The sequence below is a fragment of the Picosynechococcus sp. NKBG042902 genome, from assembly GCF_963864045.1.
GTDB lineage: Bacteria > Cyanobacteriota > Cyanobacteriia > Cyanobacteriales > MRBY01 > MRBY01.
Genome location: NZ_CAWLTV010000064.1, coordinates 1 through 98,345, shown reverse-complemented (window position 1 = coordinate 98,345; position 98,345 = coordinate 1). Strand labels below are relative to the sequence as shown.

General features: G+C 50.2%; 93 protein-coding genes, 1 tRNA gene, 1 other RNA gene and 4 pseudogenes. 55 read left to right on the top strand and 44 right to left on the bottom strand.

The features are described from left to right. The 4 genes and pseudogenes from AACR41_RS05970 to AACR41_RS05955 all read right to left on the bottom strand — a co-directional run. Positions 1–389, bottom strand: a pseudogene (locus AACR41_RS05970) (RNA-guided endonuclease TnpB family protein); the annotation flags it as partial. Between the two features lie 125 nt (positions 390–514). Further along, entirely contained in the window at positions 515–925 is a 411-nt protein-coding gene (locus AACR41_RS05965) for a serine hydrolase domain-containing protein (RefSeq protein WP_223209937.1), read from the bottom strand. Between the two features lie 136 nt (positions 926–1,061). Beyond that, the gene (locus tag AACR41_RS05960) at positions 1,062–3,374 is read right to left on the bottom strand and encodes a heavy metal translocating P-type ATPase (protein WP_030007444.1); all 2,313 of its coding nucleotides are present in this window, start codon (positions 3,372–3,374) and stop codon (positions 1,062–1,064) included. A gap of 69 nt (positions 3,375–3,443) precedes the next feature. Further along, positions 3,444–4,196 carry a serine/threonine protein kinase gene (locus tag AACR41_RS05955; protein ID WP_152551007.1) on the bottom strand — a complete coding sequence of 251 codons (753 nt, stop codon included), beginning with the start codon at positions 4,194–4,196 and terminating at the stop codon, positions 3,444–3,446. Between the two features lie 84 nt (positions 4,197–4,280). On the opposite strand from AACR41_RS05955, the gene AACR41_RS05950 reads away from it, so the two are divergent. The 5 genes from AACR41_RS05950 (at position 4,281) to AACR41_RS05930 (ending at position 9,306) form a co-directional block, all read left to right on the top strand. After that, positions 4,281–4,589 carry a carbon dioxide-concentrating mechanism protein CcmK gene (locus AACR41_RS05950; protein WP_012308207.1) on the top strand — a complete coding sequence of 103 codons (309 nt, stop codon included), beginning with the start codon at positions 4,281–4,283 and terminating at the stop codon, positions 4,587–4,589. Between the two features lie 108 nt (positions 4,590–4,697). Continuing rightward, positions 4,698–5,033, top strand: coding sequence for a carbon dioxide-concentrating mechanism protein CcmK (locus AACR41_RS05945; RefSeq protein ID WP_012308208.1), 336 nt, complete (start codon positions 4,698–4,700; stop codon positions 5,031–5,033). A gap of 126 nt (positions 5,034–5,159) precedes the next feature. After that, the gene (gene proA, locus AACR41_RS05940; protein WP_030007442.1) at positions 5,160–6,446 is read left to right on the top strand and encodes a glutamate-5-semialdehyde dehydrogenase; all 1,287 of its coding nucleotides are present in this window, start codon (positions 5,160–5,162) and stop codon (positions 6,444–6,446) included. 680 nt (positions 6,447–7,126) lie between these two features. Continuing rightward, positions 7,127–8,143 carry a hypothetical protein gene (locus tag AACR41_RS05935; protein WP_030007440.1) on the top strand — a complete coding sequence of 339 codons (1,017 nt, stop codon included), beginning with the start codon at positions 7,127–7,129 and terminating at the stop codon, positions 8,141–8,143. Positions 8,144–8,184: 41 nt separating this feature from the next. Beyond that, the gene (locus tag AACR41_RS05930) at positions 8,185–9,306 is read left to right on the top strand and encodes a CARDB domain-containing protein (RefSeq protein ID WP_052349684.1); all 1,122 of its coding nucleotides are present in this window, start codon (positions 8,185–8,187) and stop codon (positions 9,304–9,306) included. A gap of 7 nt (positions 9,307–9,313) precedes the next feature. Here the strand turns inward: AACR41_RS05930 and AACR41_RS05925 are convergent, their stop codons facing one another. Continuing rightward, the gene (locus AACR41_RS05925; RefSeq protein ID WP_030007438.1) at positions 9,314–10,636 is read right to left on the bottom strand and encodes a hypothetical protein; all 1,323 of its coding nucleotides are present in this window, start codon (positions 10,634–10,636) and stop codon (positions 9,314–9,316) included. Positions 10,637–10,717: 81 nt separating this feature from the next. Between AACR41_RS05925 and AACR41_RS05920 the strand changes: the two genes are divergently transcribed. Beyond that, positions 10,718–11,191, top strand: coding sequence for a TspO/MBR family protein (locus AACR41_RS05920; RefSeq protein ID WP_030007437.1), 474 nt, complete (start codon positions 10,718–10,720; stop codon positions 11,189–11,191). Between the two features lie 3 nt (positions 11,192–11,194). Here AACR41_RS05920 and psb32 read toward each other — a convergent pair whose 3' ends face one another. Both psb32 and AACR41_RS05910 read right to left on the bottom strand, forming a co-directional pair. Further along, positions 11,195–11,893 carry a photosystem II repair protein Psb32 gene (psb32, locus tag AACR41_RS05915; protein ID WP_030007436.1) on the bottom strand — a complete coding sequence of 233 codons (699 nt, stop codon included), beginning with the start codon at positions 11,891–11,893 and terminating at the stop codon, positions 11,195–11,197. 327 nt (positions 11,894–12,220) lie between these two features. After that, entirely contained in the window at positions 12,221–12,679 is a 459-nt protein-coding gene (locus tag AACR41_RS05910; protein ID WP_030007435.1) for a photosystem I reaction center subunit XI, read from the bottom strand. Positions 12,680–12,926: 247 nt separating this feature from the next. Between AACR41_RS05910 and AACR41_RS05905 the strand changes: the two genes are divergently transcribed. The 5 genes from AACR41_RS05905 to AACR41_RS05885 all read left to right on the top strand — a co-directional run bounded on the left by AACR41_RS05905 (position 12,927) and on the right by AACR41_RS05885 (position 16,526). Continuing rightward, positions 12,927–13,043 (top strand): photosystem I reaction center subunit VIII, encoded by a 117-nt coding sequence (locus tag AACR41_RS05905; protein ID WP_012308216.1) that lies wholly within the window; start codon positions 12,927–12,929, stop codon positions 13,041–13,043. Positions 13,044–13,259: 216 nt separating this feature from the next. Then, positions 13,260–13,757, top strand: coding sequence for a phosphohistidine phosphatase SixA (gene sixA, locus AACR41_RS05900; RefSeq protein WP_030007434.1), 498 nt, complete (start codon positions 13,260–13,262; stop codon positions 13,755–13,757). 82 nt (positions 13,758–13,839) lie between these two features. Continuing rightward, complete coding sequence (locus AACR41_RS05895; protein ID WP_030007433.1) at positions 13,840–14,982, top strand: citrate synthase; 1,143 nt, start codon at positions 13,840–13,842, stop codon at positions 14,980–14,982. Between the two features lie 16 nt (positions 14,983–14,998). After that, on the top strand, positions 14,999–15,598 hold the full coding sequence (locus AACR41_RS05890) for a hypothetical protein (protein WP_030007432.1): 600 nt from the start codon (positions 14,999–15,001) through the stop codon (positions 15,596–15,598). Between the two features lie 7 nt (positions 15,599–15,605). Continuing rightward, positions 15,606–16,526, top strand: coding sequence for an NAD(+) kinase (locus tag AACR41_RS05885; RefSeq protein WP_012308220.1), 921 nt, complete (start codon positions 15,606–15,608; stop codon positions 16,524–16,526). A gap of 180 nt (positions 16,527–16,706) precedes the next feature. Here AACR41_RS05885 and AACR41_RS05880 read toward each other — a convergent pair whose 3' ends face one another. Continuing rightward, positions 16,707–17,468: a pentapeptide repeat-containing protein gene (locus AACR41_RS05880; RefSeq protein WP_030007431.1), complete on the bottom strand. Its 762-nt coding sequence runs from the start codon at positions 17,466–17,468 to the stop codon at positions 16,707–16,709. A gap of 195 nt (positions 17,469–17,663) precedes the next feature. Between AACR41_RS05880 and sbcC the strand changes: the two genes are divergently transcribed. The 5 genes from sbcC (at position 17,664) to ssrS (ending at position 27,204) form a co-directional block, all read left to right on the top strand. Continuing rightward, positions 17,664–20,687, top strand: a complete 3,024-nt coding sequence (sbcC, locus tag AACR41_RS05875) for an exonuclease subunit SbcC (RefSeq protein ID WP_030007430.1) — start codon at positions 17,664–17,666, stop codon at positions 20,685–20,687. 66 nt (positions 20,688–20,753) lie between these two features. Next, positions 20,754–23,792 (top strand): efflux RND transporter permease subunit, encoded by a 3,039-nt coding sequence (locus tag AACR41_RS05870; RefSeq protein WP_030007429.1) that lies wholly within the window; start codon positions 20,754–20,756, stop codon positions 23,790–23,792. Between the two features lie 159 nt (positions 23,793–23,951). Beyond that, positions 23,952–26,279, top strand: a complete 2,328-nt coding sequence (locus AACR41_RS05865) for a nitrite/sulfite reductase (RefSeq protein ID WP_030007428.1) — start codon at positions 23,952–23,954, stop codon at positions 26,277–26,279. 139 nt (positions 26,280–26,418) lie between these two features. Continuing rightward, positions 26,419–26,985 carry a hypothetical protein gene (locus AACR41_RS05860; protein ID WP_030007427.1) on the top strand — a complete coding sequence of 189 codons (567 nt, stop codon included), beginning with the start codon at positions 26,419–26,421 and terminating at the stop codon, positions 26,983–26,985. Between the two features lie 36 nt (positions 26,986–27,021). Then, a non-coding RNA gene (ssrS, locus tag AACR41_RS05855) (6S RNA) lies at positions 27,022–27,204 on the top strand. A 38-nt stretch (positions 27,205–27,242) separates the two neighbouring features. Here ssrS and AACR41_RS05850 read toward each other — a convergent pair. Continuing rightward, complete coding sequence (locus tag AACR41_RS05850) at positions 27,243–27,824, bottom strand: CPBP family intramembrane glutamic endopeptidase (protein ID WP_030007426.1); 582 nt, start codon at positions 27,822–27,824, stop codon at positions 27,243–27,245. A gap of 13 nt (positions 27,825–27,837) precedes the next feature. Continuing rightward, entirely contained in the window at positions 27,838–28,911 is a 1,074-nt protein-coding gene (locus tag AACR41_RS05845; protein WP_045442120.1) for a DUF3326 domain-containing protein, read from the bottom strand. 175 nt (positions 28,912–29,086) lie between these two features. Between AACR41_RS05845 and glmU the strand changes: the two genes are divergently transcribed. After that, positions 29,087–30,436, top strand: a complete 1,350-nt coding sequence (gene glmU / locus AACR41_RS05840) for a bifunctional UDP-N-acetylglucosamine diphosphorylase/glucosamine-1-phosphate N-acetyltransferase GlmU (protein WP_030007424.1) — start codon at positions 29,087–29,089, stop codon at positions 30,434–30,436. Between the two features lie 35 nt (positions 30,437–30,471). Here the strand turns inward: glmU and AACR41_RS05835 are convergent, their stop codons facing one another. Next, positions 30,472–31,272, bottom strand: coding sequence for an ABC transporter permease (locus tag AACR41_RS05835; protein WP_030007423.1), 801 nt, complete (start codon positions 31,270–31,272; stop codon positions 30,472–30,474). A gap of 186 nt (positions 31,273–31,458) precedes the next feature. Here AACR41_RS05835 and AACR41_RS05830 point away from each other — a divergent pair, with 186 nt between their 5' ends. The 3 genes from AACR41_RS05830 to AACR41_RS05820 are packed head-to-tail and all read left to right on the top strand — an operon-like array spanning position 31,459 to position 32,847. Further along, positions 31,459–32,334 carry a hypothetical protein gene (locus tag AACR41_RS05830; protein WP_339367627.1) on the top strand — a complete coding sequence of 292 codons (876 nt, stop codon included), beginning with the start codon at positions 31,459–31,461 and terminating at the stop codon, positions 32,332–32,334. A gap of 52 nt (positions 32,335–32,386) precedes the next feature. Next, positions 32,387–32,542, top strand: coding sequence for a hypothetical protein (locus tag AACR41_RS05825; protein WP_161768743.1), 156 nt, complete (start codon positions 32,387–32,389; stop codon positions 32,540–32,542). 11 nt (positions 32,543–32,553) lie between these two features. Beyond that, a complete protein-coding gene (locus tag AACR41_RS05820; RefSeq protein WP_152551006.1) occupies positions 32,554–32,847 on the top strand; it encodes a hypothetical protein in 294 nt (97 codons plus the stop codon). A gap of 36 nt (positions 32,848–32,883) precedes the next feature. On the opposite strand, the gene AACR41_RS05815 is transcribed toward AACR41_RS05820, so the two are convergent. Continuing rightward, on the bottom strand, positions 32,884–33,342 hold the full coding sequence (locus AACR41_RS05815; protein WP_012308232.1) for an SRPBCC family protein: 459 nt from the start codon (positions 33,340–33,342) through the stop codon (positions 32,884–32,886). Between the two features lie 84 nt (positions 33,343–33,426). Beyond that, positions 33,427–34,626, bottom strand: a complete 1,200-nt coding sequence (locus AACR41_RS05810) for a Coenzyme F420 hydrogenase/dehydrogenase, beta subunit C-terminal domain (protein WP_030007421.1) — start codon at positions 34,624–34,626, stop codon at positions 33,427–33,429. A 105-nt stretch (positions 34,627–34,731) separates the two neighbouring features. Here AACR41_RS05810 and AACR41_RS05805 point away from each other — a divergent pair, with 105 nt between their 5' ends. After that, entirely contained in the window at positions 34,732–34,872 is a 141-nt protein-coding gene (locus AACR41_RS05805; RefSeq protein ID WP_161768742.1) for a hypothetical protein, read from the top strand. A gap of 28 nt (positions 34,873–34,900) precedes the next feature. Here the strand turns inward: AACR41_RS05805 and AACR41_RS05800 are convergent, their stop codons facing one another. The 4 genes from AACR41_RS05800 to AACR41_RS05785 are packed head-to-tail and all read right to left on the bottom strand — an operon-like array spanning position 34,901 to position 37,082. Further along, positions 34,901–35,161 carry a type II toxin-antitoxin system RelE family toxin gene (locus AACR41_RS05800; RefSeq protein WP_030007420.1) on the bottom strand — a complete coding sequence of 87 codons (261 nt, stop codon included), beginning with the start codon at positions 35,159–35,161 and terminating at the stop codon, positions 34,901–34,903. Beyond that, positions 35,142–35,345, bottom strand: coding sequence for a hypothetical protein (locus AACR41_RS05795; RefSeq protein WP_223209935.1), 204 nt, complete (start codon positions 35,343–35,345; stop codon positions 35,142–35,144). Before AACR41_RS05795 ends, AACR41_RS05800 begins: the two co-directional genes overlap by 20 nt. A 42-nt stretch (positions 35,346–35,387) precedes the next feature. Continuing rightward, on the bottom strand, positions 35,388–36,299 hold the full coding sequence (locus AACR41_RS05790) for an o-succinylbenzoate synthase (protein WP_030007418.1): 912 nt from the start codon (positions 36,297–36,299) through the stop codon (positions 35,388–35,390). After that, on the bottom strand, positions 36,300–37,082 hold the full coding sequence (locus tag AACR41_RS05785; RefSeq protein ID WP_030007417.1) for a peroxiredoxin-like family protein: 783 nt from the start codon (positions 37,080–37,082) through the stop codon (positions 36,300–36,302). Between the two features lie 111 nt (positions 37,083–37,193). Here AACR41_RS05785 and AACR41_RS05780 point away from each other — a divergent pair, with 111 nt between their 5' ends. Beyond that, the gene (locus AACR41_RS05780; protein ID WP_052349683.1) at positions 37,194–41,867 is read left to right on the top strand and encodes a PAS domain-containing protein; all 4,674 of its coding nucleotides are present in this window, start codon (positions 37,194–37,196) and stop codon (positions 41,865–41,867) included. An 18-nt stretch (positions 41,868–41,885) separates the two neighbouring features. On the opposite strand, the gene AACR41_RS05775 is transcribed toward AACR41_RS05780, so the two are convergent. Beyond that, the gene (locus tag AACR41_RS05775) at positions 41,886–42,686 is read right to left on the bottom strand and encodes a hypothetical protein (protein ID WP_223209934.1); all 801 of its coding nucleotides are present in this window, start codon (positions 42,684–42,686) and stop codon (positions 41,886–41,888) included. A 298-nt stretch (positions 42,687–42,984) separates the two neighbouring features. On the opposite strand from AACR41_RS05775, the gene AACR41_RS05770 reads away from it, so the two are divergent. From AACR41_RS05770 to AACR41_RS05760, 4 genes and pseudogenes are all read left to right on the top strand, one after another. Next, positions 42,985–43,881 (top strand): tetratricopeptide repeat protein, encoded by an 897-nt coding sequence (locus AACR41_RS05770; protein ID WP_071925390.1) that lies wholly within the window; start codon positions 42,985–42,987, stop codon positions 43,879–43,881. A gap of 54 nt (positions 43,882–43,935) precedes the next feature. Then, a pseudogene (locus AACR41_RS16530) lies at positions 43,936–44,040 on the top strand (hypothetical protein); the annotation flags it as partial. Beyond that, positions 44,026–45,968: pseudogene (ligA, locus tag AACR41_RS05765) on the top strand (NAD-dependent DNA ligase LigA). The pseudogenes AACR41_RS16530 and ligA, both read left to right, overlap by 15 nt. Positions 45,969–45,993: 25 nt before the next feature. Next, positions 45,994–46,257, top strand: a complete 264-nt coding sequence (locus tag AACR41_RS05760) for a DUF4926 domain-containing protein (RefSeq protein ID WP_045442114.1) — start codon at positions 45,994–45,996, stop codon at positions 46,255–46,257. 191 nt (positions 46,258–46,448) lie between these two features. On the opposite strand, the gene AACR41_RS05755 is transcribed toward AACR41_RS05760, so the two are convergent. After that, positions 46,449–46,871, bottom strand: coding sequence for a hypothetical protein (locus AACR41_RS05755; RefSeq protein ID WP_030007412.1), 423 nt, complete (start codon positions 46,869–46,871; stop codon positions 46,449–46,451). Between the two features lie 296 nt (positions 46,872–47,167). Here AACR41_RS05755 and AACR41_RS05750 point away from each other — a divergent pair, with 296 nt between their 5' ends. The 3 genes from AACR41_RS05750 to AACR41_RS05740 all read left to right on the top strand — a co-directional run bounded on the left by AACR41_RS05750 (position 47,168) and on the right by AACR41_RS05740 (position 48,454). Continuing rightward, complete coding sequence (locus tag AACR41_RS05750) at positions 47,168–47,353, top strand: PCP reductase family protein (protein WP_012308243.1); 186 nt, start codon at positions 47,168–47,170, stop codon at positions 47,351–47,353. A 101-nt stretch (positions 47,354–47,454) separates the two neighbouring features. Then, the gene (locus AACR41_RS05745; protein WP_030007411.1) at positions 47,455–48,171 is read left to right on the top strand and encodes an OB-fold-containig protein; all 717 of its coding nucleotides are present in this window, start codon (positions 47,455–47,457) and stop codon (positions 48,169–48,171) included. A gap of 64 nt (positions 48,172–48,235) precedes the next feature. After that, entirely contained in the window at positions 48,236–48,454 is a 219-nt protein-coding gene (locus AACR41_RS05740) for a hypothetical protein (protein ID WP_030007410.1), read from the top strand. A 24-nt stretch (positions 48,455–48,478) separates the two neighbouring features. Here the strand turns inward: AACR41_RS05740 and AACR41_RS05735 are convergent, their stop codons facing one another. Continuing rightward, on the bottom strand, positions 48,479–48,823 hold the full coding sequence (locus tag AACR41_RS05735; RefSeq protein WP_030007409.1) for a hypothetical protein: 345 nt from the start codon (positions 48,821–48,823) through the stop codon (positions 48,479–48,481). Between the two features lie 266 nt (positions 48,824–49,089). On the opposite strand from AACR41_RS05735, the gene purB reads away from it, so the two are divergent. The 4 genes and pseudogenes from purB to AACR41_RS05715 all read left to right on the top strand — a co-directional run bounded on the left by purB (position 49,090) and on the right by AACR41_RS05715 (position 53,329). Then, positions 49,090–50,385 carry an adenylosuccinate lyase gene (purB, locus tag AACR41_RS05730; RefSeq protein ID WP_030007408.1) on the top strand — a complete coding sequence of 432 codons (1,296 nt, stop codon included), beginning with the start codon at positions 49,090–49,092 and terminating at the stop codon, positions 50,383–50,385. A gap of 231 nt (positions 50,386–50,616) precedes the next feature. After that, positions 50,617–51,315, top strand: a complete 699-nt coding sequence (locus tag AACR41_RS05725) for an EAL domain-containing protein (protein WP_229364887.1) — start codon at positions 50,617–50,619, stop codon at positions 51,313–51,315. Positions 51,316–51,494: 179 nt separating this feature from the next. Beyond that, positions 51,495–52,639 (top strand): annotated as a pseudogene (locus tag AACR41_RS05720) (CobW family GTP-binding protein). Between the two features lie 174 nt (positions 52,640–52,813). Next, positions 52,814–53,329 carry a tetratricopeptide repeat protein gene (locus AACR41_RS05715; RefSeq protein ID WP_030007406.1) on the top strand — a complete coding sequence of 172 codons (516 nt, stop codon included), beginning with the start codon at positions 52,814–52,816 and terminating at the stop codon, positions 53,327–53,329. Between the two features lie 203 nt (positions 53,330–53,532). Here AACR41_RS05715 and AACR41_RS05710 read toward each other — a convergent pair whose 3' ends face one another. The 5 genes from AACR41_RS05710 to AACR41_RS05690 all read right to left on the bottom strand — a co-directional run bounded on the left by AACR41_RS05710 (position 53,533) and on the right by AACR41_RS05690 (position 56,835). Next, a complete protein-coding gene (locus AACR41_RS05710; RefSeq protein WP_157096872.1) occupies positions 53,533–53,697 on the bottom strand; it encodes a hypothetical protein in 165 nt (54 codons plus the stop codon). Positions 53,698–53,810: 113 nt separating this feature from the next. Then, a complete protein-coding gene (locus tag AACR41_RS05705) occupies positions 53,811–54,470 on the bottom strand; it encodes a Fe2+-dependent dioxygenase (protein WP_030007405.1) in 660 nt (219 codons plus the stop codon). 74 nt (positions 54,471–54,544) lie between these two features. Then, a complete protein-coding gene (locus tag AACR41_RS05700; RefSeq protein WP_030007404.1) occupies positions 54,545–55,369 on the bottom strand; it encodes a hypothetical protein in 825 nt (274 codons plus the stop codon). A 72-nt stretch (positions 55,370–55,441) separates the two neighbouring features. After that, positions 55,442–56,455, bottom strand: coding sequence for a multicopper oxidase domain-containing protein (locus tag AACR41_RS05695; RefSeq protein WP_030007403.1), 1,014 nt, complete (start codon positions 56,453–56,455; stop codon positions 55,442–55,444). Between the two features lie 176 nt (positions 56,456–56,631). Beyond that, positions 56,632–56,835, bottom strand: a complete 204-nt coding sequence (locus tag AACR41_RS05690) for a (2Fe-2S)-binding protein (RefSeq protein ID WP_012308257.1) — start codon at positions 56,833–56,835, stop codon at positions 56,632–56,634. A 225-nt stretch (positions 56,836–57,060) separates the two neighbouring features. Here AACR41_RS05690 and bfr (AACR41_RS05685) point away from each other — a divergent pair, with 225 nt between their 5' ends. Further along, a complete protein-coding gene (gene bfr / locus AACR41_RS05685) occupies positions 57,061–57,525 on the top strand; it encodes a bacterioferritin (RefSeq protein WP_030007402.1) in 465 nt (154 codons plus the stop codon). 67 nt (positions 57,526–57,592) lie between these two features. Beyond that, a complete protein-coding gene (bfr, locus tag AACR41_RS05680; RefSeq protein WP_012308259.1) occupies positions 57,593–58,060 on the top strand; it encodes a bacterioferritin in 468 nt (155 codons plus the stop codon). Positions 58,061–58,145: 85 nt separating this feature from the next. On the opposite strand, the gene AACR41_RS05675 is transcribed toward bfr (AACR41_RS05680), so the two are convergent. The 3 genes from AACR41_RS05675 to AACR41_RS05665 all read right to left on the bottom strand — a co-directional run bounded on the left by AACR41_RS05675 (position 58,146) and on the right by AACR41_RS05665 (position 61,230). Beyond that, entirely contained in the window at positions 58,146–59,147 is a 1,002-nt protein-coding gene (locus tag AACR41_RS05675; RefSeq protein ID WP_012308260.1) for a phosphoribulokinase, read from the bottom strand. A 380-nt stretch (positions 59,148–59,527) separates the two neighbouring features. After that, positions 59,528–59,599 (bottom strand) — tRNA-Val (locus tag AACR41_RS05670). Between the two features lie 86 nt (positions 59,600–59,685). Then, a complete protein-coding gene (locus tag AACR41_RS05665; protein WP_052349682.1) occupies positions 59,686–61,230 on the bottom strand; it encodes a DASH family cryptochrome in 1,545 nt (514 codons plus the stop codon). 496 nt (positions 61,231–61,726) lie between these two features. Here AACR41_RS05665 and AACR41_RS05660 point away from each other — a divergent pair, with 496 nt between their 5' ends. After that, complete coding sequence (locus tag AACR41_RS05660; protein ID WP_052349681.1) at positions 61,727–62,305, top strand: GAF domain-containing protein; 579 nt, start codon at positions 61,727–61,729, stop codon at positions 62,303–62,305. A 48-nt stretch (positions 62,306–62,353) separates the two neighbouring features. On the opposite strand, the gene AACR41_RS05655 is transcribed toward AACR41_RS05660, so the two are convergent. From AACR41_RS05655 to AACR41_RS05620, 8 genes are all read right to left on the bottom strand, one after another. Continuing rightward, complete coding sequence (locus tag AACR41_RS05655) at positions 62,354–63,157, bottom strand: alpha/beta fold hydrolase (RefSeq protein WP_030007399.1); 804 nt, start codon at positions 63,155–63,157, stop codon at positions 62,354–62,356. 98 nt (positions 63,158–63,255) lie between these two features. Next, positions 63,256–63,933 (bottom strand): hypothetical protein, encoded by a 678-nt coding sequence (locus tag AACR41_RS05650; RefSeq protein ID WP_012308265.1) that lies wholly within the window; start codon positions 63,931–63,933, stop codon positions 63,256–63,258. Positions 63,934–63,935: 2 nt separating this feature from the next. Continuing rightward, complete coding sequence (locus AACR41_RS05645) at positions 63,936–64,406, bottom strand: phycocyanin (RefSeq protein WP_030007398.1); 471 nt, start codon at positions 64,404–64,406, stop codon at positions 63,936–63,938. Positions 64,407–64,540: 134 nt separating this feature from the next. Next, positions 64,541–65,023, bottom strand: coding sequence for a hypothetical protein (locus AACR41_RS05640; protein ID WP_030007397.1), 483 nt, complete (start codon positions 65,021–65,023; stop codon positions 64,541–64,543). Between the two features lie 29 nt (positions 65,024–65,052). Continuing rightward, the gene (locus AACR41_RS05635; RefSeq protein WP_030007396.1) at positions 65,053–65,760 is read right to left on the bottom strand and encodes a V4R domain-containing protein; all 708 of its coding nucleotides are present in this window, start codon (positions 65,758–65,760) and stop codon (positions 65,053–65,055) included. Between the two features lie 65 nt (positions 65,761–65,825). Continuing rightward, complete coding sequence (locus AACR41_RS05630; RefSeq protein WP_030007395.1) at positions 65,826–66,338, bottom strand: 2Fe-2S iron-sulfur cluster-binding protein; 513 nt, start codon at positions 66,336–66,338, stop codon at positions 65,826–65,828. Positions 66,339–66,362: 24 nt separating this feature from the next. Beyond that, a complete protein-coding gene (locus AACR41_RS05625) occupies positions 66,363–67,130 on the bottom strand; it encodes a hypothetical protein (RefSeq protein WP_152551004.1) in 768 nt (255 codons plus the stop codon). A 440-nt stretch (positions 67,131–67,570) separates the two neighbouring features. Continuing rightward, entirely contained in the window at positions 67,571–68,080 is a 510-nt protein-coding gene (locus AACR41_RS05620; RefSeq protein WP_012308271.1) for a 2Fe-2S iron-sulfur cluster-binding protein, read from the bottom strand. Positions 68,081–68,160: 80 nt separating this feature from the next. On the opposite strand from AACR41_RS05620, the gene AACR41_RS05615 reads away from it, so the two are divergent. The 10 genes from AACR41_RS05615 (at position 68,161) to AACR41_RS05570 (ending at position 80,515) form a co-directional block, all read left to right on the top strand. Then, complete coding sequence (locus tag AACR41_RS05615) at positions 68,161–69,798, top strand: hypothetical protein (protein WP_052349680.1); 1,638 nt, start codon at positions 68,161–68,163, stop codon at positions 69,796–69,798. A gap of 98 nt (positions 69,799–69,896) precedes the next feature. Next, positions 69,897–70,376: a hypothetical protein gene (locus tag AACR41_RS05610; RefSeq protein WP_062436133.1), complete on the top strand. Its 480-nt coding sequence runs from the start codon at positions 69,897–69,899 to the stop codon at positions 70,374–70,376. Positions 70,377–70,461: 85 nt separating this feature from the next. Further along, positions 70,462–70,890 (top strand): hypothetical protein, encoded by a 429-nt coding sequence (locus AACR41_RS05605; RefSeq protein ID WP_030007391.1) that lies wholly within the window; start codon positions 70,462–70,464, stop codon positions 70,888–70,890. Positions 70,891–70,931: 41 nt separating this feature from the next. Next, the gene (locus AACR41_RS05600; RefSeq protein ID WP_012308275.1) at positions 70,932–71,345 is read left to right on the top strand and encodes a hypothetical protein; all 414 of its coding nucleotides are present in this window, start codon (positions 70,932–70,934) and stop codon (positions 71,343–71,345) included. Between the two features lie 107 nt (positions 71,346–71,452). Beyond that, positions 71,453–72,871, top strand: a complete 1,419-nt coding sequence (locus tag AACR41_RS05595; RefSeq protein ID WP_030007390.1) for a hypothetical protein — start codon at positions 71,453–71,455, stop codon at positions 72,869–72,871. 34 nt (positions 72,872–72,905) lie between these two features. Continuing rightward, entirely contained in the window at positions 72,906–73,910 is a 1,005-nt protein-coding gene (locus tag AACR41_RS05590; protein WP_030007389.1) for a DUF1822 family protein, read from the top strand. Continuing rightward, on the top strand, positions 73,876–77,199 hold the full coding sequence (locus AACR41_RS05585) for an nSTAND1 domain-containing NTPase (RefSeq protein ID WP_084150017.1): 3,324 nt from the start codon (positions 73,876–73,878) through the stop codon (positions 77,197–77,199). The genes AACR41_RS05590 and AACR41_RS05585 overlap by 35 nt, the downstream gene beginning before the upstream one ends. 40 nt (positions 77,200–77,239) lie before the next feature. Beyond that, on the top strand, positions 77,240–78,439 hold the full coding sequence (locus AACR41_RS05580) for a hypothetical protein (RefSeq protein ID WP_161768740.1): 1,200 nt from the start codon (positions 77,240–77,242) through the stop codon (positions 78,437–78,439). Then, positions 78,415–79,575 (top strand): TonB family protein, encoded by a 1,161-nt coding sequence (locus tag AACR41_RS05575; RefSeq protein ID WP_030007386.1) that lies wholly within the window; start codon positions 78,415–78,417, stop codon positions 79,573–79,575. The genes AACR41_RS05580 and AACR41_RS05575 overlap by 25 nt, the downstream gene beginning before the upstream one ends. A 121-nt stretch (positions 79,576–79,696) precedes the next feature. Next, on the top strand, positions 79,697–80,515 hold the full coding sequence (locus AACR41_RS05570; protein ID WP_052349678.1) for a hypothetical protein: 819 nt from the start codon (positions 79,697–79,699) through the stop codon (positions 80,513–80,515). 100 nt (positions 80,516–80,615) lie between these two features. Here AACR41_RS05570 and AACR41_RS05565 read toward each other — a convergent pair whose 3' ends face one another. Further along, the gene (locus tag AACR41_RS05565; RefSeq protein ID WP_030007384.1) at positions 80,616–81,068 is read right to left on the bottom strand and encodes an EVE domain-containing protein; all 453 of its coding nucleotides are present in this window, start codon (positions 81,066–81,068) and stop codon (positions 80,616–80,618) included. A 182-nt stretch (positions 81,069–81,250) separates the two neighbouring features. On the opposite strand from AACR41_RS05565, the gene AACR41_RS05560 reads away from it, so the two are divergent. Next, positions 81,251–82,969: an ABC-ATPase domain-containing protein gene (locus AACR41_RS05560; RefSeq protein ID WP_030007383.1), complete on the top strand. Its 1,719-nt coding sequence runs from the start codon at positions 81,251–81,253 to the stop codon at positions 82,967–82,969. Positions 82,970–83,063: 94 nt separating this feature from the next. Next, complete coding sequence (locus tag AACR41_RS05555; protein WP_030007382.1) at positions 83,064–83,621, top strand: universal stress protein; 558 nt, start codon at positions 83,064–83,066, stop codon at positions 83,619–83,621. A gap of 12 nt (positions 83,622–83,633) precedes the next feature. Here AACR41_RS05555 and AACR41_RS05550 read toward each other — a convergent pair whose 3' ends face one another. Beyond that, positions 83,634–84,935 (bottom strand): hypothetical protein, encoded by a 1,302-nt coding sequence (locus AACR41_RS05550; RefSeq protein WP_030007381.1) that lies wholly within the window; start codon positions 84,933–84,935, stop codon positions 83,634–83,636. Between the two features lie 374 nt (positions 84,936–85,309). Here AACR41_RS05550 and AACR41_RS05545 point away from each other — a divergent pair, with 374 nt between their 5' ends. Continuing rightward, entirely contained in the window at positions 85,310–86,662 is a 1,353-nt protein-coding gene (locus tag AACR41_RS05545; RefSeq protein WP_030007380.1) for a UDP-N-acetylmuramoyl-tripeptide--D-alanyl-D-alanine ligase, read from the top strand. A 68-nt stretch (positions 86,663–86,730) separates the two neighbouring features. Here AACR41_RS05545 and AACR41_RS05540 read toward each other — a convergent pair whose 3' ends face one another. Continuing rightward, complete coding sequence (locus AACR41_RS05540) at positions 86,731–87,657, bottom strand: type II secretion system F family protein (RefSeq protein ID WP_030007379.1); 927 nt, start codon at positions 87,655–87,657, stop codon at positions 86,731–86,733. Between the two features lie 171 nt (positions 87,658–87,828). Here AACR41_RS05540 and AACR41_RS05535 point away from each other — a divergent pair, with 171 nt between their 5' ends. Continuing rightward, a complete protein-coding gene (locus AACR41_RS05535) occupies positions 87,829–88,395 on the top strand; it encodes a thylakoid membrane photosystem I accumulation factor (RefSeq protein ID WP_030007378.1) in 567 nt (188 codons plus the stop codon). A gap of 191 nt (positions 88,396–88,586) precedes the next feature. Then, positions 88,587–89,585, top strand: a complete 999-nt coding sequence (locus tag AACR41_RS05530) for an SPFH domain-containing protein (RefSeq protein ID WP_012308290.1) — start codon at positions 88,587–88,589, stop codon at positions 89,583–89,585. Between the two features lie 107 nt (positions 89,586–89,692). Here AACR41_RS05530 and gap read toward each other — a convergent pair whose 3' ends face one another. Together gap and AACR41_RS05520 are read right to left on the bottom strand one after the other, a co-directional pair. Next, a complete protein-coding gene (gene gap / locus AACR41_RS05525; protein WP_012308291.1) occupies positions 89,693–90,736 on the bottom strand; it encodes a type I glyceraldehyde-3-phosphate dehydrogenase in 1,044 nt (347 codons plus the stop codon). A gap of 104 nt (positions 90,737–90,840) precedes the next feature. After that, a complete protein-coding gene (locus tag AACR41_RS05520; RefSeq protein WP_161768739.1) occupies positions 90,841–90,996 on the bottom strand; it encodes a hypothetical protein in 156 nt (51 codons plus the stop codon). Between the two features lie 254 nt (positions 90,997–91,250). On the opposite strand from AACR41_RS05520, the gene AACR41_RS05515 reads away from it, so the two are divergent. After that, positions 91,251–92,435 (top strand): hypothetical protein, encoded by a 1,185-nt coding sequence (locus AACR41_RS05515; protein ID WP_030007377.1) that lies wholly within the window; start codon positions 91,251–91,253, stop codon positions 92,433–92,435. Between the two features lie 10 nt (positions 92,436–92,445). Here AACR41_RS05515 and AACR41_RS05510 read toward each other — a convergent pair whose 3' ends face one another. The 3 genes from AACR41_RS05510 to infC form a co-directional block, all read right to left on the bottom strand. After that, on the bottom strand, positions 92,446–93,132 hold the full coding sequence (locus AACR41_RS05510; RefSeq protein ID WP_030007376.1) for a TIGR04283 family arsenosugar biosynthesis glycosyltransferase: 687 nt from the start codon (positions 93,130–93,132) through the stop codon (positions 92,446–92,448). 5 nt (positions 93,133–93,137) lie between these two features. After that, positions 93,138–95,126: a serine/threonine phosphatase gene (locus AACR41_RS05505; RefSeq protein ID WP_030007375.1), complete on the bottom strand. Its 1,989-nt coding sequence runs from the start codon at positions 95,124–95,126 to the stop codon at positions 93,138–93,140. Between the two features lie 232 nt (positions 95,127–95,358). Continuing rightward, positions 95,359–95,895 carry a translation initiation factor IF-3 gene (gene infC, locus AACR41_RS05500; RefSeq protein WP_012308296.1) on the bottom strand — a complete coding sequence of 179 codons (537 nt, stop codon included), beginning with the start codon at positions 95,893–95,895 and terminating at the stop codon, positions 95,359–95,361. Between the two features lie 208 nt (positions 95,896–96,103). Between infC and AACR41_RS05495 the strand changes: the two genes are divergently transcribed. The 3 genes from AACR41_RS05495 (at position 96,104) to AACR41_RS05485 (ending at position 98,202) form a co-directional block, all read left to right on the top strand. After that, positions 96,104–97,012 (top strand): alpha/beta fold hydrolase, encoded by a 909-nt coding sequence (locus AACR41_RS05495; protein WP_030007374.1) that lies wholly within the window; start codon positions 96,104–96,106, stop codon positions 97,010–97,012. Between the two features lie 53 nt (positions 97,013–97,065). Then, positions 97,066–97,584, top strand: coding sequence for an acetolactate synthase small subunit (gene ilvN, locus AACR41_RS05490; RefSeq protein ID WP_030007373.1), 519 nt, complete (start codon positions 97,066–97,068; stop codon positions 97,582–97,584). Positions 97,585–97,770: 186 nt separating this feature from the next. Continuing rightward, positions 97,771–98,202 (top strand): YggT family protein, encoded by a 432-nt coding sequence (locus tag AACR41_RS05485; RefSeq protein ID WP_012308299.1) that lies wholly within the window; start codon positions 97,771–97,773, stop codon positions 98,200–98,202. The last annotated feature ends 143 nt before the right edge of the window (positions 98,203–98,345 follow it).

Sequence of the window (98,345 nt, the reverse complement as noted above, 5' to 3'; positions counted from 1 at the left end):
TTACGATTGTCCTCTAACTTCCAGCCTGAGGTTTTATATTCCACAGAGCGACAGTTCTTTTGGAATTGGGGATAACCCTTTTTGCCTAAAACTTTCTTCTTGCAGGCTTCGACGTGAGCGCTCAGCCGAACGGCTTCGTAGAAACGACTAATGGCTGACCAAGCCCGTTCAGCGGCAGATTGTCTAGCCTGAGAGTTTAAGTCATTGGCAAAAGGAAACTCCTTAGCCAATACTGCGCATTGTTTATTGAGGTCGTACTTCGTGACATTGGGGTTATCCATCCAATAGCGGATAGACTTATTCCGGATGAACTGAGTTGTCCGAATAGCCTCGTCAATGGCGCTGTATTGAGCAGGTTTACCCTTAACTTTAAACTCAAGAATCAGCATTAGTTCGATCATTCCAATGTTTATGCTGGATATTTTAAAATAAAATAAAAGGTGTAGCTTGCTTCTTTCCTTTGGTCAGACTTCGGCGAGCTCAGTCGAGTCGTCACTCGGCTTATATCCCCGCTCTAAAAGAGGCAGGGTTTTACGCCGACTTTCCGATAATTTGGCAAGCCAGATGTCATATTCAAAAGCTGCATGGTTGTAATACCAGACCAGTGGGAATATTCAGGTAAATATTGGGTAAAGTCAGCATTTAGATCAAGGGCTTGGTTACGGTCGTTTTGAAGTAGTAAAGCCGCCGTAAAAGATTTCGTGATGCTGCCGATGTGAAAGAGACTCTCGGCTGTAATGGGCGCACTGTTGGGGTCATGACTTTCCCGACCGATAACGTAGGTTTGGGTTGGGGCTTCGTTAACTTTAACGGATAATTGAATTCCAGAGAAATTTTCTCGTGTTTGGTATTGGGTGTAGTGTTCTGCTAAATATTGATTGATTTTTTGATCGGGTAGCGCTTTAGCAATGGTTGGGAAAGTCATGGAAGTGGTAATTCCAAAGAAGGCTAAAGCCAGCATTTTAAGCATGATAAATATTTAATTCTATTTGATACCGCATTCATTATGGAATGAATATTCAGAGGCGAGTCCAGTGGTTTAAAAATATTGATGTGAAACTTTATTGGGGATTTTGATTTGTTTTTTGGAACGATTTTTTCAAGGTGAGGGAATTCGTCACAACTAATACAGAACTCATGGCCATTAAGCCTGCGGCCACAGCGGGACTGAGGGTGAAGTTAAATTGCGGCAAGAGAATCCCTGCGGCGAGGGGAATTGCGATGAGGTTATAGCCAAAGGCCCAGATTAAATTTTGGCGGATCACTTTGACGGTCGCTTGGCTCAGATGGAGGGTTTGGGCAAAATCCATCAGGCGATCGCCCATGAGGATAATGTCGGCGGTGGCGAGGGCAACGTCAGTACTCCCCTGGAGAGAAATGCCAATATCGGCGGTGGCGAGGGCTGGCGCGTCGTTAATGCCATCACCGATCATCGCGACTACTTTTTGTTGAGCCTGGAGGGTGCGGAGTGCGGCGGCTTTTTCGATGGGGGAAAGGGCACCTTGATAATGATCAAGCTGGAGAGTTTGAGCAAGATTTTTGACGGCGGGTGCTTGATCGCCACTGAGGAGGATTACCTCTAAATTTCTGGCGCGTAGATTTTCGATTAGAGCGGCGGCATCGGGACGAATTGGATCGGCGATCGCCACTAAACCAGCTACCTGGTGATCGATGGCAATAAAAATGGTGGTTTTGCCCGCGGCTGACCAGGTTTCGAGATGGTGATGGCAGGCTTCCGGGATTATAATTTGGGCGGTCTCAAGCCAGGTTTGGTTGCCAATATGTACCGACTGGCCCTTCACTTGACCGACAATGCCTTTACCCAAAGCGGTTTCAACCTGATCGGGGGCAAAGAGTTCTCGGTTTTGCTGTTGGGCGATCGCTACAAAGGCTTGGCCATAGGGATGGGTGCTGCGCTGTTCCAGGCTCGCGGCCCATTGCAGCAGGGAATCTTGCGACCAAGGGGCAAAGCTAACCCACTCGACAATCTGCGGTTTGCCCTGGGTGAGGGTGCCTGTTTTATCGAAAACAACGGTGGTCAGTTGATTGAGGCGTTCGAGGATATCTCCCCCTTTGATCAAAATGCCCTGCTCAGCCCCAAGACTTGTCCCCACTAGGAGAGCTGTGGGCGTCGCTAACCCCAAGGCACAGGGACAGGCCACCACCAAAACGGCGATCGCCAATTTCAGGCTTAAGATTTCTGGGTTCGTCGCCCCTGGGTCTAACCAGAGTTGGCTGCCGATCAGCTCCCAAAATAAAAAGACTAACACTGCCAAAGCCATCACCCCATAGGCAAAATATCCCGCAATGGTATCCGCCATTTTTTGCACGGGTGCTTTGCGGGTCTGGGCCGCTTCTACGGTGCGGATAATCTGGGCAAGCATCGTATTTTGGGCCGTTTGGGTGGCTTGCACAATGATCACCCCCAGTTGATTGAGGGTGCCTGCCTTCACCGATGCGCCGACCGTTTTTTCCTGGGGCAGCGCTTCCCCCGTCAACATCGATTCATCCACAGTGGTTTCACCACGAATAATCGCTCCATCCACGGGAATTTTTTCGCCGGGTAAAATGCGCACCCATTCGCCAATCTGTACCTGGGCCACGGGAATTGTAATTTCTTCGGTTTCGCCCTTTTGTTCTCGACCCATCAGGCGCGCCCCCTGGGGTTGCAGAGCGAGGAGGGATTCGAGGGCGGCGATCGCCTTGAGTCTGGCATTACCTTCGAGGGTGCGGCCAAGGAAGATAAAACCCAGTAACATCACGGGTTCATCAAAGAAACATTCCCAACCCAACTGGGGCATCAGCCAAGCCACACAGCTTGTCAGGTAGGCGCTCAATGTTCCGAGACCCACCAGAGTATTCATATTGGCATGGCCTTTAATCAGCCCCGTCCAACCGTCCCGCAAAATCGGTAACCCCGGAATAAATAAGGCCAAGGTGGCGATCGCCCAATGGACACCCATCAAATGAAGCAGGGGAATTTTCAGGCCCGTCAGGTGATGCAAATGGCCTAAGCTCGACGCGAGGAGCAAGACAATCGCCGCCCCCAAACGCCAATATTGTTCCCGCTGGGATTGGGCGCGTTTTTCTTGGTATTGGTTAAAGGTTTCGACTTCTGTGGTTCGGGGTTCGCTAGGAAAGCCTGCTTGGGATAAACGGTTGGCGATCGCCTCTGGTTGAATTTTTTCTGGCTCATAGGTAACCACCGCCACCTCCGTAATCAAATTTACCACCGCCGAGAGCACCCCAGACTGCTGCGTTAACTGGCGTTCTACGGCCTTGACACAACCCGCACAACGCATCCCCCGGACATCAAAAGTCGTCGTGGTTTGTGGCGCAAGGCGCGATTCGGGAGAAAGAGAACGGGAAGTCATACCAAAGGCCCCAACTGCAACAGGCTGTCCCCTGAGTATGCCAAAAATTTTTCGTCCCAGGGCTGATTATTACCGTTGTTTGCAGCCTAGGGCCGCCATAATCGCTTGAAACTGTTCAAAATGGGGTTTTTGTTTGTAAAGTCTCAGGTGCGGCATTAATCTTTGTCGCTGATTCGCCGGAAAATCCGGGGCAAAATACTCCGCCAACGCACTCCCCCACAGCAGTCCCTGGAGCGCACTGGTTAGGTTTTGGGGGCGGCGGTTCAGGCTAGCACCACTAAAATCCAAGAGCACGGGCTGGCATTGAGCATTAACAATCACATCCTGGGTCAAACGCCCCATGTCCCCGCGATCTAACCCCACCTGATCGAGGGCAAAGGCTTGGGAGAGGATATTTTCCATCACCGTCCGCCTCAAGGTTTGATGTACTTGACCTTGGTGGGCCTGCAACCAAGCCAGGAGCGATCGCCCTGCCACAAATTCCATTAAGAGAAAATCCGCTGATCCTTTGAGCAAACGGGGGCCAATGCCGATCTGATTGGCCTTTGCTAAACAATCAATTTCCGATAATAAGCTGTCGTGGTTACTATCCAAACGGCGAATTTTCAGCGCACGGGGCTGCCCCCGCCAAAGCACCATGACCACAACCCCCACGTAACCCAACCCCAGAATCGGTAAAGTACCGAGGTTTTTTGGCCCCACTGCAACCATCGTCTCAATGCCCCACTGTTTCAAATGCGATCGCCGCCGCTCGATCTCCGGTGTTGTCGCCTGGGGATAACCCAAAATCTCCGGGGGCAGTGGCAGTAAAGAACCAGTCAAGACCATTCCAAAAAATTTCCTATAGCAGAAGGGAACCAATGTGGGAGAATATAGCCCTATCCCTTGCCCCCAGGAGTCGAGATTATGCAAGAAGCCGTGGGAGTCATCGAAACCCTAGGTTTTCCCGCCGTCCTTGCCGCCGCTGATGCCATGGTCAAAGCGGGCCGTGTCACCATTGTGTTTTTTGACAAAGCCGAAAGAGGTAATTTTATCGTTGTCATTCGGGGTCGTACCTCAGAAGTGCGCCCTGCCATGGAAGCCGGTCTACGGGCCGCCGAGGAAACTGTCGGTGGTCAAGTGATGAGCCATTACACCGTGCCCAATCCCCCCGATAATGTTGTCGGGATTTTACCCCTGGAATATACCCAGGCCTCCCTCAAATTTCGCTCCTAGTGCAGCGAAGATCTTGGTGTTTTGCCCAGTTTAGAGAATAATATGTGCTTGGGTGAAGAACCAAATATGAATAAGTTTTACTAATCACAAAGATAAAGGAGACCCCCTATGCCCGCTCAAGCTGCGGTTGGATCACTTGAAACAAAAGGCTTTCCCGGAGTACTTGCCGCTGCCGATGCGATGGTTAAAGCCGGTCGTGTAACCCTGGTGGGTTACATTCGGGTTGGTAGTGCACGCTTCAATATCAACATTCGTGGCGACGTTTCGGAAGTCAAAACGGCAATGGCGGCGGGTATTGAAGCCGTTGAGAAAGCCCATGGTGGCGTTTTAGAATCCTGGGTGATTATTCCCCGTCCCCATCCCAACGTCTGTGCGGTACTGCCCATCGACTACAGCGAAGATGTAGAACCCTACCGGGCCGCCGTAGAAGGAACCCGCGTTTAAATTAACCTTCTCAAAACCGCAGATTCATCACAGAAAAGCCTATTTTGATGGGCTTTTTTCGTTGTTGGGTCGGGCTACGGGTGATGTTAAATAGAACCATAGGACTGGATAAATTTGGAGGGAATCATGGCAACTCAGCTAATTGATTTGGCGCAACAAACGCGGGCGGCGGCTCAAAAACTAGGCACCTTAAGCCTGGCCCAGCGCAATGATGCTTTGGCAAAAGTGGCCCAGGCCCTCGCTGCTAATCAGGCGAAGATCGTCGCGGCAAACCAGGCAGATTGTGAAGCGGCCCAGCGAAAGGGGATTGCGCCAGCCCTCTATGCCCGTCTGAAGTTGGGAGAGAGCAAATTACAAGGGGCGATCGCCGGTATCCATGACGTGATTAATCTCCCCGATCCCGTCGGCCATCTCCAGCTACACCGAGAATTAGATCAAGATTTAGTGCTGAAGCGGGTCACTTGTCCCCTGGGGGTTTTAGGGATTATTTTTGAAGCCCGCCCGGAAGCCCTAATTCAGATCACCAGCCTCGCAATTAAATCGGGTAATGGTGTGATTCTCAAAGGGGGCAAAGAAGCGATCCAATCCTGCACTGTGTTGACAGAAATCATCCAAACCGCCCTCCAGGACACGGCTGTTTCCCCCCAGGCTGTCACCCTCCTGACCACCCGCGAAGAAATTAAAACCCTCCTGTCCCTCGATCAATATGTGGATTTGATCATCCCGCGCGGTTCCAATGCCTTTGTGCAATATGTGCAGCAAAATACGAATATCCCCGTGCTGGGCCATGCCGACGGCATTTGTCACCTATATGTTGATGTGGCGGCAGATTTAAGCAAAACTATTCCGATTGTCGTCGATGCGAAAACCCAGTATCCGGCGGCTTGTAATGCGGTGGAAACACTGTTAATTCACGAAAAAATTGCCCCGGAATTTTTACCCCAGATCGCCGCAGCTTTAACGGCGAAACAGGTCACTTTGCGCGGCGATGCGGCAACCCAAAAAATTATTCCTGTCCAACCTGCGACGGCAGAAGATTGGCGCACAGAATACAGTGATTTAGTGCTAGCAATTAAAATTGTGCCCGATGTCGAAGCGGCGATCGCCCACATCAATACCTATGGCTCCAAGCATACCGACGGGATTATCACAGAAGATGCGGCCACGGCCCAGATTTTCCTCAATGAAGTGAAAGCAGCGGGCGTTTACCATAATTGCTCGACCCGGTTTGCCGATGGTTTCCGTTACGGCTTCGGTGCAGAAGTAGGCATCAGTACCCAAACCCTGCCGCCCCGTGGCCCCGTGGGTTTAGAAGGACTTGTGACCTACAAATATCATCTCGTCGGCAATGGTCAAATCGCCGCGACTTATAGTGGCCCCGATGCCAAGTCTTTTACCCACCGAGATCTCTAGCGATTATGGCGATTATGGCGATCGCCGGATAGATGAAATTCCAATTTGCCCCTAGCTTTGGGGCATTTTTTTGTGATCAGTGGGATTAATTGACTTTATAAGCAACTTCTTGATTTTTTGTGAAGCATCAGTGGTCATTGTCAATTTAATAGTGATTTAAGAATATAAAATATTTCTTTAGATATAGATCATAGATCGTTTTGTAAAAACAACTTCATCAAAACTGATTGCAATTATTTTTACTCTAAATTTATTTGAATTTGTTTTGTTTTTTGTTGCGGCACTGATCGTATCTTTGAATCCTTTAAATTCATGCTTTAAAATCCATATTAAATATGTAAAATACTTTCGTCGAAAATAAAGAATCGTTTGCTTAAAGCTTTTATAAAGGATTTTTGTCGAGAATTCCAAGTAAATTCTAAAGACGAAATTCGTTGTTGGGATTTGTCAAAGTTGAAGCAGATAAACACAATTCTTTTATTGCTTAATTTTCAAAAAAAAACGAATTGCAAAAGAAAATTTTAATGTATTAAATCCAAGTAAGCAATGACTTTTTAATTGATTTCAAAATCTGATTCTACGCTATTAAATTTATTGGAGGTCTGTTTAAATACATGAAAAATTATTTAAGGCTGACTTTTCTCAAACTAATAACCTTAGGATTGTGCTGTATTTCTCCTATGCAGTCTAGTCTTGCCCACAGTCCGACTAATTTGCAAAATGACCCGGCCTCTACCAAAACATCTGGGCTTGAATTTCTCGTCGGCGAGTCAGATCTAATCATTTTCGGCGAAGTTATTGACATTCAATATCGCAACTCTCAACCCACACGGGAACAACCCCAAGGATTACCCCATACTTTTGTAACTTACAAAATTCGTGAAACCTTACGGGGCAGAACGCCAGGGGAAACGATTACCTTGCGAGTGCCCGGTGGCGCCGATGGCAGTGGTGGCATCTACATGGAGACTACTGCACCGATATTTGCTCGCAACCAGGCAGATATTTTATTTCTAACCGGAGACGCCGTAACGGAATGTCCCTTGGTAAATTGTGTTGACGGTCGCTTTAGGGTTGTAGACAATCGTGTGTTTAATGGTTGGGGAATTCCCGTGGTTGAAGCGACAGAAAGACTAAGGATTGGGGGGAAACCCCGCTTTGATCTCAATGTGATCGAATTACCAAGGCCTTCTTTTGAGCTGTTATTAAAACAACCAGAAACCCAAAGAATTATTCAGCAAGAAAGCCAGAGAACGGGTCAAAGCATTGCCGAGCTACAACGACGCTACGAAACAGAAGCACCTGCGGCTTATCGGGTGGGTTATGGTTTTCAGGCGGCAGTGGCAGCTGGTGATAATTTCGATTCTCCTGAAGCAGCTCCCATAGAAACCTTTGGGCCGCCCCTCAGTTTGTCTGCTTTTTTTGAAGCTGTGCGCCAGTGGAACAACCGGGTACAACCGCCTCAGTCTTCAATCCCATCGGCGGATCCGAACAAACCATTCAATGTGGCGGATCCAAGGTTAGAAGAAGTCAGAGCTGTCACAGTTCCGGATCAGATTACCGAAGAAGAAAAAAATGATGTGCAGGCTCGGGAAGGAGAAGGACAAATTCGTGATCTTTCGCCTAATTTGAGAGACCTTTCACCGCAACCCATTTCACCTGAGCTAAGACCCGACTTAAGACGGATAAACCCCTAATTCAGCCAGAATCACAACCAATTATTACAGGGACTTTTGCTATGAAGTTCAACTTGTTTAATCCCTATTTACTTGCGGCCTCAGTCATTATCTCTGCTTGTTTTATCCTGCCAAAACCCGCCCAGGCAGCTTCTTGGCTGGAGTGTAATGGTGATAGCGGTAAGAAATTACGGTGGAGTGGCAATTCGACAACAGCCCGTATCAATACCATTAGTTTTCCGCCCGGTAGTTTACTGCAATCGGTGGAGCGGGGCATTAATGCGACAAATACCAATCCATCTCCCTTTGTGATCAACACAACAACGGAAACAGGAGGAGTTGGCAGTGGCAATGGCCAAAATGAGATTTACGCGAGTAGTATTTCTCCGCCTGGGGTCGCCCAGATGCGGTACCACTGCTACTGGTTATTTGGTTGGCACTATGGTTTAGATGAAGTGGATATTGTCCTTGATTCATCGGGCCGCTCTTGGACGACTTCCCAGAATAAGAGCTCTAATACGGTCTACACAGGGTCTCGTTTGCCGATTGATGCAGTAATTAACCATGAAGCGGGGCATTACCTCGGCTTGATGCATGTCAACTGGGAATATAACGTGATGGGAGACTCTTGGCGGCATCACCATACCAATGGTGCCACGGCACGTACTTATTTTGGGGAAGATGCTTCCCATGGTTCCCGTGTTCTTTACGGCAGTCAAAATTCTACGTTTAATGATGTTTCTGCATCCCACTGGCGCAGAACGGGTGCAAGTGGTGAGTATTCAAGTCATGGGCGGGTAAGGATTCGTAATGCGGCGAATACAGCTACCTTAAGTGGGATTACGATTGCGGGGGAGCCGGGCTATCGCGTCAATCGTGGCAGTACAGTTCGTCCTGAATTTACGATTGAGAATAATGGTAAGCAGACCCATAATAATGTTTCCTATGGGATCTACATTTCAACCAATGACTATATTAGTTATGGTGATACCCGCATTGGCGGTGGGTCGTTTGGGTCGATCCATCCGGCGGACGTTTATACGACGACAATTCCAGTCACGATTCCGAGTAATCTGAATCCTGGTCAAAATTACTGGCTTGGGATCATCGTGGATGAGAATAACACCATCTCTGAGGTCAGTGGTTCTAATAATCGGGCTTACATTCCAATTCGCGTAGACTAAACAAGCTTTATTGACCTTCTTCTAGGCGTCGTTCCCAATCTTTGGCGAGGTCATCACGCCCTTGCAGTTGTTGATCGAGAAGATCTTGATCAGTGCCATAGGTGATGGTTTCGCCGGTGAGAATTTTCTGGGTTGCAAATCGCTGGGCATAGGCTAGTTTTTGTTGCAGTTCAGGTTCGCCAGTGTTGAGTAGGGCCGCCCGTTCTTGCCGCTGGGCGTTGCGATTTTCGATGGTTTGGTTGCGGCGCTGGAGCCAAAAGTAGCGACCGAGGGGAACCGCCAAAAAGGCGATCGCATAGGCGAACAAGAGGGGATAAAGGGCCTGGGCAAGACCCACCAAGCCGCCAAGTTCGGCCACCAGGGCTGAATCTTGCAATAAAACCCCTAGCATCAGGGCCAAGACTAAATTGACGCCCCCAAGGGCGATCGCCAAAAATTTCTGACCTGTAGGGGCAAGGGTAAATGTCCAGCGCTGTTCTTCTAAATAGTTGGGGACAGATTTCTGACGGCGTTCCTGGGCTTTGACCTGGAGTTCTGGGAAATAATAAACTAAGTCTCCCGTGGGGGACACTTCCGGGTAGCCATTGAACCGGGCCAAGACCGGTAACATATAACTTTCTTCCGTCTGTTCCGTGGATGATAGCTTATCGAAATAGGGGGAAAGTTGTTCGGCGATCACGGCTCCATCGTTGTTTTGGATGACTTGACCGATGGTTTGCCAGCGACGTTCCTCCAGGTTTGGATTGGGATCACCATCGCCGAATAGAAACGAAAAAACGGCTTCGAGGAAATTCATTCCCCCCTTCTCGATGTTGCTCGTCGTGTTTTTTAAAGATGTTGCAGAACCATAGCGTCGGGGGCCGTAGTAGTTGGGGCTAAAGACACGAAACGGATTAGGCCCCCACCAAACGAGCCAGGGTAGATTAAAAGAAGAACTACGACGGCGGGAGGAATTGTTATTGTCCTGACTACTAGCGGCTGTCACTAGAGCCAGAATGGCGATCGTCATCAAAAGAATCGAAAGAATCAAGGCGATACCGAAGGAGATCCGAATCAGGAAAAAGACAACTCGCCAGGTTTTATCGAGCCATTCCTGGAGCCGAATTTTAAAATACTTATTGCGGAGGATTGTCCGAAAGTTTTTGGGAAACTCAAAGACAACATCCCCCGTTTCTGCCACCTGGAGGTGCCCACCGGCATCGGCTGCGAGATTATAAAGACCGTTTTGGGCCACATTGAGTTCTAGGCCAGCCTGGGTCGCCACTTCCCCGACAGTCGCTCGATATTGGAGGGTTTCGACGGCGCGCATTAGTTGGGGCGAGAAGGTCATGGCTCTTTGGATCGTTAGAAATAATCTGGGGGGCTTCTGTTACCAGTATAGAATTGGGTTGAAATTCTGGGGGACAGAGAAATGCTGGGAACGGGATTATTGATCACCTTGGTGGCGATCGCCCTTGGGGTGTTGCTCAACCGAGCGATTCGCGCCGATCAACGCTGGTTTTTCCAATTGCGCCGCCCGGCCTGGCTCACCTTTGAAGGCATTATCCCGGTGGTGTGGACGAGTATTTTTATCTGTGGGATTATTTCCGCTAACTATGTTTGGCATGCAGATCCCCAGGGGTTTCGCACTTGGCTGTTGATGGCGGGCTATGGTCTGTTGGAGTTGGTGATCTTGGCCTATACCCCTGTGATGTGCAAAACCCGCAGCCTAACGGTGGGAACCATCATTGGAGCTGCGGGCTTCGTAGTGGGTTTATTGTTGGCGATCGCCGTTTTTCCCGTCTCAAAAATCAGTTTTTGGCTTCTGTTGCCTTTTTTGCTGTGGAGTCCAGTCGGCACCTACATCACCTGGGAAATGATTTGGCTTAATCCTGGCAAAAGTTAATCCCTAGCGCACGTACCACCAGTAAGTAGCCATGGGAATGATTGTCGCTAAGAGAAGCAACACCACAACCCAAATGGTTGAACTGGTTGTTTTTGTGTCTTCAGCCTTGGTGAAAGTGCTTTCGATGTTAATTTCGGCAATGTCTGGGGGGCCAGGATCTGCTTCCCCATTCAAAATGGTGCCAATGCGGGCCTCAGCATCCAGGAAGGCTTGGTTATAGGAACTGCTGCGCAGAGGGTAACCGATCGTTTCTCCGGTAATACTGTCGGCTGTCTCCGGTGGAATCAACTCCTGGATATTATTTCCCAGGGCGATCGCCACATTATTCGTCAGCACATCCATCGCCACCACGATTTCATCGGCCCCCGCTTCCGGTGTCGGAAACCACTTGGCAAAGACCTTGTCGGTAAATTCTTCCATGGTCTGACCATAATCAAGGCGACGAATCGCGACAAAATGCAGACCCTTGCCCGTTGTTTCCGCTAACTCGCTGAGCTCTCGATTTAAACGCCCTTCGTTGGCACGACTAATTGCTTCTGCTTGATCCACAATCCAGATCGGTTGATCCCCCGTGGCGTAGGGCACATCATAAACACCAGTGGCCTGGGCTGCCGAAACAAAACTCCCAAAGGTAAACAATACCGTTGCGAGCCACACCCCCAGTTTTTGCCACCATTGCAAGCTTTTGGGTTGAGATATCATTTTAAAAATTATTCCAAAAATTGTGCGTATCTTTTAGGCTCTAGGATAAACCAAGGGCGATCGCCACCGAAACTAACTGGCCTTTGAGCCGCGTCAATGCACCCAGCCGTGTTTTTCCTTAAGCCCCTTAAATTTTAAGCATTGAATTCTGTCAGACACAAAAAAACCCAGTGAATTTTCACCGGGCTTTACAAACAACAAACTCAATTGACCAGATCTACTAATTTGTAATTTTTAAAGTCATATATTGTGGCGGCCGTCGAATAACCAAATAGAACATTAGATTATCCTACAGAACACCTTGTATAAAAACTTATCAACCAATCCCTAGATGGTGTACATCATCGGTAAGGCAATACAGAGACCATAGGCAACCAGGGCACCACCACAGCCGCCAATCAAGAAGCCAGCCGCAAACTCGCTCCAGCCTTCTTTGGTTCCTAGATTTTCAGGAGGATTGGGCGTGGTTAGGGTTGCGGTGGGTGTGCTGACGCCGACACTTCCGTAGAGGGAAAGGGCAAGGGTCAACAGGGAAATCAAGCCAACGGTTCCTAATAGGCCAGCAACTCCAGCAAAGTCTGCATTCCGCAGCGGGCCGAGGAGAGCAAAGGGGCCATAGAGGAAATAACCATGGGCCATGCCAATTTCTAGACCACGGCGCTGTGCCGAAAGTCCTTGACGATAACCCGGTAGATTATTAATGAAAGCTTTACTAAATGCAGAAGCATTAATCGGAGTCGCGAGGTTTCCTACTTGAGGATCTCCACCATGTTGAATAATGTCCATTTAATGTTTAAGCTCCTCTCAAAACAAACTTACAATTTAAGTTCAGATAAACACTTGTTACGGATTATAAGAGATATTGCTAGATTTACTGGCTTTCTTAGTATTTGGCAACATTTAGGGCAAGTCCTGGGAATTTCGGCCATTTATGTTAAGAATCGTAATGTCTGTTCCCTCCCAAGACCTCTGGCAGTAATATCCAAGGTATTGTGAAAACCAGTTTGTTAATAGCATTTAGGAAAGATTTAATATGAACGGCGCCTACGCAGCTTCTTTTCTGCCTGTAATCCTTGTCCCCTTGGCGGGTGTTGTTTTCCCGGCTTTGGCGATGGGACTTCTGTTTAACTACATCGAATCTGACGCTTAAGTAAAAAATTCTGGGCGATCGCCTCAGGAATTTACCTCACATCTAAGATTGTTCTCATTTCCCCATGCACCGTAACCAGAGGTTGTGTGGGGAATTGTTTTTGGGGTGTGGCACCCTGGGATCAGGGCAAGCTTGGCCCATTGCTGGCCATTGTCGTTAAGAATAGAAAATGGCTGCTGCGTGTTCCAGCACCATCATCTCCCAGGAGGAAAAGTAATGGAATTATATTTTTTTCGCCATGGCATCGCCGCTGACCGGGCTGATTATGCAGAGGATGGCGATCGCCCTTTGACGACCAAAGGCGAAACCCGAACAAAACTTGTGGCCCAACGATTACAGGAGCTTGGTCTCCACTTTGAGGGGATTTTAACCAGTCCTTTGTTACGGGCCAGACAAACCGCAGAAATTTTGGCCGCCGCAGAACTAGGCCCCCACCCCCAAGTTTTTCAAGGCCTAGCACCACGGGGTTCCCTGGGAGCGTTTTTAGCCTGGCTAGAACGTTGGGAAGCGGCTCCGGATGCAAAATTAGTACTTGTGGGCCATCAACCAGACTTGGGCGAATGGGCTGAGGCGATCGCCTTTGGTCAGACAGGCCACCACCTCAACCTCAAAAAAGCAGGCATCATTGGCCTTCGTTCCGGTGCCGCCCGGATCCAAGCCCACACCGATAATGAGCTATTTTTGTTGACCTCGCCAAAATGGCTACTGCCATAATCCCCGTGATAGGCTAGGTTAGCCACGGGCATCAAGAAATTAGCCTCAATATTATTTTTAGGATCTAATCAAGGTACACAGTATGACGACTGGTTGCGAATTTAAACCCGGCTTAGAAGGAATTCCTGCAGCCCAATCCAGCATTAGCTTCGTCGATGGAAAAAATGGCATCCTCGAATACCGGGGGATCCCGATTCAAGAATTGGCCGAAAAAAGTTCTTTCCTCGAAGTTGCCTACCTCCTGATCTGGGGTGAACTGCCGACCTACCAGGAACTTGAAGATTTTAAAAACGATATTCTCTATCATCGTCGGATTAAATACCGCATCCGGGACATGATGAAATGTTTTCCGGAAACCGGTCACCCGATGGATTCTCTGCAAACGTCGGCAGCGGCCCTGGGGCTATTTTATTCCCGGCGTGCCTTGGATGATCCAGAGTACATTCGCCACGCCGTTGTCCGATTACTAGCTAAAATTCCCACCATGGTTGCGGCGGCCAATTCGATGCGCAAGGGAAATGATCCGGTTCAGCCCAACGATAGCCTTGACTATGCGGCGAATTTTCTCTACATGATGACCGAGCGTCGCCCCTACGATCTCCAGGCGAAGATTTTTGATATTTGCTTGATGCTCCACGCCGAACACACGATCAATGCTTCCACTTTTTCGGCGATGGTGACGGCTTCTACCTTGACGGATCCCTACGCGGTGATTGCGTCTGCCGTTGGCACCTTGGCCGGGCCGTTGCATGGAGGGGCGAACGAAGAAGTGCTTTTGATGCTCGAAGAAATTGGCTCCGTCGAAAATGTTCGTGGGTATGTCGAGACCTGTGTCGCGAATAAACAAAAGATCATGGGCTTCGGCCACCGGGTTTATAAGGTTAAAGATCCCCGGGCGGTGATCCTCCAGAGGTTAGCGGAGGAACTGTTTGAACTCGAAGGGGAAGACCCGTACTACAAGATTGCCCTGGAATTAGAAAAAATCGTTGAGGAAAAATACGGCCACAAGGGAATTTTCGCCAACGTTGATTTCTATTCGGGCTTGGTTTACCGCAAGTTAGGGATTCCGAGCGATCTATTTACGCCCCTGTTTGCGATCGCCAGGGTTGCGGGTTGGCTCGCCCACTGGAAAGAACAACTGGGTGTCAACCGGATTTTTCGACCGACCCAGGTCTACACCGGTGTGCATAATCAAATCTATATTCCAGTAGAAAAACGCAGCTAAAGGGACAGTGTTCACGATGAAATTATGCCGATGGCGCAGCTTAGGACTGGGGGTATTGCTGCTCTTTCTGTGGGGCTGCGGGGCAAATCCCCCTGGCCTAGAAACCGAAATCCTGACCCCCAGCAATCAATGGCAAACCCTCACTACGGAACAGGTGCAATTGGACGTTCCACCGGGCTATGTGGGCGGCAATCCAGGTTTAGATCTTCCCGCTCTGGCAGCCACCTTAGAAGCCTGGAACAAAGGCGATCGCCTTGAGTGGCTTAATCAAAATGCTGAAACCCTAGAATTGCTCGCTTTTCAAGCAGAGGGCGATCGCCTGAACAGCATCACCATCGTCCAAGAAGAACGCCCGGAAGCCCTGACCTTAGAGGATTATCTCCAACAACAGGTGGCGACACTCCAGGCCGCTGGCATTACGGTGAGCCTTACCCAAACGGCGGATCAAGGGCGCTTAGAATTGAACCGAGGCGACCTCACCCAAGTGAGTTATGTCTATCCAGAAACGACCACCTTTTGGGTAATTACCTATAGTAGTGATAGACCCACCGCTGCCTTTACGGCTGGGGTCGAGCAAAGCCAACCAAGTTTTCAGGTGCGCCCCGAGTCATCTTAGAAATGCCGTGAACCTTGATCAAGTAATCATTGCCTATAAAGCGGGTGACCCCTTTGCTAAAAAATGGGCCGAACGCTGTGCCCACGAATTAGAAGCCCAGGGGAGTCGGATTTTGCTCGGCCCCAGCGGCTTTAAGGATAATCCTTACCCTGTGTTTTTGGCCTCGGTCAGTGAACCGATTGATCTCGCCATTGTCTTGGGGGGAGATGGCACCGTTTTAGCAGCAGCCCGTCACCTCTCTAAGGAAAATATTCCGATTTTGGCGGTGAATGTCGGCGGCCACCTGGGCTTTTTGACCGAACCTTTTGAGCAACTTGAAAATAGTCAGGCCCTGTGGGAGCGACTCCGCAACGACACCTACGCGGTGGAAACCCGGATGATGTTAGAGGCCAAAATCTGTGAAGGCGATCGCCAAGATCCAGAAATTGTCAGCGAAACCTTCTATGCCCTCAATGAAATGTGTGTCAAACCCGCTGCCGTTGACCGGATGCCCACAGCCGTCTTTGAAATGGAAGTCGATTGCACCATTGTGGATCAGTACCACGGGGACGGGTTGTTGGTGGCAACTTCCACTGGGTCAACCTGTTACACTGCTTCTGCGAATGGGCCGATTATGCACCCTGGCCTAGAGGCGATCGTGGTAACGCCCATCTGTCCTTTGAGTCTGTCGAGTCGCCCGATTGTCTTGCCCGCCCGTTCCAATGTCGATATCTGGCCCCTCGGAGACTACGACCTGAACAACAAGCTCTGGATGGATGGGGCCTTGGCGACTTCAGTTTGGCCGGGCCAGTGGGTCAATGTCCAAAAAGCCCATTGCTACTGCAAATTCATTATCCTGCGGGAAACCTATTCGTTTTACCAAACCATTCGCGATAAGCTCCAGTGGGCCGGATCGCGGATCCGCTACCAGAATAATCACCGCAATTGAGCTTAGAGTCCATTTATGAAGCCCCCCAGCCCCGAATTTGGGGAGATTTAGGCTTCGGCGTGAGACTTCGGCGTGAGCTCAGTCGAACGGGACAAATTAAGAAATTCATTTACTTTATAAATAACCTCTTAGGCCGAGGCAAAAGAGATGGCGAAAAAGTTTGGGAACAGCCTAGAAGTTTTAAAAGAAGAAACGCAACAGCACGGAGCTAATGGCACTGAGGATATTACCAGCAGTATTTCCAGAATCTTGTTTCGGGTTGAGGGCGAGGTCAATTTCATCGAGTAATCTCTGGCTGGCATCTACACCCACGGTCGATCCTTGGCTGGTAAACAGGGTTTGGGCAAAGGTGGCATCCTGTTGGGCCTGGGCAAAATCGCGCAGTTGGTAGCGGGCGATCGCCCGGGATAGATAAATGGCCCCATTGTCGGGTTCTTGGTTGGCGGCGGCATCATAGTAGGCGATCGCCATGCGGTAATTTTTATTTTCCCCTTCCACAAAGCCCCATTGATAAAGTTGCTCCGCCGAAACAGGAGCATCCAACAAACCCACCGCTCGCGCAATGTAGAACGTCCGCAGGGAAGTATTGGTAAAATTCGCCCCGGCTAAATAGGCTTCCCGGAGATCCGCGCCGTCTAAATTGGCCCCTTCCAGGTCAGCTCCGGCTAAATTGGCCCCCACCAGGGAAGCTCCCGTCAAATTGGCCCCCCGCAGATCCGCAAGGCTCAGATCTGCCCGACTCAGGTTCGCTTGACGCAAGTCCGCCCCCCGCAGGTCAGCCCCATCTAAACGAGCATTGGCAAGGCCGCTCCGGGTCAGTTGACAATTCTGACATTGACGACTTGATAGCAGTTGGCTGACGTGGGTCAGGTTTTCGGCCCGTACCTGGGGGGCGATCGCCAAAGGCAAAACACAACAGGCGGTAAAGAGTAGCTTTTTCATCGGGAATTGGGGAGGGAGGACTGGAACTGTAGACCATCAATCAGGGCAAAACGTTTCCGGCTACCACCGATTTTTCTGCGTCCATGGTAGCAGTCAGGTTCTCGCGAGATGACAGATCCATAAAATTCTTTGGGGTTGGGGGACGAAACAACGGGGATATGATGGGGATTAGTGTTTGTCGTCTACAGTCTGCCCATGACGCCCCTAAAACTTACCCTGAAAAATTTCCTCAGTTACCGTGATGCTGTTCTAGATTTCACGGGCTTTCACACGGCCTGTATTTGTGGGCCAAATGGAGCCGGGAAATCATCCCTGTTAGAAGCGGTGACTTGGGTGATCTGGGGTAAAAGTCGCACCAGCAGTGCCGATGACGTGATCCACATGGGCGAAATGGATGTGCGGGTTGATTTTGAGCTACTTTGTCACCAACAGGTTTATCGAATCATTCGGATGCGATCGCGGGGGCGAGGGGCGACTTTACAATTCCAAGTGCGATCGCCAACGGGGGACTTTACCACCATCACGGGTAAGGGGATTCGGGAAACCCAAGAGCTCATCGACCAAGAGATCAAACTAGACTACGACACGTTTATCAATTCCGCCTATTTACGTCAGGGCCACGCCGATGAATTTATGGTGGCCAAGCCCGCAGACCGCAAAAAGATTTTGAGTGATCTCCTCAAGCTTGACCGTTACGAAAGCCTCGCCCAACTCGCTAAGGACAAAGCGAGATCTTTTAAACTCAAGGCCGATCTTCTCGAAGAAAGCCTCGCGCCTCAAACTGAACAACTCCGGGCAAAACCGCAGCTAGAAGCAGAACTTGCCGCCATCGAACAGACCATTAGCGAAGGCAAGCAACGGGAAAACCAACTCCAGGATCAGCTCCAAAAAATTCAGGCGATCGCCCAACAACGGCAATTCCTGAAAAACCAAGTCGATACGTCCCAGCAACAGTACCAGCGCCGCCACCAAGACCTGACGCGCCTCAGCACCCAGGCTCAACAGATTCAGCAGGATTTAGCGCAAAATACAGCGATTCTGCACCAGACCGACACCATCGAAGCCGAATACCAACGTTGGCAAACCCTCCAGCAGCAGGAAGAACAGCTCAACCAAATATCCCAGCAATACCAAGACCTCCAGCAGGAACAACAAACCATTCAGCAAACGATCCAGGCCGAAGAAAACGAGGGACAACGGCAGATTCAGCAACTAGAAGTACAAATCCAGACCCTCACCCAACAGCAAGCCGCAGTCCAAGAAACCTTGGCGATCGCCCCCGACTTGACCACTGCCCTAGACCAACTAAAGCGCACCCGCAACCAGATCAATCGCCTCGAAGCTGCTCACCACCAAGCCCAACCCCTCCTCCAGCAACGGCAGCAGCTAGAAAACCAAATTAGTCAGGCCGCCGAAAAACTGAAGTTACAATTGGCCGCATCCCGACAGCAACAGCAAAACCTCGCGGAAAAAATTGCCCAAATTCCCCAACAGCGGGCGGAATTGCAACGCCTCGATCAAACCATGGCCGATCTAGACCGCCAGAAAAAACATCTAGATCAGATTCAGCAACAACACCTTGATGTTTCAACCCAACAAGTCCGTTTCCAGGACGCTAAACGCAACTGTCAAACGCAACTCCAGGAGCTCCAACAAAAACTTGCCCTGCTGCAACAACCGGGGGCGACTTGTCCCCTCTGCGAACAAAACCTCGACCATGACCACCACCAAAATGTGATGGCCAAAACCCAGGCCCAGTACAGTGCCACTGAAGCAGAAATTCTCACCTTCCAAAATGAGCTTAAACGTTGCGATCAACTGCTGCGCGACTACAACCAAGAACTGACGGCCCTCGACCAAGTCCGGAGTAGCTATGAAAGCTATGACCAACAGATGATCCGTCTGGAGCAGGCCATTGAAACCAACCAAGCCCTCGAAAAGGAATTGAAACAGGTAGAACAGGAATTACTCAACCTAGAACGTGCCCTCCGCCTGGAGGCCTACGCCGAGGATCTGCGGGCAGAATTGGCAGAAGTGCAGCACCAATTAGAGACCCTGGAATACGATGAATCCCAATTGGCGATCGCCAGGGAAACTGAAAAAGAATACCGTTGGGCAGAACTCAAAGAGGTGGAATTAAACCAAGCGCGCCAACGCCTGGACACCCTCCAACGGGAAATCCCCCAACAAGAAGCAGAACTTGAAACCCAGCGCCATCAACTCGACAAAAATAGACAAACATCTCCCTGGCAAGTCCGCCTCACGCAGCTCCAGGAACAGTTAAACGGCCTCAACTACGACCGCAACGCCCACCAACAACTCCGCCAAGCACTCCAGCAGGGGCAAATTTGGCAACAGCGTTACCTCGAACTGGGCCAAGCCCAACGGCAACAAACCAGCCTCGAAGCGCAACTACAGGATTTAAACCAACGTCAAACGGTTGCCCAAACGGAGCTGGCGCAACTCGAACAACAAATTATGCAATTGCAGGAAAATTTAGACAATCTTCACGCTGATCAAGGGGAGATTAACCACCTAGAGAATCAATTGCAAACCTGTCGCCAAGCCCTAGAAACAGCAATTACCCAACGCGGCCAACGGCAACAATCCTTAGAAAATCTCCAGGCGATCGCCACCGCCCAGAAAAACAGCAAAACAGAACTCAAGGAACTGCGACGTCAATATCGTATTCACCACGAACTCGGTCAAGCCTTCGGAAAAAACGGGATTCAGGCCTTGATGATCGAAAATGCCCTACCCCAACTAGAGGCCGAAACCAACCAAATCCTCGGTCGCCTCACAGAGCACCAATTCCATGTGCAGTTCCTCACCCAAAAAGCTAAGAAAGGCAGCAAAAAAACTGCCGCCCAGATGATCGACACCCTCGATATTGTCATTGCCGACGCCCGGGGCACCCGCGCCTACGAAACCTATTCCGGGGGGGAAGCATTCCGGATCAACTTTTCAATCCGCCTCGCCCTTGCAAAACTCTTAGCCTACCGTTCGGGCACCACCTTGCAAATGCTGGTCATCGATGAAGGCTTTGGCACCCAGGACACCGAAGGCTGTAACCGCTTAATCGGGGCAATCAATGCGATCGCCGCTGACTTTGCTTGTATCCTCGCTGTGACCCACATTCCCCAGTTCAAGGAAGCCTTTCAAAGCCGCATCGAAGTCTACAAAGATCAGCAGGGCTCCCAACTCCAGGTCAACAACTAACCCCCATATTGCCAACAACTGTGCCTAGAATAGAAGCTGTAACAAATCGCAACAGTTGCCCCTGGTATGTCCTTTCACCTCTCTGCCTGGTCCATCAAAAATCCAGTGCCGACCCTCGTGGCCTTCATGATTATGACCATCGTGGGGATCTATTCGTTTTTGAATCTTGGCATTGATAATACGCCAAACATCGATATTTCTGCCGTGACCGTGAGCGTTAGCCAGCCAGGGGCCGCCCCAGAAGAGATTGAAACGGAAATCACCAAGAAAATCGAAGATTCCGTCGCGAGCCTCGCCAATATTGATCAAATCACCTCCACCGTGACCGATGGCAATTCCCAGACGGTCGTGAATTTCGAGTTGGGCACCGACACTGACCAGGCGACCAATGATGTGCGCAATGCGATCGCCCAAATTCGCTCATCTCTACCCCAGGACATCACTGATCCCATTGTCCAAAAACTTGATTTCGCTGGGGGTGCCGTGATGACCTATGCCCTCTCCTCTGGGGAGCGTACCGTCGAAGAACTCAGTGATCTCATTGATCGTCGCATTGGTCGAGAACTCACCAATGTAGAAGGGGTGGCCGAAATTCAACGGCTGGGCGGTGTTGACCGGGAGATTCGTGTCGATCTCGATCCTGATTTGTTACAGAGCTTGGGGATCACTGCAACCCAAGTTAATGACCAGATTGCTCAGTTTAATCTCAACCGTCCAGGAGGCCGCCTCGAACTAGGGGGCAATGAGCAAAATGTCCGGACTCTTGGTAGTGCAGAGAGCATTCAAGAATTGCAGCAATACCCGATCACGTTACCTAACGGAGATCTGGTGTCTTTAGAAAACCTGGGCCGCGTGGAAGATAGCTTCCGGGAACCCAGGGTGGCAGCGACCCTCAACAATGAACCAGTGGTGGCATTCTCCGTACTCCGGAGTCCTGGGAGTACCGTTGTCGGCGTTGATCAAGGGATCCGAAAGGCGATCGCCGAGTTGCAAACCACCCTCCCAGAGGATCTCCGTTTCGATTTGATTTTTACCCGCGCCACAGAAATTCAAGCCTCCTACGACGGCACCATTATGGCCCTGTGGGCGGGCTGCATTTTAACGGTGATCACCGTGGGCTTTTTCCTCAAGGACTGGCGGGCCACTTTAATTACCGCTGCCGCCTTGCCCCTCTCCATTGTGCCGACGTTCTTTGTGATGCAGGCCCTCGACTATACCCTGAACGGGATGACCCTCCTCGCCTTGGCCCTGGCGATCGGTAACTTAGTCGATGATGCGATCTGCATGATTGAAAATATCGACCAACACCTGCAAATGGGCAAAAGACCTTTCCAGGCTGCCATCGATGGCGCCAGGGAAATTGGCCTCGCCGTAGTGGCAACCACCGCAACCATTGTGGCTGTATTTCTGCCCGTGGCCTTTATGGGGGGCGTGCCAGGGCAATTCTTCCAACCCTTTGGGGTCACCGTCGCCGTCTCAACGATGTTCTCGACCCTGGTGGCCACCACCATGACGCCGATGCTGAGTGCCTACCTATTAAAATCAAAACTGGGGGCTTTTAATGGCCAGAAACAACCGGGTTTTTACCGGAATCTGCTTGGCTGGGCACTGCACCATCGTCTCACAACCCTCCTCATTGCCCTAGCCTTTTTTATCGGTAGCCTCCAGCTGATCCCCTTTATTCCTACAGGACTTTTTAGCAGTAGCGACACGGGCATTAGTACGATCGCCTTTGATCTGCCCCCCGGTGCCACCCTGGCTGATAGCGAGCAAGTGATGACGGAAGTGAGCGATCGCCTCCAGGCCAATCCCGCCGTGAGTAGTGTTTTGGCAACGGCGACCAACGTCAACAGCGGCACCATTTACGTTAACCTTGTACCCCAAGCGGAACGGGTTTCCCAGGCAGAATTTGAACAAACCCTACGGCGTGATTTCCAAACGATTCCGGGGGCCAGGGTCTCCTTCCAAAGTACGGGCGGGACAGGCAATTCTAAGGATCTCTCCATTGTGCTCAAAAGTGAAAATGCCCCGCTTCTACTAGAAACAGCGACGACCCTAGAGCAACAGATGGGCAGCGTGTCGGGGTTAGTGGACATTTCGTCGAGCGCGAGCTTGGTTAAACCCGAACTGATCATTCAGCCTGATCCCCAACGGGCTGCCGATCTTGGTGTTTCTGTGGCGGCCATTTCCCGCACCGCTTCCCTGGCGTTAATTGGCGACAATGACTTTAATTTGCCTAAGTTCAATTTAAGCGATCGCCAAATCCCGATCCGCGTTCAACTCGATCCCGCCCAACGCAGTAACATTGAAACCCTGAAAAATCTCCAGGTACCGAGTAACACCGGTGAATTAGTCCCCCTAGCTGCTGTGGCTGAATTAAAGCTCGGTAGTGGTTCGGCCCAGATTGACCGCTTTAATCGCTTCCGTCAAGTGGAAGTGGGGGCCAACCTGGAGGGAACATCCCTAGGGGATGCCTTTGCTGCCGTGAATGCCTTGCCGGTGATGAGCCCCCTACCTTCTGGCGTGACCATTGAACCCGCGGGCGACGCAGAAATTATGCGCGATATTTTTAGCCGTTTCCTCACGGCGTTGGGGGCGGCTGTCCTGTGCATCTATGCAATTCTGGTGCTGCTTTACAACAACTTCCTCTATCCCTTTGGGATTCTAACCGCTTTGCCTCTCTCCATTGGCGGGGCTTTGTTGGGGCTGATGATTACCCAAAAGGAACTGGGTTTATTTGCCCTGATTGGCATTGTGTTGTTGATGGGTCTGGTGACAAAAAACGCAATCTTACTGGTGGACTTTACCCTCTCTGGCCTACGGGAAGGTAAAACCCTGAAAAAATCCCTCGTCGAAGCTGGGGTTTCCCGGTTACGGCCCATCTGTATGACATCCCTCTCGACCATTGCCGGGATGTTGCCCATTGCCCTGGAGTTGGGAGCCGACGGTGCGACCCGGAGTCCGATGGCGATCGCCGTGATTGGGGGCTTTAGTACCTCCACCGTTTTGACCCTGATCGTCGTGCCTGTGATCTTTACCTACATTTATCGCTTTGTCCGCTGGCTCGTTAAACCCTTCCAAAATGCCCAATCTGCGCCCCTATGATTTCCTGCCACAAAATTACAGATTTTATCGGACTTGCTCGGATCACCGAAATTTTGTGTCACCATAGTACATCCGAGTAATTTTTATCGATATTGCGGGCCTGACCCTTAAACCATTCCAGGCCAATCCGAATTAGCTCCTACAGAAGAAGAACACCCTATGACCACGACGACAACTCCCAAAACTTGGAAAGAGGTCCTTGGCGATCGCATTCCGCCCCAGATGGCCGAAGAAATTGACACCTTTGAAAACCAAATGGCCCTCCGCTGCCAGGACAAACTCGACGAAAAAGTGTTTGCCGAACTGCGTCTTCGTCGGGGCGCCTACGGTCAGCGTTACGATAACGGCTTCCGGAATGATGGGGTCAAAGCCAAAGCAATTCCTTTTCCCAAAACAGAACTCACCAAAGGCCCCGATACCAAATGGCAGGCCCCAGGCATGCAACGGATCAAAATTCCCTATGGGGGGATGACCGCCGAACAAATGGATGTTCTCGCTGACATTTGCGAAGAATATTCCGACAACATTCTCCACATCACTACCCGCCAGGACATCCAACTTCACTTCATTTCCCTCGATAATGTCCCGGATATGCACCGTCGCTTAGCGGCAGTGGGCATTACGGTACGGGAAGCCTGTGGTAACTCCGTGCGCAACGTTACCGCTTGTCCCCTCGCTGGTGTTTGCCACGACGAAGTCTTTGATGTCACAGGCCATGCCCAGGAACTAACGGACTTTTTCCTCGGTCACCGGGATATCCAGGATTTTGGCCGCAAACTAAAGATCGCCTTCTCTGGTTGTGAAGATCACCCCTGCGGTCTGACTTCCATGCATGACCTTGGGTTTATCGCCAAAACCAAAGAAATTGATGGTGAAATCGTTAAAGGATTCAAGGTTTATGTCGGGGGCGGCTTAGGTTCTGTACCCTTCCTCGCCAAGCTCTTTGAAGATTTTGTGCCCCTTGAGGAAATTTTTCCCCTCTCCCAGGCCATCTTCCGCGTTTTTGCCCGCCTTGGGGAAAAGAAAAACCGCAACAAAGCCCGGATCAAGTTCCTCGTGCAGAAACTGGGCCTAGAAGAATTTAAACGTCTGGTTACCGAAGAACGGGCGACTCTCGAAGCTGATCCCGGTTGGACAGCCTGGGTGGATCGCCTGACAACCTACGCAGAAAAAGGTAAACTCGCTCCTGTCGCTGCGGATCAAACCTTCGACCATGGGGAAGAATTCACCAAGTGGAAAACCACAAACCTCTATCCCCAACGGCAAGCAGGCTTCTATACGGTTGCGGTTTCTTTGCCCCTAGGGGATGCTACTTCGCCCCAATTCCGGGGTCTGGCTGATATCGTCCGCAAATATACCAATGACACGGTACGGACAACCGTTGAGCAGAATATCTTGATCCGTTGGGTACATGAAGCAGATCTTCCCGCCCTCTATGCAGATCTCAAGGCGATTAACCTCCATAGTGGTGGTGCCCATTCGATTATTGACATTACCGCTTGCCCGGGTACAGATACCTGCAAATTGGGGATCGGTAGTTCTCGCGGTTTAGCTGGGGAATTACGGCGTCGCATGGCCCTCAAGGGGTGGCAGTATGACCAGGCGGTCAAGGATATCCGCGTCAAGATTAGTGGCTGTTTCAACTCCTGCTCCCAGCACATGGTGGCAGAAATTGGTTTCTATGGCTCTAGTCGTCAGGTACAACGGCGACGGGTGCCCCACTTTAACCTGGTACTCGGTGGAGAATGGGCGAATAATGCCTCTACCTACGGCAAATCCATGGGGGTTTTGCCCTCGAAGCGGATTCCCGATGTGGTGGAATTTCTCATTGATACGTTCATGCAGGAACGCCTGGAGAATGAGAAATTTACGGAATTTTTCAACCGCATTGGCCGTAAGGAAATGAAGGAGCGACTCCAGCCCTTCACGGAAGTGCCTAGCTACGAAGAAGATCCTTCGTTCTATTCTGACTGGGCGGACACGCGTGAATTTACCCTTGGGGATATTGGTGTCGGTGAATGTGCTGGGGAAGTGGTCACCCTCACGGACTTTAGTATGGCTGACGCAGAAAGCCTCCACTTTGATGCAACGGTGCTGCTTGACAATCCGCAAAATGGGGATGTTCAACTGGCGGCGGATAAGGCGATCGCCGCCATGGTTAGTGCGGCCCAGGCCCTGTTGAAATTCCAGAACATCGATATCAGCGATAATCCGGAAGTGGTGAGTGCTGAGTTCCGCAAGTATTTCTACGATACGGAACTGTTCTTTGATCCCTTTGCGAAGGGGAAATTTGCCCAGTTCTTCTTCTCCGCCCTGAAGCATAAAGACAAAGCCGCCAGCCTTGAACAGTCCCAGCGCTTGGTGGAAGAATCCCGTCTCTTTATTGAAGCAGCCCACGCTTGCAACGGTCGGATGATCGAGGCAGGGATTACCAGCCCAGTGAGCTTTAAGCAATGGCTCCTGAAGCAAGGATTTGGTATCAACTAAACGGCACAATGCTGCGTTAGGTTCCTCAGAAAAAATCGGGTGGGCAAAGTTGCTCACCCCATTTATGTCCGCCTTGATCTGCTTTAATGTTGCTCGAAGCAATTATTGTCTAAGTCGTCACTGAAAAGTAAAAAAGCTTGTGTATATTGAACGTTTTTGTGTAAAATTCCCGGCCCAAATGCCCGCTGGTTTTGATGAGGCATCGTTAATTGGCGTTTTTCAAGGATGGATCCGGGATGAAAAAATTGGGGGCACCTTAATTGATGTGGTGGACTACCGCCATGTGCCCGATGGCCCAGGGATTATGCTCGTCACCTACGAAATCAACTACATGATGGAGCACCAAGGGGGCTATGGCCTTTATGCCCAGCGGCGCTGGAGTAGCGTGGAAAATCAACCCCATACCGAGGCGATCGCCGATTTAGTCCAGTCGGCGGCTAAATTTGGGAGCTTGCTTGAACAGGAAACAGAGATTACCCTCAAGGGCAATGAATTTCTCTACATCAGCAATGACCGCCTGAACGGGCCAAATACCGATGAAGGGTTTGCGGCGGTGAAAGCAGATCTCAGTGCTGCCTTAACTCAAATCTATGGTGGGAAAGCCTTCACCATTGAGCGGGTACAAAACAATCCCAAAGAGCGTCTGACCCTTTCTGTCAAGGTGGATAGTCCGGTGGCGATCGCCGAACTTTGTACGGTTGCATAAGGATAAAAAAATCCTTTAAGATGACTTCTAACAGGATCAAGCCTACCGCGTTGGTGACTACCAATATTGTTTGTTGATCTATGCTTGAGCTAATTGGGAAGCCGATTAAGTTCTCGCGGCAGTAAACCGAGCTTGTACTCGGAAACGAAAGCTGAGAGCTGTTCTTCCCCCCTGGATTTTCCAGGTCAGAAGCTGAGGTAAGACGGCGTGGCGGGTGCAAGTCCTGTATTTTTTTGCTCAATTTTTGCCGCCCAAGGCTAGGGTGCTTCGTGGCGGAGCTTCCAAATCAGGCTTGAGGTGAAGTTTGTCACGATGTGGGCAATCACGGGCACGAGTAAATTTCCGGTGGCGATCGCACTGTAACCGAGAATAAACCCAATTACCGTCGCCCAAACGGCATAGGACCATTGCTGGGCGCCGCTGATGTGGAGTACCCCAAAAATCAAGCTCGATAAACAGAGGGCGCCCCATCCCAAGCCCAAGCCCGGTAGCATAATCCCCCGAAACAGAAATTCTTCACTCAGCCCCGGCAACAGTCCCAACCAAATGGCATCGGGCACGGCCAGGGGTTTGAGGACAAATTCAAGGTAAGTATCGACACTGCGACGGTATTCCGCCCAGACAGCGTAGAGGAGACTGCTGGCGACAATGATCCCCAAGGCGATCGCCACCCCCTGGATGAGAGCCAGTCCCGAAAATTCCCAGGCCAAAAGTTCTACATTGCCGATTAACCGCCAGAGATTTCCCACAATAAACAGCAACAGCGCTGTGATCCCCATAAGAAGGAGCACCTGTTGGCGGGATAACGGTTCTAAGGGCGGTTGGTTGGATTGATTCACAATAAATATCGATCTAGATTGCATTGAGGGGGGGCACAGTGGGTCGCAGACTCGAAAAATCTAATCCGGCACGGTGGGCGACCATGATCCCAATTGCCTCCAAGTATGAGTCTACCCGACGGGCTTTAATCCCAACGGATTCTGGAAAAATGCTTAATGCAGTGTCATTTTCGTTTACAGCAATGATCAATGTTTGGGTCTGGGCGAGGCTCAAAACGGCACTACCGCCACAGGCACTGGCGGGGATCACTAGGCTATCGACCTGATCCGCCCAGATCTCTCCGGCTTGGCGATCGCCTTTTGTCACAAATTGGGGCGCGTAGCTCAACCCGGCCAGGATACAGGGCAAAAAAGTATAGCCTAATTCTTCGGCAGCGGCTTTTGGGGAAAGTTCCGGTTCAATGGGTAAAGGCGATAAAGCTGGGGCATGGGCGCAGGGAATCTGAAATTTTTTCACGAGCAGGTGGGAAATCACTGCTTCAGCACCCGCGAGGGCATCGACCCCAGATCCCTGGCGATACTGGGCGAGTAACTCACTATCTTCGTCGTCAGGAAAGCGAGCCACAACGGCGATCGCCTCCACCTTGGCCTGGGTAATTAGTTTTTCCGCCGCCCGCAACAAACTGCCCACATTTTCAATCGTCCCCCAACTGACCCCCGTTTCCGAAACTTTGAGGGTGACATTCAAGGGCGCATCCGTCACAACATAATCTGTGATCAGCAAACCTAAGGTCGCGCGGCAAGCTTCGGCCCCCTGGATATGGCGGGTTTTTAATTCTGCTTCAATGCCTTGATCGAGGAGTAATCCCACTTTATTTTGTCGCACGGGTCGTAACCCCCAGTTCCCCGCAGCGAATTGATCGAGGCCATAGCCTTCTACATAGAACGTATTCGCCATGGGCCAAAACAGTTGCGCCCCGTTTAAAACGTTGGGGTGAGTAATCAGGCGATCGCACACCTGGGCCATCAGCCGTGCAATGGGAATCCCGTCCCCCGCATAGCCACCAATTTTCGCGCCGATCCCCGTGGGGATAATCAGCATTGAGGTGTAGGGAGCAGTGCGGCTTGGGGTCGGTGCGAGGAACATAAAAATTCACTGGAAAAGAACGTTTGAGAAATTTAGCACTAATCCGGTAACTGCTTCAGCCCCCAGGTTTTTGGGTGTAAACAAGAATCTTCTCCGGCACTGATGCCGGAAGTCCCAAACAATACGATATACTCCACACTGAAACGATGTCAGTCAATCGAACACAGCAAAGGCAATGGTAGCGGTAGCAATTTTGGCAGCAGGCAAAGGTACACGGATGAAGTCGGATCTCCCGAAAGTCCTTCATCCCCTCGGCGGGCGATCGCTCGTGGAACGGGTGATTGAAAGTTGTGCCCTCATTAAACCAGAACGAATTTGTACCATTGTTGGTTACCGCGCGGCTGAGGTAAAAACGGCCCTGGCCCATTTGCCCCACCTAGAATTTGTTGAACAAACAGAACAACTCGGCACCGGTCACGCTGTCCAACAGCTCCTCGAACCTCTCAAGGATTTTGCGGGCGATGTCGTGATTCTCAACGGCGATGTACCGCTACTCCGCCCCGAAACCATTGCAGATCTCGTGAGCACCCACCAGAAAAATAATAATGACGCAACCCTGTTAACAGCCCAACTGCCGAATCCCATGGGTTATGGTCGTGTGTTTTGCGATGGTGACAACCTAGTCACCCAAATCGTCGAACATCGCGACTGCAACGATGCCCAGCGCAAGAATAATCGGATCAATGCGGGTGTCTACTGTTTCAAGTGGGAGGTGTTGGCCGAGGCGCTACCCAAATTAACCACCAACAACGATCAGCAGGAATATTACCTCACGGACGTTATTCTCCATTGCGATAAAGTGATGGCGATGGATGTGGCGGATTTCCAGGAAATTAGCGGTATTAATGACCGTTTTCAACTTTCGGCGGCCTACGAAATTTTGCAAGACCGCATCAAGGAAAAATGGATGAAGGCCGGGGTCATGATCCACCAGCCCGATACAGTCACCATTGACGACACCGTGCAGCTTGAACCAGATGTGATGATCGAACCCCAAACCCATCTGCGGGGCAATAGTTTGATCAAGACTGGTTGCCGCCTAGGGCCGGGCAGCTTGATTGAAAATAGCGTCATTGAAGCTAATACAACAATTCTCTACAGCGTGGTGAGTGATAGCCAGGTGGGGGAGAATACCCAAATTGGCCCCTATACGCACATTCGCGGCCAGGCTAAGGTTGGGGAGCAATGCCGGATCGGGAATTTCGTGGAGGTCAAAAAATCGACCATCGGCAACAATACCAACATGGCCCACCTCTCCTATATCGGCGATGCCACCCTAGGAGCAAAGGTCAATATCGGCGCTGGGACGATCACAGCGAACTATGACGGTGTGAATAAACATCAAACAGTGATTGGCGATCGCAGTAAAACCGGAGCCAATAGCGTCCTGGTTGCGCCCATCACCATCGGCGAAGATGTGACCATTGCGGCAGGCTCAACAATCACCAAGGATGTGGACAATGATTGCCTCGTTGTCGCCCGGGCTCGCCAGAAGGAAATTAAAGGGTGGCGCTTACAGTCTTGAACGGAGAAGCAGGCGTAATGGGGAATCAAACCTGATTAAAATTGCCGCCGACTGAAAATAAAGATGGCGATCGCCTGGAGCAAAATCACGTAGACAAGGCCATAAATCGCACTGAGTAGTAGAGTTTGGCCATCGGGAACCACCCCATAAACCACCTCATTACGGAAATTGAGACGCGATAAATCCGGCAAAACTTTATAGAGATTTTCGGTGATCCACTGAACTCCGGCATTTTGGCTCAATTCCCCTAATTTCACTAAATCGGTGCTGAAGTGGCCCATCAGGTAAATCCCAAAGGAGAACAAGGTCGCCAACAGAGAACTGGTGAATACCCCAAAGGCGATCGCCACGGCAATGATCAGCATTAGCTCAATAAATAAATAACCGAGGGAAAGGGAGATTGGCCCCAGCGGCACCGTTGACCCTTGCCACAGCAGCGGCATCATACTTTGTGACCAGGCCAAAAGCGCGAAATAAATAATTCCCATGGCAATTAACATCACCGCCACCACCGCCGACAGCCCCAGATGCTTCCCGACGATCAGTTCGGCGCGGCTAATCGGTTTGGGGATCAGCACCAGGATTGTGCGTTTTTCAATTTCTTTGTTGACCAAGCCTGTGCCGACAAAAACAGCCACCAGCACACTCAAGATACCGATCATCCCCAGGCCAAAATCTACGACGATCTTCGCCCCTGCCGTCGCCGACACATCGGGTAAGATTCGTACCGCCAGGGCAAACACCAGACCATAAAACCCCAAAAAATACAAAATGCGATCGCGAATCACTTCTCGAAAACAATTACTGGCGATCGCCCAAATGCGCTTAAGATTCATCGCTTTTCTCAACAGGACAAGCATCAAGGAAACAGCATATCAAGATTTTCTCGTCCCGCAGTGAAAATGCCCCGACAAACACCCCAAAATCGTGATTTTTTAACGATTTAATAAAAAAGGCTGCATCCCTTCTCAGCCATGGGTGAGAATGCCAGAGTATCCCTACAGACGAAACTGTCCCTCCCCATGAGCCATCCCCACGCTGCCCAACTTCAAACCCTCATGGCCCAAGCCAATGTGAGCGATGTCATTCAACTGGCGGCCTATTCGCGGGTCGCAGCGCGGCAAATTTACCGACTACAAGCTGGGCTCATTCATAGCATCCCCGTCGAAGCCGTGGTGAAATTGGCTCAATATTTCGATCAATCGGTGGATGAGTTTCTGGCTCTGTTTCTGCCCACAGGCATTCAGCCGTTAGAATTTACCCCCAAAACGACCCAAGCAACTGGGATTGACCCCGCCGAACTCGAAGCACTTCAAGCAGAAGGCGATCGCCTCCGCGCCCAACTAGAAACCCAGGCCATTAACCACGCCGAGGAAATCGAGCAGCTCCAACACCATCTCCAAGCCCAGCAGCAGGAATATACCGATAAAATCGATCACTTCCAACAACAATTAACCGACCAAGCCGAAGCCCAGGCCCAGCAGGAAGAAACCCTCAAGGCCGAATATGCCCGCCTAGAAACCCAACTCGACAGCCAACAAGCACAAAATGAGCAACGCTGGCAACAGGAAGCCCTGGATATTCTCGAAGCCTGGCTATTGCAATGGTCTGCCGCAGCGAAGGCCGCCCAAGACAATGCCCAGTTCCCCGCTAGAACCCTGGTGGCCCTCACACAACCCTTTGAGCAACTCCTGGCGAGCTGGGACGTGACTCCCATCGGCACCGTCGGCGAAATTGTGGACTATGACCCCCAAGAGCATCAATTGGTGAAAAATCACGGTGATGTCGGCCCAGGGGATGCGGTGGTGATTCAAAATGCGGGCTACCGCCAAGGCGATCGCCTTTTGCATCGGGCGAAAGTGATCCATCAGGAAGAACCCAAAGGGACAGAAAACTAAGGTTTGTCATTGAATCCTAATCTCCAAGCCCTAGTGAGATGACAAATCCACCATGCGCATCCTAAAAAGCACTCCCCGCCAACTACATATCGAATTTCCAGAAGAATGTACGGCCCAAGCAACCTTAGGAATCGTATTTGTCATTACGGCGTTACTTTCCCTAGGATTAGTACTGATGGCAGGAGGGGGCGAAAGTCTTTTTTTCTAGTACTATCAATAGTGGTCGCAGTTTATTGCTTTTTAGAAAAAATTCCCTACGCCTGCTTAATAGACCGCACCGCAGCACAGCTAAGCATTCTTCGTCGCAATAGTTTAGGTCAGCAGCAGTCCCTCATCTACTCCATCAATGACATCGACACTGTAACCGTAATCCGAAATGTGCGCCGAGGGCGGCCTTGCAGCACCAATGTTTGCTTGAAGTCAGGTGGGCGATCGCGGCTAATGTCCTACCAATCCTGTGCTGCTCAGCACCAAGTTGCAGATCGAATCACAACTTTCTTGCAAAACCCATAGCTACATCTGGCTGAATTGATGACACACTCCAGGGATCTAGACAGAGGTAGGCGATTGTTCCTGAAGATTTTTGACATAGTCCCGAAAACGGTGGAGATCGGCTTGGATGGTTGATTCCACGACCCGGCCTAAAAAGAGATTGTCCATGACCTGTCCCAAAATACCAGGGATATCATAGGCAATGCTGAGGCGAACAATCGTTTTGCCATGGCGGTCATAGAAACGGATCGCCCCCCGATTCGGCAGGCCATCAACGGATTCCCACTGAATAATTTGGTGCTTAACAACCTTTGTGATCCGAGAGAGCCAGGTAAATTCAAAGGAGCCACTGGCCAATTTCCAGCGGGACAGATCTGGGTCGTCCTTGAGGATGGCGACAGAATCAATCCATTTCATCCACTGGGGCATTTGTTCGAGATCTGACCAGAGTTCCCAAACGAGATCGATGGGGGCGTCAACTTCTACCTGTACGCTGTGCTCTAGCCAACCTGACATAAAACTTTATAAAACCAAACATCCCCCTCACTGTAACAGAATTCCCGAATGAATTGGTACCGCTTCTGGAGGGGGAAATAGCCCCTAGTCTTTAGGCAGTTCGTACTGGGCGACGATTTTTTTCGCAAACTCTGGCACATGGGCTTCCAGCTTGCCTGGGTAATTGCGGCGGGTATAGAGATAGTTCCGCGTAAAGTGAGAATCAATGGAAAATTTTGCGTACTCTAAACCCTTCGGGCCAATCTTTTCGATCACGACTCCCATCAGCTTGGCGGCCCACATTGGTAGAGTAACGCCCTTATCGTAGGCAGGAATACTATTTTGCACAGCGGCGCGGCGATCGCCTTTAGAACTAACCGGCTGCATTTCAATTTGATCGGCGACGAGATCAAACATTTCCTGGCCTGTTTCGTTGCGCACCACCATCCACTGCCAACCGAAGGGAGCGCCCATATAACCCACCACGAGATCCGCTAAACCGTTGGTATAGTCAAAGCAACTCATGCAAGACGGTGCAAACACATCCTTCAGTTGATTGGTTTTTAAGCCAAAGAAGGGGACTGTTTCCGTCGAACCATCCTCATGCTTAAAATGCACCTTAAAATCCTGCATGAACTCGTAGTAAACCACCGTTTCCGGGGAGCGACTGGTGGTATCGAGGAATTTCTGTAAACCCGCGCGAGTGACATTATCCACACAGGGCAAACCCAAAACGTAGAGCTTTTCGAGGCCCAATTTATCCTGCACTGACCGTAGGGCTTGGATCTGGCAACCCACACCGATCACCAATAATTTCTTAAATTCCCCCTGTTCAATCTGCTCTAGGATCGTCAAATTGGGCGAGAGGGTTGGCTTATTGACACGGGCAGCGAGGATTTCCTCTGGGGTAGTGGCGATGATCGGCATCGGCTGAAAGCGATCATCAGGGGAACTCTGCACACAGACCACGCCTTCTACCAGTTTTTCTTCGAGCATTTTGCAGGCGAGGGAACTGACAATCCCCGTCCATTGCGCCCCTTCGATTGGTTCCGTTTTCCGGGCAGCCACCATTTTTTGATGCACGCCAAAATACATTTCCTGCTCTTGGTCTAGATCCCGCTTGCGGCCATGGACTTTGGTTTCGAGCTTGTCAAACTGCTGGTTTAGAAAAGCACAGGCTTCTTTGACATAGTGGATAAAATGGGTGTCACAGAGGCCACAGTCACTACACAGGGCCTTGGCCGGACGGACACTTCCCCGGGGTAAACCTTTCGCTTTCTTGTGGGCAGGAATTTGGGCAGTCATGGGCAGCAGAGTCGATCAAAGAACAGTATTTGTCAGCGTAATGGAAAGGATTACCGGAAAGGGAGCTTTTGTGACGAACTGTAACGCGATCGCCGTCAGGATGAATTGAAGACAAAAAATCAAGCAGATATCAATCGGCGGTTCAAATACCGTTTGCAAATTGCACGGGCGAAGCGGGCCAGGCAGAAATCTTATCAGTTTTGCCAAGCCCACCAGATTGAACTCGAACTAGAGGCGATCGCCTAAGTTTTTATCAACAAAGAGTCGTTTCTACTTATTCATAAACATTTTGGCGATGACCAACACGAATAATTTCAATGATTAATGCATTTTTTAAGACAGAATAAATAATGCGGTAATTGCCTTTGCGAATACGATAAGTTGAAGACATCCCAGCCATTTTTTTACAACCATTAGGATAGGGATCAGCCGCTAAAGATTCAACAGCTTTAATAATTTCTGGAATAATCTGAGGTTGAATTTTTCGAAGTTCTTTTTTTGCTGAAGCTTTCCAGCTAATTTGGTAGGAGTCCATCAGCTTTTAATTCTTCGATAAATACTTGATGTTCTGTTGTTTCTTCTTGTTGCCGCTGAATGACGATGGCAAGGTCTTCAAGCTCTTCAAGTAGCGCTTCAAATTCTCGGATGGGTAAAATGACTTCTGTTTGTTTCCCGCTTGAATCTGTGACATATTTCGGATGCAAATCTGCAATATTCATAATCATTACAGGTGTTGGAAACGGATATTCAGCATCGTAACATCAAATCCACTGGGTGCCGCCCATACCCAAAGCTCGTCGGGACTGGACAAAATCCTGAGAAAAATTTAAAAGTGCCCGTTGGCCGACTGCCGTTTCAAAAACAGTAGAGAGTACAAAATCCAGCTTTTTAGTTTGACAGACATCTTGAAGACGGGACGGAAAGCCGGCGATCGCCAATTTGATCACAAAGACACCGCGCCACCCTTGGCCATAACAATGTTTTAAAGAAGCGATCTGGGAAACGGACTCATCCAGGGCGATTTGGGTCTGAAATGCTGCGTTTAGCTGCAATAAATCTGAAAAATGCCCAGGAGCTAAAGGTTGCTCGATAAAGTCTAGTTTTACTTGAGATTCCCCCCAATCTAACCATTGTTTCGCTTGTTCTAAGGTTAAACCACCATTGGCATCAAGGCGCAACCGACCATCGGCGGGCAAGGTTTCCAGGATCTGCTGGCAGAGGGCGATTTCTGTTGCGGGTGTATCCAGGGCAATTTTCAGTTTAAAGGTGCGAAATCCTTTTTGTAGTAAAGTTTGTAGGTCTTGGAACAGGGTGGGCGATCGCCGGATTAACTGACAGAATTTTATAGGGTGTAGAGGGGCTAAATTTTCGGTACTGGCAAGATTAAGTTGGGCCGTCTCAAAACCGAATTGACAGGCTGGCAGGGCATCGGGAATCGCCGCAATTTGCCCATCAGTAATGTTTTCCCCAAAGGCAGCACAAAAGGCGATCGCCTGCTCAAGGGTTTCTGTCCCAAACCACGGCAAAGGTGCAATTTCCCCCTGGGTAATCCGTCCCATTTCATCCCGGAGCGACAGAATAACTCCCTCCCGCACCGTCCACAAACCATGGTGAGTTTGCAGAGGCGTTTTAAAGGGACGGCGGTAGGGGGCAAAGCGAAATTGATAATTCACCTACGTGACCCGCTGCACATCAGGAAGATTTTCCAGGAAGGTCAAAGGCCGGCTCATATTTGCCGCAAACCCTAAAATGTTTTGGTCGCAGTGCTGATATTGCAACGTGCCATCGGCATCAAATAAAAATGTCGCTCCTCTTTGGGTCATATACTGGGCATCGGGCACGTAGGTAGACCAATTCCCCAGGACTTCGGCCATATTCCGCAGGCGGAGGGTCGCCAATTCTAAGGGCCGCTGAAAACCCTTCCCCCCAGCCGCCGCAAAAAATTCTCCTTTTAGGGCTGGTAAAGGAGCCGCTTTAACGACTTCATCATCGGCAAACAGTTGGGGTGCTTTTTTATCCCCTGTATAACCCCGCAAAACTTCCTTGAGGGTGCCTGGGCTACCAATGCCAGCACACATCAACATCAGATTTACCCAGGCATTTTGGCCCGCGTTGAGTCCGGGAATTTTCCAGGTTAAACCGCGATATAGGCTCAGTTCTTGATGAATCGTTGCCTTAGGATCGATGAATAATTTCTCGGCCGGGAAACCCGTATAGTCACAAAATTTTTGACCAGAACGGCGATCGCCAATGCCCACCGCGACATAATCTACCCGGCGACAGAGATCAGCATCTTTTTGGAGCCACCAAGCATACTCAAGACTGTCAAAATCGCCGAGTTGGGATAGGATCAGCACCATAAGGGGTCGAGTCAAACCAGACGGTACCAACGGTGTCAGTTGACCATCGCTCACCCGCTGCCGTTCTGTGTGTTGAAAAAACTGAAGATAATCCACGGTTATTGGGAAACATTTAGGATAGAGAACAAGGGTTGCTATGGAGCCATAGCCTCGCCTTCGTCAGGATAAACAGATTTCTTTTAAAAATGCTACAGTGCCTGTCGCCCTATGGTTGCTACTCATTATAGTGTTGCGGTTTTATCAACGGATATCAGCGTTTACCAACGGCTGCAAACGCTTTTGGTAGGGGAACAGGCTGAAGATTTACAACTGGTTTGGCTTGATTTGACGACGGAGTCTACCCTGCAAAGTTTGGGCCGCCATGATCTTTATCTCAGCGATGCACCACTACCTTATTTGATTGACCATGCTGAAGTGCTGCAACGGTGGCCTTGGATTGGGTTGGCGGATGAGGTAGCGCTACAGGATGAAATGTTGCGCCTTGGGGTTTTGGATTGTTTTTTGTGGTCTGAACTGACGGGGCCGCTGCTGGTCCATACGCTGCGGGTTGCCCTACGGACGATGTTGGGCCATGGCCAGGGGACACTTTCGCCTGCACCTTTAGGTGATTTCCAAGGCGATCGCCTCCAAACGTTGATTCAAAATATTCCGGGCACCGTGTACCGCTGTTTAAACACGGCAGAATGGCACGGGATTTATTTCAGCGAAACCATTGAACAATTGGTGGGTTATCCTGCTGCGGACTTTCTCCCAGGGGGCGATCGCCATTATGCGAGCCTAATCCACCCCAATGACCAGGCCTTTGTGCGCCAGATTATTGAGCGAAAAGTGCAGGAGAAAAAACCCTTCGCCCTTGAATATCGCCTTAAACATCGTGATGGTACAGTGCGATGGGTCGATGAACGGGGGCAAGGAGTCTTTGATGACCAGGGAAATTTGCTGTGGCTCGATGGGGTGATCATTGATATCTCCGAGAAAAAGGCGATCGCCCTCGAATTAAACCAACAGGCCATCCACTACTACGAAAAAACACCAGCAATGTTGCATTCGATGGATGCAACGGGGCAAATCCTTGCGGTTAGTGATCGCTGGTTGCAGGTGCTGGGTTATGAACGGCGGCAAGTCATTGGCTGCAATGTAACTGATTTTTTGACACCAGTTTCCCGCCAGAAAGCCCAACAAATCCTCCTGCCCACCTTAACGACCCAAGGCTCCGTAGAAGATGATGCCTATCAGTTCATCAAGAAAAATGGCGACATTCTAGAAGTGGAGTTGGCGGCTGTCTGCGAACAAACAAACCATCACTCTCGGCTATTAGTTGTCTTGACGGATGTGACCGCCCGTAATCACCTAGCCCAACAGGTCAACCGTTATCAAACCCACCTCGAAGACCTCATCGAGCAACGCACCCAAGCCCTCGCCGCGAGTCAAGCCCGCCTTGCCCAAGCCCAGGCGATCGCCCAGATTGGCGTTTGGGAATGGGATGTCCAGGCAGATCAAACCTACTGGTCTCCAGAAACATTTCAAATCTTTGGCTTTGCCCCCGGTGAAATTCAACCCAATGCGGAAACCTTTTTTGAGCGGGTGCATCCCGACGACCGCGATCGTATTCGCACCAATATTGAAAATATCTTTACCGGTCAATCTCTCCCAAGTTCTGAATATCGCATTATTACGCCCGACGGCGAAGTGCGTTACCTCAAGGATTACCACGAGCTGACCCGGAACGAACAGGGACAACCCATTTTCCTGGGGGGGGCAGTGCAAGACATTACGGCCATGCAGCAGACCCTCAATGCCCTGGCCGCCAGTGAAGCCCATTTAGAGAAGGCCCAGACGATCGCCCACATTGGGAGCTGGGAGCAACACCTGACAAGCGATGACCTCATTTGGTCTGACGAAGTGTATCGCATCTTTGACCTAGAACCCCAGGCGATCGCCCCAACTTTTGACCAATTCATGGCGATGGTACACCCTGATGATCATCCCCATATTAAAAACAACATCAAAAAATTAGAAGCAAGACAAAGCATCAAGGGCTTTGAATACCGAATCATCACTGCCCAGGGTCGTGAAAAAATTGTGATGGAATATGCAAATTCCCTCCAAGATGCCCAGGGTAATGTCTATGGCTTTGCTGGCACTATTCAAGACATTACGACGATCAAACAGACCCTCAATGCCCTGCAAAAAAGTGAAACGCGCTTCCGTGAACTGGTTGAGCATATCGACGAAGCGTTCTGGATCAATTCCCCTGACCCCACCGAAGTGATTTATGTCAGTCCGAATTACGAAAAAATTTGGGGCCTTAGCTGTCAAAGTCTCCTTGATGACGGCACATCTTGGCTAGCAGCAGTACACCCAGACCACGAAGGGCAAATCCAACGGGCGATCGCCCAGATGCAGCAGGGCCAAAACTTCGATGAAGAATACCGGATTATCCGCCCCGATGGGGTTGTGCGTTGGATCTATGCCCGCTCTTTCAAAATCTACGACCCAAGCACTCAGCAACTGTTGCGCCATGTGGGGGTCATGACCGATGTTACCGAACGCAAAGAAGCAGAACTCAAACTACAGTCCCAGGAAGCACGCCTACGGACAATCTTCGACCAGGCCGCCCTGGGGATTGTGCAAATTGACCGCACCAATCATTTCTCTTTGGTCAATCAAGCCTTCTGTGAGATCTGTGGCTACAGTGAAGCAGAATTACAGCAGTTTACCTGGCAAGAACTTACCCATCCTGAAGATATTTGTATCTGTCATGAGGCACGGGCAAAGCTCGACCGCCGCCAAGCTGCCAGTGCTGTTTTAGAAAAGCGTTACCGTCACCGCCTGGGACATTTCATTTGGGTTAAGGTGATTTGCTCTTATATTTACGATGACCAAGGCCAACCAGAATATCTTTTGACCATTATCGAAGACATTAGTGAATACAAACAGGCGGCGATCGCCCTCGCCGAGAGCCAGGATCGCTATCAAAAAATGGTTGATGGCATTCCCGCGATCATCTACCAATATTCACCCCAACGCGGTGGTTTATTTTATTCCTCCCAGGTGCAACAGATCCTTGGTTATGAAGAGCAACATTTACTAGACCACCCAGAACTGTGGCACCAATCGATCCACCCAGAAGATCTCGTCGATGTCGATCAAGTCCTCCAAACCTTACAAGCCGGCAAAAACTTTGAGCTGGAGTATCAGATCCGGGATGCTGCCGGAAATTGGCGCTGGTTCTATGACTGCTCCTTTAATATCCATGCGGTCGATGGTGGTGACCTGGTTATTGATGGTTTTGCCCTAGATATTACGGAGCGAAAAAACTTTGATGAGGTGCTCCGCCATCGTCTAAAGCTCGAAACCGTGCTAGCTGATATTTCCCACCTGATGGTCGTTGAAGCAGATCTTGATTTAGAGGCGTTACTGGCCCGCTTGGGTCAAACTTTCCAAGCAGATCGAATGTCGATTATGCTCGGTCAATCCGATCACACCACCGTCGAACGCCTCGTTGCTTGGAGTGCAGCAGCACATCTCTGGTTGGAAGATCTACAACAAATTGATCTAAGTCCCTATCCGTGGTGGTTAGAACATTGGCAGGAACAAAAAATGATCTTGCTCAATCGAAAGATTCCCCTACCTCCAACGGCGATTGCTGAACAGACATTTCTAGATCACTTAGGAGTTAAAGCGGTGTTGTGGATTCCGATCCAGGATGCAGAGGGTCAACCCTGGGGCTATATTGAGTGTTCTTCGACAGCGGCAGATCATCTGCTGTGGTCAAAGGAAGATGCGGATATTTTGGCGATCGCCGGGAACTTAATCTACAACTATTACCAGCGGCAGCAGGCCAATAAACAACTCGAACTGGCGAAGGAATTAGCGGAGGCTGCGAACCATGCCAAAAATCAGTTCCTCACAAGCATGAGCCACGAACTGAGAACGCCCCTGAATGCGGTCTTAGGCTTTACTCAAATTATGGAGCGATCGCCAGACCTCTCGACGGATCACCAGGAATACCTCAGCATCATTCATCGGTCGGGGAAGCACCTCCTTGCGTTGCTCAACGATATTCTCAACTTGGCGAAATTTGAAAAGGGCACCCTACAACTAAACCCCAACCTGTTTAATCTCCATGATCTCCTGGATGATCTCGCCCAAATGTATGCCCTTGAAATCCAGCACAAAAATATCCAGCTTGATATCCATTGGGACGAACAGGTGCCCCGCTATATCAACGCCGACCAAGCAAAACTCCACTCCGTGCTGCTCCATCTTTTGAATAACGCCCTCAAATTTACCGACAGTGGCTGCGTTCAACTGACGGTCAAAACCCTAGCGCAAAATCCCCTCCGTCTCCGGTTTAGCGTCACGGATACAGGGATTGGCATTGCCGAAACAGATTTCACCAGACTCTTTGATAATTTTGTGAAATTAGAAGCGGGCGATCGCATGGGCCAAGGCAGTGGTTTGGGCTTGGCTCTCAGTCAAAAATTTGTCAACCTCATGGGCGGTGAAATCGTTGTCAGTAGCCAGCCGGGAGTCGGTTCTTGTTTTTCCTTTGAATTAACCAGTGCGACCCCAGCCAACCTGATGCATCTGACCCTTTATCCTCCCCAAGTACGGGACGAAAAGCTGCCCACTTTAACACCAGAAATGCTCCGAAACTTTTCAACGGAATGGTTAACGGCCTTTCACCAAGCGGCGATCGCGGCTAGGGCCCAGCACCTCAAAGCCCTCATTGACCAACTGCCGCCCCAGGCAACGGCGATCGCCCGGGCCCTAGAAATCTTGGTACAAAAATTCGCCTTTGATACCCTAGCCAAACTCAGCCAACAAAGAACCCCCAATGACTTTTCTTCATCAAAGGGGGAAACTGGAAGTTAGCCTAAAAACGACCGTGATTTAGCCCTCACTATCCTTTGGTTTGGGTCGAGGCACCGGTCTCGCTCTGGCAGTTGCTCCATGGCTGTCACTGGCGTGATGATCGGCGACGGGTCTGGGCTTGCTCTTGTCGCGGTTAAAGGGTTTTCCGCCTGGTTTGGGGCCTTTGCGACGACTGCTGATATAGCCAATATCTTCGCAGGTTTGAATCATCAGCATATTATCGAGGAGCTTCGCCTGGAGATCGTAGAAATGGTTAACGGGGCGATCCGGCAAGGCACCGATCAATTGAATCTTGAAAAACTTGGGCTTGTCCCCTTGCTTCTTCGGGGATTGGCGAATTTTAACGATGACTTTTTTGGATTCGGCATCATAGAAAACCACCTGGCCGCGAATGGAAAAATAGCCGTCTTCGACTTGGTCACTGGTGGGAATAGACTCCGTGAGGGCCTCTGGATCATCAAGGTTTTCGGGCTCCCAAATGCCGAGAATCTGGAGGTGGAGATGGTTATCATCCTGGCGGGTGCGGGGATACACAACCCAAACGTGCTCTTGGTTGAGGTCAATGTGATTTTTGATCAGGCTAATCACACGACCCAATAAAACGGCTTCGATGGTGCCATCTGCTGTGGCGATCGCCCCCTTACTAATTTGCTCTGGATCTTCGGGGGTATATTTGCCACGCACAATGCCAATGGCCCGATATTGACGGGGATGGCTCGCGGGGGGAATGGGATGTTGCCGTAGTTTTTGGGAGGTCGTCTGGTCCTCATGGGGATTCGGCGCTGGTGGAGACGATAGATGATGGTTAGATTCAGACACGGGCTTATCCAATGCTTTCTAGGTGGGCTAACAAAAAATACAGATCGTTTTCGATACCAGATAGTCAACTATCAGACATCAACATCATCGGTAGGCGATCGCCATCACGATAAAAATTAGCATTCTGCCTTCGATCATATAGGACGGACGAAGACGTTTAGCGCCTGCCTATTGTACTCAATGGGGTGTCAGAGGTGATAAATCAGTAAAATTTAGATAAAATTTTGCCAACCTTCTGACTTTTTCGGTCTTTTGGGTCTGGTTTTTATCCCTCTAGTTTTCCCCACTATCTATAGCCATGGCGAGTCACATCATCGAAAAATACTATCGTCCCCGTCCCTGGGTCTATGGTCTTTCTGGGCTTCTGTTTCTGTTGGCTGGGGGACTTTTGGTGATGCCCCGCTTCGACCAGTGGATGTTGGCCCGGCAGACGGCAGCGGCGGCAAAGGTGCAACCCGAAACAACTCCTGATCCGGCGATCGCCCTCCTCGAAAAAGACCAACAAAGTTATGAAATCTGGTTAGAAAAAGAACCCAATAACGAAAAAGCGCTGCGGGGTCTCTTGGATACCAGCCTCAAGCTTAATGATTTAGAAAAAACGGCCACTGCCCTCGATGGTCTGGCGCAAATCCACAGTGATAATCCCGATTACCTCGTCCTGCTGGGCCAGGTGGAACAGGAGGCCAAGGATTACGAAGGAGCGGCGGCCACTTACAAAAAAGTGCTGTTGACAGATCCGACCCACATCAACGCTCTCCAGGGCATGGTGGATCTGCTCCTGGTGCAAAATCGGCCAGAGGGGGCAATCGAACTGCTCCAAACCACCCTCAAGGACATGGGGCAATTAACAGAAGACGAAACCATTGAAATTGATCCAGAAAAGGTGACGTCTATTCAACTGATGTTGGGGCAAATTTACGTCGCCCAAAAACGCTTCGGGGAGGCGATCGCCATCTATGACCAAGCCGCCACGGTGAATAAAACAGACTTTCGGCCAGTCCTCGCCAAGGCCATGGTCTTAAAAAATCAAGGGAATGAAGCCGCCGCCAAACCCTTTTTCATGACCGCGATCAACCTTGCCCCCGCCACCTACAAAGACCAAATTAAGGAAATGGCCGTGCTCAGTGCCGCAGATCTCAAGGCCCTCGAAGCCGTCCCCACTGAAACCGATCCAGAAGCAGAGGCAACGGAATAATTTCCCTGGGGCGATCGCCTATAATGGCGGCTTGAAAATCTTTCCCCCAAACCCATGTCCGACGCCCCCCAAACCCGCCTGGCCCAACTGCGATCGCAACTGCAAAAAGCGTCCTATGCTTACTATGTCCTCGATGCGCCGTTCATGGAGGATGCTGTCTATGATCAGCTCTATCGGGAACTGGTGGCCCTGGAAACAGAATATCCCGAACTCATTACCCCCGACAGTCCTAGCCAACGGATCGGCGACCAGCCCGCCACCCAATTCACCAGCGTCAAGCACAATATTCCCCTCTACAGTCTGGAAAATGCCTTTGACTTTGGGGAACTCACCCGGTGGGAACAACGGTGGCAGCGGGCGTTGGCCGGAGAAATCCCCAGCCACTCCGGTTATGTGTGCGAACTCAAAATCGATGGCTCGGCGATCGCCTTAACCTACGAAAACGGGATTTTAGTGCGCGGAGCCACCAGGGGCGACGGTGTGACAGGCGAAGAAATCACCCAAAATCTGCGTACCATTCGCACCATTCCCTTGCGTTTAAACCTCGATAATCCGCCCTCTTTAGTGGAGGTGCGGGGGGAAGCCTTTTTACCCCTAGAGACCTTTGAAAAGATTAACCAAGAGCGGGAAAAAGCGGGCGAAAATCTATTTGCTAATCCGCGAAATGCCGCCGCTGGCACCCTACGACAACTTGATTCCCGGATTGTTGCGGCCCGGAAGTTAGACTTTTTTGCCTACACCCTCCACCTCCCAGAATCGCATAATTCCCCTCAGTTAAATAGCCAATGGGAGGCCCTCGAATTTTTAAAAAAATGGGGTTTCGGGTCAATCCAAACCGTGAGCTTTGCCCTAATTTAACTGCCGTAAAAAATTATTTTGAAAAATGGGATGAAGGCCGCAAAAAACTCCCTTACCTGACCGATGGAGTTGTCGTTAAACTCAATGACTTTTCCCTCCAGGCTGAGTTGGGCTTCACCCAAAAATTTCCCCGCTGGGCGATCGCCTTGAAATATGCCGCCGAGGAAGCCCCCACCACCGTCAAAGACATCATCGTCAACGTGGGCAGAACGGGCGCTGTCACTCCCATGGCCGTCATGGAACCGGTGCAACTGGCAGGAACAACGGTACAACGGGCCACCCTCCACAACGAAGACCGCATTAAAGAATTAGATCTTAGAATCGGTGATACGGTCGTCATTCGCAAAGCAGGGGAAATTATTCCGGAAGTTTTGCGAGTTTTAGTTGATTTACGCCCAGAAGCAACTATTCCTTACGAATTTCCAAGCCATTGTCCTGAATGCAACTCAGCCTTAGTACGTCCCCCTGGGGAAGCCGTCGCCCGTTGTGTGAATAGTTCTTGTCCGGCGATTTTGCGGGGTTCCCTCGTCCATTGGGCTGGCCGCGACGCCCTCGATATCCAGGGTTTAGGCGAAAAAAATGTGATTCTTTTGATTGAGCATGGTCTGGTGCAATCCATCGCCGACATTTATGACCTAACCAGCGAACAGTTGCAGTCTCTCCCCCGTATGGGGCAAAAGTCAGCGGCAAATTTGATCCAGGCGATCGCCCACTCAAAAGCTCAAGACTATGCCCGTGTTTTGTATGGTCTGGGGATTCGTTTTGTGGGGAAAGTCAATGCAGAAATTTTGGCGCAAAACTTCCCAACTTTAGACCAACTCCAAAAAGCCAGCTTCGCCCAATTACAGGGGGTTTATGGCATTGGCGAAGAAATTGCCCAATCCGTCGTCGATTGGTTCCGGGTGGATGCGAATCAACAGTTGATCGAAAAGCTACAACAAGCGGGCTTGACCTTTGCCCAAACCCAGACGGCCCAAACCCAAGCCAATCATCAGATTTCCGGTAAAACCTTTGTGATCACAGGGACATTACCGACCCTCAAACGCACTGAAGCTGCCGAAAAAATCAAAGCAGCCGGCGGCAAAGTCACGAGTTCTGTCAGCAAAAATACTGACTATCTTGTGGCAGGCGAAAATGCCGGATCTAAACTAGACAAAGCCCGACAATTGGGGATTCAAGAACTGAATGAAAACCAGCTTTTAGATCTATTGGCATCAGAAAATTTTTAATTCTAAACAAAGGAGAATAATAATTATGCACAAACATTATCCCCTTTTTAGTCAAGTTGTCCTATCCCAAGACTTCCCTGAATACAACCTACGTCGGGGCGACACTGCAACGGTGGTTGAATATTATCAAATGACAGATCAAGAAGACGGCTATAGCTTAGAAGGATTTAACATTTCAGAAATTACGTTAGAAGTGGCATATTCACAAATCATATCAATTAGTCAACGGCAAAAAAACAAGGAATCTACACACCATACACACCATTATCAACAAGACGATAAGCAATAAAGAGGAGGTTTAGTGAGTTTTATTGGTATTGCCATCTGAGTTGAGATCATGAATATAGTACGAAGAGTACACAAAGTTATCTTAAATGTGATTGTCATACCTCTTATATTCTCAGACATCTTTTTACTTCGCTTGTTTAGCTCCATTCTTGTTTGCTCCAGAAACAAAATCAGCTTGTTGAAGTACTTTTTCTATAAAATTAGAAGCAACTGATAATTTTTTCTTCTTGAAAACTTGTACAGATATAATGTTATTACTACTATAAAAACTAAATACTTATTTTTAATAAAAAAGTACAGACCCAAAAGGACAATACTTATAAGTAACAAAAGTATTCCTACAGCGTTACTTTCTGAGAAAGCCAAAAGAGAAAACCAGCAAGTAAACAATGCCAATATAGGAAACCAAACTATCCCTTGTTCTATGATTTCGGCTGACTCTATACGGGTTAGACGTATTTCACAGTATCGTGTTGTGATCAGTCTTTTTGTAATTTCAACTAATCTATCCTCTGATAGAATAAGCTTTGTTCTTTTTCCAAAACCTACTGGAGTTAATATCCCATAGTTATTTCTAACTGCACCTCCAATAAATTCATCAAATACTTTTGACATTTTTATTTCCTCCTGACGACAAAATCAAAATCTGGAAAAGATTACAAAGAGAGTCTAGTAGAAGTAACTATACATTTACCAAACCCTTCCATACAAGATTAATCTCATTCGTTGTTAATTGTGAAAATACTTTCCTCAGCCCTACGGTAGAAAATTAATGGTGGGTGAATTGAGATTCACTTTGAGTATAAAAACATTTGCACTAAAAAAATATCAAGAAATTTAACGAAACCGCGCTTTTAACCCCCGGAAATCCTTGCTATGATTCAGAAAACTCCCCCTAAGGTACTGAAACGATGACTTATCCTAATTTTCCTGACGAAATCCCCTGGACGGAAGAAGCGAAAACCAAATACAAAAATATTCCTTTCTATGCCCGTTCCCAGGCGCGACAAACCATCGAGGAACTTGCCCGTGAAGAAGAAGTCGAAGAAATTACGGCGGAACTGGTGATGCGCGCGCAACAAAAATTTGGGAAATAAGTCTAGAGCTAGATTATGGTGGTGGCGATCGCCAAAAAAATTCCTAGATTTGGGGGGCGACCCGTGCGAATTTTTTACTCTGTCCCGGATACGGTGCGTCCATGATTTTTGATGCGTCAAACTTAGGCTACTGGGTGCTCCTGGGGAGTGGCATCCTGTTGTATTTGTTTGTCATTTTCTCTGGGGGTGGGGACGATGACCTCGATATGGAAGCCGATTTTGATGCGGACATCGACGCCGATATGGACTTAGAGGCCGACGTTGATGGTGATCTCGATGGAGATACCGAGGTTGAGGGCGAAGGGTTTGGTCTTTGGTCCGTGTTGTCTTGGTTTGGCTTTGGGCAAGCGCCATTGATGTTGCTTTTGGCCACAGATCTCAGTCTGTGGGGTCTGTTGGGATGGATGTTCAACGTGGGCCTAAGGACACCGACGGGATTTTTGGGGATTGCGGTCTTTTTTGGTAGTGGGGCGATCGCCTTTTGGATCGGGAAACTGTTGGCTTACCCGCTGGGGAAAGTGTTTGCCGCCTTTGGGGAAGATGTCAGCAGCGATCGCTTGATTGGGTGCCTGGGGATTGTGTCTTCTAAAACTCTCCCCCACTATGTCGCTGGCAAAATTGGCCAAGCGGATGTGTACGATTCGGCTCGGAACCTGATGACTGTCCCAGTAAGTTTACCCCACTGGGCCGAAGTGATTCCCCGACGGGGCGACAAAATTTTGATCGTTGATCGCACCGAACATAGTTATCTGGCGATCGCCAAAGATAGTTCCGACGAAGACCGCTGGCTTGCTGAGGTGAAACAGCTTCCCCAATAATCTTTTCCCCTTTTGCCCTAGGATAAGGCCAGGCCAAATCGCACCTTGTGGAGAGTGAGCACCGATGCCGATCGAAATTATTGTGATCGTCGCCGCTTTAATTATTTCTTGGTTAGTTTTTACCGCGTTTATCAAAATCGTGAAAACCAGCGTGCAAACCGCTGTGACCATTGCGGCCATTGTGCTGGTGTTGCAACTGGTCTTCGGGATTCAGTCGGGGCAGGTGATTACACAGATTATTGAACTCCCCCGCATCATCTGGGACTTTTTCAATAACCGCTAAGGCATAAACATTAAAGACCTTTGGCTAACGGTACTGTTCAATTAAATCCGCCAGACGGTCGAGTACCTGCTTAATTTGCGCATCGGTTTTATGCTCTAGGCCCATGGCCACCATCAATAGGCCCATTTCCACCGCATCATTGAGGCTCAGGGCTAGATCAACGGCTTCGGTAGCTTCGAGGACATCATGGAATTTTTCTGGGTGATCAACGCTTAGGTCAATGTAGATAGCAGCAGGGTTTTTGCGGGGATCGTCTCGTTTTTCTTCCACGCGAGAGATGCGATTGGCCCGTGCCGTCACACTGGTCACATTACTGGTGAGGGTGATGTCGCCCGTGGTGATTTCTGTGGTGAATAGTTTGTTTGTCATGGTACAAACCCCTCGGCGATCGCCAACGATAATTTAGAACAACATCGGCTATTTTTAGCTTAACTCCCTCCTTTGGGGGCAGGCCGGAAACTGTACATATCTTGAGCTTGATGGCGCTTTATGGTCTGAACCGAACTTTAGGGCAATGCCGACGAGAGACTTCTGTCCCAAAGGCGATCGCTTCCCCCGTAAACCCCCGTAAAAACATTGCCAAAATTTGAACAACCCCTTGTAAAATAGCTAGGTTGTATTCTGCGGCACATCTCGTGATTGAACGTTATACCCTCCCCGAAATGGGGAATCTCTGGACAAATGAAGCAAAACTCAAGGCCTGGCTGAAAGTCGAAGTTGCCGTCTGTGAAGCGCAAGCAGAGTTAGGGTATATCCCCACAGAAGCCGTAGAAGAAATCAAAGCCAAAGCCCAGTTCGACGAAGCGCGGGTTTTAGAAATTGAGAAAGAAGTGCGCCATGATGTGATTGCCTTTCTCACCAACGTCAATGAATATGTCGGCGATGCGGGGCGTTATATTCACCTCGGCATGACCAGTTCCGATGTTCTGGATACGGCCCTTGCTCTGCAGATGGTGGATAGCCTCGATCTGATCCTGGCCTGTGTCGAAGAACTGATTCAAGCGATTCGCTACCAAGCCCAACAACACCGCTACACCGTCATGGTGGGTCGTTCCCACGGCATCCACGCCGAACCGATGACCTTTGGGTTTAAGCTGGCGGGTTGGCTGGCGGAAATGCTCCGGAACCGCGATCGCCTAGTCGCTGTGCGCAAAGAAATTGCCGTGGGACAAATCTCTGGCGCTGTGGGAACCTATGCGAACATTGAACCCCGCGTTGAAGCTTTAGCTTGTCAAAAACTCGGCCTGGATCCCGATACTGCTTCGACCCAGGTGATTTCCCGCGATCGCCACGCTAACTACATGAACCAACTGGCCGTGTTAGCCGCCAGCATCGAACGCTTTGCCGTAGAAATTCGCAACCTCCAACGCACCGATGTATTAGAAGTCGAAGAATATTTCTCCAAGGGTCAAAAAGGCTCTTCGGCAATGCCCCACAAACGCAACCCAATCCGTTCTGAACGCTTAACCGGGATGGCACGCTTGGTGCGGGGGAATGCGATGGCCGCCCTCGAAAACGTTGCCCTCTGGCATGAGCGGGACATTTCCCACAGTTCCGTCGAGCGGGTCGCCGTGCCCGATAGCTGCATCCTCGTGCATTTTATGCTGCGGGAAACCATTAGCCTCGTGAAGAATCTTTTGGTGTACCCAGAGAACATGAAACGTAACATGAACGTCTATGGCGGCGTGATTTTCAGTCAGCGGGTACTGCTGGCCCTCGTCGAGAAAGGCTTGACCCGTGAGGATGCCTACCGCCTTGTGCAAGGTTGCGCCCACACCGCCTGGAACACTGAAGGCGGGAACTTCCGCGCCAACGTCGAGCAAGATGCGGAAATCACCCAACACCTCTCTGGTGAGGAGATTGCAGCCTGCTTTGACCCACAATTCCAACTGCGTCACCTCGATCAGGTCTACCAACGCCTCGGTATCTAAACCTTTCGTTTAACCGACGTCAATTTGGCGATCGCCTTTTTTGAACTAAGATCCAAGAGAGGCGATTTTTTATGGATAAATATTGATCTTCATGGAAACAAACCCTAACCGCTGAATATGTTGATGTTCAATATTGATCATCGCCAAGATAGTTAAGAGACCCTACAAATTAGGTGCACCATGGAATGTAGAGAATGCACGAATCGAAATAAACTCGATTTCGAATTCACAATGGCCTTTCAACCCATTGTCAACCTAGAAACCCAAACAATTTTTGCCCATGAAGCCCTGGTGCGGGGTTTAAATAATGAGTCAGCCCAAGCAATTTTTCAACACATTAACGACAGCAACCGCTACTTATTTGACCAGTCCTGTCGCACCACAGCGATTCGCCTTGCCGCAGAACTGCATATTCCCTGTTTTTTGAGTATTAATTTCTTACCCAATGCCGTTTATGAACCAGAACGCTGCATTCGCACAACCCTAGAAGCGGCGGAAACCTATGGATTTCCCATTGAGCAAATTATTTTTGAGATTACCGAAAGTGAACAAATCACAGATTTAGTCCACCTCCGAAAAATCGTTGAATATTATCGGGCTCGTGGTTTTAAAACAGCCATTGATGATTTTGGGGCAGGCTATGCTGGGTTGAATCTTCTATCAGAAATTCAGACTGATTTGATCAAACTCGACATGGCCTTAATTCGCGGCATTGACCAAGATAAAGTGCGGCAAGCGATCGTCAAAGGTGTACTACAAGTTGCCGGGGAACTCTCAAGTCTGGTTATTGCCGAAGGCATTGAAACCCAAGCAGAATTAACCACCCTCCAAGGGCTGGGTATTAACCTTTTCCAAGGCTTTTATTTTGCTAAACCCACATTTCAATCCCTGGCCCAAATTCCGTCAGATAGGTTTGCCAATGTCGCTTAATTTTGGCGATCGCCATGGTCAATATCGCCCTTCTCCTCTGACGCATTTTTTCCAAGTTGACCGTGGCTTTCACATCTGCGCATTCCTAACTTTTCCCGAAGCATCGCCCCGACTCTAGACGCCAAAAATACTGTGTAAGATAAGAAGAAGTTGTTTTCTAATTGAAAGTGAAAAATATTATGCCCACAGTCAGTAGCCAAGCTCCAGGTGCCGATACCTTAGATGCCAGTAAAAGTGGCCTTCCCGTAACGATTATCACCGGATTTCTCGGCAGCGGCAAAACGACACTACTAAACCACATCCTCAGCAACCAAGAGGGACTTAAAACTGCTGTCCTTGTAAACGAATTTGGGGAAATCGGCATTGATAATGAGCTAATTGTCACCACCGAAGACAACATGGTAGAACTCAGCAATGGCTGTGTCTGCTGCACCATCAATGAAGATCTGGTGAATGCGGTGCATAAAATCCTTGATCGGGGTGACAAAATTGATTATCTCGTCGTTGAAACAACGGGGCTGGCAGATCCATTACCTGTGGCCTTGACCTTCCTGGGGACAGAGTTACGAGACCTAACCCGCCTAGATTCCATTGTGACCATGGTGGATTGTGCCAACTTTAGCTTGGATTTGTTTAATAGTGAAGCGGCCTACAGCCAAATCGCCTACGGTGACATCATCGTGTTGAATAAAACGGATTTGGTTGAGGAGTCAGACGTTGACGCCCTAGAAGTCAGAATTCGCGACATTAAAGAAGGGGCTAGACTCCTGCGCACCCAAAAGTCTGAAGTGCCATTGCCGTTGCTACTCAGTGTGGGCCTGTTTGAGTCGGATAAGTATTTTGATGCGGCAGATACCCATGTACATCACCACCACAGCCACGATCACCACGACCACGACCATGGGCATAACCATGACCACCACGATCATGACCATGTTTGCACCCCAGAGTGCGACCATGACCACGACCACGAACACCATCATCACCACTCAAACCATTTAGAAAACGATGGATTTACGTCAATTTCTTTCCAAAGTGACAAACCTTTTGCAATTCGCAAGTTTCAATATTTCCTAGATAATCAGTTACCCGTGAATGTGTTCCGGGCGAAGGGAATTCTGTGGTTTGATGAAAGCCCGCTGCGCCATGTGTTTCACCTGAGTGGAAAGCGGTTTACGATCGATGATTCGGAATGGAAACCTGGGGAAACGAAAAAAATCAGTTGGTGCTGATCGGGCAAGATTTAGATGAGGCAACGTTGCGACAACAGATAGAAAACTGTTTCTGCATGCCCTCCAAAAATCGTGGTCAGGGTTTTTCGTAATATCATTTCATTTTCCAACGGCATTAACCGCTGAACGGCCAATCTACACAACGCCTGGGGTAAGGAAAGTCAATTTCTTTACCTCTTTTTCATCTCGGCAAGATGATCGAGATTTACCGCTAAGATGGAAGGACTTTGGTTTTTTAGCGCGCTGTTTTTTGGGTTTAATTTTTTATGCGATCGCCCGCTCCTTCCCGGACTGTAACCTTCCCCTTTTGGCTGACTCTCTGCTTACTCTTAAGTTTAGGTACCGTAGGGGTTTTAGGGACAGTACCAGCCTTTGGTCAGGGGCGCAAACAAAACGCCGAACAAAAATTACTCCAGCGTAAAGATGCGGATCGTCATTTTGAACTTGCTCGCCAGGCCCACAGCGAAGGCAACCTAGAAACAGCACTGCTTCACTGGCACCGGGCCGAGGCGATTTATCGACAGTTTCGCACTTGGGATCAGCTGAATTTAACCCTCACAGCCTTAGCTGATACCTATTTGACTCAAGATAATCTCCAGGCAGCAGAAACCGTCCTGCGTCAACAACTCCATCTGGCCCGCGATCGCCAGGATGTACAGACCCAAGTTACGGTGCTCAATCAACTCGGCCATCTCCTTGAAAGCCAGGCCCAACCCCAGGTTGCGGCGGCTATTTTTGCCGATGCCCAGGCGATCGCCCACACCACTCCCAGTCTGAGATAAACTGCACCCTACCCCTAAACAAGGGTGATCAAGTGAGAGTAAGTCGTTATTTTTATGGAGTCTAGTTAGCAAGAATGCTAGCGGGGTGATTCCGCATCAACTGGCGAAAAACCGAGGCAAGCCGCAAACATAAAATAAAAGAAATCAATCATTTTTTTATACCGAGAAAATAAAGTGGTTTTAACGAAATATCTGGTCTAACCTCAGGACTCCGCTAAAGCATGGTCTAAACTGAGGGTCGCTAAATAATATTGGGCAAGATCAGGAGCCGTGTGGGGCTGTCTACCTTGGGCTTGCTCTGGGGCTTGGCTATCTTGGCGGAGCTGCTGGGTAATATCGGTCGTACCGCAGGAGTGGACAATTTTCATGGGATATTTTAATGAAAATAATTCTTATTTAGACTAGATAAAGTGTATCGATACTTGGACAGCTCGTCAATAGTGTTGATACTTATTTTCAATAAAATCTTGGATGAGTTTGTTTACTCACTCCAGAGCCGCAGGAGATTCGCCACGCTTTTCGAGAGGAGATCAAATTCTGTGGTTTTACCACTTTGGGCAAAGAGGCTACGGCGACTGACATCGAGATCAAATACAATTTCCCGCTTTTGGGCATCGCGAATCCAACTTTGTACCCAACCCACCGCCACCAAGCGCGTTCCTTTTGTCACTACATTCACCCGATGTAACGAGGTAGAAGGATAGGCGATCGCCGTTCCAGCAGGCAGTTTATAGCTTTGTTCAGAATCTGCCCCTTCGATGACTAGCTCTCCCCCTTCATAGTCACTAGGTTCATTGAGAAACAGGGTAAATGAAACGTCTGAGCGCATCCCATTCATCAGGGCATTGTCGGTGTGGCGACCATAGGCCATGCCGGGGCTGTAACGGCTAAATAGCAGGGTGTGGACAGTTTTGGGACGGATCGCCGTTTGAAACAGGGCATTGTTCTGGAGGGCTTGGCGCACTTGCTCTTCTAGAGCTTGGGCCGTGGGGGTTGCCTTGGTCAATTGTTGATTTTCTTTGACCAGTTTGGCATACCAACCTGCCGTAAGTTTGCCATCGACAAATTCGGCTTCGGTCAAGGTTGTGGTTATTTTTTCGAGGGCCTCTGTTGTCAACACCTGGGGAATTTTAAAGAACATTTGTCTTACCAAAAAATCTAAAAAACCCCAGTTTTACCGGGGTCACTGTCAATGATATTCACAGAAGCTGGGGATTAGCTGTTGCTGGCGGCTTCAATCTCAACAATACGACTCAATACTTCCTGGGGCGTTTTCACGGGGGTTTGGGGTGGTTCCACCGTGGGCCAAGCGGTTTTAAGATCGGCTAAAGCCGTGGCGATCGCCTCTCTAGTCTCCGGGCTGAGTTGATCCGCAACTTGTTCATAAAGCATCTCGCTATGGAAAACGAAACCACGGGAATCTTGGTATTCCACCGCTTCGACGATCTGATTATTGGCGATCGCCGCCGCATATTCTTCCCCAGCCACCTGGAGGAGATTATTCATGACCCCAAGGACAAATTCAGGGGACTGCAATTCTGCTTCGCCCAAAGCCGCAAGGGCTGTATCAATGGCCTCAATGGAAGCGTCGAGTTGGGTTTGTAATTCGGGAGATTCCGGTGCTGTCTTAATCAAATCATGGGCACTGTTGAGGACATCTTTAAAATCGGCTACGCCGCGATCGCCTAACTGACCCTCAATGGCACCATACAATTCTTCCACAGGGTGGCCAATATGCGGTTCTGCCTGTTCATATTCCTCCGCCGCAATCAGTTCCTCTGCCACCATCAAATGACCCAACATTAACGAGAGGGTCGTGGCATAGTCTTCATCGGGATTGCCGGAGCTGGCACCTTCGCCCCCTTCACCACCCTCTCCGCCTTCGCCGCCATGGTCAGCACTATTCTGTTCTACGGCTTCCGTCGTGGCAGCATTTTCTCCTCCCTCCCCACCGTTGCCTGGGACAGAAGTACCGCAAGCCCCAAGGCTAACGGCTAAACCCAGGGTTAGGAACAATTCAACGGGCTTTATGGATTTCATACTAATTAAGAATAATTTTCAAGCTAATGTTGCCATACGCTAAAGGTTTTACTAATCTTTGTCAATAGAGATTTAGGCTCCGGCTGGGAGCACTTCAAAAAAGCCCATGCAACCATGTTCAGCGATGTAATCTTGGTGGGGATGGAACATATATTTACCAGGAAAAGGATAGGCAAACTCTAGGATGTGGCGTTCGGCGGTGCCCATGGTGACCACATCGCTTGCTTCGTGGGGCGTCATGGCCATGCCAGTGCGATAAAGCTGAAAAAAGTTGGCGTGGATATGAAAGGTAATCGCCGGATCAAATTCGATCATATTTAAGACATAAAGTCGTACCAGTTGATTTTGCACGATGGGGATAGGGCGATCGCGGAACACGTTGGGAATACCGTTAAAAGCATACAATTCGTTTTTTTCATCATCATTAATGTCGTAGCCCCCTAGCACCAACACCATTTCGTCAGCGGGTGGTCTTGGTTCGGGGGGATCAATAATAAAAAGTCCAAATAAGCCTTTACCGATGTGGCGCGTCACCGGGGCAATGTGGCAATGGTACAGGTGGACCCCATAGGGCGTTGCGTCAAATTCATAGATAGTGGTTTGACCATGGCGCACTGGTTTGACCCCATCCATCGTGTCGGGGTGAGTCCCGTGAAAGTGGAGGGTGTGCGAGTGTCCATCGGCATTATGAAAAATAATTCGGACGCGATCGCCTGCCGTTGCCCGCAGGGTTGGCCCCGGCACCCGTTGATTAATATTCCAACTCACATATTCAAGGGCGGCATTGAGGTAAATAGTGCTGCTGTTGGCTTCTAGGTGAAATTCTCGCACCCGTTGCCCCTTTTCTTCGCTCACTTCCCCATAGTCAAAATCCCGCAAAATTTGCATCGAGTCAAAGCCATTGCGGGTAATGCTGTCTTGGTCGAAAGTCACCGGAGGAATTTTGACTTCAGCTTGGGCAAGAGAGTTTTTTTTACGCCAGGCATAGGTGGCGATCGCCCCTGTTCCCAAACCGACTAATCCTGTCTGTAAAATTCGCCGCCGACTCCAGCGAGAGAAAACCCCACCACGCCTTAAATTATCCATAAACTAATTTCTACTACCCAATTCGTCGCCCGTTATCAGTGGTTGACCACTCTCACTTGAAACGCCATTGATCCTGAACTGGGTTTTTTAATAATCCAATACCTTAATAAATCCAAAATCTTCTCTAAAACAAAAGGATCTAAACAGAAAGACTTGTAAATAAAATTTTGTCTATCTTAGGCAATGCTCGAAGTACAGGGTTGCTTCACACAGCCTTGCTCATGGTGATCCTGCAATAGCTGGGCGGCATATTCTAGGCAAGTGCCACAATCCATTCCGACGCCCATCACACTCGAAAGCTCTTTCATAGAGCAGCTTTGCTGTTCCGCAGCTTGGCGGATTTGCTTTTCGGTAATGCCACGGCAAAGGCAAACGTACATGGTGACCTCAAGGGGAAAATGCTTGATTTAACTGTCATCCCCTACTATGCCCTATTCTGAAAATTATTGCAATAGATTCTCATTCTTTCTCCTAAAGTTGATCAGAAAATAAAATTTTGTGAGTAAAGCCCCCCAATGTCGGGAACTGCCCTAAGCTAGACATACCGAAGTATTTATGACACCTTTTAGATTAAAGGTGGCCGATTTGGAGTGAAATAAGGCGAAATGCAAGGAAAATCCGGCATTAACACCCAGCTTAATGCAGTCTTAAAGTCCCAGTTGACTGCAATTAACCAGTTCTTTCTCCACGCGAGAATGGCCAAGAATTGGGGCTTGGGGACATTGAATGATCAAGAATATAAGTACTCCATCAAGGCCATGAAGCAGGCCGATAGTCTTATTGAACGGATCTTGTTTTTAGAGGCCTTGCCCAACCTCCAGAGCCTTGGCAAATTGATGATTGGTGAAGATGTGCCAGAAATGTTGGCCAATGAGCTAGCGACCGCCACAACGATCCGCAATGAGTTACTAGCGGCGATTCAATTGTGTGAGACAGAACAAGATTATGTCAGTCGTGATCTTTTGGGCGAAATTCTTGAAGAAACCGAAGAACAGATCGACTGGTTCGAGTCCCAGCAGTGGCTGATCGAAAATTCTGGTTTAGAAAACTATTTACAGTCGATGATGTAGATAGGGCAAGGGTATGGGCCACGCTATGGCCATGTTTTTATTCACTTAGAGTATTGAGATAATTCCGATGAAAGGTAATCAAAACGTTTTAGAACAACTCCACAAGCTGCTGCGCAATGAGCTAGCAGCCCGGGATCAGTATTTTACCCATTCCCGGATGTACCTAGACTGGGGCCTGACGAAGCTCTATGAACGCATTAACCACGAGATGCAGGATGAGACGGGCCATGCATCTCGATTGATTGAGCGGATTTTGTTCCTCGAAAGCACTCCTGATCTGTCTCAACAGGATGGGTTGAACATTGGTAAGACTGTGCCTGAGATGCTCCAAAACGACCTCGATTATGAGTACAAAGTCATTGGAGATCTTAAGGGGGCGATCGCCATTTGTGAGACAGAACAAGATTACCAAACCCGCGATATCCTCCGGCAAATGCTGGCCGACACCGAGGAAGACCATGCCCACTGGTTAGAGCAACAGTTGGGACTGATCGAGAAAATTGGCCTGCAAAATTATCTGCAATCCCAGATGTAAAGCGCCATATATCGTCATTGCCATAAAAAAATGTAGGGGCTTGCCATGGCAGGCCCCTACAACTACTTATTGGTGTTGATTTTTCTTATACGCTTGCGGCGATCGCCCCTTTCCCAGTGGTGAGATATTCATAGGTTTGGCGCATCTTGAGGCCAACGAGCACTTGGAACAGACCTGTACCGTTATCGGAACCGGGGTAGTCCTTGTGCTTCAGAAGCAGCTCAGTCATTTCACCGTAATACTTGGTGCCGGTCTTGCTGAGGTGGCTTTCGATGTAAATCATTTCTTCGAGATTATCGAATTTCCCGTCTACTTCCAGGACAGAAACCTCATTGCCGAAGTAGTTATCGGGGCCATAGTACATCTTGATGCCGGGATAGTTACAGGTGAGCTTCCGGCCACAGGGACGCCAGTTAATCGTAGAGCCTTCATCAAAGAGATAGGCCGGTTCGAAGCCAGCAACTCCTTCTTTCTGAACGAGGCGCACCCGGAGATATTTCCCTTCTTTGTCATCCACAAGTTCAGTGGGAAGCACCTGGATCACCACATCGGCGAATTCCCGTTGGGGTTCGATATAGGCGCTGAAATCCGGTTTCCGGGCATTAATTGAAGCGAGAACATCCTCGTAGGTGTGGCCCCGTTCCGCCATGTCCCGTTGAATCTTCCACTGGATTTTGACTTCATCGCTGATGTCGAGGTATACGCCGAAATCGACTAGTTCCCGCACCCGGGCATCGTAGAGGGGATGTAGCCCTTCGATCACAACAACTTTGTTGGGTTCAATGCGTTCGGGCGGGTCAATTTCCCCGGTTTCGTGGTTGTAGATGGGCTTATCAATGGCCTTTCCGTTCTTTAGATCACGGATTTGCTCTGCCATGAGATCAAAGTTGTTGGCCTTGGGATTGAGGGCAGTTACCCCAGCTTCTTTGCGGCCTTTGCGGTCAAGGCTATGGTAGTCATCAAGGCAGATTACCGTCATGAACTCTTCGCCGAACAGATCGGTAAGCCGGCGTAAAAAGGTAGATTTTCCGCAGCCGGAGTCCCCGGCAACACCAATAATAACTACACGGTCTGTCTGACTGGTCATAAATTTCCTCTGGATCTGCAAATTTTATGTTTTAAACTCATCCGTTATCTATGGCGGGAACTCGTGACGAATCGGTTTATTCGCGAGGCTCAGGCGTGTAAATAACCTTAGCTTTGCCACACTGTCACCCCGAAGGCGATCGCCCAGATAAACTCGGTACGAAAATAATTGCTTTTATTAATTTCGCCGCTTATTATACAACGGCACTAACATTTAACCATGGTGCTCCCCCAGAAGCGAACAAATATGGAGTTTGTTTGCCGTTCGTGGGGAAACACAAATTTTCTTAAATCCCTGTTAAGGCCCCGTTTGCGCCTAATGGGTCACGGAAAAATAAAAAGCCACCCCAGAAGGTGACCTTGGCATATTCTTCTTAAGGATGGGCGTTACTGGATTTGAACCAGTGGCATCCTGCTTGTAAGGCAGGCGCTCTACCGCTGAGCTAAACGCCCTTAAGCCTTAACAAATATAACAGGGGATTTTTTAAAACGCAAGGGGAGAGGCAAAAGTTTTTTTGAACGGCCCCGTTTTAGGTTGACTAACGCCGCCAACGGGCTTTGGGAGTATCTTGATTGCATTTGAAATTTTTACGGGGCTTTCGGGATTGGGACTTAGGGGCCAGACCCAGGGCTTTTTGGTAAATGCGTTCGTTTTCTTGGACAGAGGTTTGTAGATCAACCATCGGTTTCGGGTAGGTTTCCCCCAAAATAATTTGGCGATCGCCTAACGCTTGCACAGGTAAACGCCAGGGTTGATGGATCTGTTCACCGGGGAGGGCCGCCAACTCCGGAAGCCAGTGGCGCACATAGTCCCCCTGGGGATCGTAATCCTTGGCCTGTTTGGGAATGTTGAAATAGCGAAAACCCCGCGCATCATTCCCCACGCCAGCGGTGTAGTTCCAATTGCCCCAGTTGCTGCACACGTCGTAGTCAATGAGTTGCGACTCAAACCAAGCGGCGCCCCAGCGCCAGTCAATCCCCAGATTTTTCGTCAGAAAGCTACCAACATTTTGCCGGCCCCGGTTGGACATAAAGCCCGTGTGCAGGAGTTCGCGCATATTAGCATCGACGAAGGGAATCCCCGTTTGGCCCGTCCGCCACAGTTCAAAGGCTTCGTGGTCTTGTTTCCAAGGAATTTTTACCCCCTGTAAACCTTCGGGTTGGAAAATTTGGTTGCCATGTTTGGCACAGATCCAGCGGAAATAATCCCGCCAGAGCAGCTCAAAAATCAGCCAGTAGGTGGAATTGTTGGCGATCCGTTTTTGTTCGTATTCGGCGACTTGGGCGGCAATGTAGCGGGCCGAGAGGCAGCCCAGGGCGAGCCAGGGTGAAAATTTTGAGGAGTAATCGGCTCCTAACAAACCATTGCGGGTTTCTTTGTAAACCTTGAGGCGATCGCCTGCCCAAAAATAAGCCTGGAGTCGTTGCAAACCTGCCGTTTCACCGCCTTTAAACGGGAGCACACCACGGGGATCAATGGTTGGTTCCGGCAAACCCAAATCCTGGAGACTGGGAATCTCGCCTGGAGCAAGGGTTTCGGGGAGGGGGGGCAATTGGGTTGGTGTGGGTACTGGGGAGGCGATCGCCGCATACTTTTCCACATCCTTACGAAATTGCGTAAAAACCTCCGGCACTTCATTAATCCCAAAAGGCAAATCCCCTGGATCGTGGAGGGTCGTTCCCCAAAACGTTTTGATTATGATTCCCTGTTGCTTTAGGGCTTGGCGGAGTTTTCGTTCAACGCGGGTTTCCTCTGCCGTTACCTCCCTGTGCCAATAAACAGCGTCAATCTGCCATTGCTGACATAAATCAGGGATTAACTTTTCCGGAATATCCTGGCGCACAATCAAATCACTGCCCTTGGCGCGGAGATTTTGCCGGAGATCCTGGATGGCTTCCCGGAGAAACTGACCCCGAAAGGCACCTGTTTTTGGAAAATCTAGCCCAATTGAACCAAACTCCCGGGGGTCAAAACAGTAGAAAGGAAAAATCTGGGCCTGTTGTGCTAGGGCTTCCTGGAGTGGCTGGTGGTCATGGAGCCGGAGATCACGGCGATACCACAGGAGAATATTGACAGAAGACATTGTGATCTAGCGAACGATAAAGTAGAGGCTCATAAGGTAACGTTAATTGCCATGGAGATTCAATTGATTCGGGGACGCATGATTTTTATGAGTTTTAAAAATTGTCCTCTCAACTCAAAATAAAACTGTCATAGTTTTTGCTGAAAATCACTTGAAATATCCCAAAACTAAATCGACAAGAGACAATTCAAATGCTAGTCCCCAAGGTGATTTTTCGGCATTTTGGCGTATCTTATTAATCGTCACAAAATTCTTCCAAGCTAGTCTACCAAGAGATTTTGGGCGATTCATGCCTTTTTTAGAAGTTAAGATTAAACACAAAAAACTGTCAGAAATATGTATGACTTGTACTATTTATTGCTAAGATTTAATTTGAGTAGCTGATGTCATTCTTTTGCTCATCATTATTGGGGTAAACACTCCGATGAAGTTAATTTTTGGTTAAGCCACACCACAATATACCCCCATCATTTTTTAATGATTGTCCGTGGATTCTATGATTGCTCCTCCAATCCTGACTAACGAAGAACATCGTCTTGCGGCACTACACCGTACCTATCTACTGGATACCCCCCAGGAAGCAGCCTTTGATCTCATCACGCGGTTGGTGGCGCGGCTCTGCGGCACAAAAATTGCGGCAATCTCTCTGGTGGATCGCGATCGCCAGTGGTTTAAGTCACGCTATGGCTTCACCCTCGAAGAAACCTCCAGGGTTATTTCTTTTTGTGCCCACGCGATCGAGGATACTGAGCTTTTTGAAATTCCTGACGCCAGCCTGGATAAGCGTTTTTGGGACAACCCCCTCGTGGTTCAAGCGCCCAAGATTCGTTTCTATGTGGGTGTTCCTCTGTATACAGCCGATGGTTATTGTTTGGGTACTCTCTGTGCGATCGATGATCGCCCCCAAACTCTTTCTGACAGACAGCGCCACCATTTACTGGGCTTGGCAAAACAAGTGGAACGACATATCCATTGGCGCACCGCGTTTTTGGCCCAGTATCCTGACTCCCAAACATTGGTCTCTCCGAAGGAAGCAGCTCATCAAGGCCCCTACTGTAGTCTTTCTGTTGTTTAACGTTGTGGCAAATTTTTCATGGGATGGCGATCGCCTTTTGCTGTGAGTTTAATGGAGAAAATCTTTGAGGGCAGCGATCACCGCCTGGGGATTACTCAATTGGGGAAAATGCCCCTTGGCATCAATCCAGTGGAGTTGACTCCCGCGAATGGCTTGGTGGAGATATTCGCTCACAGCTTTAGCCACAAAAGGATCATTCTCGGCTTGCAAAATTAACGTTGGGAGCTTCAGTTGGCTCACCTCGCGACGATAATCAGATTTGAGGATCAGCGAAAAGGTCAAAAAAGCATAATCAGGCCGTAGACGGAGGAGGGTTTTTGAAAATTCCGCCGAGAGTAATGGTTGCTTCGGGGTGTTCATGATCGATGGCGCATATTTACGTACCCATTGGAAATAGTTCTGGGACATTTCCGCCAAGATTTCATCGGCTGTGGCCTGATCAAAACTCCCCACATAATCTTGGTCATGGATATACCGGGGTGAGGCACTGATGAACACTAAACGGGTAATGAGATTGGGGTGCTTGAGAGCCACCAGGGTGGCGGTCATACTACTGACTGAATGGGCAACTAGTTGCACTTCCTCTAGGTCGAGGGCCTCACAAATGTCGAGGATATCCTGGGCGTAACTTTCGAGGCGTGTGTGATGTAATGTTTCGTTTTCGTCTGCCTGCGATCGCCCACAACCCGGCAAATCAAAAAGCACCAAACGGTAGTCCGCCGCAAAGGCCGGGGCCACTAAACGCCAACTGGTTTGATCACTGCCAAAGCCATGGGCAAAGAGGAGTACTTTATCTGAACTGGCATTGCCGAGGATTTGAACATTATGTTTGGTCAGAACATCAGTTGTCATATCGATTATGTAAGCAAAACACTTGTTGAACTTGCTTCCATCATGCCAAGAAACGCTTTAGGCCGCAGCGCCCAGGGTTTAGCAAAACCGACGTCAATTTAGGCATCGGTCACTGCAAATTTTTCGATAATCTCGGCGCTAGAAAGACCTTGTTTGACCCACATTTCCGTCTGTTCAATTTTTGGCCCTAAGCCCACCAAGAAGTTGGCAAATTGTGGCGGATTCGCCATTAACGTTGCCGCATCCTTTGGTAAATCCACTGCACAGGCCCGAATGCCTTTCCCAGCCCAACGGGAAAACCAAGCTGCAATGAAACCCGCTTCCAAATGATAGGACGGTGTTTGTTCTGGTTTCAGGCCAATTTCCGTACCCAACTGCATCATCGAGGCCTCTACCTGTACCTTGATTAGGCCCAAATCACGGTGGGTAAAATCTAAATTTAAATGCCCAAAACCGTGGGTTTCCCAAATTTGCCGCATCATCACCAAAAATTCTAGGGCATTCATCTGGGGGATCGTGCGTTGGTAGTATGCTTCAATTTCTGTTTTCAAGCGGTCGTAAAAGGCTCCCCCCCACCAAAAACCAAAGGTATAGAGGGCGAAAGGGGTTGCTTCACCTGTTTCTTCCCGTAGGGCTTTATGGATGCTCCGGAGCAACACTTCTGGGACGGCCAAAAGGCGATTTCCGTGGCGTGTTTTTAAAAGGCCCGTTTCCGGTTGGCATTGGATATAGGTGCGGGGGGTAAAGTAATTCCCAGGGACAGGGGACAAAGTCATGGTTATTCGCTCAGGTATTGGTGGGTGACTTGGAGATAGGGCAGCATCAGTTGGGCGTATGGGGCGGGGAGTTCTTCTTGGATGACCTCTTGGATAATGCGGTAAACTTCGTTGTTGTATTTTTGATTTTTCAAGGCCCGCATAATATTTTGCATCCAGTACAGGAAGCGATCTTTGAGGAGTTCTTCGTCCTGGAGGAGCATCGCTGTGGCGCAGTTGCGGAGGACTGAGATGAGGTCACCTTTGCATTTTTTGAGAACCGTCTCCGGGGCCGAGCGCAATAGCACTTCGTTTTCGGTTTGGAAGCGCCGGAGGGTCTCATCGACGATTTTTTCTTCTTTCTCTTGGATCAATTGATAGGTGATCCGGCGATCGCCCCAGGATTGGAGAGTCTGATCGACTTGATCAAGATCTTGAGGTTCGATATAAGCCCCGTCGGAACGTTCAAGGAGGGTTTCTAAGAGGGTGATCATAAAAATTTATCCTGATGAAAAAAGTAGGCAAAATTTACGCTGGAAAAATTCTAGGTTTTTCTCGAAAAGGGACGGTAAATTGTTTTATTTTTTAATAATTCCATTTTTGCAAGGAGTTTTAGCCACCTAACGCCCTAAATATCGGCGACATCTAACAAATCGTCGAGTAGGTCGTAGTCATCGGGGTCAACTTCTCGGAGAGTTTGACCTTGCTCTTCCCAGGTGAGGAGGGCGACAAGGTCTAAATTTTTGAGGCCATCGACGGTTTCGATATTCTGTAGGCCCCGAATGAAAAAGTCGGTATCAGATTCCTCGGTTTCAACAACGGGCGATCGCCTTGGCGAAGTTCCTTGGAGGGTGGCAGCATATTGATCCAATTCGGAAGGCGGCGCACTCCACTGTAGGGCTAACAGCAGATCATCCCGGGAGAGAAAAGCTGCTTCCTCAAACCCCTTGAGAAAAAAAGGGCCATCCGGTCGAGGCGATCGCCGGACGAGGGTCGAGGCAGGGGTTGCCCCACGGGTAGGGACAGGAGCTGCCGTAGGAGGCTTGAGTTTTTCAAAAAGTCCCACAAAAGTCGGAAACCAGCGCCGGAGTAGAGAATCATCTTGTGCCATGTGATTTGTCCTCGAAGTGTGCCTTTGCTTTATTCGCGCCCAACCGCATCAAGTGCCGCTTCCGTTTTGAGCGCCTGGAAGCGAGCTTCAATATCCGCTGCCGTTGCCCCAGATGTCAGCCAAAATTCCGCCGCCTTCACCCGTTTTTCCGAACCGATTAGGAACCGGCAAAAATCATTCCCCATGGAATAACATTGAATTTCGGTGCTACTCAAGGCCCGGTCAAAAAAGCTCGAAAAGAACCCCGCAAATAGCCCCGCATAGAGGAAACACACGGGCTTACCGACATCACCGAGGGTTTTTGCCACCGCCGAGTCAAATAGATCAATAAATAAAAAGCCTTCTTTAATCGAAGACAAATCTACCTGCCATTTCCCCCACCCCTGGGCCGTCAGGGGCCACCACCAGGTTTCGAGGGCAAACCGGAGCGCCGCATCTTTAAAATACAAGCCGAACTCATCCTGGAACCATACCTTAAATTGGGCCGCATCTTCGACGCCCCACTCCTGGCCGATCAGGTACATTAACCAACCGGAAGCTTCACCGACTTCATGCTCAAGGCCCTTTTGTAACCCAATAATGAAATCTTCCGTGGTAAGGAGATTCCGTTGACCATGGCGATCGCTTACGGTGCCTTGGGTGGGATCAAACTGAAAGAAGGTATGACGACTGTAGTGGCAGGCTTTTTGCCAGGAACGGTGGTATGGGAGAGTTTGGGAACGGGCAGAAGAAACCATAGGATCAATAAATCGCAATCACAACAGTTAGAAAGACAAGCTTAAAAAAGCGAGAAAAGCCAAAACTAATCAAAGTAGTTGGCAATATTTGACACAGAAGAGGGTTGGAACACATCCAAAAGATTGGTTTCTAAAGCCGCATCAATATTGGCCATTTTTTCGAGGGCCGAGCGCAGGATTAACTTGTTTTCTTCGACGAGAATTTCTCCGGTCAAAGGGTGAATAATATTTTGATTAGCGCGGGTACCAACAAGGGATTTGAGCTCGCCCATGGAACCGATATACATCCCCCTGGGCACTTCGATAACGGCCCCATCACCACAGATCTTCGTTTGACAGGCAAGTCGAGAATTGGCTTGGGCGGTGGCAATAAAACTGAGGGTCAGTCGTTCTTGGTCATTCATCGGGCTGAGGGCTTCTCCCCCAGATTTGACGTAAATATGACAAGTGGCACAGCGCCCTTGGGCACCACAGGCCTGCATGACACTCATGTCTTCCCGGAGCAGCACATCAAGCAAGGTCTCTTGGCCCTGGACGGGAACGGTTTTATCGAGGGGTTGGATTGAGATTTTATTCACGGGGGATTGGGGGGGGTAAAAAATTTAAAGGAGAAAGCGACAATCAGCTTCGCTGAGGGCATATTGGCGGAGCAATTGGGCAAAGTCTACAACAATGCGTTCGCACTCTTGGGTAAAGGTCGCTACCCATACTTTGAGGCTCTGTAGTTCGGCCTGACTGAGGTGCGGTTCGGGAGAGGCGATCGCCCCTTGCTCTGGATCAAAACTGCCCCAGTGATCCACCACCCAACAGTCCAAAAGGGGATGTTCTGACTGGAGCGTTTGCTGGGCTTTTCGCCAATAATTACCGATGGCAAGGTTCCCAAAATACTTTTGACTAAATTCACTAATTTGATTCAAAGCAATAATGGCCCTGGCCCTGGAAATATCCGTACCCTTAGCTGGATTTGTGACCACCGGGATTGGGGTGGGCGGCATGGTGCGCTTGGCCGTGGCGGCAACGGGCTCTAACAGAGGAAACAAAATATCTTGGACCGTAGCTTGTAACTGAGCGAGATGTTGCACATAGCTGCTGAGTACCGCTCGCACCCCCTGTTTCAGCGCCCAATCTCGAAAGTAATCATTGACTAGGGGTTGGTGGGCGAGGAGTACCACGGGTAAATCTTGCCAAAAATCTCGACATTGCCGAAATAAATCGAGACTGTTGGTATGGGGGAGCGTGCCCAGTAACAGTAACTGGGGATGACGACGGTCGCATTCTTTGAGTAAAGCCTGCCTCGTCTCAGAGACGCAAACAACGGCTCCAGCGCGGGTGAGCTGCGTGGCAATGGGCTTATACACGCGCTCATTCATTTCCGCGATGAGAATGATCTGGTTGTGCAAAGTAGATGTACCAACCATAGGCGGTAGCTTGGAACAAGCAAACGACGATACAAAACTCAACAAATTGTCATTGGCGACAACATTGTCGATGTCTAAATCTAATTTTTTAGGGGGGCACCACTGGAACCAAGCAATTCAAACGTCCAAGTCCGCAATTTGTTTGGTTAGCATGGCTAAAAATCGAGTTAACTCATTACACATTCTCAAAGGGGACTAGAACCCTTTGAAAGTCCTGGATTTTGGACGATATCTAAGAAACCCCTTAAAAAACGAGAGTTATAAGACTAGGACTTTGTTATGGAAACCAAACATAGCATGGAAATCTCAGACCCCCGGCGGAACCCACAATCAATCAACAAAACTTAATTGTCTCTTAATGAAAATTTATATTTTTTTTCTAGAAAGGGACTTCAGGCACTTAACAGGCGTTCGAGAATATCCTGAGTCACAATGCCCCCCTGCTTAACAAGCAGTTCTCCGGTGCGGGGGTGGCGGATATCTTTCGGGGCATAGCGATTTTTCAGACGATCGAGAATTTGTTGTAACTTTGTGAGGGTGCGGGATGGTAGGTCACAAACAACGGTTTCTCCGTCACGCACATAGGCCTGGCAACTGAGGCGATAGGTGTCGCTAGATTTTTTCAGATTGTTGAGGATGGTTTGTTCTTGGGCCGTCACCGGGCTGAGTTGGGTCGCACCACTAACAACATGAACGACACAGGTACCGCAATAGCCTTTGCCGCCGCAGATGGCATCGAGGTGAACTTTGGCCCGCAGGAGCGCCTTGAGGAGAGTTTCAGTTTCGAGGGTTTGGAGTTGGATCGCCAGGGGGTCGATGCGGATTTGCGCCATGGTTAAATTCGGCTCAGAATTGGGATTAGGTAAGGGAACAAACAAGAAATCTTTATCAAAATAAGTCACAAGCTTTCCCCTGGCAAACTTTCTCAGGTGAAAACGGCAGGGAAATTTATTTCAATAGTTTTACGGAGTCAGTAAAGGTGATGCGACAAAGTTTATGGGCTAGACAAAATGGGTTGGGGCGATCGCCTTGGGTTTGGGTTGGGTTAATTTGCCTCGGTGCTTGTAATGGGCAGTCTATTAGTTTGGAGGAACAGCCAGGGGACGTAACAGTGCCATCTACCCCGGCCAATTGTCCCAGCACCGATGGAGCGGCCCAACGATTAACGATTCAAGCGGATCTGTCGGTGGCGGATCAGTTCGATTTTACGGCGTGGGACATTCAAGCTGATTCAGATACTGTGACGGTGCAAACTCGGCATCATCAATTGGTTTTTTGTCGGGAAACCCAGAGTTGGGCGATTCTGCTGCCAACCACGGACAACACCTCTAATGCCGTTCAGGATCAGGAGTTGCTTTTAGCGGGGGAAGATCCCGCTTTTCAAAGGATCGAACTGGCAGGCGAAACTTATCAATATCGTGTCCTCTTGCGCCCAAATCCTTTTCTAGATTTTGAGAATCCCCCCGAAAAGGCAATTTTTGAACTGATTCCCCCAGGGGAAACCGAGGCGATCGCCTTAGATCTTTATACCCTCGAACAGTTGCGGGCCAGTGGCATTGGTGCGGATCTAGGCATTCCCACGGTGACAGCGGCCATTCCTGTCGAAGACACGTTATTTTTTGCGGTTTCCTCAGAGCAAGGGGAAGGCTTTAGCGGTTTGAGTAGCCTGATTCGTTATGAACCAAGCACCGGCAGCCTCGAATTACAGCAGCCGGACGAACTGATCGCCACCCAAATTACTGACCTCCAGGCCACAACCAACGACGATCAAACAACTCTTTGGTTGGGGACAAAATATGCCGCCGAAGGTTCAAGCCTCATTCCCGCACGGGGCTTGGTGGCCTATGAATTTAATCAAGATTGGCGTGATGGCAAAATCTCGTTTCACACGATTCACAACAGTCCCTTGATCGGGGCGATTCCCACCCAACTCCACGCTGAGGGCGATGTGCTCTGGGTGGCGACGGGGAATGGGATTTGTAACATTCAGTGGCGCAATATTGACCAGTGGGACGCGTGGAATTGTTGGCGCTTTGCCCTAGAAGCCCAGGTGCCAGAGTCAGGCTTACCTATTTATCGCAGTCTGTTGGCAGAAACTCCCAGCACCACCCTAACCGCAGCCACCGCCGAGGTGCTCTGGTGGGCGAGTACCGTCCCCTTTGGCATTGCCCATGAACAGCCGAAGAAGGGACGCTTTGAAGTTGCTTATCCTACGGGTTTTCGGGTGACGGTACCAGAAGGGGCTTTTCAGTGGGACAGTGAACCAGACACAACCGATTTACTCCCCTGGGAAGACCGCCTCTATTGGCCCGGCGAAGAATGGCATTGGGCAGGCGATCGCTTTGGGCGGAGTTTTGATGAAGTGATGGGGCAACAGGTGGGCCTGGGGCCAGTGGGGATTAGTGAACAGGGCTATAACCCCGAAGGAATCCAAGATCTCAATGCCCTGCGGGGAGACTTAACACTTTTTGCGCTCGATCTAGACAGTACCACCGTGGATTATTTTTCGGGTTGGGTGGACGATGCTCTCCTAGAACCCGCCTTTACCCTTATTCCTTCCGAGAAAAAGCCAATCACAACGGAATCCCCCCTCAAGGCGATCGCCACTGAACTTTTCTAGATAATTTTCTGGGGCGAAAGACAAAAAACTGCATAAGCAAAATTTCTGGTCACTATCACCTGGCAACACACAACAATCAATCAACAGGTAACTGACCCATGACTACTTTCACTTTCTCTCGTCCCCAATCCCTCAAACTGGCTACCGCTGGTGCTTTCCTCGCTCTCGGTGTTCTGAGTATCGCTCAACCTGCCAAAGCCGATAATGTTTCTAGCAGCACAATGATCTCTAATCAAACTAGTGCCGCCGTCGGTGTGGGGAACTCCACTTCCAATACCATGGGCCAATCAAATTTCCAAAATCAAAGCGGCTTCTTTAGTGGTGGTAACAACGGCGCCCAGTCTACAATTGTCGGTTCCCAAACTGCCGTGGCTGATGGCTTTTTCAACAATGTCAACAACAACCTCGGTCAATCCAGTACTCAACAACAATCCGGTATCCTTGGGTTCGGCAATAATGCCAGCGTTGCCCAGGTGGGTGCCAGCCAAACAGGCGCGGGGATTGGTTTCGGCAACAGCGTCAACAACAGCAGCTTCCAGAACAGCTTCCAAAACCAAAGCTCTATCTTTTCTTTCTAAAACCAACACCAGGGCAGTGGTTTAACCCAACTCTCTGTTCACAACTGCCCTGTTTTTCCCCTGTTCCCTTCACCGAGGCAAATCAATGAAAATTCTCTTTGCTGGTTCCCCCTTCTGGATTATCTTTACCCCTTCCTTGCTTGTACCCGTAACTTCTATCGGGATGCCCGCCCAGGCCGCCTGTGTGATGACCGATGTGTCCCTCCAAGTGGCAATCCACGGTTCTCCAACTCCCGCTAACCAAAGTAACCAAGTCTTTATGGGCACAGGCAACCAACCCTGCTGGGGCAATACCACGACCAACACGAGCAGCCAGCTTTATGTCGGCTCTGGTAACGCCACCCAACAACGCACCAGTAGTCACTTTGTTGATGGCAATGGCGCGAGTCCCCTGGCTCCCTACGGCATCCAAAGTCCAACCATTGGCACCCAAATTAGTGTTCCCATTGATATCTATAGTCCCGCCCATGATCCAAATTTCATGGAGTCCCTGGGATTACCCCTTAGCCCTTAAATCGACTACCTACTTTTTACTCGCCCCCGGAGAAACCAACCATGTTTAACACAACTCACAAGCTCGCTGTTTTTGGTTTAACAATGTTACTGCCCCTTAGTTTTGTCCCTGGGGCGATCGCCGACGACTATCAACCCTGGCTAAGCGTAGAAGAGGCCAAAGAATTCTGTAATACCCAGGAAATGGAAGATATGACCCAGGTGAACAGTTTCCATAACGAGGCCACAGTGACCGATAGCACCAGCACCCCGGACAGTACCACGACCCAGCATATCGATGCCCAAAATACCGGTTGGGGCATGCAAACCATCGGTTCCATGAGTGCCAAGGATTGCTCTGCCGTTATCCAAGCAGAAGCCCACCGTTATGCCACCTACCAACAGCTAGAAAACGTGCGCTATGTGAATGACTCCAATTTGCGCCAAGGTCTTTTGGGGAATATGTTGGCTTGGTAACCGGTTATTCAGAAAAAGCTCAATTAAGATGTATAGCGACAGGATAATGATACTTACAAAAACACCGCTATGCATTTTTGCTTGAATGGGGAACCCAAGGGGAGATCATGAGTTATCCGAAGCAGTACTGGCATCTATACCGCATCAGTCTCCAGCATCGCCAAGGATACCACTGGGCTCCGCTCCCGACCGCCCAAACTTGGTTAGAGACCACAACTTTTTCGGCTAATACTTTACCAGAGCAGCTCCTCCAGGTCTTTCAAGGCAACCAAGGGGAATCATATTATCAGGCATTAGCAGGGCTATGTTTACGGTGTTACGTTTCCCAACCGATTCTCCAAAGTTGCCAACGCCTCGCGAGTTTATTTAGTGCCCAACAGAATTTTTCTTACCAAGACCTTTTGCCTCTGGTGCTCCACGACGACGGCCAGAGGTTAATTTTGATTGATGAGGCCACGGACAGCAATCAAGTCCAACTCAACGAAGCGGCCCAACTTAGCCCCTGTCAGTTTCAGATTTTTGCGGTGGAAATTCTTCGCTCCTATAGGGCTCAACGGGAAAATAAACTCAGTTTGAAAAATTGGGCTTTTTTGAAAACGAAACAACATCCAGAGATTCGGGCTTTTTTAGCGGAATTCGGGTTTCAGCACCTCACGGATTGGGCCTTGTTAAACCGCGCCCGCAAAAGTCAGTTTGAGCAGTTAGCGCCTGCGGATCAATGTTTACTGAAGGCTTTCCATGGGGTGTATCGTCGCGATCGCCGCCAACAGACGAAACAACGTACCAAGTGCCAAACGCCAACGGAAGCGCAACTTTTGGAAATGGATGCCTACTGCGTTGACCAGGGTTATCCGAGCCGCGCCCCGAAGTTACTCTTGGGGGATTTGCATCGTCTCGCGGAACAGTTGCGGCAATATGACATTTGGCGATCGCGGGAAAGTTTAGAAACCTACGACACCGACAGTGGTGACTATGCCCCCAGGCGGGATCTCCCCCACGAAAGCCTCGATGAAGGGAACCTCGAACAACGGGAGCTGATCCAATTTTTGCATAACCAATTGGCGATCGCCTTTGACGAGAGCCTCCGGGAAAACCTCAAACAAAAACAACAAAAACTCGCCAAGAGCAAACGCTACAAACCTTTTGCTGATCATTATTTGCAAGGTCTTTCTCTCTATTACATCGAGGCCCAATCCCTCGCCGAAATTGCCCCCCAACTGGGCATGAGTAGCTGGGATCAAGCCCGCCGCATCCTCAACCCTGGTGATCTACTGAATCAAGTGCGCCGCCAAACCACGGAAAAATTGCTCGCTAAACTCCTTGATCTCGCCCGCCAAAAGGGACTCACTGGCCCGGAACCCGACCCAAACTACCTAAGTTCCCTTTGCCAGCAACTAGAACAATTTGTAGACCAAGAACTGTTTACGGAGGCCGCCGCCGAAATCCGCAGTGGCAAGAACCGTCGCTTCGACAGTGCCTACGCCCAAAAACTAAAGCATTACTTAACGAATGCCACCCCGAACTAACCCCTAATCTTGCTTGACGCCGAGGAGCCCCAAAATGTTCACCCAATCTGAATTCCGCCTACTCATCCCCGAAGAAATTACCCTCAGCGAGCTTGACTATGCCCTTGTCCAAACCTGGCCTGCTGGAAATTTGCCAGAAGCTGACCAGTGGCAAGCCTATCTAAACGGGCTGGGGTTAGTGGCCTTTGAAAATTGGCTTGGCGATCGCCTCCCAGAAAAACGTCGCCAACGGGATCTGACCCATCTGCCCCAGGTGGCCTATGTGACTGTAGGGGGTTTTAACGTTTGTCTTTTAGCCCAGAGCGATTACCTCGACGAACAGGTACTCTGGCCCCAGGAATACATTGAACAACCGGAACTCGCCGCCCATTTCTACGGCATTGTCGAAGTAGATGAAGAAGCAGAAACCGTCATTTTACGAGGAATTAGTCGGGGCGATCGCCTCCAAACTGCCCCCAAACGGGATGGCCATTATTGCCTCAGCCTCGATCACTTTGATGCCGAACTGAATCATTTCCTCGCCGACTGCCGTTACCTTTCCCCCGCCGCCATTCCCCTCCCCGTGAATGCCCTGGCAGAACTCAGAACCCAGGTGACAGAAACGATCACTAAACTCGGCAACTGGTTTGATAACGTCCTTGATCAAGGTTGGCAAGCCCTCGATCAGCTGATGCTGCCCGAAGCCCAGCTCGCCTTTGCCACCCGTAACCTCAGCGAAGATATCCAAGCTGGTAAACTCCTCGATCTTGGTTTGAGCCTGGGCAATGAACAGGTGGTTCTCCTCGTCACCCTCGCCCCCACCGACGAAGACGATAAAGTTCGCATCCAGGCACGACTCCTCCCCTTTGAGGCAGAGTATCTCCCAGCGGATTTAAGTATTTCCCTCAAGTCCAAGTCCGGCAAAGTGCTGCAAACGATCACCAGTCGGCAACAGGACAGCTACATTCAACTCAAACCCTTCAAGGGTGTTCCCGGTAAAGTATTTCAAGTGGAGGTAAGCGGCGATGGTTGCACCGTCAACGAAACCTTTGAAATTTAATTGGCTCAGTGATGCTAGCGTGACCATTTCCCTGGCCTTTGGTCGGGGGAGCCTCACCGAAGGGTTTCCGACAATCACAGCCCAGATTTGGGAGATGGATGTCCCTTTACCTCAGCAATTTGTTGGGCAACTGCCCGCTTTCCCAGACCTGCTCAATAGTCTGCAGCAGTGGCAAACGGTTTATCTCGCCCTCGCCCAGCGGCTGCAATTAGGACGACAGCGACAGGCCGAGGGAATGCGCAGTTTTGACGAAGAAGACGATGATTTTGAGATCGAAGAAGACGCCGTTACCCATGTATCCCAGGTCAGCTTTGAGGACTTGTCCCAGCGGCTCCAACGGCAACTGAATGAATGGCTCCTCAGCCCCGGATTTACGCCCATTGTCCAGGCATTGCGATCGCATCTTTCCCCAGAGATGCCCCTGCGGTTAATTTTGCAGACGGATGACCCACACCTGCACCATTTACCCTGGCAGGGTTGGCAATTTTTGGTGGATTATCCCCTGGCGGAAGTGGCCCTCAGTCAGCCCCAGTTCTACCGTTTAAAAGAAATTACCCCCCAGAAAAAACGGCAACAGGTACGCATTTTGGCGATCCTCGGTAGTAGCCAGGGCATCGATCTGACGGCGGAACAACAACAACTCTCTGAAATTCCTGATGCGGAAGTGCAATTTTTAACGCAACCCACCCGCCAGGAATTTGATGCGGCCCTCTGGGATGACCAGGGTTGGGATATTTTATTTTTCGCGGGCCACAGCCAGACAGAGCAGCAAACGGGCCGCCTTTATCTCCACGATGGGCCAGAACACCGCAGCTTAACCCTGGAGCATTTACAGGAAGGCCTGCGCACGGCCCTGGAACGGGGGTTGCAGTTGGCGATTTTCAATTCCTGTGATGGCTTGGGTTTGGCGAATAGTTTAGGTAATCTCCAGATTCCCGTGACCATTGTGATGCGCGAACCGGTGCCGAATCGAGTCGCCCAGGACTTTTTTCAGCGTTTTCTCGAAGGTTATGCGATCGCCCAATTACCGCTTTATCAAGCAGTGAAACAGGCTCGTCGCCAACTACAAGGCCTAGAAAATGATTATCCTGGGGCGGCTTGGCTACCAATCATTTGCCAAAATAGCGCTTTATTGCCCCCCACTTGGTTGCAACTCGGTGGTTTGCCCCCCTGTCCCTATCGCGGTTTAAATACCTTCCAGGAACAGGATGCGGCGGTTTATTTCGGGCGGGAAAGTTTGCGAGAAAAGTTGGTAGAACGGCTCCAAAGCCAACCGCTGTTACCGTTGGTGGGGGCATCCGGTAGTGGGAAATCGTCCCTGGTGTTTGCGGGGATTGTGCCCCAGTTGCGACAGGATGCTAGGTACAACTGGGCGATCCAAGTGATGCGTCCCGAAAATGATCCCGTAGCAAGGTTGGCCCATGCCGTGGCGATGTGGCAGCCCGATATTTCAGAAACAAAATTGCTGCAATCCTTCCGAGAGGATACTCAAAGTTTAGGGACAGCGTTAGGACAAATTCAGCAAACCCAACCAAGGCAAACCCGCCGACTGCTGATCATTGATCAATTCGAGGAACTTTTTACCCTTAATCACCCAGAGGCACAGCGGCAATTTTTAGATCTGTTAGTGGCCGCCATCCAAGAAGCGTCCCAGTTTGTGGTACTGCTTACTCTGCGGGCTGATTGTGTCGGGCCAGTGCTAGAACATCCCGGCCTGGGGAAACTCTGGCAACGCCATGAACCAGAATTTCTGCTACCCCTTTCCCGTGCAGATCTCCAGGCGGCGATCGCCCAACCCGCAGCCCTGATGGGAGTAAGGTTTGAGCCGGGTTTAGTGGAAAAAATAATCACAGAAGTACAAGACCAGGTAGGGAATTTACCCCTCCTCGAATTTGCCCTGACCCAACTGTGGCCCCACCAAGAGACAGGTTGGCTCACCCATACCGCCTACGAAAATCTGGGGGGAATTACCGCCGCGCTCCGGGACTATGCCGAACAGGTTTATGGAAACCTCTCCGCTGACCAGCGGCCCCAGGTGCAAGCCCTCTTTTTGCAACTGATCCAAGTGCGGGAAGGGGCGGAGGCTACCCGACGGATTCTGCCGCAAACAGAAGTTAAAGCCTGGCCTCTCGCGTTGCAATTAGCTTCAGAACGGCTGTTGACGACGAACCGCGACCCGATCGGCAATACTGAAACTGTCGAAATTGTCCATGAAGCGTTAATTCGTCACTGGCAACGTCTCCAGGGTTGGATTGCCGACAATGCTGATTTCCTACGGTGGCAAACCCGTTTAAATAACGCCATTGAGCAATGGGAAAGCCACAACAACAGCGACGGTTATCTGTTGCGACAAGCGCCCTTGGTGGAGGCAGAGTTTTGGCTGGATAAAAGTCCCGATCGCCTCAGTGATGCCCAACGGTTTTTTATCAACTTGGGTCTGGATTTGCGTACCCAAGAGGAAACGGCGATCGCCCTACGGCAACAACGGGAACTCGACCAGGAACGGAAAATTCGGCGCGGTGCCCAAAAACTGGCGGTGCTTTCCTCTGTGGCTTTGGTATTGCTAGGTTTAGCAGGGGGCTGGACTTGGTGGGAACGCCAGCGATCGCTCAAAATTATCGAGACGGTTTCGATTAATAGCTCGGCCACAACTCCGACCCTCCTCCGGGATTTACCCCGGTTTCTGACCATTGCCCAACGGCGGCAACAAACAGGGGACTTTGATTTGGCGATCGCCTATTACCAGAAAATTTTGCAGGAAATCACCAAACTCCAGGCGCGACCTGATTTAGCGGCGGCCCAGCAGCAGGAATTACAAAGCCTTGCCAGCCAAACAGAGCAACAATTAGTTGCGCTGATCCAACAGCAAAAATTGCCCACCCTCGAAACCGCCCTCGCCCAGGGAGAATTTGGCAGCCTCAAGCCCGAAACTAACCTTTTAGATTATGAAGATCAATATACCCCTGGGGCATTACGGGAAACTTATGGCCTCCTTTTACGTCCCCAGGGAACAAACGCTGACCTCAACCAGGACGGGGAAATCAATAACCCGACGGAAGCCCAGCAACTCCCCTGTCAGCTTCTCCAAGACCTTGAAGCCCTCTGGCGTGACCACACCGATCAACAATGTGGTTTCTACGGCGATCGCTCCTTTTATGCCGCCCCGACCTGTGCGCCCCTCCAGGGCAGAACATTGACAGAAACGATTTTTGTGGGGGATTACGAGGCGATCGCCACGCAACTGAAAGCTTGCCAAGTGGCCCCAGAATCCGCTGATCCCTATGAATAATTTGACGCATTATTTAGCCAAACCATTGAGGAAAAATACCGTGAAGCCCCCAAAAATTGCCCTCCTGAGTAGCCTTTGTTGCCTCGGTTTTACGTCCTTGGCCGTGGCGACCTTGCCCCAAGCCAGCCAAATTGTTTCCGTGCGGGGAAATTACCTCATGATCCAACGGGGGAATCAACGGCCCAGCTTTGCCCGGATCGGCGATCGCCTCGAAAATCGTAGTCAAACTCTCCTTGTCCCCGGCAATAACTACTCCCTGGCGCGGTTGTCCTTTGTGGGGGGCGGCCAAAATTATGCTGGTTTAGCGGTGCAAGCCGGCCCCGATCTCCAGCAAACCCACTACCAATTTCCCTGTGTCGTCAGTCGGGGTAAAGTCACCCTCAGTTGGCGTCAGGGCAATAATCGCGGTTGTGAAGAAGGGATTTATCTCAGCCCCAACCGCAGCAATAAAAAAGGCTTGAAACAAACAGAAAAAGAAAAGGCGACGACAAAGGTTATCGAGGGGATCGTCATCCAGCCCAAGGACAACAATGAAGTGATCCTCCAGGCCCGCACCCTAGGCGATCGCCAGATTGTTGATGCCTTAGTTGGCGAAATCACCCTCACTTCGGCGGCTCACCCCAGGGGGTTTACGCTCCAGCCCGGCCAACGCTACAGCCTCGATGGGACGAACCCTAACGCCAGCCCCCAGGTGGAACCAATTAATGCGACGGCCATTCTCAATTCCCCCGAATTGCAAGAATTTCTCGCCCCCAGTAGTTGGCTTCCCCAAGAAGAAACCCTGGCCAATGCTCCGACTACCCCCGACTCCGGCTGGCCGATCCGTCCCCCCGTCCAGCAACCGCCGACCGGAAATACCGCTGGGTCAAATAATGGCGGTTTCTGCGAAAACTACTTCACCGCTCTCCAAAGTTTTCTCCAGGAAGCCCAAACAATCGCGCCGGGGGCCTGGGACTTTACCAACAACCCCTATGCCTTTTTGGCGCAACCGGAGGCCAGTTGGCTAAACGATGTCAATGCTCCTGAGGGGCCACAACTGACGCGACTCCAGCAACGGGCCGAGGACTTTATCCGTGAGTTTGAGCGGTGTCAGTTTGCCTTACCGGATTTACCGACTGATCCCGAACCTGAAAACAATCCCAACGATCTCCCCCCGAAAATCCAAATTCATCCCCGGAAATTTATCCCGATAGTCCTTCGTTCTACTAAAAAACCATGTTTAAGCCCATTACGTTATTGAATGTTGCGCTTCTGGGGCTTCTGGGTTTTACCCCCCTCCTCCAGGCCAGCACCCCCAATGCCAGTCAAATTGCTTCTCTCCAGGGCGATCGCCTCTTACTCCAAAATGGCAACCAACGCCCCAACCCAGCCCGGGTGGGTAATCGTCTGACCAACCAAAGTCAAGCCTTAATCGTCCCCGGCAATAACCGTTCCCTAGCGCGCCTTGCGTTCGTGGGCGGTGGCCAAAGTTACGATGGCCTCCTGTTACAAGCGGGGCCAGACCAACAACAAACGGAGTACCGCTTTCCCTGTGTCATTGTCGGCGGCAAAGTGACCCTCAGTTGGCGTCAGGGGAACAATCGCGGCTGTAAATATGGTGTCCATCTCAGTCCAGGACGGAGTTCAGCGGCCCCTAAACAACAACAGAAACCCAGTGCTGCCAGCAAACAACTATCCGAGGATTCTTCGGAGAGCAAGGAAGCCTCCCTCACCATTCAACCCCTGGGAACTGACCCAATTTTGCTCAGGGCTGTTGTTGACGATAATCTCCAGGCCATTGAAACGCTCCAAGGGGAAATTTTGATTATTTCGGCCCAATATCCAGAGGGTTTGCGGCTCCGTAGTGGTGAGCGTTATTTCAATTTGGGTGACGGTCAAGATCAAGTGGAGCCTTTTAACCCCACCGAGGCGATCGCCAATTCCCCAGACTTACAGGAATTTTTAAACCCTGAGATTTGGCGCGAGTCCCAGTTACCGGCTCCCGTTTCCCAGGACATCGATAATCACCTGATCGCGTTTCGGGATCTCAATCAAAATACGGCCGCCACCGATACCCCGGACATGACCGACCTGAGTTTAGCCTGTCAAGCTGAGGTGGATTTTTATCTAGCCAACCTCAAAGCCACCATGGGCAATACCTGGCGGCCCCCCTATCCGCCGTCCCCAGGGGTCTGGCGCACCGAAGTTAACTATCTCCTCACGAAAGATGGTCGCGTCCAAAATCTCCAGGTGGCCCAGTCCAGCGGCGCCAACATTATTGATCAGGCGGCCCTAAGCCATGTGCGTACCCTCGAACAGCGATTCGAGCCGTTCCCTAGTTGCTATCCCTATGAAGCTTTGCCCGTCGATAACAACTTCACCGTCCGTTATCAATAGAGGCATTGATCCTAAAAAACTGCATCAGTTCCCCAAGCCAGTAACTACTACCCAGCATCGAGCCAAGGTGATGATTCTCCCGCACCCCTCGAAGCCGCTATTTTTACTGGAAGAACCTGCCATGTTGTTTCAATCCTCTCTCTACCAACGCCTCCTCAAGTCTGCAACGATTCCTTTTCTGTCTCTTTTGGTGATGGGTACCCCGGCCCCCGCCTTTGCCAACCCCCAAGGGGCGATCGCCGAGCCTTCCCTTGAAGTCCAATTGCAACAACTCAAAGCCCGCCTTGCTGGTCTCGAAGCCCGCACTGGCAGCACCGATACCACTACCCAAACCGTTGCCGCAGCACCGATCAACTCTTCCCCGAATCATCAGTCTCCTACGCCGACGACCCTTGCAACGCCTTCCGTCACCCCCGCTGCCCCCACTTCCCTGATGGCAAAACTCAGCCCCGCCAGTGCCATTTTGGTGAACTTTCCCAGTGCTGTCGTTGTCGATGTCGGCCAAAAAGATGACTATCCTTTGACCCTGCCGTTATTTCAAGACCTCCGGAGTGCATCGGGAGAACTGCTTGCCCCAGCAAATACCCCCATTACCCTACGGGTTAAACCCCATAAAGATGGCGCAATCCTCGTTGCTGATTCGATTATCGTCAATGGCCAAGTGGTGAATATTCAAGCCCAAAGTAGTACGATGATTCCTGGCCGCACCGTCACCCAGCGCACCGCCCAAGAAATGGCCAAGCAAAACAGTGCCGTTTGGGGAAATCTCACCACCTCTTTGGCTGGGGCTGCTGGCACAAGTATTGGTACCCAACAACAGTTTGGCTTCCTCGGCGCGGCGGTAGGGATTCTCTCCGGCATGGGTTCCCCTGATGACCTCCGGATCGTCGAAATTCCGGCTGGCTCTGTCCACCTCCTGCAAGTCCAAGCCCAGAATTAACTCTGGTATCACTTCCAGCAAGACAAAATTTAAAGCTTTAATGGGTAAAGGGTTTGGGAATCACCTTTTACCTTTTTCTATGGTCACAAACAAGCTTTAGCTAAGACACCATCGCCAGGAGTCGTTCAGCAACGGTTTCAGGAACGGGCATCACAGAAAGACGATTACCCCGCCGCACCACGGCAAATTCTTCGGGGGTAAAGCTGGTCTTGAGTTGATCCAGGGTGATGATCTCGGCAAAGGTTTCTTGGTAGCCCACTTCGACGGTGTACCAGCGGGGTTTTTCTGGGGTCGCCTTGGGGTCAAAATATTTACTTTCCGGGTTAAATTGGCTCGGATCAACCAGATTCGCTTGGGTGACGCTAGCAAGGCCGATGATACCGGGGGGTTTGGTGTTGGAGTGGTAAAAAAAGAGGCGATCGCCTTTTTCCATTTGCTGTAAAAAATTCCGGGCTTGATAGTTCCGCACCCCATCCCAGAGTTCTGTCCCATCGGCAGCCAAATCCGCCAAACTATATTCACTGGGTTCTGATTTGATCAACCAATAGCGCATGGATGCAGTGATGACACGAAAAAAACAATGGCAAATATCACATTCACTGTAGCGTGTTTTGGTCAGGCAGAAGGACAATTTCTAGAAGGAAAATTTGGGTTGCATCGGCCCTAAAGTGTAATCTGGAGAGCACGTCATCCGTTTCTCAGCCACTTGATTTTAGTGCGTTTGCCAGTTGATCTATGAAAAGCCAAGCCGATCTTTCCGCGCTTCTGTTTGCACTCGATAGCCGGGGATATAAGGCCTACAAGCAGATAAAAGGGGAGTACAGTTTCCCAGACTTCACACTGATCATTGATTACGTCCAAGGAGATCCCTTTGCCGCTCCGACCCAGTGCAGTGTGATTGTCCCCCAGGCGATCGCCCAGTTTCCCCCAGCCCTCTACAACAGCCTCAGTCGCGAAATTGCCCTACGGGATTACCTCACCAGGCAGTTTTATCAAGTGGCCAAAGACTTTAGTGGCTTTCGGGGGACAGGTAAAAGCGGCTTGATCCAAGGAGTAGAACCCGCCCAGGAAATATTAGAACGCACCGCTGTATTTATTGATGACCAAGACTTGGAAGTGCGCTTTTGGGTGGGCTTACCCGCTAAGGGACGGTCGATTTTAGGTCGCCAAGCGGAGGAAATGCTGTGCTACGACCTACCCCAGATTGTGCAAAAGTCCTTACTTTTCCAGAATCTCAACGCCGCGGCCCTAAAAACCCACGTCGAAACCAGCGAAGATGCCGACTGGATCCGCAGTGAACTGGCGAAACGGGGTCTTGTTGCCTTCATTGCCAATGGGGCGATTTTACCCAGACAGAGCGGTGTCGATGCCCATCCTTTAACAGAAAATGTAATTCCCTTCCAGAGTCCCCCAGAACTGACAGTAAGCTTTGACTGCCCAAACCATGGCCCAATCACAGGGATGGGGATCAAACAGGGGATTACCCTGATCGTTGGGGGCGGCTACCATGGCAAATCAACCCTGCTCAAAGGAATTGAATTGGGGGTGTATAACCATCTGCCGGGGGACGGGCGGGAATGGGTGATCACCGATGCTAACGCCGTCAAAATTCGGGCCGAGGACGGACGCAGCATCGCCAGTGTTGATATTTCGCCGTTTATTAACCAGTTGCCCCAGGGCCAATCGACCCAGACTTTTTCGAGCAATAATGCCAGCGGCAGCACCTCCCAGGCCACCAACATCATCGAAGCATTAGAAGTGGGAGCAACGGCTTTACTACTAGATGAGGACACATCCGCCACGAACTTCATGATCCGCGATCGCCGCATGCAACAGCTCATCCACAAGGACAAAGAACCGATTACCCCCTTTGTGGATAAGGTGCGCCAGCTCTACCAAGATCATGGGGTTTCAACAATTCTCGTGATGGGGGGCAGTGGCGATTATTTTGATGTGGCCGATACGGTGATCGCCATGGATAATTTTCAACCCCAGGATGTCACCGCCACCGCTAAACACATTGCCGCCAACCACAAAACCGAAAGACGCCTAGAAGGAGGTACACAATTTGGCACCATTACCCCCCGTGTTCCTGCTGCCGAGAGCATTGATGCCAGTCGGGGAAAACGGGCCGTCACCATTAAAGTGCGCGATACCAGTCGCCTTGGGTTTGGTACCGAAGATATTGACCTCAGCGCTGTGGAACAGTTGGTTGAAACGACCCAACTGCGGGCGATCGCCCTTGGTATTCTCTACGGTCGTGATCGGTATGGCCAAGATAATCTCACCCTTACAGAAATGTTGAACCGGGTTTTAGGCGACATCGAAGCAGAAGGACTTGATATTCTCAGTGAATATCCCCAGGCTGATTTGAGCTATTTCCGCAAATTTGAACTGGTGGCGGCCCTCAACCGTCTGCGATCGTTAGCCATTGTCCCCCCGGTGACAACATAAATTTTTCTCTCAAAGCCCTGGGATTTCCCCGATGGAATGACACACTGGAAGTAGAAAGGCACTGCTCTTGTTGTCACTGTCGGAGGACGCTGCTATGTTACCGACCCCATCTGCCCAAACCACTACCCCTGGGCCACAGACGACGGCGATTCAAAAAATTCTCGTGGCCCTCGACTATCGCACCGAAGATCCCAGTATCTTTGCCCAGGCCCTCAATTTCGCCGAAAAATTCCAAGCGGCCCTCACTATTTTTCACTGCGTCCAGCCCCAACCCGTGGCGATGCCCGAAATCGGCTCCCTCGCGGCCTACGGAGGGATGATCGATTCAACGGCGATCGCCCTCCAAGAAGAACAATTCCAGCAGCACCTCACCAATGTCGATCATTGGCTCCAAAGCCTCGCTCACCAAGCCCGCACCCAAGGCATTGCAACCACCATCCACCAACAAATTGGTGATCCCAGCGAAACCATTTGTGCGATCGCCAAAGACCAACAAGCCGACCTAATTATCCTCGGACGCCGGGGTTTAACGGGCCTAGGGGAAGTCTTTTTAGGGAGTGTCAGCAGCTACGTACTCCACCATGCACCCTGTTCCGTTCTGGTCGTCCAACATCCCCAAACTCCGGAAAAATCCCCTAAACACCGCAAGTAATCGTAAATCCCTTTACATAATTTGCTTGAGAAACGACACATCCGCATCACCAAAATGCACACTGAGGGCAATGTGGAGGTTTTCTAAGGATTTGATCAGCCAAGGTACCCCCTCTTGGGATTGGGATTCGTAGTGGCTGAAGAGAATTGAAAAGCGCCTTTCGAGGTGGGGTTTCGCCTTACCGCACATCAAGACCAACTTCAGGAGCAATGCCACCGTCACCGTCGGGCCAAGGTTCGTGATCATATCTACAAAAACGTAATGCTCTGGCCGCTGGGGACTTTCCACAATGAGGTAATTGAGCAGTTGACTGGCCGTGCGCATCATCAACAACTCATTGGGTTTTTGGTGATCGTAGTTCGGCAACATGGTTTGCAGCTTTTGGTAGAGCCTCTGGTTAAACTGCAACTTGCCATACTTTTGATCGACGCTAGAAATTAAGTAGCTAAATAGCTCATGCTTAAAGTCTTCGTAGGAGAGAATTTCCGTCGTCCGGCGTAAAAAATATTGGGATAAGTCCCGGTAGCTGTGGCCCCGCTCCGGTTTCCCCACGAAATATTTCAGGGCAGTTCCCAACTCTCGCTCCGTGAGTAAAGTGGGATTTTGCACCCCCTGGAGCATTTGTTTAGCATCTTGAATCGAATGCTTACGGCGAGCCAGTTGAGCCAAACGCACCTGATACATGACATATTTGGAAAGGTCTAACTCAAAGGCCCGTTGAATTCTCGCTTGCACCTGACGGACGGTCTGCTGGTGTTCAAAGCTGCTATCTTCACTGAGCAGGCAGTGTTCATACAGATAGGGATAGCGTTGAATTAATTGGCCTACCGAAACGCTTTGGTCATTCCAGGTAAATTTCTTTTTACTGTCGTCGTCTTCTACCACCCGCGCCAAACGTTGCAGGGTGAGATATTGTTCGGAGGTACTAAAGTCCGCCACTAATTGGCGATGTAATTTCGTCAGGCGGGGCGTCGAAAGGCTCGGCGGCGGGATAGAGTCAAACAGTTCAACCAACCGAGGGATCGATTTTTGGAGCTGGGGGTGGATTTGCCAGCGGTTGATAATGATGTGGCAGCAGCGGTTCAGAATGAATTTAAAATCTTCTTCGACACCAGGGGTTTTGAGGATAGTGATCAGGGCCTGGTGTAGTTCGGGGGTCGGCGCTTGACGTCCTTCAAGGAGAAATTGCTTGAATTCTTGGAGCAGCTCATCGGGGGTGTGGCTCTGGACGGCGTGCATCAAATAGTCATATAGCTCTTGTTCGGCGGAATTGGTTTGCCGGAGATAAGAGGCGATGGGAGTTACTTTCGTCACGCTAATCGAGGAACTGGGTAAGGGATAGGCTGATTACAAGGCGAGGGACGACAGAGGAGAGCTATTAGATTTAGGGGAGACTGATTTTTTTCTATCTTAAGTGGCAACTAAGGGGAAGAGGCGCGGCTTTTTGTGTTTTCTTGGTAAAGATCAAGGCTACGGTTGTAAAAACGGGTCTTGGGAGGGTTGAGCTTTGCTGTGGCTATTTTCTCTGATTTTACTAGGCTTCTGGGGTTTGGTTGCTAATTTTGTCACAGGGCATCTCTTTATAATGTAGGCGATCGCCGCCGCCACGATGGTGATAAATATCACGAAGGGCTACCCAAAATCCCGTAAGATTGCCTAGGAAAGTTTCTTGTGGGGTTACTCAAGTCATGGGGATTGTGTTGATGTTGTCTCAGTTGACAGCAATCTTAGGGGAAAATTTACGGCGATCGCCCCAGCAGATTCCCCCTGAACCCGCCACTGGCGTTTCGACGGACACTAGAGACTTACAACCGGGCAATGTGTTTGTGGCCCTCGTGGGCGAAAAATTTGATGGCCATGATTATGTTGACCAAGCACGCCAGGCCGGGGCGATCGCCCTCATTACCAGTCGGCCCCTAGAGACAGATTTACCCCAGTGGATCGTCAATGATACCCTCCGGGCCTACCAAGATTTAGGTGCTTGGTGGCGACAACAGGTAAATATTCCGGTGATTGGGATTACGGGTTCCGTCGGGAAAACCAGCACAAAGGAACTGATTGCGGGGATTTTGGGCACCCAGGGCAAAGTTCTCAAAACCGAGGCCAATTTTAATAATGAAATCGGCGTCCCCAAGACCTTGTTAAACCTGACCCCAGACCATGATTTTGCTGTGATTGAAATGGCGATGCGGGGGCCAGGGGAAATTGCCCGACTCGCAGAAATTGCCCAGCCAACGATCGGCATTATTACCAACGTCGGGACAGCCCACATTGGTCGCCTCGGATCACGGGAGGCGATCGCCAAGGCCAAATGCGAACTGCTCGAATTTATGCCCAAGGACAGCGTGGCGATGCTCAACGCCGATAATGAGTTACTGATGGCGACGGCGGCGACGGTTTGGTCTGGGGAAACCCTCAGCTATGGCCTTAGCCAGGGGGATTTAACCGGGGAATACATCGCGCCGGATCAAGTCAAAGTGGCCGATCAAGTATTTCCGGTGCCCCTGGCGGGTCAACACAATGCCCTCAATTACCTGGCGGCCCTGGGCGTGATGCAAGTGCTGGGTTTTGGTTGGCAGGGTTTAACGACAGAAATTTCCCTGGCCATGCCCAAGGGGCGATCGCAGCGCCTGGTACTCCCCAATAACATTGTCTTATTAGATGAAACCTACAATGCGGGGCTAGAGTCGATGTTGGCGGCCCTTGATCTGCTCAAACAAACCCCCGGCGATCGCCACATTGCCGTGCTGGGGACAATGAAAGAACTGGGGGAATTTTCCGAGGCGCTCCATATTCAAGTGGGTGAAAAGGCCCAGGCCCTCGGTCTCGATCAGCTCTATGTGTTGGTGGATGACCCCGAAGCCCAGGCGATCGCCGATGGTGCCCCAGGGGTGCCGAGTCTTTGTTTCCCCGACCACGGGAGCTTAATTGCGCATTTACAGGCAAATATGCAACCCGGCGATCGCCTTTTGTTTAAAGCCTCCAATTCCGTGGGCCTCAGTCGCGTGGTGGAAGCGCTCCAACAGGCCTATTCTGTCTAATCAGCTGAACGTAGGGTGGAGTGGAGGTTTTGCAGACCTCTGCCCGCTTATTTCCTCGTTGGGGAAGGCTAAAAAGCCTCAAATTGCTGCTGCATCGACTGAATCACATCGGCCCCCAACAGCGCCACAAATACCCCAAAACTCAACAGGCTTAACAGCAAAATTTGCACCCGCAACAACGTAAAACGGCGGGACAGTTCCCGTTGGTAATATTGGCGAATTTGACTAAAGCTGAGGGGCAAGGTGCCGGCTGTTTCCCCGGAGCAAATGATTTGGCGCACCATCGGCGAAAAATAGGGGGCGATCGCCGTCGTTAAATCTGTGCCCCGGCGCACCTGGGGTTCAATGCGTCGGCAAATGGTTTGGAGATCTGGATCTGGAAATCCCTCGGCTAACCAGGCGATCGCCGCCGTTAGGGGCAAACCACAATCCAGAGGTAACTGGAGATAACCCAGATGAATCAGCATCTGCAACCGAGTAATGTTCCGCAGCGGCGGCACCCGCCGTAAACCGAGGCGCAGCGGTTCCCAGGTGATTGCCCCATACAGAAAAACCATTAAGGCGATCGCCGTGGTCAAGGCCGTCGTCCCGAAACTTCCTGCCAGCAGTGAGCCCCCCAGCAGCAGATAAATAACCATCACCCAAGACCAGACCATGACCAGCCCCCGCAGGAGCATCCCTCGGATTAAGCGCCGCCGTTCTGCCATTTCCACCAAAGTATCTGACACATCCCGGCAAACGCTCACCAAGGCCCCACTGGTTTCGGCAATCTCCAGGAGGGCGATCGCCCAGGCCGAAAACTGCGATCGCACCGGCCGCCAACTTTCCCGGAGACTATGGCCCCGCTCTAACTGTAAAATTACCCCCTGCCAAGGCTCCCGTTGCCGCCGGGGAATTTCCCCCATGGCCAAGGCTACCGCCTGACCCAATCCCATGCCCGCCTTGAGGGTTGCCCCCAACTGCCGAAAAAATAACGCCTGTTGCTGTTCTTTCATCGCAAATTATCTCTCTGCTGCACCATCGCAATCTAACCTCCCAGTACCGATAAGTATTTCTTCTTAGGTTTTCTGGCGATCGCCCTACCCATGCCCGTAGGCTAATGCGATAATTCACCATAGTGACGCCAGCCAAGTTCATAACCCTTTAAGTAAAACAAAAATTCCATGATGCAAGCCCGGCACCTTTCCCCCAAGCACATTCTTCTTAGCCTCCTCGTTATTCTCATAACAACGCTATCCCTATGTGTCACCCCTGCCTGGGCGAGCCTCAACGATGATCGCTACGATGGCAATGTTTTTGTTCTTTACGCAGGCAATGGTTCCCTCGTACCGCCCCGCCTCTCCCTCCAAGAAACTAGGGAACGGGAACTTCCTGCCATGTTGGTTTTTTATGCCGACGACAGTAGCGACAGTAAGCGTTTTGCCCCCATTGTCTCCGAAATCCAGTCCTACTACGAAAAAGTGATCAGCATTATCCCCGTGGCGATCGACTCCATTCCCCAGAAAAAACGCTATAGCAAAGACGAAGTCGGTTATTACTACGGCGGAAAAATCCCCCAAACCGTCATTCTCGATGCCAAGGGCAAAGTCATTTTTAATGAAGTCGGCCAAAGCGACTTTAACGACATCGACAATACCTTCCGGAAACTCTTTGACCTGCCCCTACGGGAAGGCGAGAACCTCAAAAAACCGATCCAATCCTTTAACGAATACAACTCCGGTTTCGCCCAATAACCACTACTTTTTCCCATAATCCAGTTCCTAGAGAATGAGCCAAGCGCTGATTCTCTTTTTTTATGTCCTGGTTTCACCTCCCCAGCCCAGGTAACTTTTCCACAACAGAAGCCCATCAAGACAAACGACCTGCGCTAGCCTGAAAACAAATCCTGCTTATATTTACTCAACAACCATTGAGGCAGATTCCAATGAACCCTTTAGTATTTATCATTTTGGCCCTGGGTGGTTCCGCTGTTTTTGGTTCCGTCAAGATTGTCAACGAAAAAAATCAATATTTAGTCGAAAGCCTCGGTAGCTATAAAAAAACCCTTGAACCGGGCTTGAATTTCGTCACCCCTTTTATCGACAAAATCGTTTATCGCGAGACCATTCGGGAAAAAGTTTTAGATGTCCCCCCCCAATCTTGCATCACCCGTGACAACGTTTCCATTAGCGTGGATGCGGTGGTTTACTGGCGCATTGTCGATATGTACAAAGCCTATTACAAGGTAGAAAATCTCCAATCGGCCATGGTGAACTTGGTTCTCACCCAAATCCGCTCGGAAATGGGCAAACTAGAACTTGATGAAACCTTCACCGCCCGCACCGAAATTAACGAGCTCTTGCTGCGGGAATTGGATATTTCCACGGACCCTTGGGGCGTAAAAGTCACCCGGGTCGAACTGCGCGACATTGTACCCTCTAAGGCGGTGCTGGACTCCATGGAGCTGCAAATGGCCGCTGAGCGGAAAAAACGGGCCGCAATCCTCACCTCTGAAGGGGAACGAGAATCGGCGGTCAACTCTGCCCAGGGTCGTGCTGAGTCCCAGGTGTTAGAGGCCGAATCCCAGAAAAAAGCAGCTATTCTCCAGGCAGAAGCAGAAAAAGAAGCGATTATCATGCGGGCGGAGGCGAAACGCCAGGAAGAAGTGATGCGCGCCCAGGCTTCTGCCCAAGCGATGCAAATTGTCGCCCAACAGCTCAAAACCAATCCTGCCGCCGGTGAAGCGTTGCAGTTTATCTTGGCCCAGCAATACCTCGAAATGGGGCAAACCATTGGTAGTAGCGGCAGTAGTAAGGTGATGTTCCTTGACCCCCGCAATATGATGTCTACCCTAGAGGGGATGAAATCGGTGATTGGTAATAATGCAGATATTGCCGCTTTAGACTTGGATTTAGACCAACTGGATCGCCACCAGGCCGGTTAGATGCATTGCGGTTTGAGATAAAAAATAAAACCTAAAAATCATGCTGAAAATCCCCCTGCATCCACAAGGGGATTTTGTGTTTCTAAGAGATCTTAAGTGAGGTTCTCTTAGGCGGCGATCGCCATTTCTGTTTCTTTTTCCTTAGCAGCCATACTTAGAAGCAAATCTAAAACGCGATTGGCATAGCCCCATTCATTGTCATACCAGGCCACTACCTTAAAAAAGTGCTCATTCAGCGCCATCCCAGCCCCGGCATCGAAAATGCTGGAATGGGGATCGCTGGTGAAGTCTGTAGAAACCACATCATCCTCGGTGTAGGCCAAAACGCCTTTTAGCTCACCATTGGCCGCCTCACGCATCGCGGCACAAATTTCCCCATAGGAAGTGGGTTTTTCGGTGCGGAAGGTCAGATCAACCACCGAAACATCAGGGGTCGGCACCCGCATTGCCATCCCGGTTAAACGTCCGGCCAACTCCGGTAAGACCAAGGTCACTGCCTTCGCCGCGCCAGTAGATGCCGGAATAATATTTTGACCTGCGCCGCGACCACTCCGATTGTCTTTTTTATTGGCTCCATCCACGGTGGGCTGGGTCGCTGTCATCGCGTGGATCGTCGTCATCAACCCCTCTGCTAGACCAAAGTTATCGTGGATCACCTTGGCAATGGGGGCGAGACAATTGGTCGTACAACTGGCGTTGGACACAATGCGATCATAGGCCGGGGAATAATCATGGTGATTTACCCCAACCACAAAGGTGGGAATGCGCTGGGGTTCGCTGGTGGGCGCAGAAACAATTACCCGTTTCGCTCCGGCTTCTAGGTGCTTGGAGACGCCGACAAAATCCCGGAAACATCCAGTAGATTCAATCACATAGTCAACGTTCAGTTCTTCCCAGGGCAGCATACTGGGGTCTTTGACCATCGTGCAGCGGATAAACTGGCCATTCACATAAATACCATCGGCGGTGGCTTCGATGGTGCCCGGAAAACGACCATGGGTGGAGTCATATCTGAGGAGATAGGCAATCTTTTCCGGGGAAATCAGATCATTGATGCAAACAAAATTGAGATTGGGGTTGTGGAGGGCAGCACGGAAAACGAGGCGGCCAATGCGGCCAAAACCATTGATTGCGAGATTGAGAGAAGCCATATATTTGTGCGTCAGTCCAACTGGATAGAACTGGGTAGGTTGGTTACGGCCCCATTCTAGGCAGTGAATTTGGGTCGGCTGAGACAGCTCAAAGAAGTATAAAGTTACGAAAAATTTTCTTCTTTTACGAAGGGTATGGGCAGATGAACTTTAGTAACGCTAATGGGGGGATTGCCGTGGCGATCGCCTTTTTTGCTGCGATATGTTTCGGGGATCGCTCCAGAAAAAAGCAATGCCGCCCTGAGATCCGGTGTTGTCATCGCCAGTTCATGACATCCAGAAGTTGCGAAACGTAAAGGCTGCCCGAAAATCTCGACAAAGGGGGCGATCGCTTAAAATTCTGTAAAGCTTCTTCGAGAAATCATGCCTGGCCCCTGAACCAAGGGGTTACACTAGAGGGCAATCTTGCTGGACTACTTACTGAGCTTTGGTGGTGCTAGTCCTCGGTTTTAAAAATTTTTCTATATTAGTATTTCCGCCGTTAAAAAACTATTTTGTCTCCCCCGACGCTAATATGCCAGCCCCCTTGCCCATCACCATTGAGCCCTTTACTTGGTCTAATCTCGACTTGCAGCAGACCTTTCAGCTGATTGATCGCTATTTGCCCCTGAATCTTTGCCGTAATCACGAAATTCTGCCCCTCACCCTCCAAGATCGCTGTCTCACCTTGGGCATTGTCGATCCCCAACGCTCAAGCGTCGCGGCCATCGTCAATAAACTACTCAGTCGCGGCGGACTGCAACTCAAAGCCCAAAAGCTTGATCTCAAAACCTACCAGCTAATTCTGTCTTCTTACCTGAATTACCATCAAAGCAAGCAAAAATCTCCGCCCCAACCCAAAACGTCCCCAGTCCCTGGCCAAAAAAACGCCACCCCACCAATCTCAGAACGGGCGACTTTAGTCATGGAAAATGGGCCACCACCCATGCCGTCGTCTGTTTCTAATGATGCGGATCAAGACACTGCCGTGTTTTCTGGGGAGACAACGGCCCTGCAGATGCCGGTGAATAATGAACTGTCCGAATTTTTTCGACATGTGCCGGCGGTGGTGATTCCCAAGGGGCCAGTACAACTGCAAGCGTCACCGTCTGCTACGGCGAATGATGCAGGGGAATTGCAAATTTCACCGCAATATCTCAACACTCCCCTCGAAGAACTCAACCATTTATCTGCGTCGCAACTATACCAAGAACTGCTGGGCCGCATTTTAACGGAGGGCATTGGCCGCCTCTATTTTGAAAACCACGCCCGGGCAGGCCGCATTTTTCTCAGTGAAAGTGGTTTGATGAAAGGGTCATTGTCCGGTATTCCCCAGGAAACATTCCACGGCATCCTCGATGAATTTAAGCGCCTCGCTCACCTGCCCCCAGGGCCCATCGACCGACCGAAAAAAGTGGAAATGGAACAATACTATCAGGGTGAGCGGATTTTGCTGCGGCTGCGAGTCATGCCGGGACAGTACGGTGAAGAGGGTACCTTGCAAGTCTTACGGGGTCAAGCACTGGCGTTTTATCAACAGCAGCAGATGGATGAACTTGGACAAGAGGCCATTGAAGCGGCCCAACGCCTAGAGCGGAAATTACGCCATATTTATCTGCGGAGCCAAATTAATCCGGCTCCCCTTAATGCTTTGGATGAATTGTATGGTTTTTGCGATCGCCTCCGAGAACAGCTTGATAATCTGAACAAGCCTCAATAACGATCTTTGATCACGAATCACGGATTTGTTGACGATACCATTGACGGAGAATCTCTGGATCAATGCCGAGATGATAACCGAGGAGCATTTTTTGGTTAATCCAAGTGGTGCGCCACAGACCCAGTCGCTGCCATCTGCGAGCCGAAGTTTGTACAGATTGGCTTGTCAGGCGAATTTTGCCCTGTTTTCTCAGCCGTTGCATTAGCTCGTAGTCTTCCATAATGGGAATTTCGGCATAACCCCCCAGGGCTTCAAAATCCTGACGCCGCAAAAAAATGGCCTGGTCACCGTAGGGCAAAGCCAAAAGTTGCGATCGCCATTGCACCAACTTTTCTAAGGCACGAAATCGCCACCGAGAATCAGCAATTCCTAAAGGAAAGGCTCCAGCCACCACCTGGGAATCCGCCAAAGTCTCTATCACAAGGGCCGCAAAGTCCTGGGGTAATTGGGTATCGCCATGGAGAAACAGAAAAATGTCTCCTTGGGCGATCGCCGCCCCTCGATTCATTTGTTTGCCGCGCCCCCCACTGGTTTGACAAAGGGTCACCGGAAACTGACGCACTAGATCGCAAGTTTGATCCTGGCTGCCCCCATCCACAACGATAATTTCTAAAGGGTTTGGAATCCGGAGCAAATGTTCTAAACAAGCGACAATGTCGGTTGCCTCATTTAAAACAGGCATAATCACTGAAATCATGATTTCTAAAAACTTGAGGCCCCAATATTAGGACGCACCCGTAACCGCACAAGCACCGCCGTAATGTTGTCATGACCATTGCGTTCATTAGCTAGGGCAATTAAGCGATGCACTCCTTCATCTAAATTGGCCCGGGCACTCAGTAGGGGGAGGAGCATTTCTTCCCAGGTCGTTTCAATTAAGTCATTGTCTGATAAGCCATCGGAACAGAGCAAAAACAGACTATCTTCGTTCACCTGGAAAAAATTAATATCCGGCTCCACAAAGCTATTTTCCCGGGGGCCAATGGCCTGGGTCAGTTGGTAGGCATCGGGCCTCCCATAGGCAATCTCTGGGGTGACACCTCGATGTAATTCCCGCTGACCCACCTCATGGTCAACGGTGAGTTGTTCGAGATTTCCTTTGCGGCTCACACGATAGATGCGACTGTCTCCCACATGGGCGATCGCCACCTGATTGTCTTGAACCAACATCAAAACTAAGGTAGTGCCCATGCGCCCGCTCCCAGAACGGGAATTTTTCAGGTTGATATTGTAAACCGCCTCATTAGTCTCCCAAATGGCCTGGCGCATCACGGCCTCATCCGGTAACTTGTCCTGCCAATGCTCCTGGAAAAAAGCCTGAATCGTTTCCACAGAAAGGGCACTGGCCACTTCCCCCGCCGCATGGCCGCCCATACCATCACAGACCACATAGAAGCCGCGCCCTTGAATTTGTCTCCCCAGGAGATTTTCCTGCTTTTCGATGCGGGTACGCATACCAAAATAGTCCTCGTTGTGATCCCGCTCTTGACCAATATCCGTGCAGCCTGCATCGTCTAAACTCACCAAATTCATCGGTAAGACTACCGTTGAGGCTTCCTCTTCCTCTGGGAAAGCCAAGGGTTCAAAGTCCCCCGAAGCAATGCTCCCTCCAGAATGTTCAATCTGGGGTGAGTCCTCGGCTTCTGATTCAGGATTAGCCGTTGCTGTTTCTCCGTCCGGGGTTTCTGCGAGATCTTCTGGGCCTAAATCAGCCGACAACAACACATCATCCAGGGTGGTTAAATCCTCTGGCTGTAATTCGATGGCTTCTAACTCTCCCTCCACTTCCCCATAAAAATCATCGGTATCTTCTGGGGCGAGGGCACGGAGGGCTTTTTTTAGGCGGGAGACAGTATCCAAACCACCAATTTGGGCCGTTTCAGTCAGCTCATAAAGGGGTTGCCACGCTGGTTGGGTAGATAGGTGAAACAAATCTTGCCATAGTTGAGGCAGTCGCTGCAGTGCCGGGAGATGGTCTGGATCGTCCTGGAGGAGTTGTCGCACCACGAGGCTTTGGTCTTCGTTAAGGTATAAATTTGTTGGTTCAAGGATAGTTTGGCAACATTGGAGGGGCACCAATTCTCGCCATAGCTGCACCATCTGAAAACACCATTGCAGCAGTTGTTCGTAGAGGGGGGTTTGTGCTTGGCAGTAGGTTTTTAAGGGCGTGAGGGGCTGTGGGCGTTGCTCAAACAGCAACACTTGATATTCTGGCTGACGCCAAGCTTCCAGGAGTTTTGGCACCGCAGAAAAATCATCTTGCAGGCTGAGATACTGACGGGCGATCGCCGGAATTTCTTTATCTTGCCAGAGGTCGGGATCAGCGAGCTGGGCGGGATCGGTTATTTCTAGCTCTTGGAGGGCAGTTTCTAAAATTGTTGGGGTTTCTGGGGCTGTATCGATCACCGTGAGCCAAGGAAATGTTTCGGCTCGTACCGTTGGGCGATCGCCCAGGCGATAACGACCAGCTTCATCAAGGGTTTCTCGTGCTTGGCAAGATGCCGCTTCAGCGTCCAAGATCAAGGCTGTGAGAGGCCGACTGACCCACCCTTGGCAAGATTCACATTGCTCTTGCTGTAACCGTACGGGCGTTTCACAGTGGGGACAGGGCCTCGTCAGAGAGCTTCCACAATACTGACAGAAACGATTTTCTGGTGGGTTTTCTTGGGTACATTGGGGACAAACAACCATGGTCACAGGGGCCTTCTGGATGGGGGGGACCCGCGAAGCTTAACCTAAGCTTGTGGGGGAGAAACCTAAATTTGCAAACAGTCTGGGTGTTTTAGGAACTTTTGAGCAGCGACGGGCCATGGTTGGCTTTAACGTTATAGAAACAACATTGGGGAGTAGCTTTTGCCCGCAAGCACAACTGACTCCCCAGCGATAAATAGCTACATTTTCATGTTGGCCGCCTCAATCGCGCCTAGGTGGATTTTTTCGGGGCGAGGATCATCATCATGTTACGCCCTTCTCGTTTGGGTCGCTGTTGAATTTCACCGACTTCTTCGAGGTCTTTGGCCATGCGATCTAGCAGTTTTTGGGCGAGGTTGGAGTGTTGGATCTCCCGGCCCCGGAAGGTGATCGTTGCTTTGACTTTGTCGCCTGATTTGAGGAAGCGCTGGGCACTATTTACCCGGACTTGGTAGTCATGTTCCTCAATTTTGTAACGCATTTTGACCTCTTTGAGATCCGCATTGTGCTGTTTCTTTTTGGCTTCTCGGGCGCGTTTTTCCTGCTCGAATTTGTACTTCCCGTAGTCCATAATCCGGCATACTGGCGGCTTGGCGGTTTCGCTGACGAGGACAAGATCGAGGTCTTCTTCTTCGGCGATCGCCAGAGCTTCTGCGGGGGTCATGATGCCAAGTTGTTCCCCGTCTCCACTGATGACTCTGATATTTGGAAAACGAATTCTTTCGTTAATTTTCGGGAGGTCACGTTTTACGCGTCTTTTATCTTTCACAGGCTATGCGTTGAATGTTGTTACGATTTGGTAGGTAGGTTTATTACAGTCAATAAAAAATTGAGAACTATGCCCATTTTACTCATTGGCGGACTTTTCGTTACGTCCTGGGGCAGATTTTAGGGACAATTTGTGATGATTTTTCAAGCGAGGATGCTCAATTTAAGTTATGGCGATCGCCCAACACCCTAGGGGAATAAATGCTGCAATGGCGCTTCAACCTTGGTCACAACGGATCGGGTCACAACGGTGCTGGATTTGGCGGGGCTGGCAGATTCGTTACAGTTTTTGGCGCACGGTTCCGGAAAACAGGGGGCGATCGCCCCTCGTCCTCCTCCATGGATTTGGGGCGGCCCTGGAGCATTGGCGTCATTTAATGCCCTTGCTGGCCCAGGATCGCGATGTGTATGCCCTGGATTTATTAGGGTTTGGGGGGGCGCGGAAAGGCAGTGCAGAGTTTGGCGTCCCCCTCTGGACAGCGCAACTGAGCGACTTTTTAAACCTTGTGGTGCGACGTCCGGTAATTTTGTTGGGCAATTCCCTTGGTTCTTTGGTCTGTGCCAACCTGGGCCAAGATCCGAAAAATCGGGTCGAGGCGATCGCCCTGATGAGTGTGCCGGATGTCGCCCAACGCCAAGCGATGTTACCCAAGCCCCTACGCCCGATTGTCAATGGTTTGGAGCGCAGCGCCATGCAACCCTGGCTCCTGAAACTCATCTTTCGGGTGGCGCGCCGTCCTTTTGTCCTGAAAAATTGGCTGAAATTAGCCTATCCTTCCTGGCCAGATATTGATGCTGAACTGTTAGCAATTGTGCAGGCCCCGACCCTGGATCAAGATGCTGCTCAAGCATTTGTTGCCCTGAGTCGCCGCGTTGGTCAGCCAGGTTTTGCGCCGCCCATGGCCACGGTTTTTGCGAAAATGCCTTGTCCGATATTGCTGCTCTGGGGTGAACAGGATCGCTTTGTCCCCGTGGCGATCGCCCCCCAACTTGCCGCCGTTAATCCCCGGATCACCCTCAAGATTTTGCCCGGCCTTGGCCACTGCCCCCACGACGAAGCTCCGGCCCTGATCTATGAATTATTTTCCCAATGGCTAGAAGGTGCCAGCGAGCTATAGTAATATATCCCCTTGGTTTTAGTACGTAGCGCCGCCCCAATCCCCAGACCATGATGAAACACACCCTCTCAGTTCTTGTTGAAGACGAAGCCGGAGTCCTCACCCGCATTGCCGGACTCTTTGCCCGTCGTGGTTTTAACATCGAAAGCCTCGCCGTTGGCCCCGCCGAAAAAGAGGGTATTTCTCGAATTACCATGGTTGTTCCCTGCGACGAAAAAGAAATTGAACAAGTTTCTGCCCAACTCGACAAGCTCATCCACGTGCGGGAAGTGGATGATGTCACCGCCAAACCCTGTGTGGAACGGGAACTGATGTTGGTCAAGGTCAATGCCGATGCGAACCAACGCTCCGAAGTGATGCAATTGGTACAGGTTTTCCGGGCGCGGATCGTCGATATTTCTGACAGAACCGTGACGGTGCAGGTAGTGGGTGATCCCGGCAAAATGGTCGCTATCCTTCAAATGCTTGAAAAATTCGGCATCATCGAAGTGGCACGGACTGGAAAATTAGCCCTCGTCCGGGAATCTGGTGTAAACACAGAATATCTAAAATCTGCGGGTAGAAAGGCCTAATTTCCCCCATGAGTGCTAGGGACAGACAGTGCATTGCAGTATTGATGAAACTGTCCTAACTCTTCTGAATTCCACAAAATTTTTCTTGATTTTCCTGGGACTGACTTGATGTTTCTTAACATCTAAGCCCGCCTTTGTGTGGCTAAGATCAGGAGGTGACACATTTTGATCAGGGATAGTCTAGCTATGAATCAGTACCCCAACCCAAATCCTCAGCCTGAGGATGATGGCTCGGTGAATGAAGTCGCGAAACTGCGCCAAGAACAGCAAAAAGTGGATGCGATTCGGAAAAGGGTTTTGTTTAGGCGCATCGAAAATAGTATTTACATTCTCGTGGGTTTACTGGAAGTGCTGTTAGTCTTGCGGTTTTTCCTGCGGCTATCCGGCGCCAACCCAGAAAATACCTTTGCCAAATTTATCTATGCCCTTTCGGGGCCTTTTGTTTCACCCTTTTCAACGCTGTTTATCAGCCCGGTAGAACGCACCGATGCAACCCTGGGCACGAATATTTTTGATGTCAATCTTCTCATTGCGATTGTGATCTACGCGCTGTTGGGCTTCCTTGCCAGTTGGATTGTTCGTTACATCTATCGACAAGTTGCCCCGACAGATTTCTAGGGAGCGGTGAGCCTAAAAAAATTTTCATTGGGAGCCGGGCGAGAACCTTGTAAAATAGGGCGAATGTGCCTGCTGTCTTGCCCTTGGTTTGACACAGTAGCGACAAAAAGTTTGTATTGAATTTATTCCTAGGCGATCGCCCC

Bases quoted from the DNA above. Each gene is read 5' to 3' on its own strand.
- AACR41_RS05965 (WP_223209937.1), bottom strand. From the start codon at position 925: ATGACTTTCCCAACCATTGCTAAAGCGCTACCCGATCAAAAAATCAAT.
- AACR41_RS05960 (WP_030007444.1), bottom strand. From the start codon at position 3,374: ATGACTTCCCGTTCTCTTTCTCCCGAATCGCGCCTTGCGCCACAAACC.
- AACR41_RS05950 (WP_012308207.1), top strand. From the start codon at position 4,281: ATGCAAGAAGCCGTGGGAGTCATCGAAACCCTAGGTTTTCCCGCCGTC.
- AACR41_RS05945 (WP_012308208.1), top strand. From the start codon at position 4,698: ATGCCCGCTCAAGCTGCGGTTGGATCACTTGAAACAAAAGGCTTTCCC.
- proA (WP_030007442.1), top strand. From the start codon at position 5,160: ATGGCAACTCAGCTAATTGATTTGGCGCAACAAACGCGGGCGGCGGCT.
- AACR41_RS05935 (WP_030007440.1), top strand. From the start codon at position 7,127: ATGCAGTCTAGTCTTGCCCACAGTCCGACTAATTTGCAAAATGACCCG.
- AACR41_RS05930 (WP_052349684.1), top strand. From the start codon at position 8,185: ATGAAGTTCAACTTGTTTAATCCCTATTTACTTGCGGCCTCAGTCATT.
- AACR41_RS05925 (WP_030007438.1), bottom strand. From the start codon at position 10,636: ATGACCTTCTCGCCCCAACTAATGCGCGCCGTCGAAACCCTCCAATAT.
- AACR41_RS05920 (WP_030007437.1), top strand. From the start codon at position 10,718: ATGCTGGGAACGGGATTATTGATCACCTTGGTGGCGATCGCCCTTGGG.
- psb32 (WP_030007436.1), bottom strand. From the start codon at position 11,893: ATGATATCTCAACCCAAAAGCTTGCAATGGTGGCAAAAACTGGGGGTG.
- AACR41_RS05910 (WP_030007435.1), bottom strand. From the start codon at position 12,679: ATGGACATTATTCAACATGGTGGAGATCCTCAAGTAGGAAACCTCGCG.
- AACR41_RS05905 (WP_012308216.1), top strand. From the start codon at position 12,927: ATGAACGGCGCCTACGCAGCTTCTTTTCTGCCTGTAATCCTTGTCCCC.
- sixA (WP_030007434.1), top strand. From the start codon at position 13,260: ATGGAATTATATTTTTTTCGCCATGGCATCGCCGCTGACCGGGCTGAT.
- AACR41_RS05895 (WP_030007433.1), top strand. From the start codon at position 13,840: ATGACGACTGGTTGCGAATTTAAACCCGGCTTAGAAGGAATTCCTGCA.
- AACR41_RS05890 (WP_030007432.1), top strand. From the start codon at position 14,999: ATGAAATTATGCCGATGGCGCAGCTTAGGACTGGGGGTATTGCTGCTC.
- AACR41_RS05880 (WP_030007431.1), bottom strand. From the start codon at position 17,468: ATGAAAAAGCTACTCTTTACCGCCTGTTGTGTTTTGCCTTTGGCGATC.
- sbcC (WP_030007430.1), top strand. From the start codon at position 17,664: ATGACGCCCCTAAAACTTACCCTGAAAAATTTCCTCAGTTACCGTGAT.
- AACR41_RS05870 (WP_030007429.1), top strand. From the start codon at position 20,754: ATGTCCTTTCACCTCTCTGCCTGGTCCATCAAAAATCCAGTGCCGACC.
- AACR41_RS05865 (WP_030007428.1), top strand. From the start codon at position 23,952: ATGACCACGACGACAACTCCCAAAACTTGGAAAGAGGTCCTTGGCGAT.
- AACR41_RS05845 (WP_045442120.1), bottom strand. From the start codon at position 28,911: ATGTTCCTCGCACCGACCCCAAGCCGCACTGCTCCCTACACCTCAATG.
- glmU (WP_030007424.1), top strand. From the start codon at position 29,087: ATGGTAGCGGTAGCAATTTTGGCAGCAGGCAAAGGTACACGGATGAAG.
- AACR41_RS05835 (WP_030007423.1), bottom strand. From the start codon at position 31,272: ATGAATCTTAAGCGCATTTGGGCGATCGCCAGTAATTGTTTTCGAGAA.
- AACR41_RS05830 (WP_339367627.1), top strand. From the start codon at position 31,459: ATGAGCCATCCCCACGCTGCCCAACTTCAAACCCTCATGGCCCAAGCC.
- AACR41_RS05825 (WP_161768743.1), top strand. From the start codon at position 32,387: ATGCGCATCCTAAAAAGCACTCCCCGCCAACTACATATCGAATTTCCA.
- AACR41_RS05815 (WP_012308232.1), bottom strand. From the start codon at position 33,342: ATGTCAGGTTGGCTAGAGCACAGCGTACAGGTAGAAGTTGACGCCCCC.
- AACR41_RS05810 (WP_030007421.1), bottom strand. From the start codon at position 34,626: ATGACTGCCCAAATTCCTGCCCACAAGAAAGCGAAAGGTTTACCCCGG.
- AACR41_RS05800 (WP_030007420.1), bottom strand. From the start codon at position 35,161: ATGGACTCCTACCAAATTAGCTGGAAAGCTTCAGCAAAAAAAGAACTT.
- AACR41_RS05795 (WP_223209935.1), bottom strand. From the start codon at position 35,345: ATGAATATTGCAGATTTGCATCCGAAATATGTCACAGATTCAAGCGGG.
- AACR41_RS05780 (WP_052349683.1), top strand. From the start codon at position 37,194: ATGGTTGCTACTCATTATAGTGTTGCGGTTTTATCAACGGATATCAGC.
- AACR41_RS05770 (WP_071925390.1), top strand. From the start codon at position 42,985: ATGGCGAGTCACATCATCGAAAAATACTATCGTCCCCGTCCCTGGGTC.
- AACR41_RS05760 (WP_045442114.1), top strand. From the start codon at position 45,994: ATGCACAAACATTATCCCCTTTTTAGTCAAGTTGTCCTATCCCAAGAC.
- AACR41_RS05755 (WP_030007412.1), bottom strand. From the start codon at position 46,871: ATGTCAAAAGTATTTGATGAATTTATTGGAGGTGCAGTTAGAAATAAC.
- AACR41_RS05750 (WP_012308243.1), top strand. From the start codon at position 47,168: ATGACTTATCCTAATTTTCCTGACGAAATCCCCTGGACGGAAGAAGCG.
- AACR41_RS05745 (WP_030007411.1), top strand. From the start codon at position 47,455: ATGATTTTTGATGCGTCAAACTTAGGCTACTGGGTGCTCCTGGGGAGT.
- AACR41_RS05740 (WP_030007410.1), top strand. From the start codon at position 48,236: ATGCCGATCGAAATTATTGTGATCGTCGCCGCTTTAATTATTTCTTGG.
- AACR41_RS05735 (WP_030007409.1), bottom strand. From the start codon at position 48,823: ATGACAAACAAACTATTCACCACAGAAATCACCACGGGCGACATCACC.
- AACR41_RS05725 (WP_229364887.1), top strand. From the start codon at position 50,617: ATGGCCTTTCAACCCATTGTCAACCTAGAAACCCAAACAATTTTTGCC.
- AACR41_RS05715 (WP_030007406.1), top strand. From the start codon at position 52,814: ATGCGATCGCCCGCTCCTTCCCGGACTGTAACCTTCCCCTTTTGGCTG.
- AACR41_RS05710 (WP_157096872.1), bottom strand. From the start codon at position 53,697: ATGAAAATTGTCCACTCCTGCGGTACGACCGATATTACCCAGCAGCTC.
- AACR41_RS05705 (WP_030007405.1), bottom strand. From the start codon at position 54,470: ATGTTCTTTAAAATTCCCCAGGTGTTGACAACAGAGGCCCTCGAAAAA.
- AACR41_RS05700 (WP_030007404.1), bottom strand. From the start codon at position 55,369: ATGAAATCCATAAAGCCCGTTGAATTGTTCCTAACCCTGGGTTTAGCC.
- AACR41_RS05695 (WP_030007403.1), bottom strand. From the start codon at position 56,455: ATGGATAATTTAAGGCGTGGTGGGGTTTTCTCTCGCTGGAGTCGGCGG.
- AACR41_RS05690 (WP_012308257.1), bottom strand. From the start codon at position 56,835: ATGTACGTTTGCCTTTGCCGTGGCATTACCGAAAAGCAAATCCGCCAA.
- bfr (WP_030007402.1), top strand. From the start codon at position 57,061: ATGCAAGGAAAATCCGGCATTAACACCCAGCTTAATGCAGTCTTAAAG.
- bfr (WP_012308259.1), top strand. From the start codon at position 57,593: ATGAAAGGTAATCAAAACGTTTTAGAACAACTCCACAAGCTGCTGCGC.
- AACR41_RS05675 (WP_012308260.1), bottom strand. From the start codon at position 59,147: ATGACCAGTCAGACAGACCGTGTAGTTATTATTGGTGTTGCCGGGGAC.
- AACR41_RS05665 (WP_052349682.1), bottom strand. From the start codon at position 61,230: ATGTCTTCTGTCAATATTCTCCTGTGGTATCGCCGTGATCTCCGGCTC.
- AACR41_RS05660 (WP_052349681.1), top strand. From the start codon at position 61,727: ATGATTGCTCCTCCAATCCTGACTAACGAAGAACATCGTCTTGCGGCA.
- AACR41_RS05655 (WP_030007399.1), bottom strand. From the start codon at position 63,157: ATGACAACTGATGTTCTGACCAAACATAATGTTCAAATCCTCGGCAAT.
- AACR41_RS05650 (WP_012308265.1), bottom strand. From the start codon at position 63,933: ATGACTTTGTCCCCTGTCCCTGGGAATTACTTTACCCCCCGCACCTAT.
- AACR41_RS05645 (WP_030007398.1), bottom strand. From the start codon at position 64,406: ATGATCACCCTCTTAGAAACCCTCCTTGAACGTTCCGACGGGGCTTAT.
- AACR41_RS05640 (WP_030007397.1), bottom strand. From the start codon at position 65,023: ATGGCACAAGATGATTCTCTACTCCGGCGCTGGTTTCCGACTTTTGTG.
- AACR41_RS05635 (WP_030007396.1), bottom strand. From the start codon at position 65,760: ATGGTTTCTTCTGCCCGTTCCCAAACTCTCCCATACCACCGTTCCTGG.
- AACR41_RS05625 (WP_152551004.1), bottom strand. From the start codon at position 67,130: ATGAATGAGCGCGTGTATAAGCCCATTGCCACGCAGCTCACCCGCGCT.
- AACR41_RS05615 (WP_052349680.1), top strand. From the start codon at position 68,161: ATGCGACAAAGTTTATGGGCTAGACAAAATGGGTTGGGGCGATCGCCT.
- AACR41_RS05610 (WP_062436133.1), top strand. From the start codon at position 69,897: ATGACTACTTTCACTTTCTCTCGTCCCCAATCCCTCAAACTGGCTACC.
- AACR41_RS05605 (WP_030007391.1), top strand. From the start codon at position 70,462: ATGAAAATTCTCTTTGCTGGTTCCCCCTTCTGGATTATCTTTACCCCT.
- AACR41_RS05600 (WP_012308275.1), top strand. From the start codon at position 70,932: ATGTTTAACACAACTCACAAGCTCGCTGTTTTTGGTTTAACAATGTTA.
- AACR41_RS05595 (WP_030007390.1), top strand. From the start codon at position 71,453: ATGAGTTATCCGAAGCAGTACTGGCATCTATACCGCATCAGTCTCCAG.
- AACR41_RS05590 (WP_030007389.1), top strand. From the start codon at position 72,906: ATGTTCACCCAATCTGAATTCCGCCTACTCATCCCCGAAGAAATTACC.
- AACR41_RS05585 (WP_084150017.1), top strand. From the start codon at position 73,876: ATGGTTGCACCGTCAACGAAACCTTTGAAATTTAATTGGCTCAGTGAT.
- AACR41_RS05575 (WP_030007386.1), top strand. From the start codon at position 78,415: ATGTTTAAGCCCATTACGTTATTGAATGTTGCGCTTCTGGGGCTTCTG.
- AACR41_RS05570 (WP_052349678.1), top strand. From the start codon at position 79,697: ATGTTGTTTCAATCCTCTCTCTACCAACGCCTCCTCAAGTCTGCAACG.
- AACR41_RS05565 (WP_030007384.1), bottom strand. From the start codon at position 81,068: ATGCGCTATTGGTTGATCAAATCAGAACCCAGTGAATATAGTTTGGCG.
- AACR41_RS05560 (WP_030007383.1), top strand. From the start codon at position 81,251: ATGAAAAGCCAAGCCGATCTTTCCGCGCTTCTGTTTGCACTCGATAGC.
- AACR41_RS05555 (WP_030007382.1), top strand. From the start codon at position 83,064: ATGTTACCGACCCCATCTGCCCAAACCACTACCCCTGGGCCACAGACG.
- AACR41_RS05545 (WP_030007380.1), top strand. From the start codon at position 85,310: ATGGGGATTGTGTTGATGTTGTCTCAGTTGACAGCAATCTTAGGGGAA.
- AACR41_RS05540 (WP_030007379.1), bottom strand. From the start codon at position 87,657: ATGAAAGAACAGCAACAGGCGTTATTTTTTCGGCAGTTGGGGGCAACC.
- AACR41_RS05535 (WP_030007378.1), top strand. From the start codon at position 87,829: ATGCAAGCCCGGCACCTTTCCCCCAAGCACATTCTTCTTAGCCTCCTC.
- AACR41_RS05530 (WP_012308290.1), top strand. From the start codon at position 88,587: ATGAACCCTTTAGTATTTATCATTTTGGCCCTGGGTGGTTCCGCTGTT.
- gap (WP_012308291.1), bottom strand. From the start codon at position 90,736: ATGGCTTCTCTCAATCTCGCAATCAATGGTTTTGGCCGCATTGGCCGC.
- AACR41_RS05520 (WP_161768739.1), bottom strand. From the start codon at position 90,996: ATGACAACACCGGATCTCAGGGCGGCATTGCTTTTTTCTGGAGCGATC.
- AACR41_RS05515 (WP_030007377.1), top strand. From the start codon at position 91,251: ATGCCAGCCCCCTTGCCCATCACCATTGAGCCCTTTACTTGGTCTAAT.
- AACR41_RS05510 (WP_030007376.1), bottom strand. From the start codon at position 93,132: ATGATTTCAGTGATTATGCCTGTTTTAAATGAGGCAACCGACATTGTC.
- AACR41_RS05505 (WP_030007375.1), bottom strand. From the start codon at position 95,126: ATGGTTGTTTGTCCCCAATGTACCCAAGAAAACCCACCAGAAAATCGT.
- AACR41_RS05495 (WP_030007374.1), top strand. From the start codon at position 96,104: ATGGCGCTTCAACCTTGGTCACAACGGATCGGGTCACAACGGTGCTGG.
- ilvN (WP_030007373.1), top strand. From the start codon at position 97,066: ATGAAACACACCCTCTCAGTTCTTGTTGAAGACGAAGCCGGAGTCCTC.
- AACR41_RS05485 (WP_012308299.1), top strand. From the start codon at position 97,771: ATGAATCAGTACCCCAACCCAAATCCTCAGCCTGAGGATGATGGCTCG.